A 96,584-nucleotide genomic window follows, 5' to 3' on the forward strand; every position below is an offset into this window, starting at 1 on the left:
CGCGCGCGCTGGAGAAGAACGCCGAGCTGGAGGTGAAGCTCAACCGCCCGGACTACGCGGCGGGCGACGAGATTCAGCTCAACATCAAGGCCCCGTACACGGGCGCGGGCCTCATCACCATCGAGCGCGACCGCGTCTATGCCTGGAAGTGGTTCAAGACGGACGCGACCAGCTCCGTGCAGACCATCCAACTGCCGGCTGGCATCGAGGGCAACGCGTACGTGAACGTCGCGTTCGTGCGTGCCATGGACTCGCAGGAGATCTTCATGAGCCCGCTGAGCTACGGCGTGGCGGCGTTCTCCGTGAGCCGGGCCAACCGCGTGTTCGACATCCAGGTCGAGAGCCCGGACAAGGCGCGGCCTGGCGAGCCGTACCGGATCAAGTACCGCGGCAACCACAAGGGCAAGGCGGTCCTCTACGCGGTGGACGAGGGCATCCTCCAGGTCGCGAACTACGGGACGCCGGATCCGCTCGCGCACTTCTTCAAGAAGCGGGCGCTGGAGGTCCGCACCTCGCAGATCCTCGACCTGTTGCTGCCCGAGTTCTCCGTGGCGAAGGCGGTCTCCGCGATGGGCGGTGACGCGGAGGGCATGGACGCCATCGGCAAGAACCTGAACCCGTTCAAGCGCAAGCGGGACAAGCCCGTGGCCTATTGGTCGGGCGTGGTGGACATCGACTCGACGGAGCGCGAGCTCGTCTACGCGGTGCCGGACTCCTTCAACGGCGAACTCCGGGTGATGGCGGTGGCCGTGGCCCCCGAGGCCGTGGGCGCCATGTCCAAGCGCGCCACCATTCGCGGGCCGTTCGTCATCACGCCCAACGTGCCCACCTTCGTCGCGCCCGGGGACGAGTTCTCCGTGGGGGTGGCGGTGGCCAACAGCGTGGAGGGCTCGGGCAAGGGCGCGGAGGTGACGCTGGAGCTCAAGCCGTCCGACCACCTGGAAGTGGTGGACGCGGCCAAGCGCCCGCTGAAGATCGACGAGGGCCGCGAGGCGAGCACCACGTTCCGGGTGCGCGCGAAGGGGCCGTTGGGCTCCGCGACGCTCGCGTTCACCGCGTCGCTGGGACGCGAGCGCGTGCGCAGCGCGGCGGACCTGAGCGTGCGGCCCGCGGTGCCTTTCCTCACCACGGTGTCGAGCGCGCAGGTGTCGGGCGGCAAGCAGGACCTGGCGGTGAGCCGCAAGCTTTACGATGCCTACCGCACGTTGGAGGTGAGCGCCTCGCCGCTGCCGCTGGGGCTGGCCCGGGGCCTCACGACGTACCTGGACAAGTATCCCTACGGTTGCACCGAGCAGCTCGTGAGCCGTGCCTTCCCGGCGGTGGTGCTCAAGGGACGGCGTGAGTTCGGGATGGCCTCGCAGACCATCGCGTCCAACTTCGACACCGCGTTGCACACGCTGCGCGGACGGCAGAACGAGGAGGGCGCCTTCGGGTTGTGGGCGGCCAACTCGTACGCGCCCACGCTCACCAGCGTGTACGCGATGCACTTCCTCACCGATGCGAAGGAGCGCGGCTTCGCGGTGCCCACGGACCTCTTCAACCGTGGCATGACGTGGCTGGGCAACGTGGCGGCCCGCACTCCCTCGACGCTCGCGGACGCGCGCGCCGTGGCGTATGCGCAGTACATCCTCGCCCGCAACGGGAAGGTGCCCACCCCGCAGGTGAACGCCCTGCGCGAGCGCCTGGATTCGAAGCTGAAGGACTGGCCGAAGGACCTCACCGCCGCATACCTCTCCGCGACGTACAAGCTCTTGAAGCAGGAGCGGCAGGCCGAGCAGGCCCTGGGCTCGGTGAAGCTGGGGCAGGTGCAGGCCGCGGACTACGCCGCGCTGTACGACGGGCTCGTCTACGACTCGCAGGTCCTCTATCTGCTGTCGCGCCACTTCCCCGAGCGGGTCTCGCAGGTGTCGGGCGAGCAGCTCGCGGCGATGGCGCGGCCCATCAACGAGGAGCGCTTCAACACGCTGTCGTCGTCGTACGCCATCCTGGGCCTGGACGCGTACGCGACGGCGCTGGGCGCGCAGGGCACGCCGTCCGCGAGCGGCGTGGCGATGCTGGAGCAGGTGGCCGGCAAGCTGCGTCCGCTGACGGTGCCCGAGGGGCTCTTCCCCCGCGTGGCCTTCTCGCCGGACGCCGCGCAGGTCCGCGTGGAGTCCCCCGCGAGCACGCCGCTGTTCGTCCAGGTGACGCAGGCGGGCTACGACCTGGAGACGCCCACGAAGGCCATCCAGCAGCGGCTGGAGGTGCAGCGGGAGCTGCAGACGCTGGACGGCAAGGTCACCCACGAGGCGAAGCTGGGCGAGGAGCTGGAGGTCCACGTGAAGCTGCGGGCCCTCGATGGAGACGTCTCGCACGTCGCCATCACGGACCTGCTGCCCGGTGGCTTCGAGGTGGTGCTGGAGCGTCACGCGCCCGCGCCCGGTGACTCCGAGTCCCACGCGTCGGAAGGCGAGGGTGAGGGCGATTCGTCCGAGCATGACGGTGCGTCCGAGGAGGGCGAGGACGTGGAGTCCTTCGAGCCAGCGCCGACGGCGACGGGCTTCGTTCCTCCGGTGGGCAGCGACAAGTCGAGCTGGCGTCCGGAGTACGTGGACGTTCGCGAGGACCGGGTTGTCCTCTACGGCAGGGTGGGCCCCACGGTGAGCGAGTACGTGTACCGGGTGAAGGCGACCAACTCCGGCAAGTTCGTCATGCCGCCGGCGTTCGCCGAGGGCATGTATGACCGCGGGGTTCGCGCGCGCTCGGTGGGCGAACAGGTGTCGGTGGTCGCGCCGTGAAGAAGCGGTGGTGGCGTGGGGTCGCAGGGGGGGTGGTGGGGTTGGCGGTGCTGTGGGCCGTCATGCCTCGGCCTCCTCTGCGGGAGGGGCTGGGATTCTCTCAGGCGGTCATGGACCGCCAGGGCCGGCTCCTCCGCCTCACGCTGTCACCCGATGAGAAGTACCGGCTGTGGGTGCCCCTCGCGAGCATCCCGCCGGCCCTCGTGGAGGCCACGCTTCTCCACGAGGATCAGCACTTCCGGCAGCACCTGGGCGTGAACCCCATCGCGGTGGGGCGGGCCGTCTGGCGCACGTGGATTCTTCGCGGGCGGCGCGTGGGCGGCTCCACGCTCACCATGCAGTTGGCGCGCATCCGCTACGGCATTGACTCGCGCACGCCTCGGGGGAAGGTCTGGCAGATGCTCCGGGCGCTGCAACTCGAGTGCACCTGGTCCAAGGACGACATCCTGGAGGCGTACCTCAACCTCGCGCCGTATGGCCGCAACGTGGAGGGCGTGGGCGCGGCGAGCCTGGTGTACTTCGGCAAGGGCGTGGAGAAGCTGTCCCTGGCGGAGTCGCTCACGCTCGCGGTGATTCCCCAGAGCCCCGCGCGCAGAGATCCCACGCGGGACGAGGGCGCCCTCACGGCCGCGCGGCTGCGGCTGTTCGACCGGTGGCTGGAGCCTCACCCGGAGGACCTGGAGCGCCGGACCGCGCTGTCCGCGCCGCTGAGCGTGCGTGCGCCGGGGGAGCTGCCCTTCCTCGCGCCGCACTTCGTGCAGGCCACGCTGCGCACGCTGCCGGTGGGCTCGGGCGTGATGACGACGTTGGACCTGTCCCTCCAGCGCCAGCTGGAACGGCACGTGCGCCAGTACATCGAGCGGCGCAAGGCGGTGGGCATCCGCAACGCGGCGGCGATGCTGGTGGACTGGCGCACGCTGGAGGTCCGCGCGGCGGTGGGCTCGGGGGACTTCTTCGACGAGGCCATCGAGGGACAGGTGAACGGCACGGAGGCGAAGCGCTCGCCGGGCTCGGCGCTCAAGCCGTTCATCTACGGGCTCGCGTTCGATCAGGGCCTCATCCACCCGCGGACGATGTTGAAGGACACGCCCACGGGCTTCGCGGGCTACGGGCCGGAGAACTTCGACGGCAGCTTCGCGGGGCCGCTGCCCGCGGAGGAGGCGCTGACGCGCAGCCGCAACGTGCCGGCGGTCGCGCTCGCTTCGCGCCTGCGGGCCCCGTCCCTGTATGGCTTCTTGCGGCAAGCGGGCATCACGGGGCTTCGCAGCGAGGAGTTCTACGGCCTGTCCCTCGCGCTGGGCTCGGCCGAGGTGACGATGACGGAGCTGGTGGAGCTGTACGCCATGCTCGCGAACGGCGGGGTGTTGCGACCGCTGCGCTTGGAGGCGGACAGCCCGAGACCGGAAGGCGTGCGGATGCTCAGCGCCGAGGCCAGCTTCCTGGTGTTGGAGTCGCTCAAGGGCGCGAAGCGTCCCGCGCAGACGTACCAGTCCGAGTGGGCTCGCGATGCCGTCCCCGTGGCCTGGAAGACGGGCACGTCGATGGGCTATCGAGACGCGTGGACGGTGGGCGTGGCGGGGCCGTACGTCATCGCGGTCTGGGTGGGCAACTTCAACGGGCGCCCCAACCCCGCCTTCGTCGGCCAGTGGGCCGCGGCGCCCCTCCTGTTCGAGATGGTGGACTCGCTGCGCGCCAAGGACCCGGACATGCACCGCGTGCGCTGGACGCCGCCCGCGGGAGTCAGTCGCGTGTCGGTGTGCGCGCTGTCCGGCGGCATCCCGGGGCCTCACTGTCAGCGGCAGGTGAGCACGTGGTTCATCCCCGGCACCTCGCCCATCCAGGCGTGTGACGTGCACCGGGAGATCTGGGTGGATACGCGCACGGGAAAGCGCGCGTGCGGCCCGGGGCCCTCGGCTCGCGCGGAGGTGTATGAGTTCTGGCCGTCGGATCTCCTGCGTCTCTTCCAACGCGCGGGCATCCCTCGTCGCGTGCCTCCACCGGAGTCCGAGTCCTGCGGCATCGCGCGCGCCTCGGCCGAGGGGGTGGCGCCGCAGATCACCACGCCTGAGCAGGGGGTGGACTACGACGTGCGCGCCTCGGCCACAACGCCCCAGACGGTGCCGCTGGCCGCGGTGACGGACGCGGACGTGCGCCAGGTGTTCTGGTTCGTGGACGAGCAGCTCGTGGGCACCGCGCCGCGCGGCGAGCCCCTGCACTGGGTGGCCAGGCCGGGGACCTACGTGGTCCGGGCCGTGGATGACCGGGGGCGCTCGGACGCGCGCGCACTGCGGGTGCGGTTGGTGCCCTGAGCGCGCCGCGGATGTTGGCGAGTGGACACTTGGGGCTAACCGCTGTGTGAGCGCAGGCCCGCGGCGGCTCCCGCGCGGAGGCGCTCGTGGAGCGTCTGCGTGAGGAGGAACCAGAACTGGACGTTTCCGAAGCTGAGGATGTCGCCGTCGCGCAGCGTCACCTCGCGCGTGTTCAGGGTGCTGGCGTTGAGGAAGGTGCCGTTGGTGGAGCCCAGGTCCCTCACGGTGCAGCGCTGGGTGTCCTCGCTCCAGCGCAGCTCCGCGTGGAGCTTGGACACGGACGCATCGTCCAGGATGAGCTCACAGTCCGGGCGGCGGCCGATGCGCAGCACGTCGGTGGGGTGCAGCGGCGGCAGGGTGGCGACGCGCAGGTCCTCGAACTCGAAGATGAGGGCCATCATGCCCTGCTCGATTTGCGCGGGCGCGGCCATGGACGTGGGGGCGAGCACGGCGGAGGAGGGCTCGCCGGGGGGGCGCTGGATGAGTGCGAAGGGCCCCAGTTGCCGCTGGAACGTGCCCACGGGGAGAGAGGCGCCGAGTGCGCGAAGTTCCTGGACGGACAGCACAGCGGAAGCCTAGCGGGTCGCCGGCCGGGCGCACAGCGTAACGGCGCGCGGGACGTACGGCTTTGATTGACCGCCTTGGGAGTCGTTCCCTACATTCGGCCTTTCTGGCCGTTGGGGGCTGGGCCTCTTCTGCGAGGTTCCGGCCCCCCATGCATTGAACGCAGGTGGTGGAAGGAGCGGTGTCGATGAGCAGCGGGAGCGACAACATCCCGATGACCCCCCACGGTCTCCGCAAGCTCAAGGAGGAGCTCAAGCACCTCCAGTCCGTGGAGCGGGGAAAGATCTCCAAGGAGATCGAGGTCGCCCGCGCGCATGGTGACCTCCGCGAGAACGCGGAGTACCACGCGGCGAAGGAGAAGCAGTCGCACATCGAGGGCCGCATCCTGGACCTCAATGACTGGATTGCCCGGGCCGAGGTCATCGACCCCAGCAAGCTCGGGGGCGACAAGGTCGTCTTCGGCGCCACGGTCGTCCTGATGGATACGGAGACGGAGAAGTCCGTGACGTACCGTCTGGTGGGCGAGCTGGAAGCCGACCTCAAGAAGCGGTGGATCGCGGTGACGTCGCCCGTGGCCCGCGCCATTGTCGGCAAGCGGGTGGGGGACGTCGCCACGGTGCAGAGCCCGGGCGGGGTCCGCGAACTGGAGGTCCAGGAGATCCGGTTCGAGGAGCCGCAGGACGACGCACCGCCCAGCGAGGGCTGATGCACGGTTCGCTGGGCTTTTGCCGGGGGAGTGGGCCCAGGCTCGCTCCCCCGGTTTCGTTTGCTGTGAGACGTCATCCCCGCTCCGTAGGATGGGCACCAGGAACCGCGTGAACCATCCGCTTGCCAGCCTCGTCGGGCCGCTGCGCTACGCCTGCCAGCGCGACTTCGCTCAGCTCGCCATCGTCCGGGACTTGCGCACCCTCATGGAGCGCGCCCTGGCCGGAGCGAGCGGCGTGGACGCGGCGGCGGTCGCGCACCTGCGCGCGGCCTTGCCCTACGTGGATCCGCCCACGCCACCGGAGCGCCGCAAGAGCGCGCTGCGCCAGGTGGTGGCGGCCCTGAAGCAGAGCGGCGTGCCCCTGCCCGCCGAACTGGAGCCCCTGACGCAAGACGCGGGACGCACGGCGCCGCGCCAGCAGGACGTGCCCCCGGGGTATGTGCCCACGTGGAGGTCCACGGCTCCGGTGCCGGATCCGCATCGCGCCGGTGCGACGCGTGCGAGCCCGAGTGCCTCGCGGACGGCGTCGAGCGCGCGCGACGACCACTCGGAGCCGTCCATGCGGTCGCGTGCTGCTTCCGTGCATGGCGACCGCGCGAATACCGCGATGCGCTCGGGGCCGGCGGGTGGCCGCGAGGGAGTCCTGAACTCCATCCCCGCTGCGACCGCCGGACCTGCGCGCAACAGCTCACCAGCGCCTACCCAAGCGCCGGTGTCCGCGGCGGGTGCTTCCAGTGCGCCGACCTCGCGCCCGGCTGCCTCGGCACGGCACGGCGCGACGGCGGCTCGCGAAGTGCTCGCGCTCACCCCCGTGAGCAAGTCGAGCGCGAAGCCGTCCGCCGCCGGCAGCGCGGCGTCGAAGGCCGAGGCCGCACGGACGCGCAAGAAGAAGCGCGCGGTGGGCGCCGAGGCTTCTCGCTCCGAGGCGAAGCTCCTGTCCATCGCGCCTCGCTCGGGCCCGCTGTCCTCGCCGCTCGCCACGCTGGGCAAGCGCCTGGGACCCCGTCTGGTGTCGGCGCTGGACAAGAAGGGGCTGCGCCGCATGGGTGACATCCTCTTCCTCCTGCCGCGGTGCTACGAGGACCGCCGGCGCCTGAAGACGATCGCCGAGCTGGAGCCAGGCGAGCGCGGCGTCACCGTCGGCATCGTCAAGCTCGCGGAGTTCGCGCCGAGCCGACAAGGCAAGCGGATGTTCAAGGCGGTCGTGGGCGATCGCTCGGGCACCATCGCGGCCACGTACTTCCATGCTGGCCCCTGGCTCAAGAGTCGCTTCACCGTGGGCAAGCAGATCGTCCTCTCGGGCGAAGTCCGCGCCTCCATGAGCGGCCGGGAGATGGCGCACCCGGAGATCGAACCGGCCGAGGGGCTGGAGTCCACCACCTCCGTCCACTTCCACCGCATCGTGCCCATCTACCCGGGCTTCGAGCGCGGCGAGCAGCGCTCGTTCCGGGAGGTGGCCTCGCGCGTCAGCGAGCAGCACGCGCACCACTTGGAGGAACCGCTCCCCCCCGAACTCCGTCGGCGCATGCACCTGATGGGGCTGTCGGACGCGCTGCGGTACATCCACTTTCCGCCCGAGGATGCGGACCTGGAGGCGCTCGACGCGCACCAGAGCCCAGCGCACCGACGACTCGCGTTCGATGAGCTGTTCTTCCTTCAGCTCGGGATGGCCCTCAAGCGTCAGGGCGTGAAGGCCGAGGAGGGCATCCGCTTCGACGTGTCCCCCGAGCGGTTGGCGAAGGCACAAGGCGCGCTGCCCTTCCAGCTGACGGGCGCGCAGGCCCGGGTGGTGGAGGAGCTGTCGCGAGACATGGCCCGGCCCGAGCCGATGACGCGGCTGGTGCAAGGCGACGTGGGCAGCGGGAAGACGGCGGTGGCGCTCGTCGCCGCGATGGTGGCGTTGCAGGACGGCTACCAGGTGGCGGTGATGGCGCCCACCGAGATCCTGGCCGAGCAACATGAGCGCACCTTCCGCCGCGTGCTGGAGCCGCTCGGCTTCAAGGTCGGGCTGGTGAGCGCGGCGGGCACGGCGAAGCACAAGCGGCAGATCCGCGAGGCGCTCGCGGCCGGAGCGCTGCACCTCGCGGTGGGCACGCACGCGCTCATCGAGGGCGGGGTGTCGTTCCAGCGACTGGGGCTCGTCGTCATTGACGAGCAGCACCGCTTCGGCGTGCTCCAGCGTCACTCGCTGATGAGCAAGGGGCTCACGCCGGACGTGCTGGTGATGACGGCGACGCCCATTCCTCGCACGCTCGCGATGACGCTGTACGGAGACCTGGATGTCTCCATCATCGATCAGCTCCCCCCGGGCCGAACGCCCATCACCACGCGCGTCTTCAACGACAAGCAGCGGGCCCGCGTGTACGAGGCGGTGTCGGCCGAGCTGGCCAAGGGGCATCAGGCCTACGTCGTCTATCCGCTGGTGGAGGAGTCCGAGAAGCTCGACCTGGAGGACGCCACGCGTGGCGCGGAGAAGCTCGCGAAGGTGTTCCCCGAGGCGCGGGTGGGCTTGCTGCACGGGCGGATGAAGGCCGACGAGAAGGACGCCGTCATGGCGGCGTTCCGTGAGAAGGAGCTGCACCTCCTGGTGTGCACCACCGTGGTCGAGGTGGGGGTGGACGTGCCCAACGCCTCGGTGATGGTGGTCGAGTCCGCCGAGCGCTTCGGCCTTTCACAGCTTCACCAGCTTCGCGGGCGCGTGGGCCGAGGCGCCGCGGCCAGCTTCTGCTTCCTGGTGGCCGGCAGCGCGCGCTCCTGGGAGTCCACCGAGCGACTGGCCGTCATGGAGGGCAGCAGCGACGGCTTCGTCATCGCCGAGAAGGACCTGGAGATTCGCGGGCCCGGCGAGTTCCTCGGCACGCGGCAGAGCGGCCTGCCGGAGCTGGCGGTGGCGAACCTCGCGCGCGACAGTGACTTGCTGTCCTTGGCCCAACAGGAAGCCCGGCGCATCTTGGAGAAGGACCCCGAGCTGAAGTCCGCGGAGAACCAGGGGCTCGTGAAGGCGCTCGAGGAGCGGTGGGAAGGCCGTCTGGCGCTCGCGCGGGTCGGATAGCGGCCCGCCCTCGCTGCGCAGCGGGCGTGGTTAACCTAGACGCATGGGAGACCAGGAGCGCGCGGAGTATCTGGCGCGACAGGGCATTCAGGATCGCCGGGTGCTGGAGGCCATCGCCCACCTGCGTCGCGCGGAGTTCGTGCCGGAGCAGGAGCGAGCCCGTGCGGGTGCGGACACGCCCCTGTCCATCGGCCAGGGACAGACCATCAGCCAGCCGTACATCGTCGCGCTGATGACCCAGGCCCTGCGCCTCGAAGGCCACGAGCGCGTCCTGGAGATCGGCACTGGCTCTGGCTACCAGACGGCGGTGCTCGCTCAGCTCTGTCGCGAGGTGTTCACGGTGGAGCTGTTGCCGGACTTGTCTCGAACGGCGCAAGGGCTGCTCACCCGGCTGGGCTTTCAGGACATCGCGTACCGCGTGGGAGACGGCACGCGAGGCTGGCCCGAGGAAGCCCCCTTCGACGCCATCCTCGCCACCGCCGCGCCGGAGGAGGTGCCGGCCGCCCTGGTGGCGCAGCTCACGCGGGGGGGGCGCATGGTCATCCCCGTGGGGCCGGCGTATGGCTCGCAGGAACTGCTGCGCATCCACCGAGGCCCCCCGGGCACGTTGCCCCGGGTGGAGCATCTGCTCCCGGTGCGCTTCGTCCCCATGGTGGAAACGACCCCACTTTGACAACGGCGGGGAATGGGCGGCGAGATCGCTCCCATGTCCTCACACGCCGACAACTCGCCCGCCGAGGTGGTGCCCGTCCGGTACGACCCCTCACAGCACTTCGAACAGCTTCAGAGCTGGTTCGCCCACCGCAACGAGATGCTCACGCCCGATGCCCTTCCGCGCGTGGGCTTCATCGTCCCGGGCAAGGCGGCCGGGTTCCTCTACCAGACGGACAGCTCGGTGGCGTGGATTGAAGGGCTCGTGGCCTCACCGTCGCTGAGCAAGGCCGAGCGCAACGTGGTGGTGGACGCCATCGTCAGAGCCGTGTGCGAGGAGTCGAGCAAGCTCGGCTTCAAGACGCTCCTGGGCTACACGGTGCTGGATGTGGTGGTCGAGCGCGCGAAGCGCCTCGGGTTCAACCACGTGAGTAGTGGCTTTCACCTCGTGGCAATGGGGCTGAACCCTTCCACCTGAGGGCCTCGGACTGGCGCGTGGCCCCTCGGGTGCCCTCCGGGGGCACCCCGGGGTGCGTTGCCCCAGGGCAAGGCCGCCGATAACGTGCCATGCCATGATCATCTGCCCGGTCTGCGACCACGTTCAGCCTCAAGGCGACGAGTGTGAAACCTGCGGCAAGCGGTTTCCCGTCGTGAACCTGGCCGAGGCGCCCCCGGTGGAGACGCTGCCGGAGCTGGAGCTGACGCACCACGCCAACGGGCGCGTCGCCGTGGAGACGGCTCCACTTCCCGAGTTGGATTTGACGCGGCTGCGCTCGGGGCCGGACCTTCCCGCGATGGTGGTGCCGGACCTGGAGTTGACGCGGACGGGCGACACGGGCGCCGTTCCAGTCGCGCCGATGAACGACCTGGACACGGGCCGCGCCGCGGATGACGGCGTGCGGACCGCGGCGCCGGTGGGCGCGGTGGTGTGCCGCTATTGCAAGCACGTGCAGTCCGAGGGCCTGTTGTGCGATCGCTGTGGAATGCGGCTGCCGAGGGCGCGCATCGCGGCGCCGGTGGCGCCGACCCGCGCGGCGGAGGGGGACTGGCTGCCTTGTCCCGTGTGCCACACGCCCACGCGGCCGGGGCGCAACTGCACCGAGTGTGGCGCGCGCGTGCAGGCGGAGGCGTGAGCGCGGCCATGCACGCGGACTACGCATGCAGCGAGGGCTGCGGCTTTCGGGCCTCGCTGCTCGACATCGTCTATCGCTGTCCTCGGTGCGGCAGCCTGTTGGAGGTCGCGCACGACCTGGAGGCGCTGCGCGCGACGCCGGCCTCTGAGTGGAAGCGCCGCTTCGAGGGCCGCTTCGGCGCGGCGCGGATTCCGGATGCCTCGGGCGTGTGGGGCAAGCGCGAGTGGGCGTATCCGCAGCTGCCCGTCGAGGACATCGTCTCGCTGGGCGAGGGGCGCGTGCCGCTCAAGGCGCTGCCGCGCATGGCCTCGGCGCTGGGGCTGGGCGCGTTGGACTTGATGGAGTGCGGCGTCTCGCCCACGGGCAGCTTCAAGGACTGGGGCATGACGGTCCTGGTGTCCGCCGTGAAGCACCTGCGCTCGCGCGGCGTGCCGGTGCGCGCGGTGGCGTGCGCGTCCACGGGCGACACCTCCGCGGCGCTCGCGGCCTACTGCGCGGCGGCGGGCATCCCCGCGGTCGTCTTCCTCCCGAGGGACAAGGTGTCGCTCGCGCAGCTCGTGCAGCCCATCGCGAATGGCGCGCGAGTCTTGTCGCTGGACACGGACTTCGACGGCTGCATGCGGCTGGTGCAGGCGGTGACGGCGGACACGGGGCTGTATCTGGCCAACTCGATGAACTCGCTGCGCATCGAGGGGCAGAAGATGATCGCCGTGGAGTTGTGCCAGGACCTGGGCTGGGAGCCGCCGGACTGGGTGGTGATTCCGGGCGGCAACCTGGGCAACGCCAGCGCGCTGGGCCGAGGCTTCGAGCTCATGTTGTCGCTGGGCCTCATCACGCGCCGTCCCCGCATCGCGGTGGCGCAGGCGCAGCGGGCCAACCCCTTCGCGCGCGCCTTCCGAGGCGGGTTCCGCGAGTGGGTCCCCATGCAGGCCGAGCACACCCTCGCGTCCGCCATCCAGATTGGCAACCCGGTGTCGTTCCGGCGCGCGGTGCGAATGCTCCAGGCCTTCGAGGGCGTGGTGGAGGAAGCCACCGAGTCCGAGCTGGCGAACGCGGCCGCGCGGGCCGACCGCGAGGGCACCTTCGCGTGTCCTCAGACGGGCGTGGCGCTCGCGGCGGTGGAGAAGCTGGTGGCGCGTGGCGTGATTGCGCGAGACGCGCGCGTGGCCGTCATCTCCACGGCGCACGGCCTCAAGTTCGCGGACTTCAAGGTCGGCTACCACCGCTCGGCGCTCGCCGACGTGGCGAGCGCCTACGCGAATCCGCCGGTGAACCTGCCGGCGGAGCTGGACGCGGTGAAGGCCGCGCTCGCGGACCTCAGCGGACCTTGAGCGGGACGCGCGAGTCGATGGTGAGGCCGAACCCGGCCAGCCCGCGGTAGGTCATGTCCGTGTTGCTCATCAGGCGCATGGAGCGCACGCCCAGGTCCGTGAGGATCTGGCAGCCCATGCCCAGGTCGCGCGACTCGTGCGGGCCCCGGCCGGAATGCGGGCTGCTGCCGTCGGTGTTGCGCTTGTGGTGGATGCCGAAGTCATCCCCGTGCATGCCCGGCAGGTAGACGAGCACGCCGGTGCCTTCGCGCGCGATGGTGGCCAGCGACTCGTCCAGCAACTGGTGGCACTGGCAGGTCGGCGAGCCGAACACGTCGCCCAACGCACAGGCGGCGTGCAGGCGCACGAGCGGGTGCGGCTGGCGGCTCGGGTCACCCTTCACCAGGACGAGTGACTTCACGCCATCGGGCATCCACGAGTAGGTCAGGGCGGTGAACTCGCCGTGGCGCGTGGTGACGGTGTGCTGTCCCGGCTCGCGGCGGACCAGCTTGTCCTTCCGGCGGCGGTACTCGATGAGGTCCGCGATGGTGATGACGGACAGGCGGTGCTCGCGCGCGAAGGCCTTGAGGTCCGGCATGCGCTGCATGGTGCCGTCGTCCTTCACCAACTCGCAGAGGATGCCCGAGGGCTCGAAGCCCGCCAGCCGGGACAGGTCCACGGTGGCCTCGGTGTGGCCCGCGCGGCGCAGCACGCCGCCCTCGCGATAGCGCAGCGGGAAGATGTGGCCGGGGCGCAGGAAGTCGTCCGCCTGGCTGGCCGGGTTGACGAGGGCGCGGATGGTGGCGGCGCGGTCCACTGCGGAGACGCCCGTGGTGGTGCCGTGCCGGTAGTCCACGGACACGGTGAAGGCGGTGCGGTGCGACTCGGTGTTCTCCGCCACCATCTGCGGCAGCCGCAGGGCATCCAGCCGCTCGGCGAGCATGGGCATGCAGATGATGCCGCTGGTGTGGCGGACCATGAAGGCGATGTGCTCGGGGGTGACCTTCTCGGCCGCCATGATGAGGTCGCCCTCGTTCTCGCGGTCCTCATCGTCCGCGACGACGACGAACTTGCCGTTCCGGATGTCTCGGATGGCGTCCTCGATGGTGGACAGCTCGGTATCGTGGCTCATGCGGATGGTTAGCCGGGGAGTCAGGGGTGTGCTGCGAGAATCGCGTGGCATGTAGCGTTTGCGATCCACGCTGGCAAGCCGCGTCATGGAGGCCCGCTCTGCTGGAGAAATGGGAGGGATGAGCCAGGGTGCGGCTCGGCTGCCCGGCTGCCTTGCCGGGACGGGGGCCGAGCGAGCTGACTCGACGACGACCCGGGGCTCGGCTAGGGTGCCCGGTCCCGTGAACGCTGACACTCAGGACCTGCGGGCCCGGCTCGACCTGCTTCAGGAGAGCCTGGCGATCCGCCAGAGCACCACCCATTTCGCCCACACGGGCGTGTCCACCATCGCCGCGCTGCTGATTGGCGGGGCCTCCGCGAAGCTCTTCCATGACTCGCTGCGCACGCCGCATCTGGCGTACGGGGCGGCGGTGCTCTCGCTGGCCCTGCTCGTGTATGGCCTGCGCAACTACTGGAAGGGTCGGGCGGCGCTGGCGGATGAGCTCAAGCGCTTCGAGGCGCTGCTGGAGCTGCGCAGCCGCCTGAGCCTGGACAACCCCGCGGCGCTGCTCCCTCGATGAGCGGCGCGCGGAAGACGGCGGCCCGGCGAGGGACGTTCATCGTCCTGGAGGGCCTGGATGGCGCGGGCACCACCACCCAGACGGAGCGGATTGCGTCCGTGCTGCGGTCGGAGGGGCACCCGGTGGTGACCACGCGCGAGCCCTCGGATGGGCCGTTGGGCACGCTGATCCGTCAGGCGCTGACGGGGCGTCTGGGGATGCCGCGCGGCGCGGGCCCGCTGGCCTCGGAGACGCTGGCGCTCCTCTACGCCGCGGACCGCACGGACCACCTGAAGGCGCGCGTGCTGCCCGCGCTGGACGAGGGCAAGGTCGTCCTGAGTGACCGCTACGTGCTGTCGTCGCTGGCCTATCAGGGCGCGAGCCTGCCCATGGCCTGGGTGGAGACGGTGAATGCGTACGCGGTGCCGCCGGACCTGACGCTCTTCGTGGGCGTGGCGCCGGAGGTCGCGGCGCGGCGCCGGGCCTTGCGCGGCGGACCCGCGGAGCTGTTCGAGGCGGACGAGGCGCAGCGGCGCATCGCGCGTCAGTACCTCGCGGCGATCCGTCGGCGGCAGAAGCGCGAGCGCATCGTGCGCATCGACGGCGAGCTGTCCGTTGAAGCCGTGACGGAGGCGTCGCTGGCGGAGATTCGCAAGGTGCTGGGGCGCAAGCGCGTGCGCTAGAGTCCGGGCCCTCATGGAGCGCAGCGGCGCATCAGCGATCATCATCGGCAACGAGGTCCTCACCGCGAAGGTGAAGGACGAGAACGGCCCCCTCCTCATCCGCCGGCTGCGGGAGGTGGGGATTCCGTTGCGCTCGGTGGAGATCGTCCTCGACGAAGTGGATGCCATCGTCGACGCCGTGTCCCGCGCGCGCCTGCGCTCCCGCCATGTCTTCACCAGCGGCGGCATCGGCCCCACGCACGATGACGTGACGGTGCGCGCGGTGGCGCTCGCCATGGGTCGCCCCGTCGTGCGTTTGCCGGAGATGGTGGAGCTGCTCCACCAGTGGGCGCCCCACGGGAAGGTGACCCCCGAGGGCATGCGACTCGCGGACGCGCCCGAGGGCACCGTGCTCCTGCCGCAAGAGGGCACCTGGTTCCCCGTCATGTCCGTGGAGGACGTGTACCTGCTGCCCGGGGTGCCGCAGCTCTTCAAGATGCAACTGGAGACGGTGCTGTCGCGCCTGCGCGGCACGCCCGTGCACCTGGTCAACCTCTTCCTGCGCCTGGGCGAGAGCGAGCTGGCCGGAGTGTTGGACCGCGTGGCGCTCGACATGCCGTACGTGGCGCTGGGCTCGTATCCGGTGTTCGACCAGGGCCTGGACTACCGCGTGAAGATCACCGTGGAGGCCACCGACCGCGCCCACGTCGAGGATGCCGTGGGGCGGCTGGTGCAGGGCCTTCCGGCCCACGCCGTCGTGCGGCGGGAGTAGGGCCTACAGGCCCAGTCCCAGCCGTTGGCGCAGGCGGAAGAAGTCATCCGTCAGCACCCACGCGAGCAGGGTGCGCAGGTCCTCGCGCTCGCGCACGGCCTGGAGCAGCGGCTCGGGGGTGTCCTGCCGCGTCCCCGCGAAGTTCGGATCCTCGCGCAGCACCAGCGTGAGCGCGACCGAGGCATCGCCGCACATGAGGAGTCCGGCGCGATCCGCGGAGTAGCCGAGGGCATCCACCACCGGGCGCAGGTCCACGCGAGGCGCGTCACCCAGCGACTGGGCGGGCCCCTCCAGGGCCTTGGTCGCCTTGCGCGAGAAGGCCTTGCGCAGCTGCTTCACCAACTCGTCGTTCTTCCGACCGAGCGCGCTGAACTGCGGCGCGTGCACGCGGATGGCGTTGCCGAACAGGTCCGCCGTCTCGCCCTGGGACAGCTTGGTGAGCACCGCGGTCTTGTTGAGCAGGCCCAGCACGGCCTTGCCGATGAGGAACTTCTGCTCGCGGGCGTTGAAGCGGCGCACCACGTCCTGGCCCACGCAGATGGACAGGGGCTCGGTGGTCTCCGGCTGCATGAGGCCGCGCCGAGCCTGGTACACCTCGAACTCCTCCACGCCGAACACCTGCGCCACCGAGCGGATGGCCTTCACGACCGCGGAGTCCGCCTTCAGCTTGTCCGTCTTGGGGTTGACCCCGAGCATCTCGAACTGGGGCGGGTACACCTTGCTGAGCTGATCGCCCATCGCGCGGAGCACCTCCACCAGCGGGCCGCGCGCGGCGGGGTGCATGAGGCCGGTGTCCACGTCCGACTCGGTGAGCTGGTCGCGCGCCTCTTGCGGCAGGCGGCTGCGGCCCTCGGCATAGAAGGCCATCTCCACTTCGTTCGCGCCGCGCAGGAACTGCAGGATGGCGGACACGCAGAAGGCCTTGTCGTGCTGCTTGAGGCCCTCCCACAGCCGGAAGAGGGCGTGCAGGCTGTCCAGGCGAACGGGGTCCTGGCGGAGGATCTGCCGGTGCTCCTCGACGGCCAGCGGGATGCTGGTGGTGTCGCGGGCATACAGGTCCGCGAGCGCGGCGCGGGCCGCGAGGTTGGTGGGCTCCAGCTCCACCACTTGCCGGTACAGCGTCGTGGCCCGAGCGGGCTCGTGGAGCGGCCCCGCGTACAGGTCCGCTACCCGAGCGCGCAGCGCGAGCGCCCGCTTGAGGTCCGTGGACGCCGCGAGCTGCGCCTGCGCCTCCAGAATCTGCGCCAGCTCCGGCAGGTTGCGAGCCCGCTCGTAGAGGACCGCCAGCTTGTCCACCAGGGACGCATCGCCCGGGGTCAGCTCCAGCGCCTTGCGGTACAGGAGCGTGGCCGTGGTCGCGTCGCCGAGTCCCTCGTCGTGGATGCGAGCCAGCTCGATGGTGAAGCGCGCGCGCCCGTCCGCCGGCAGGTCCTGCTCCAAGAGCTTGCGGAGGCAGTCCACCGCGCCCGAGTAGTTGCGACCCTGCGCGTACACCGTGGCCAGTCGCTCCAGCGCCTCGGGGTGGCGGGGCAGGGTGCCCAGCGCGGTCTGGAGGTGCGCCGCCGCGCGGCCTGGATCTCCCAGGTGAGTCTGGTACAGCGCGCCCAGCGTGAGGTGGTGCTGCGCGAGCAGCCGAGGATCCCCGCCCTGCTGCACGCGCTGGCTGAGCATCACCGCCGCCTCGGCGTACTGGTGCGCCTCGAGCAGCAGCGTCCCGCGCGTCTCCAACGCATCGGGGTAGCCCGGCTTGGCGACGAGCGCGCGCTCCAGCAGCGCCAGCGAGCGCGAGCGGTCTCCCAGCGCCACGTTGTGCAGTCGCGCCGCCGTGACGAAGGCCGCCGCGGCCGCCTCGTTGTCGCGCTGAGCCAGCCGCGCCTCGGCGCGTCGCTCGTGCAGTGCCGCCAGGTCGGACGAGCCGCCGCGCTGCGCGAGCAGCTCCTCCAGGCCCGCCGCCGCACCGGGGTGCAGGGCATCGCGCTCCAGGGCCTGCCGATACAGCGCCGCGGCGGTGTCGGTGTCGTTCAGCTTGCTCGCGGACAGCTTGGCCGCGGCGACGAACGCCTCGATGGCGCTCTTGGGGTCTCGGCTCGCGCGGGCCTCGGCCTCCAACGCCGCGCGAGCGGTGGCGAAGTCATTCCGGCGCAGGGCCGCGCGCCGGGCCCCCTGCAGCGCGGGCAGGCAGTGCGGCTGCAACTCCAGCGCCTGACGGTAGAGCGCGGACGCCTGGGCGACATCGTTGAGCTTGCCCTCCGCGAGCTCCGCGGCGCGCAACAGCAGCTCCAGCGCCTCGGTGGGCTCGGTGGTGACGGCGAGCCGCATCGCGTACAGGCGCGACAGGCCCGCCGCATCGCCCGCTTGTCGCAGGGCGCGCTCCAAGGCGAAGGCGAGCCGCGCATCCGTGGGATCCGCGTCGAAGGCGCGCTGATACACCTCGGCGGTGCGCTCGGTGGTGGGGCCCTTGTCGGTGTCCGCTGCGGCCAGGAGGCGCAGGGCGTGGGCCAGGCGCGGATCCGTGACGCGCTCGGCGATGCGGCCCCGCAGCTCGGCGCGGCGCGGACGGTCCGAGGCGCGGATGCGCTCCAGCATCGTCAGGCCCGTGAGGTTGCCCGGCTCCAGGTTCAGCACGGCCTCGCAGCACTGCGCGGCGCGCGCGGGCTCCTGGAAGCGATCCAAGTACAGCCGCGCCAGCTTCAGGTAGGCCGTCACCTTGGCGGCGGGCGTCTGGCCCACCTGGGTCGCGCGATCCAACACCGCGACCAGCTCCTTGGTGTTGTCCTGCGCCACGTACAGGCGCTCCAGCGCGCGCAGGGTGGCCGCGTGCCCGGGCGTCAGGCGCAGCACTTCCTGATAGCCCTCGATGGCCAGCTCCGGGCGCGCGAGCTGGTCCTCCCAGATGGCGGCGGCCTGGAAGAGGGCGTTGGCGCGCTCGGAGGGATCCGTGCGGTTGGCGGCCTCGGCGCGCAGCACTTCGACCAGGCTCTCCCAGGCGCCATGCGTCCGGTAGATGCGCGCGAGCGCACGCAGCGCCGGGAAGTAGCTGGGCGCCAGCATCAGCGCCTCCTGGTACGAGGCGATGGCCTCGTTCTCCTGCTTCAGCCGGTGCTCGTACAGCTCACCAATCTTGTAGATGAGCGCGGCGGCCTGCTCGGTGGACGGAGAGATCTCCGACTCCGCCCGGTACATGTCGATGAGCTTCTCCCACCGCGCATCCTGCGCGTACAACCGGCCCAGGGCCTTGAGCGCGGGCAGGTACGAGGGAGACAGCGCGAGCACGCGCTCGTACGCGACGATGGCGCCGCCGCGGTCCTTCAGGTTCTCGTCGAGGATCTCCGCATTGCGGTGCAGCAGCGACAGCACCTGCTTGGTGTCGCCCGCGAGGGACGCCTCCAGGTCGTGCGTCTCCAGCAGCTCGCGGTAGCGCCCGGCCCGCTCGTGCAGGCGCGCGAGGTTGCGGATGGTGGGCAGGTGGTCCGACGCGAGATCGAGGATGCGCTTCATGCACTCGATGGCGTGGTCCAGGTCGCCCAGGCGGTCCTCGTAGATGACCGCCATCTTGTTGAGCGTGGTGATGAGCTGATCCCGATCGCTCGTCTGGAGCAGGTCCTGCTCGTACATCGACACCAACTCGGCGAAGCGGCCCTGGCGCTCATAGAGGCGGGTGAGGGCCTTCTGCGCGGGGAGGTAGCCGGGCTGAAGCTGGAGGCACGCGTTGTACCGGGCGATGGCGTCCTCCTGCCGGCCCAGGCGCTCCTCGAGGATCTCCGCGGCCTTGTACATGCGCGCGGCCTTGCCCTTGGCATCCTCGGCGGCGGTGACCTCCGCGTCGAACACGCCGACGAGCCCCTCCCAGTTCTGCATCCGGTAGTACAGCTTGCCCAGGCCCGCGAGCGCCGCGGCATGTCCCGGGATGCGCGCGACGATGGCCTGATAGCGCGCCGCCGCGTCCTGCTCGCGCTTGAGGTCGTCCTCGTAGAGCGCGGCGAGTCGCAGGTTGATGGCGACCAGCTCGCTCTCGTCGTTGATGGAGCCCACCCACGCGAGCAGCACGTCGGCCAGCTCCTCGAAGCGGCCCTGCGTCTCGTAGATGCCGGCCAGGGCGCTGAGCACCAGCGGCTCGTTGGGCCCCACGCGCCGCGCGGCCAGGAGCGCCGCCAGCGCGTCATCCTTGCGGTCCAGCCGGTCATACACCTTGGCGATCTGCAGGTACGCGGGAGCCGCCTGCGTGCCCAGCGACTCGGCCTCGGCCACGAGCGCGGCGAGCAGCTCATCGGTGCGCCCCTCGCGCTCGGCCAGCCGCTTGACGGCGGCGAGCAGCAGCGCGTCCGAGCGGTCCAACGCGAACGCCTCGCGGAAGAGGGCGGTGGCGCCTTCGCGCTGCTTGAGGCGCTCCTCCATCACCAACCCCGCGGCCGTCAGGTAGTGCGCGCGCAGCGACGGCGGCACCACGGCCGAGGACAGCAGCCGGTACACCTCGACCAGCGCGGCGGCATCATTGCGCGACGCATAGACGGACTCGAGCTGCGTGAGGATGCCCAGGTCGGTGGGCCGGCGCTCCAGGCACTGCCGCAGCGACTCGGCGGCATCGGCCTCGCGCGACAGGCGCTCCTCCTGGATGACGCCCTTCTCGTAGAGGAGCGCGGCCTGGTGGCGGGCGTCGTCGCTGGCGATGAGCTCCGCGTCGAGGAGCTGCACCACCATCTGCCAGTTGCCCACGTCCGCGAAGAGGCGGCGCGCGGCCCGGATGTTGGCCAGGAACCGGGGCGCCATCTTGTAGGCGTTCTGGAAGGCCACCGCCGCGTTGCGCGGGTTCTTCAGCGGCTCTTCCCAGAGCAGGCCCACCTCGTGGAAGAGCAGGGCCGCGGTCTGCGGATCCGCCGCCGCGAGCGCCTTGGCCTCGCGCTCCAGCGACGCGATGCGCTCGCGGGCGTCGTCCTCGACGCTGGCGGGCGTGGCCGCGGGGAGGGTCGTCACTGCCTGGGCGAGCGCCTCGGTCGCGCTGGCGGGCCGGACAGACTCGGGCCGCTGCGGCGCGGCAGCGGCGGGCCGCGTGACGTCGTTGTTCTCGCTCATGGGAAGCGGGCTCCAGAGACGGAAGAAAGCTTGAGGGGGACTGGCCGAGGGTCGTAACACGCGCTCGGCCGGTCTCTCAACTTCCCGACTTCCTTGGGGATTCAGGGTGCCTGCCCGCCCAGGAGGCGCGCGGGCACCCGTGGGCTCACGCCGTGGCGGAGCGGACGGCGGCCAGCAGCTCGCCCGAGTCGAGCAGGGCGGTGACGGCCTCGATGTCCTTGTGCAGTTCGCGGTCGCGGTCCATGTGCGGCACCTTGCTGCGCACCAACTCATACGCGGCGAGCGCGCCCTTGCCCGGCTTCACCGGCAGGCGGAAGTCCAGCGCCTGCGCCGCCACCAGCGTCTCGATGGCCAGGCACGAGCGCGTGAACTCGGAGACCTGACGGCCCTTGAGCGCCGCCGTCATGCCCATGGACACGTGGTCCTCGCGGCCGGCGGAGGACGGGATGGAGTCCACGGACGCAGGATGGCTCAGCACGCGCGACTCGGCCACCAGCGCGGCGCTCGTCACCTGGGCGATCATGAAGCCCGAGTTGAGCCCGGAGTTCTTCGCGAGGAACGCGGGAAGGCCCGACAGCGACGGGTTCACCAACTGCTCCACGCGCCGCTCACTGATGGACGAGAGCTGCGTGAGCGCCATGGCCACCACGTCCAGCGCGAGCGAGATGGGCTGCCCGTGGAAGTTGCCGCCCGAGACGATCTTCTCCGACTCGGTGAACACGAGCGGGTTGTCCGTGGCGCTGTTGACCTCCACCTCCAGCACGCGGCGGGAGAAGGACAGGCCGTCGCGCGCGGCGCCGTGCACCTGGGGCATGCAGCGCAGCGAGTAGGGGTCCTGCACCTTGCTGCAGTTGACGTGCGTCTCCACCAGCTCGCTGCCCTGGAGGATGCGGCGCAGGTGGGCCGCGCAGGCCTGCTGGCCCGGGTGCGCGCGCACCAGATGGATCTCGGGGATGAAGGGCTTGTGGCTGCCCAGGAGCGCCTCCAGCGTCATGGCGCCGGCCACGTCCGCGAGCTGCGAGAGGTTCTCGGCGCGAAGCTGGAGCAGCGTGCCCACCGCGCACATGGCCTGCGTGCCGTTGACGAGCGCGAGACCCTCCTTCGCCTCCAGGATGACGGGCTTGAGGCCCGCGCGGCTCAGCGCCTGGGTCGCCGGCAGTCGCTGGCCCTGGTAGTACGCCTCGCCCTCGCCGATGAACACGAGCGCCAGGTGCGCCAGCGGCGCCAGGTCACCGGACGCGCCCACGCTGCCGCGCTCGGGCACCACCGGCACCACGTCGCGGTTGAGCATGTCGAGCGCGAGCCCGAGCGTCTCGGGGCGGATGCCCGAGTAGCCCTTCGCGAGCACATTGCAACGAAGCAGCAACAGCGCGCGGGCCTCGGGGATGGGCAGCGGGGTGCCCACGCCGCACGCGTGCGACAGGATGAGGTTGCGCTGAAGGTCGCGCAGGTCCTTCTTGTCGATGCGCACCTCGGCCAGGGTGCCGAAGCCGGTGTTGATGCCGTAGGACGGCGTGTCGCCAGCGGCGACGCGATCCACGAGGGCACGGGAGGCGGCCACGCGGGCGGCGGCCTCGGGGGCCAGCTCGACCGTCGCTTCGTTGCGGGCCACCTGGAGGATCTCCTCCAGCTTCAGGGTGTCGCCATCGACCAGGACGCGGGGGCGGGACATATCAGGGTGCTCCAGGATTGCAGTGTGCGAAAGGGCGCGCACGGTAGCTCAAACGCGCGGGGACGGCAGCGGGCGCTTTACACCCGAAGCCGACCCCTTCTACCGTCCCGCCGGTCTGTCCAGGGAGGAAAGAGGCACCGTGGCCCTCATCGTCCAGAAGTATGGCGGCACCTCGGTCGGTGACACCGAGCGGATGAAGAACGTGGCGCGTCGCTGCATCGCGGCACAGAAAGCCGGCCATGACGTGGTGGTGGTGGTGTCCGCCATGTCCGGAGAGACCAACCGCCTGCTCAAGCTCGTGGCGCAGATCACCGACCGGCCGAGCGAGCGCGAGCAGGACGTGGTGGTGGCCACGGGCGAGCAGGTGTCCATCGGCCTCGTCGCGATGGCCATTCACGCGCAGCGCGGCAAGGCCACCAGCTTCATGGGCCACCAGGTGCGCATCCTCACGGACAGCACGCACGCCAAGGCCCGCATCAAGAGCATCGACGGCGAGCGCATCCACGCGGCGCTGAAGAAGAAGCAGATCGTGGTGGTGGCGGGCTTCCAGGGCGTGGACGAGGCGGGGAACATCACCACGCTGGGACGCGGTGGCTCGGACACGACGGCGGTGGCGTTGGCGGCGGCGCTCAAGGCCGACGCGTGTGAAATCTATACGGACGTCGATGGCGTCTACACCACGGACCCCAACGTGGTGCCCGCCGCGCGCAAGCTGGAGCGCATCTCCTACGAGGAGATGCTGGAGCTGGCGAGCGTGGGCGCGAAGGTGTTGCAGATCCGCTCGGTGGAATTCGCGATGAAGTACAAGGTCCCGCTCTGGGTGAAGTCGTCCTTCACGCAGGACCCGGGCACGCTCGTGTGCGAGGAGGACAAGTCCATGGAGGAGGTGCTGGTCAGCGGCATCGCCTACGACAAGAACGAGGCGAAGATCACCGTCTGGGGCGTGCCGGATACGCCGGGGGTCGCGGCGAAGGTTTTTGGCGCGCTCGATGACAAGAACATCGTGGTGGACCTCATCGTCCAGAACGCGTCGAAGGATGGTCGCACCGACCTGAGCTTCACGGTGGGCAAGTCGGACTTCGTCAAGGCGTCGGAGCTGGTGAAGAAGGTCGCCAAGAGCATCAAGGCGGAGGGCGTCGCGGTGGACGACCAGATCGCCAAGGTGTCCATCGTGGGCGTGGGCATGCGCAACCACTCCGGCGTGGCGGCGCGGATGTTCCAGATCCTCTCGAAGGAGGGCATCAACATCCAGATGATCTCCACGTCGGAGATCAAGGTCTCGTGCGTGGTGCACGCCAAGTACACGGAGCTGGCGGTGCGCGCGCTGCACACGGCCTTCGGGCTGGACGCGGTCTCCGCGTCGGAGGCGACGGTCTCCGAGGCCAAGGCCCTGAAGGGCGAGAAGGTCTGACAGGTGGCGGGCCGCACCGCCGCGCTCGCGGTCGTCGCATTGGGGTTTGTGGGAGCGGGGTGGGGGGCTCGCTGGATATGGCCGTCCCAGGCCGCGTCGTTGGCGTGCGAGCCCGCGCAGGTGCGGCTGACGTCGGACGGCATCGCGACGTGCGGTCCGGGCGCGGTGCCTACGGGAGGTCAGGCGCTCGCGCTCGGGCGGAAGTTGGATCTCAACCGCGCGCTGGAGTCGGAGCTGGCGCGGCTTCCGGGCGTGGGGCCGCGGTTGGCCCGGAGCCTCGTGGATGCGCGAGCCTCGCGCGGTGGTTTCACGGACTGGGCGCAGGTGGACGCGGTGTCTGGCGTGGGGTCGGCTCGACTGGAGACCCTGCGTGCGGCCACGGACCTGGGGCCGTCGGCGGGCGATGAGGCCGTGTGGTAAGCACGCGTCGTGGAGATCGCCTGCCCCCAGTGCTCGATGCAGTATGTCCTGGACCCTCGACTCCTTCCTCCAGGGGGCACGTCGGTCCAGTGCACGGAGTGTCGCCACGTCTTCGTGGCCGCGCCTCCAGGGGCACCGCTCGTCGGGGTGATGCCGGTGACGGACACTCCGGTTCCGGGCTCCGCTGCGCGCGTCGGGGACTCGACGATGGCGTTCGGGGCTCCGGCTTCGGGTGTGCGGTCCACGCAGATCTTCGGCTCGGCGAGCCAGTCGGGCGCGACGCCGGTGCCGAACGCGACGCAGGGCTTCGGGGCATTGCCGGCAGGGGACCCCAGGGCGATCGCGGTGGACAGGACCCAGTCATTCGGGACGGTGCGTTCGGATGAGGGGCGGGCCCCGCTGGGGAAGACTCAGGGCTACGGCGTGCTGTCGCCGGTCCGTGGCGCGCCGAGCCCGAGTGAAGTGCCTCCGGGCAACGCGACGAGTGTGTTCGGAGCGCTCGACGGCCGCTCCGCTCAAGGCGCGACGTCGCCAGGCAACGCGACGAACGTATTCGGAGCAATCGGGACGGCTGGAGCTGGAGCCGCAGGGCCAGGACACGGAACGAACGTGTTCGGAGCTGTTGCCCCGACGGGCTCTACCTCGACACCCAGTGGCCCGGCGCCCATCAACGCGACGAACGTTTTTGGCGCCGCGACGCCAACGGGCTCGAGTTCGGTCCGCGCCGGCACATCGCCGGGACATGGGACGAACGTGTTCGGCGCGCTTTCGGACCTGTCTCCACGCAGCGCCGTGCCGCCCGCCGCGCCCGCGCCGGGCAACACCACGCGCATCTTCGGAAACACCGCGGCTGCGCAGGGGACCTCGTCTTCGGGCCCCGTCACTTTGCCGCCCGAGGTCCAGGAGGGACTGGGGCTTCCGTCCACGCCCGCGGTGCGGCGGACCGCCCTCTTCGGCGTGCCTGCCTACTCGGCGGAGTCGAGCGTGGCGCTTCCCGACGAATCGCCGTCCCCCGTGGGCTCGGAGACGCTGCGGCCCTTCGCGCCGCTGCCCTCCACGGAAGCCCCGTCGTCCTCGGGCGCTCGGTCTGGCGTGGCCCGTCGTGGCTCAGTGGATCTGCCGCCTGAGCTGCTCGCCGCGGTGCGCGTCGACTCCGTGGATACGTCTCGGAACAGCGGGAGTCGGTTGTCCTGGGAGCGGCTGCTGTGGGGGTTCGCCGTCGTCGCGGGCTTGGGGTTGACCACCTTCCTCGCGTACCCCGCGTGGCGCGACCGCAACGCGGACATGCCCCTCGAGGCGGTGATGGAGAAGGACCGCACCGTGGCGCTGCTGCGACGCGACGATGCCGCCTCGCGCGAGCAAGCCATCCAAGGACTCCGAGCCCTGACCGCCGCCACGCCTCGCTATGCCGAGGCTCAGGCCGATCTCGCCGTCGCCCTCGCGCTGCGGCTCGATGACACGAAGGCGGAAGCGGAGCGCCTTCGGGCACGTTCCGAGCTGCTCGCTCGGCGCATCGCGGAGCTCGAGCGCGCTCGGACCGTGGTGGACTGGCAGGCCCGCGTCAATGCCCTCCGCGAGGAGCGGACCGCGCTCGGCCGCGACGCCGAGACGCTCCGGGTGTCCATCGTCGAGCGGACCCAGGAGCTCGAAGCCCAGGTGCAGTCTGTTCGCGCGGCCCCCGAGGTGGAGCCCGCCTCCGCCGTGGCCGCTCGGGTCAAGGCCCAGGCCGTCCACGCGGCGGTCACCGGAGCAGGGCAGGCGCTGGGCCTGTCCGAGCGCCTGCGCCAGGTGGAGTCCGCGCCCGGTTGGAGCGTGCTGGTCCGCGCCGAGTACGGCCTCAACAGCGCTTCTCCTCCGGAGTCCCTCGCGGTCACCGTCTCGGAACTCCAGGCCCTGCGCGAGCGCGATCCCACGCTCATGCGCGCCTATGTGCTGGGGGCTCGGTTGGCGATGAAGCTGCGCGATGACGCCGCCGCGAAGGCCCTGCTGGACGAAGTGCTGGCGCTCAACAACAAGCACGAGCTGGCGCGGCGACTGCTCGACGACGTCACTCAGACTGTCGCTCGCTCCGCCACACCCTAGCCCTGGAGAAAGTGCAGTCCGCGCCAGCAGCCCCCTCGGGCGGGGGCCGGATTGCGGGGACTTGCGCCTCGTGGCACGGGCACGCGTCTTGCTGCCTCCCTGGCGGTTTCGAAGGCCGGGGTTCGGGAGGCAAGGTGATGGCGGAGGTCTTCTTCTGGTGCTCGGCGCTGCTGCTCGCGCACACGTATTTTCTCTATCCCTTGTGCCTGTTCGTCCTCGAAGGCATCGCCCGTGTCGCGCAGGACATCCGGCGCATGCGCTCTGGGGAGGAGGCTCCGGGCGAGCGGGCGATGGGGCCGCTGCCTACGGTCAGCCTCGTCGTCGCGGCCTACAACGAGGCGTCGTGCATCGAGCAGAAGCTCGAGAACAGCCTGGCCCTGGACTATCCGGCGGACCGCTTCGAGGTGTTGATTGGCTCGGATGGCTCATCCGATGGGACGGACGCGCTGGTGGGCCAGTGTCGCGATGAGCGGGTTCGCCTGTCGCCAGCGCCGCGCGCGGGCAAGACCACGGTGCTCAACCGCTGCATCCCGACGGCGCGCGGAGACATCGTGTTGCTCTCGGATGCGAACACGATGATCGACGCGGAGGCGGTGCGGCGCATCGTCCGCCACTTCGAGGACCCCGAGGTCGGCGCCGTCTGCGGCAAGCTCAAGCTCTACAACCCCACGAAGCAGGACTACGAAGAGAGCGCCTACTGGAGCTACGAGTCTCTCATCAAGCTGTACGAGGGGCGGCGGGGCGCGGTGGTGGGCGCCAACGGGGGCCTGTATGCCATCCGTCGCACCCTGTTCACGGTGCTCCCTCCAGCCACCATCGTGGATGACTTCGTGATTCCGCTGCGCATCCTCGAGAAGGGCTTCAAGGTCGTCTACGAGGAGGAGGCCGTCGCGCACGAGGAGACGACGGAGGACTACGGCAAGGAGTTCGGCCGCCGAGCGCGCATCGCCGCCGGGAACTTCCAGAGCCTGCGCATGGTGCCGGGGCTCCTGCTTCCGACCGCGGGCTTCCCGGCGTTCGCGTTCTGGTCGCACAAGCTGCTGCGCTGGTGCGCGCCCGCGCTGATGGCCGCCGCGCTGGTGGCCAACCTCTTCCTGCTCCACCAGACGTTCTATCGGGTGACGCTGTTCGGCCAGCTCCTGTTCTACGCGCTCGCGTTGCTCGGCAGGGAAGGGGTGCTCAAGCGCGGCACGGCGAAGCGGGTGGCCTCGGTCGCCTACTACTTCGTGACCATGAACCTGGCCATCGTGGTGGGCTTCTGGCGCTTCGTGCGCAACTCGCAGCGCGCGGCGTGGGAGCGCACCGCGCGCGCGTCGTGAGGCTGGCGGCGCCTACCGCGCGGCCACGGCCAGGGGCCGAGACGACGAGGGCAGCACGCTGCCGAACGAGGCGAAGAGCTGCCCGGTGAGCACGTGCGGCTGGCCGGGGCCCGGGGTGCGCAGCATGTCGTTGAGCACCTCGCCCGTCTTGGGATCCCTCGGCAGGTTGGGGCGCTCCAGGTTCATCCGGTAGCGCACGACCCCGCGCTTCACGCGGTGGATGACCACGACGGTGCCGTCCGAGCCCACCGTGTCCACCAGGCCCACGTGGGTGAGCCCGTCGTTGCGGCGGCCGTCCCGGTTCTGATCGTACGTCTCGCGGAAGAAGACGAGGTCCCCGGGGACGGGACGGCCGTCCGTGTACACGCGGCCGTGGGTTCGCGCGTAGCGGTAGAGCGCGGTGACGCCGTTGTCGCCCGGCTTGATGGTGCCTCGGAAGGACAGGCCGGCCTGGGCGTAGGTGGCCTCGACCAGCCCGGTGCAGTCAGAGGGAAAGGTGCGTCCGCCCACGACGACCTGGGGCTGGCCCACCAGTCCGCGCGCCGTGCCGAGCACGACCTCGCGCGGATCACGCGGTGCGGGGCGCGGGGCCTCCTGCCGGGCGGGCGGAGTGGCGCGGGGCCGCTGCGCGACCACGGGCGGCTTCGCGGGCTTCGCCGGAGCGGGGGCCGGGCGCTGAGGGCGGCGGGCAACCTGCGTCGGCGGCGTGGCGGGCACGTCCTCCGACAGCGGGGCGCGGGGGAAGGCAGGGGGAGACGCGGACCGGTAGCGCACGGGCTCGGCGGCCACCCAGCCGCCCACCGGCGAGCCCGTGGCACAGCCCGTCGTCACCGTGATGATCGCCAGCAGCGCGCCCAGCCTCATGACAACCTCCCTGTAGCGTCCTGGGAGCAGATGGTCGGCCCAGCCCGGTGTGTCGTCAAAAAACCTACCCAGCCAACCGAACGGCGGGGCTCGGGTTTGCCGCGGGGGGCGGGTGGGGTATGGCTGGACGCGAATGCCACGACTTCGCCGTGCCCTTGTCGTCCTGCTGATGGCCTCCGGGTGTGTGCCCTCTCCGTACGAGCGCGCGACCCAGGTGGACACCGTGCAGGGCTACCGTGACTTCCTGCGCGCCAACCCGAAGCACGCGGACGCGGACGCCGCCGAGGCGCGTCTGGAAGAGCTGGAGTTCGAGGACGCCAAGCGGCTGCATTCGGTGATTGCCTACAAGCGCTTCCTGGAGACGTACCCGGAGGCGGCCCAGGCGCGCACGGCTCGGACCTTGCTGGAGGGCCTGCGCTTCAACGCCGCGAAGGAGGCGAACACGGCCTCGGCGTGGCGCCAGTTCCTCGCTGACCACCCGGATGGCGCCCACAAGGAGGAGGCTCGAGCGGAGCTGCTCTCCTGTGAGCAGCGCGAGCTGGCCGATGGCACCGATGCGCAGCGGCTGGCGTCCCTCCTGCGCGAGGCCCCCGAGGATCCGCGTCGCCAGGAGCTGGAGGCGCGCCTGGATGATCAAGCCTTCGCGAAGGCCACGGGCGCGACGCCGCTGTTCGCCTACCTGAAGCAGTATCCGGCGGGGCGGCACCGTGAAGAGGCGCGGGTCCGGCTCCTGGAGCTGGAGGTGGAGGGGCTGCTCGTCTCGGGCCTGGTGGACGAGGCCGAGGCGAAGGTGAAGGGCCATCCGCTGGGGCCCAAGCTGACGCGATTCCCGGCGCGGCTCGCCCAGGCGCGCGCGGAGCGGGCCGCGCTCCAACGCCCGGAGCCGCTGGTGCGAGCGTCACTGCCGGGCCACTACCTGCGGGGCGTGGAGGATCTCCAGCGGGCGCTCGTGGCGCCGGATCCGTTGGATCGCTGGCAGGCCGCGCAGGAGCTGGGACAGCACGTCACGGTGCGCGTGTTGGATCCGCTGCTGGAGGCGCTGCGCTCGGCGCGCAACCCGCTGATCCGCCAGAACGCGCTCGCGTCGCTGCGCACGGTGCTCACGGCGCTGCCTCCGGAAGTGGCCGAGTACGAGGTGGCCAGTCGCCTGGAGGGCCTCCACGAGCGCGCGAGCAGCGCGGAGATGTATCTCACCGAGGCCGCGCTCCTGGACCTGCGCGGGCAGTTGGAGCTGGCGGCCACCGAGTACCAGCGGGCCTTCGATGCCGGGTCGCCGGATCCGGTCGTGCTGTGGCGGTGGATCCACATCCGCGAGGAGCGGAAGCAGTCCTTCTCCGCGGCGGTGGCGGCGCGGCAGCTCGCGCTGTGGGCGCAGGACGTGGCCCGGGAACAGCCGGTGTCCTCCGAGGGTGGAGTGCCCCTGGCCGCCGCGCGTCAGTTGTGCGCCGCGGTGGTGGACGCCCGCCTCGCCACGCAGGCCATCGCGCGCGCTCGCGCCGCCCGCACCGAGTTCTCCGAGGACCTGGCGACCTTCGAGCGCACCGCGACGGACGCGCTGCGACTCGCGGATGCCAGACTGGCGGACGCGGAGCTGCTGCTGCGGCAGCAGACCCCCAACGCCCGCACGTGCGCGGATGAGCAAGTGGGAGAGCGGCTGGCGCAGGGCGTGACGGAGCGCTCCGCGGCGTTGCAGGCCGTGAGCGCGAAGCTGCCCCAGCAGGTGGGCCGCATCCTGTTGGAGCGAGCGAAGGAGCGGGACCCATCGCCCGAGGTGCGCGCGCTGGCCGCGGCCCGCCTCGCGTCCGCGCCGAAGCCCTGATCCAACACTGGCACGCGCGCGGCTGGCGGTTAGAGTCTCCGCGCCCATGCTCACGCGCGCGCCCCCGTCGATGTCTCCTTCAGCGACGCCCTCGCTGGGGATCGACTATGCCGCGCTCCTCAACGCCGAGCAGCTCGCGGCCGTCGAAGCGGCTCCAGGGCCGGTGCTCGTCATCGCGGGGGCGGGCTCGGGCAAGACGCGCACGCTCACGTTTCGCGTGGCTCGGATGCTGGAGCGCGGGATGTCGCCGGACTTCATCCTCCTGCTGACCTTCACCAACAAGGCCGCGCGCGAGATGACTCGGCGCGTGGAGGAGCTGGCGGGCGCCGTGGTGGACACGCGGCGCATCCTCGCCGGCACCTTCCACCACGCCGCGCACCTCTTGCTGCGGCAGTACGCGGGGCTGCTCGGCTTCTCACGCGGCTTCACGGTGTTGGACCGCGAGGACTCGCGCGACCTCATGTCCACGTGTCTGGCGGAGCGCAAGCTCAAGAGCGACAAGCGCTTTCCCCGGGCGGACGCGGTCCTGGACGTGGTGTCGCTCGCCACGAACCTCCAGCAGCCCGTGTCTCGCGTGCTGGTGGAGCGCCGGCCTCAGTTCCTGCCCGTGGCCCCCGAGATGTTCGCCACCGCCGCGCGCTTCCACCAGCGCAAGGCGCAGATGCACCTGATGGATTACGACGACCTCCTGGCGCATCTGAAGCGCCTCCTGGTCGAGCACGCGTCCGTCCGCGCGGAACTCACCGAGCGCTTCCAGTGCGTGCTCGTGGATGAGTACCAGGACACCAACCCGCTCCAGGGCGACCTCGTGGACCTCCTGGCGGGGGAGCGCAAGAACCTCACCGTGGTGGGCGACGACTGCCAGTCCATCTACAGCTTCCGCGGCGCGGAGCTGTCCAACATCGTCGACTTCCCGGTGCGCTATCCGGGGTGCGCGCTGCATCCGCTCACGCGCAACTACCGCTCGACGCCGGAGATCCTCCGGCTGGCGAATGCTTCCATCGCAAAGAACACGCGCCAGTTCCCCAAGGCGCTGACCGCCGAGCGCGCCTCGGGCGTCATGCCGCGCGTCGTTGGCACGCTGGATGGACTGGAGCAGGCCGCCTTCGTGGCCCAGCGCGTCCAGGAGCTGCGCGACCAGGGCTTGAGCCTGGAGGACATGGCCGTCCTGTACCGGGCCCACAGCCATTCGCTGGAGCTGCAGTTGGAGCTGACCCGGCGCGACATCCCGTTCCGCGTGCGCTCCGGGGTGCGCTTCTTCGAGCAGGCCCACGTGAAGGACGTGCTCGCGTACCTGAAGCTGGTGCACAACCCGGCGGACGAGCTGGCCTTCAAGCGGATCATCCAGCGCGTGCCGGGAGTTGGATCCGCGACCGCCGAGCACCTGTGGACCGCCCTGCGCGCGCTCCCCGAGGGGACGCCCCTGGCCGAAGGCCTCGGTCGCTCGGAGGTGCGCGCCCTCGTGCCGCGCAAGGCCACCGAGGGCTTCGGGCGCTTCGCCCAGGTGCTGGGCGTTCTCACCCGGCCCGAGGCGGCGCGCGCGCCCGGTGCCCTCATCGAGGCCGTGCTGGCCGGGGGGTACGCCGAGCAGCTCCGGGCCGAGTTTTCCGAGGAGGAGCGCCGGGAGGACGACCTGCGCCAGCTCGCGGAGTTCGCCGCTCGCTTCGAGGACCTGTCGCACTTCCTGGCCGACATCGCGCTGGTGGCCGAGTTCTCGGCGCGCGGCGCCCTGGGCGGGGAGCCCCCGGAGACGCAGCTCACCCTCTCCACCGTGCACCAGGCCAAGGGGCTGGAGTGGCGGGCCGTGTTCGTCCTCTGGCTGACCGAGGGCCGCTTCCCGCTCACGGCGGTCGCCCGGTTGCCGGAGGACGAGGAGGAGGAGCGTCGCCTCTTCTACGTCGCGGTCACCCGGGCCCGGGACGAGCTGGCCCTGCTCTACCCCGAGTCGTCCCGGCCTCGGGACGGAGAGCGGGTCCTCCTCCGGGTATCCCGGTTCATCGAGGAACTGCCCACCGGGGAGGAGGCGCCGTATGCGCGCAACACCCCGTCGCCCGTGGGGGGGGTGGTGGCGGAGGTCCCGGACGCGCCACCGGAGGCGCTTCCGCCCCGCTCCCCGGAAGGCCCCGAGGGGGAGGAGCGCCCATAAACGCGCACGACCGTGCGCGACGTGATACAGAGTCAAGCCGGGCGTGCTCCCCCTGGCCCACGCCCCAGAACTTCATGGCGGACAGACCTCGCATCGTCGGGATTGACCTGGGCACCACCAACACGCTGGTGGCCTCCGTGCGCAACCGCATCCCGAAGATCGTCCCCACGGACCGTGGCAATCTCATCCTCCCCTCGGTGGTGGCGCTGTCGGGGAAGGGGGACCTCCTGGTGGGTGGCGTGGCCAAGGATCAGATGGTCACCAACCCCCGGAACACGCTCTGGGGCACCAAGCGGTTGATCGGCCGCAAGTTCCACTCGAAGGCGGTGGAGGACCTCAAGGGGTACTTCCCCTACGACATCGTGGAGGGCACCAACGGGGACGCGGCCGTCACCGCGGGCGGCAAGCTCTACACGCTCCCGCAGATCTCCAGCTTCGTGCTGTCGCAGCTCAAGACGATCGCGGAGCAGTTCCTGGGCGGCCCCATCGACGCGGCCGTCATCTCCGTCCCGGCCTACTACAACGACAATCAGCGCAACGCGGTGAAGGAGGCCGGGCGGCTGGCTGGCTTCGACGTGAAGCGCATCGTCAACGAGCCCACCGCGGCGGCGCTGGCCTACGGCTTCAACCGCGGCCTGGATCAGAAAATCCTCGTCTATGACCTGGGCGGCGGCACCTTCGACGTGAGCGTGCTGCATCTGGCCGGCAACGTCTTCGAGGTGCTGGCCACCGGCGGCGATACGTTCCTGGGCGGCGCGGACTTCGACAACCGGGTGATGGAGTACGTGCTGGAGCGCTTCCGCGAGGAGACCAAGGTCGACCTCTCCGAGAGCCCCATCGCCCTGCAGCGCATCAAGAACGCCGCCGAGGCGGCGAAGATCGACCTGACCCTCATCCCCAACGTCGTCATCGACCTGCCGTACATCGAGGAGCGCAAGGGCAAGCCGCTCGATCTGCGCATCCCCCTCACGCGCGAGCAGCTCAACGCGCTGACCGGGGATCTGGTGGACCGCACCTTCGAGATCTGCGACCGCGTGCTGGAGGAGAAGGGCATCGCCCGCTCGGAGATCGACGAGGTCATCCTGGTGGGTGGCCAGAGCCGCATGCCGCTCGTGCAGCACAAGATCCAGACGCACTTCGGCAAGCCGCCTCGCAAGGGCGTGCACCCCGACGAGTGCGTGGCTCTGGGCGCGGCGCTCCTCGGAGACTCGCTGGGCAGCATCGACGCGGTGACGCTGCTGGACGCGCTGTCCATGCCCATTGGCTACGCCCTGCCCAACGGCCGGGTGAAGCGAATCATCGAGAAGAACTCGCTCATCCCCATGGTGAAGAGCTTCCGCCTGCCGCCTCCCAAGGACGCGGGCTCGCCCTTCATCGAGCTGGACATCTTCCAGGGGGACAGCGACCTGATGGTCGACAACGAGTACCTGGGCACGGTCCGGGTGCCCGCCGCGGCTGCTGGGCGGAAGATCGACTTCCGGCTCACCGAGGAGTGTCTCCTCCAGGTGACCGTGGAGGACGCCAGCGGCATGCGCAAGGTGGACCTGGCGACGCGCGACACGCCCGAGGCGCTGAAGAAGGCGCTTCAGGAGGCGGCGGCCCGCACGCCCCCGCAGGTGCAGAGCGCCTCGGGGAGCAGCGACGACCGGGGGCTCCTCTCCAGCATCAAGAGCATCTTCCGTAGAGGTTAGAGAAGCGATGCCGAAGTTTCCGTCGAAGGAGTGGGTGGCCGAGGCAGTCCGGCTCACCAACGCGGATCCCGAGTGCGCCGTGGCCGGCAAGGGCTGGGTGGGCGACTTCGGGGCAGTGGTGGAGGCCGAGCCGGGGAAGCTGGCGAAGTCCTTCGTCGTCCACGTCGTCCCGGGCGACTGCCGCATCCAGAAGGCTCGGGTCCTGGACGATCCGGATGACCTGGACGAACTGGAGCCGGCGTACCTGGCCCGCGCGCCGTATTCCGTCTGGAAGCAGCTGCTGCTGGGCACGTTGGATCCCGTGGAGGCCGTCCTCAAGCGGCGCATCTCCATGAAGGGCGACCTGCAGCCGCTCATCGAGCGCATGCGCTACAAGGGCATCGCGGACCGGGTCTTCGCCCAGCTGCAGACCGAGTTCATCGACGGGCCGTGAAGCGCGGCCGGGGAGGCGTCACGTGGGACTCAAGGACGACTTGAAGAAGCAGGCCCTGCGCCTGTCCGGCAAGGCCATGGAGAAGCTCATGGCCGATGAGGGCCGGGCCATGGCCATCGCCACCACCATCGGCCGGGTCCAGCGCGGGAAGCAGGCCCTCGACCGGGGCCAGGAGGAGCTGATGAAGGCCTTCCACTTCGCGCCCAAGAGCGAGTTCAAGTCCGTGGGCAAGCAGCTCGCCGGCCTGAAGCGCCGTCTGCGCGAGCTGGATGAGAAGCTCGGCGACCTCTCGGACGAGTGAACACGAAATAGCGTTGACACTGGCGCGGGCGAATGGCATTTACCGCCGCGTTCGTCGCGCCGCTGGCGGCGGGCAGCAAAGCAGTCGGGCGTATAGCTCAGCGGTAGAGCACTGCCTTCACACGGCAGGGGTCGCAGGTTCAAACCCTGCTGCGCCCATCAAGAACGAAGCCGTGAGTCCTCCTGGGACTCACGGCTTTTTTCTTTTCGCCATTGCCCCTCGGGGCCTCCCAGTGTCCGTTGCGCGGACTGGGTCGGGGCGGTCCCGTTGGGAGGCGCCGTGGGCCCATGCCACGCTGACCGGGTGCCGAGGACACTGCGATTCACGTGGGATCTGCAGGGGAAGGCGCTCGTGAGTGCCCCGCCCCCGGATGACGTGCTGGCGGACTACCTCACCCAGGAGCTGCGGCCGGATGTCTCGGCGGCGCAGCGGCTGCTCCGGGTGACGCGCGCGGTCCGGGACGGGCAGCGCGAGCGCTGGGCCGTCCCGGGCGAGGGCTGGAGCCTGGACCTCTCCCGAGCCCGGGCCACCATCCACTGCGAGACGACCATCCCCGGGCGTGTCCTCCACCTGCCGCTGGAGGAGTTCGAGGAGGTCGTCGTCGCCTGGCTCCAGTTCCTGGAGCTGTCCCTGGCGCACTGACGGGCGTCAGGACTCGCTGGCGCGCGGGGCGTGGCGGGCCTTGAGCAGCGAGGCCACGATGCTCGCGCCCAGCAGCGCCGCGATGATGCCCAGCGACAGGGCGGGCGGAATCTTCACCACGTCGATGAGCGCCATCTTCGCGCCCACGAAGATGAGCACGCCGGACAGGCCCACCTTCAGGTAGCTGAACTTCTCCACCATGCCGGCCATGAGGAAGAACAGCGAGCGCAGGCCCAGGATGGCGAAGATGTTCGAGGTGAAGACGAGGAACGGATCTCGCGTGACGGCGAAGATGGCCGGGATGGAGTCGAGCGCGAAGAGCACGTCCGACGCCTCCACCAGCAAGAGGGCCATGAGCAGCGGGGTGGCCAGCTTGCGGCCGTTCTCCACCGTGAGGAAGCGCTGCCCGTCATAGCGGTTCGTGGAGGGAATGACGCGCCGGGCGGCCTTCATCAACCAGCCGTCCTCGGGGTGCTCCTCCTTGTTGCGCTGCAGGAAGAGCTTGGCGCCCGTGAGGATGAGGAACGCGCCGAAGACGTAGATGAGCCAGTGGAAGCGCTCCAGCATGGCCACGCCAGCGAAGATCATCACCGCGCGCAGCACGAGCGCGCTGAGGATGCCCCAGAACAGGACGCGGTGCTGGTACAGCGAGGGAATCCCCAGCGCCGAGAAGATGACGACGAAGACGAAGATGTTGTCGACGGAGAGCGACTTCTCGATGAGGTAGCCGGTGAGGAACTGCATCCCTGGCTCCGGCCCGAACTTCCACCAGATGCCCACGTTGAAGAGCAGGGCGAGGCTCACCCAGACGGCGCTCCACGCGAGCGCTTCCTTCATCTTGATTTCATGGGCCTTGCGGTGGAACACGCCCAGGTCCAGGGCCAGCATCGCGATGACGAAGGCGATGAATCCGCCCCACAGCATGGGGCTGCCCACGGTTTGTATTGAGTCCATCTCGCTTCTCCGGTGTTCTTGAAAGGGGTGTGGGGCGGGCGTTGGGAAGACGCCGAGCGGTGGGGGAGGGAACGGGCCCCTCGCCCCACCGCGGGTGCTCGCCGGTCCGCGGCGAGGACGTGGCTCAGCCGAAGCGCGCGGCGGGCGCGCCCCAGCTCGCATCCGAGGAGGGGCGCATGGCCAGCGCACGCAGCCGGCGGGCGCGCTCCTCGATGCGCGGGTGGGTGGAGAACAGGTTGAGGATGCCCTCCACGCCCGCGAAGGGGTTGACGATGAACAGGCTCGCAGTGGCCGGCCGCGGCGGCGCGGGGATGTGCTCCGCGCCCGCCTGGAGCTTCTCCAAGGCCCGCGCGAGCGCCTCGGGATCGCCGCTGATGCGCGCGCCCGTCTCGTCGGCCAGGAACTCGCGCGAGCGCGAGATGCCGAGCTGAATCAACGTGGCGGCGATGGGCGCCACCATCGCGAGCATCAGCGACTGGATGGGGGAGTAGCCGTCCTCCGAGTCGTCCTCGCTCCGAGCCCCCGCCAGCGCGGTGGCGAAGCTGGCCGCGTGCGCCACGTACGTCACCGCGGCGGCCACCGTGGCGGCGATGGTGGACAGGAGGATGTCCCGGTTCTTGATGTGGGCCAGCTCGTGGGCAATCACCCCGCGCAGCTCACGCTCGTTGAGCAGGTGGAGGAGCCCCGTCGTGACGGCCACCACACCCTTCTCGGGGTTGCGGCCGGTGGCGAAGGCATTGGGCTGGGCCTCGTCCATGAGGAAGACGCGGGGCATGGGCAGCTCCGCGTGGCGCGCGAGCTCCGCCACCATGCGGTGCAGGCCCGGCGCCTCGCTCGGGGACACCTCGCGCGCGCCGTGCATGGCGAGCACCAGCCGGTCCGAGAAGAAGTACGCCCCGACGTTCATCACCACCGCCATCAGCAGGGCGACGGGCAGGAAGCCCTTTCCAAGCGCCCCTCCCAACGTGACGAGGAGGGTCGACAGGATGCCGAGCAGCAAGACCGTCTTCAGTTGGTTCTTCATGGCGTCTCCCGCCCGCGAATCAGGTGCGGGGCGACGCTTGAGATAAGGGCCGGATAACTCTTCGACAAATAGAGAATCTGGTCGCGATACTTCGAGAAAACAGAGGCGTGGTCGCGGGGGGGCAAGGGCCTGGCGGGGGAGCGAGGCGGCTGTCGCTCGGGCACTGGCGGGGATGTTGGGAAGTGTTCAGGGGAGGGGTGAGTTCGAGCCATCCCGGCTGAATCGTCACCACCGGGCCGAAGAGAGCAGCCAGCCGTTCAGGGTTCCCTCGGGCGCGATGTGTCCGGGAGCGCGGGCGGTGCGGTGAGGAGGTCGCGGCGGTCGTCGCCGTGGCGCTCGCCCTCTCTCGGTCCCCAGGACAAGGACCCCACTTGCTCCGGAATCGTAAGTTCGTCTCGACCTGTGCCACCGCGCTGACGTTGACCTTGCTGGGCTGTGGCTCCGCCAGCGGAGGGACCGCCACCTCGTCCCCCGACGAAGTGGGGACGGTGAGCCCGCCCAGCACCCCGACGCCCGACCCCACGCCGAGCGTCCCCACCGAGCCCACGCCGACCCCGACGCCGACGCCCACGCCAACCCCGACGCCGGATCCAACGCCCACTCCGACGCCGACCCCGACGCCGGACCCAACGCCCACGCCTACGCTCACGAAGGACAGCTTCGGCGTCACCCAGCTCTACCCCAGCCTTCCGGGGGGCGAGTCCTGGGCGCTGGCGGACAGCCCGACGAGCGACAAGCGCTTTGATCCGCAGGACACCATCACTCGCAACGCGGATGGCTCGTGGAAGATGCGCAGCACCAAGGTCCGCATGGAGGTGTTCACCTCCACGGGCTACGACCAGAAGGCCATCCCCACGTATGACCGGGACGTGCTGGCGGACCGCGGCTACATGCAGGCGCCCAACGACTGGAAGAACGTGGAGATGACCGGCTTCATGAAGGTGAATGCCGTGGCGAACGCGGCGGACAACTTCGCGTGGTACGCGCGCGGCGGGACGCACAACGACAACTACTCCGGCTGCGAGGGCAGCAGCTACAAGGGCGGCCTGCACTACGACGGCCGCGTGCGCTGGGAGAAGGAGACGTGGCACGTCTCCTACGACAACGTGCCTTACAAGACGGCCACCACGTCGCTGCTCGGGCGGTGGGTCGGCTTCAAGGCCGTGATGCGCAACGTCACGGGCACCACGGGCCCCGCGGTGAAGCTGGAGCTGTATCTGAATGACAACGCCGACAAGGTCACCTGGAAGAAGGTCTACGACATGACCGACGATGGGGCATGGGGCGGTGACGCGCAGCACTGCGGCGGCAGCGTGCCCAAGATGCCCATCTCGTGGGGCGGCCCCATCGCCACGTTCCGCTGGGACAGCGCCACGGACGTGGACTTCAAGTGGATGAGCGTCCGCGAGATCCAGCCGTAGCCGTTCGCGCCCCGACACCTGCCCGAGACTGTCGGGCAGGTGGCCGGCGGGAGGACAGAGTCGCAGCCTTTCCTCCCGGCAACGCACATCTCCGAGGGGCGACGTTCATGCACATCACCTTCCTGGGCCACGCTGGCTTCGCGGTGGAGACCGCTGGAACGCTCGTGGTCATGGACCCCTGGCTGTCCCCGAAGGGGGCCTTCGACTCGGCCTGGATGCAGCTGCCGCGCAACCACCACCTGGCCTCGGTGGTGCGCGAGAAGCTGGAGACGCCGGGGGTCGAGCGGTTCCTCTACATCAGCCACGAGCACAAGGACCATTTCGACCCGGAGTTCCTCGCGACCCTCCGGCGCCGGGACTTCACGGTCATCGTCCCGCGGTTCCGCCGCTCGGAGCTTCAGGACATCTTCGCCCGCTACGGCTGCAAGCGCGTCATCGCGTGCGAGGACGGACGGGAGCTGCCGATCAAGGGCGGCTACATCAAGCTCTTCATGTCCGAGCAGGGCACCAACCGCGACTCGGCCTTGCTCGTGCGAGGGGATGGGCACTGCTTCCTGAACCTCAACGACTGCAAGCTGCATGATCGCCTGGCGCGCGTGACGGCCGAGGACGGGCCCATCGATGTGTTCTCCGCCCAGTTCTCCGGCGCCATCTGGCACCCCACCTGTTACGAGTACGCGCCCGAGAAGTACTCGGAGGTCGCGCGCAGCAAGCGCGACAGCAAGTTCGAGGCGGTGGCGCGCGCCCTGGAGGCGATTCGCCCCGCAGCCTACATCGCGGCGGCGGGGCCCGCGTGCTTCCTCGACCCGGCGCTCTATGCGCTGAACTTCGAGGAGGTGAACATCTTCCCGCGCGCCCCGGACCTGTTCTCCTTTTTGGAGCAGCGATTGCCGGAGGTCTCCATCCGCTACCTGGAGCCCATGCCCGGGGACGTGCTGGAGGTCGGCTCGCTCGCGTACTCGTCGCTCGCCACCGAGCGCGTCACCTCGGAGAACCTCCACGAGTACCTGCGCACGTATGCCGAGTCCCAGGCCCAGGTGTTCCGCGACCGGCGGCGCAACCTGCTGCTCGCCGAGGTCGATGAAATCCACGAGCGGCTGCGCGTGGAGCTGCAGCGCAAGCTGGACCTCTTGGACCTGCACGACCGGGTGAAGATGCCCCTGTATGTCGAGGTCGCGGAGGTGCCCGAGCGCCTGCTGCGGGTGGACTTCCAGGGCCGGCGCGTGGACGTCGTCTCGGAGATCCTCGACGGCGAGCGGTACACGATGAAGGTCAACGCGTGGGACATCTCGCGCGTGTTGGATCGCAAGCTCAACTGGGAAGACTTCCTGCTCTCCTTCCGCATGCGCCTGAGCCGCATCCCCGATGTCTACGAGCCCATCGTCCACGGCTTCCTGGGCGTGGAGATCGAAGACATGCGCGCGTTCTGCGAGGGCCTGCGCGCCACGGAAGCGCAGCGCGAGCGCACCGTGGTGACCGCCGGAGGCCAGCGCTACTCCATCCAGCGCTACTGCCCGCACCAGGGCGCGGACCTCTCCGAGGGATGGGTGGAGGAGGACCGCTTCCTCGTGTGCCCACGACACCGCTGGCAGTTTGACCTGGAGGCCCAGGGCCACTGCCCGATGAACGGCTCCACCGTGTGCGCGCTGCCGCTCCACGATGAGGAGGGTGACGAGGACACGGACACCGTGCGCGCGCCACCTCCAGACGCGCAGCCCCGTTACTGACGGGGCCGGGCCGCGCGCGAGCGCCCTCGCGCGCGGCGGGACTCAGTGGGTGAACAGCTCCAGCGTGGCGCGCACGTTGTCGGTGCGCAGGCCGCCGGGGCCCAGCAGGGTGAGCGCGTCGGTGGGCAGCACGCCGGTCCACACGAGCGCGCCGTCGGCCCACACCTTCAGCTGCGTGCCCTCGATGCGCGCGTGCAGCGTGTGCGGGACGCCCGCGCGCAGGGCCGGCACGACGATCTGCTGTTGGGGCGCGACGACCGAGTACCCCTGGTTTCCACACTCGCCGCTGGTGTGCAGGGTGGGGTTGCGCTTGTAGTTGACGACGATGCCGGGGCGAGGCGCGATGCGCCACATGGCGTAGATGACGTTGCAGCCATCGAGCGCGCGCAGCTTGATGCCGAGCTGCTTGCGCATCTCGCCCGAGGCCAGCGGCGTCGTCACGCTGCTGTCCCCCAGCCAGGTGAAGCGCAGCGCCACATCGGAGCCATGCGGCCCCAGCACCACGGCCCGCAGGCGGGGCTCGTTCACGTGCAAGACATCACCCGGGCCCAGTCCTGGCTTGCCTTCGGTGATGTTCATGCTCGTGGGAGAGACGCGCGACAAGGGGCCGGGCTCGGGGCCGGGGCCCGAGGGCAGGGCGGACGGCGCGGCCCTTGGGGGAGACGGGTCGTGCTTGGGTTTGCCCATGGCCCAGGCCTCCTTGGGGGTGAGCAAGAGCGCGGCGGCGCACAGGCCCCACGCGAGCATCCCAGGCATGCGCTTCATGGGCCCTCGGTCTTCAGGAGCGCCTCCAGCGAGGCCAGATGCGTTCCCACATAGGCCTGCTCCGCGCGCAGGCGCGACAGCTCCAGCTCCAGGTAGTCGCGGAAGCGCCGCACCTGGCGCGTCTCCAGTCGCCGCACCTCGGAGAGCTGGGCCTCCAGGTCGGACACCAGCGCGGTCACTTCACGCAGGCGCGCGGTCTCGGTGTCGCGCAGCGCGCGCAGCTCGGCCAGCGTGGCCTGGATGCGCCGGGGCGTACCCTCCACCGCGTCCTTCTCGGAGCGCCGTCGCCCTTGTCTTGCTCGGGCGTTGGCCGAGCCCTGCCACAGGTGGCCCAGGTTGTACGAGAGCGTGAGCTGTCCGAACAGCGGCACATCCTGGGTCGTCTCGAAGACCTGATCGTAGCCGCCGCGCAGATCCAACTGCCACGCATCGGCGCGGCGCAGTCCGCCCACGATGGACTCCACCGCGTCGTCCGCGGCCTCGTATTCGGCCAGGAGCGCGGACAGCGATCGGCCCATGGGCTCGGGCGGCACCACGGCCAGCCGATCCAAGGCGCGCGCGGTGTCGCTCGCGAGCGAGCGCAGGCCATCCAGGCGCACCTGCACGGCGTTGAGTTCCTCCAACGTCGCGTTGCCGTCGCGCAAGTCGTTGCGCAGCGAGGCGAGGAGCGCCTCGGCGCGGGGCAGGGACGTCTCCAACGAGCGCGCGCGTGCCTCCAGCGCGGCGGACTCGCACAGCGTGCTGCCTTGGAGCGCGGCGGCTTGGAGCGTGGCCAGGGCGCGGTAGCGGCGGCACTCGGCCTCGGCGCGTCGGCGCAGCGTGAGGCCGCGGTAGATGCCCATGAGATCGTAGTCCAGGCCCGCGGTCACCCGGGCCTTGGGCTTGCCGAGGGGATTGGAGGACGTGCCTCCCTCGGCCTCGCCCGCGTTGACGACGCCCACCGAGGCGAATACCTCGGGCGCGAACATCAGCGCGGTCTCGGCGTCGCTCGTGCCCTGGACCCAGTCGCAGTAGCCGCTGGACAGGTCGCTGCCGAACGCGGCCCCCGGGGCCTCGGGCGCGGGCGTCTGGGCCGCGGCGCCCCCGGCGCTCAGCCACAGCCACGCGGCGAAGGCGATGTTCATCCGCATCACGGGCTCGTGTCTCCTCAGGAGCTGCCTCAGAACAGCAGCGGGGGCCGCCCCAGGTGCAGCAGGTCCTCGCGCGCGCTGGGCGCGTCCTTCAGCTCCAGCTCCACCATCACCCCGCGCAGCATGTACTGCCGGATGGGATGCTTGAGGGTCACTTCGCCCTCCAACACCGGGCCCACCACGCCGACCTCACGGCACCAGATCACCTTGGCCGCGCAGGCGTAAAGGGGCGTCCCGGGCTCCGCGTTGTGGATGTTTTCGTAGGGAACGAAGCCGATCGTCAGGTTCTGCTCAATTGCCTTCAGGTACGGGGAGCTCTTCAGCGTCTCCAGCAACTTCTCGAAGCGCGCGGTCGCGTCGTCCAGGCCCTGGATGTCCCGCTCGAGGCTCTTGTGCGTGGCCGCCGCGCGCGCCTCCTCCAGCACGGAGTGGGTGAACTCGCGCTCGAGCAGGAGCGTGTCCGTCGTCAGCCCTTCCTGGACCGAGTCCTTGCCCAGTCCGTTCTGCGCCGCGAGCAGCCCCTGCATCTCGCGCTGAAGGGTCTCCACGCGCGTCTCCAGCTCCACCGAGCTCTGCGCGAGCGTCAGGTTGCTCTGCGCCATCTGCGCCAGGTGGTGGTTGATGGTGAGCTTGTCCTCGCGCTCCAGGAGCCTGGCGGCGAGCAGCGCCTCGGTGCGCGTGCGTGACAGTCCGGCGAAGGCGCGGTTCGCCTCCTCGATGTCCTGCTGCGCGCGCCGGTACTCCTGATTCAGGACGCCCAGGCGCTGGGCCATCCGCGCCCGCGCGTCGCGCTCGCTCTTGAGCGCCGCTTGGAAGCGCTCCTGGAACGAGCGCTCGGCGTGGATGGTGCGCTCGGCGTCAACGAGTTGATCCGACACCTCGCGGCGCCGGGCGCGCAGCTCGTCCCGCCGGGACTCCTGCTGGGCCGCCTGCGTGTTGAGCAGGAGGATCTGCGGATCCGTGGGGGACACGATGGTCGGCGTCAGCCAGCTGCGGCTGAAGAGAAAGAACCCGTGCACACTCAGGAACGAGAGCAGCCCCAGGAGGATCAAACCGAGCAGCACCGAGCCCATGAACTTGTACGAGGACACGGCGATGGAGTTGATGCGGTTGGCGAGCCTCTGATTCATGACTGCGTGCCCTCACCCGCATGGGTGGACGAAACGCCCTGCGGACTGGGCGAGAGGGTGGGCGCGGCCTTCGGGCTGCCGCGCGTCTCCCAGCTCCCCGAGTCCAGCGTCAGGAGTGCCAGCGGCGTGAAGAGCGCATAGGTGACGGGCATCAGGAGCGCCATGGGAAGGAAGCTGGCGCCCGAGACGCGACGGTCCGCGGGCAGGTGCCGGGTCTCCAATCGGTAGATGAAGCCGAGCAGCCCGATGATGAGGAAGTGGAACGCGAGGATGTCCCAGAACTCGCCGTTGATGACGTTGGCGACGATGACGACGGGATACGACAGGAGCAGCGCGAGCTGCGAGACGTAGTGGATGGTGATGACCGGGTGCAGTCGCCACGCGTGCGACAGGCCTGATAGCAGGTCCACCAGGTTGGAGCGTCGCCACCGCAGTTGCTGCGCGAAGTACCCCGCCAGGTTCGCGGGCGCGGCGGTGAAGCAGAACGAGTCGAGCGTGTAGACGGTCTCGTAGTGGTGCTTGATGATCTGCCGCGTGAGGAAGCGGTCCTCGCCGTACTTGATGGGGACGCCCGCGATGGCGCGCGCCTCCAGGATGGGCTCCAACTCCAGGAGCACGTGGCGCCGATAGGCCGTGAGGCAACCGGACAGGCACATCACCTGACGGAAGCTGCGCTCCAGGTCCTTGAGCCACTGCTGGGCGAAGTGGAACTTGATCTCGATCATCTTCGTCAGCCAGTTCTGATGGCGGTTGGTCACGTACGTGCGCCCGCCCACCGCCGCGATGTTCGGCTCCACGAACCGGCGGATCAGCTCGCGCACGGCGCGCCGATCCACGATGACGTCCGAGTCCACCGAGACGATGATCTCCGCGTCCTCCGCGGTGCGGACGCCTCGATTGATGCCCTTGCGCTTGCCCATGTTCTCTGGGTTGCGCGTGACGACGACATTGCGGTGTCCCTCCGCCGCCTTGAGGGCCCAGGCGAAGCTGTCGTCCTGCGAGCAGTCATCCACGATGATGATTTGCAGCAGCTCGCTCGGGTAGTCCTGCGCGAGCAGGGCGTTGATGGTGTCGACGATTCCCCTGCCTTCGTTGAAGAGGGGGATGACCACCGCGACGCGGGGCTGGTAGGTGTCGTCCACGCGCTCGAAGCGCTTGCCCTTCAAGCGGCGCAGGAACGGCCCGAGGATGTAGCGATTCATCAGCACGACGATGAACAGCAGGTGGATGGGAAAGAGATCCATCGCGTTCCGCCCCCCTCACGCCGGCCCCTGGTTCAGCCTCCAATCCGAAGCGATCCGAAAGGTGGGGAGCGGGGGCACGCCTTCAACTGCCCCCGGGGTCTGGCGGACTGCCCTCGGTTGAGCACCCGGCGCTCGCGCGGGGCGCCGCGCCATCCTGTCGCTGGAGCGGGATGTCGGGTGCTCAGCCCTTGGCGAGAGGCCGCGAGGGCCTGCACGCGTGCCAGGTCGCGCCGCAGCTCGGCCTCCCGGGCTTCCTTCTGCGCGGGTGTCTGGAAGGCGATGGTGCGCATGGCGGACGTGGCCACGCCGCGCGCCTCCAGCGCGGTGAGCGCGGTGTTCTGATCCATGGGGCGCGCGCTCACGAAGGTGAGGTCGCCCAGCCGCCCGGGGACGAGGCCGGGACCGCGATCCAACTCGCGGTAGAACTGGGTGACGCCCTGGTACACCGTCTGCTTGGGATGACGCGTGTCCTTCCAGTTGACGAAGAAGGTGTCGTCGATATCGCTGAGGACCTTGTTCTCGCCGCTCGGATGACCGAGCACTTCGCGGCGAAGGTGCGCGAGGATGGCCTCGCGTACCTGGAGGTCATCCACGTCGTCGAACAGGAGCTGCGCGAGGTCGTGGATGTCTCCGCCCGCGTCGAGCAGGTTCTTCAGCGTCGTCAGCTCACGGCCCTGGGTGACGCACAGGAGGTCCCGAATGCCCCGCTCGGTCAGGGCGGGCGTGCTGCCCACCTGGAGGGCGGTCACCAGCGAGGCGCGCAGCGTCTCCAGCCTCTTCGTCGCGACGACCAGGTCCATGGTGGTCCCCCCAAGCGGCCTCGCACGCAGGCCGTGAAGGGCGAGCCTATGTCCACGCGCGCGGCCTTCCAGCGCGGCGGCCCCCGTGACACGCGCCGCCGTTCCTGCTTCGCTTCCGGCCGATGACCGCGCCCGCTCCTCTTGTGCCCCTGACGCTCCGGTCGGACGAAGTCCACGTGTGGATCGTCGAGCCCGAGCGCATCGATGATCCGCGTCTGCTCCAGGCCTATGACGCCTTGCTGGACTCCGGCGAGCGCGAGAAGCAGCGCCGCTTTCGCTTCGAGCGGCACCAGCGCCAGTACCTCGTATCGCACGCGCTCGTCCGCCTGACGCTGTCGCGCTACGCGCCCGTGGCGCCCGAGTCCTGGTCCTTCGTGCCCAACGCCTTCGGTCGGCCCGAGATCGTGGGGCCGTGGGGCGCGCGGCTGCGCTTCAACCTGTCTCATACGGACGGCATGGCGCTCGTCGCCGTGGGGTTGGAAGTGGACCTCGGCGCGGACGTGGAGGACGCCGAGCGTCCTGGCGAGACGGTGGAGATCGCCGACAGCTTCTTCTCTCGCACGGAGGTGCAGGCCCTGCGCGCGCTGCCCCGCGATCGCCAGCGTGAGCGCTTCTTCGACTACTGGACCTTGAAGGAGGCCTACATCAAGGCGCGAGGCGCAGGGCTCTCACTGCCGTTGGATCAATTCGCCTTCGAGCTGACGCCCGGGCAGATGCCACGCATCGGGTTCGACCCGCGCATGAACGATGTGCCAGACACGTGGCAGTTCATGCAGCTGCGCCCGTCCGCGCGGCACCACGCGGCGGTCGCGGTGCGCCGACCTCGCGGCGCGCCGCTGACGGTACGGTGGCAGCACACCGTGCCGCTGTCGGGGGACTCGCCCCCGCGCTTCCAGGCCGCGTGAGCGCGAGGCTTAAGACGTGGCGGACCAGCGCGCCACGTCCTCTCGCACCGCCGAGAGGACCTGCTCCGGGTGCGAGCGGATGAAGAAGTGCCCCCCGCCGAAGTGGCGCACGCGCACGTCGGGGGAGTTCGTCTCGTCGCGCCAGCGCTCCAGCAGCGACACGGCCACGTGCTTGTCGCCCGTGGAGCCCAGCACGGAGATGGGGATGCCCAGCTTCACCGCATCCGGCCCGTTCTCCCACCACGCCAACGAGAAGTCCGCGCGCAGGGTGGGGAGCACCAGCTCCAGCAGCTCGCGGTGCTGGAGGATCTCCTCGGGCGTGCCGTCGTAGGCGCGCAGCTTCTCGATGAAGCGCGGGTTGTCGAGCTGGTGGATGGGCTCGCGATCATTCGCGGCCGGAGGAGGCGCCGCCGCCGCGATGAAGCCGCGGGGCTCCGGCCCCCCCTGCAGGTGCAGTCGCCGCGCGACCTCCAACGCGATGCGCGCGCCCATGCTGTAGCCGAAGAGGACGAACGGCTTGTCCAACAGCGGCGCCATCACCGGCATCACCGCGTCCAACAGCGCGGGCATCGACGGGATGGGCGGCTCCATCAACCGGCGCTCGCGCCCCGGCAGCTGCACCGCGCACAGCTCCACGCCCAAGGGCAGGCCCGTGCTCCAGCCGTTGTAGATGGATGCGCTGCCACCCGCGAACGGGAAGCAGAACAGCCGCAGCCGTGCCTCCGGCAGCGGCTTGCGAGTGGGAAACCAGCGGTCCAAGGGGGTCGGGGCGGTCGCGCTTCGCATCACCCACCCTCTGTCGCACGGGCCTGGAAAACCGGTCAAGCCCTCTGTCCAGGAAGGCAGACCCACCAGAACGTGTGACATGGATTCACCGAGAGTAAATGGCTGGAGACGTAGCGGAGTGCTCGCGGAAAGTCGGTGGACCCGAGTGGTATGGCTCTGCGCAGCTCACCGGCCCCTGAGCGATGTCTCATTGGGCGAAGCTCACGACGCTGACCCCGTTTCCTCGTAGGGGACGGCTAGCGGGGATGACAGGGACCTGTGCTACCTTGCTTCTTCGTGAGCTACGAGCTGTCGCACCTCGAGGCGCTGGAAGCGGAATCGATCTTCATCATTCGGGAAGTAGCAGCCGAGTTCGATAAACCGGTGCTGCTGTTCTCCGGCGGGAAGGACTCCGCGGTGATGTTGCATCTGGCGGTGAAGGCCTTCTGGCCGGCGCCGCTCCCGTTCCCGCTGATGCATGTGGATACGGGACACAACTTCCCGGAGGTCATCAAGTACCGAGACGAGCGCGCGGCGGAGCTGGGCGCGCGCCTCATCGTCGCATCGGTGCAGGAGGCCATCGACGCGGGGAAGGTGACGGAGGAGAAGGGGCCGCGCGCGTCGCGCAACCGCTTGCAGACGCAGCCGCTCCTCGAGTCCATCGAGCAGCATGGGTTCAACGCGGTGTTCGGTGGCGCGCGACGTGACGAGGAGAAGGCGCGCGCCAAGGAGCGCGTGTACTCGTTCCGTGACGAGTTCGGTCAGTGGGATCCGAAGAACCAGCGGCCCGAGCTGTGGAGCCTCTACAACGGGCGTCACCGTCGCGGTGAGCACATCCGCGTGTTCCCGCTGTCCAACTGGACCGAGTTGGATGTGTGGCAGTACATCGAGCAGGAGAAGGTCGCGCTGCCCTCCATCTACTTCACGCACCGCCGCGAGGTGTTCCGTCGCGACGGCATGCTGATGGCGTGGTCGCCCTTCCTCCCGCTGTTGCCCGGAGAGTCCGTCTCCACCGCCGCGGTGCGCTTTCGCACCGTGGGCGACATGACGTGCACGGCCTGCGTCGAGTCGACCGCGGACACCATCGAGCAGGTGATCCACGAGATCAAGGCGTCACGGGTGACGGAGCGAGGCGCGAGCCGCGCGGACGACAAGTTCAGTGAAACGGCAATGGAAGACCGCAAGCGCGAGGGATACTTCTAGATGGAACTGCTGAGATTCGCGACGGCGGGTTCCGTCGATGATGGCAAGAGCACCCTGATTGGCCGGCTGCTCTACGATACGAAATCCATCCTGGAGGATCAGCTCGCGGCGGTGGAGCGCACGAGCAAGTCCCGTGGGGACGAGTACGTCAACCTGGCGTTGCTGCTCGATGGGCTGAAGGCCGAGCGCGAGCAGGGCATCACCATTGACGTGGCGTACCGCTACTTCAACACGGTGAAGCGCAAGTTCATCATCGCGGACACGCCGGGACACCTGCAGTACACGCGCAACATGGTGACGGGCGCGTCCACGGCGGACCTCGCGCTCATCCTCGTGGATGCGCGCAAGGGCGTGCTGGAGCAGACGCGCCGCCACGCGTTCATCGCGTCGCTGCTGCGCGTGCCGCACCTGGTGCTCTGCATCAACAAGATGGACCTGGTGGACTTCGACGCCGGGGTGTTCGAGTCCATCCGCGAGGAGTTCCGCCAGTTCTCCATGAAGTTGGACGTGCAGGACCTCACGTTCATCCCCATCTCCGCGCTGGGCGGAGACAACGTGGTGACGCGCTCGGAGAAGATGCCCTGGTACGAGGGCCCGACGCTGCTGCACCACCTGGAGAACGTGCACATCGCGTCGGACCGCAACCTCATCCACGTGCGCTTCCCGGTGCAGGGCGTCATCCGCCCCGCGTCCGCGAAGAAGTTCCACGACTACCGCGCGTACACGGGCGCGGTGCTGGGGGGCGTGCTCCGTCCGGGCGATGAGGTGATGGTGCTGCCCTCGGGCTTCACCACGCGCATCAAGTCATTGGAGCTGGCGGGGAAGAGCCTGGAAGAGGCCTTCCCGCCCATGTCGGTGAACGTGTCACTGGCGGAGGAGTTGGACATCAGCCGGGGCGACATGATCTGCCGGCCGGGCAACCCGCCGCTGGTGGGCCAGGACATCGACGCGATGGTGTGCTGGCTGTCCGAGGCGTCGCAGCTCCAGCCCGGGGCGCGGCTGGCCATCAAGCACACCACGCGCTCGGCGCGCGCGATGATCAAGCAGCTCCACTACCGGCTGGACGTGAACACGCTGCACCGCGACGAGCAGAGCCCCGGGCTCAAGCTCAACGAGATTGGCCGCGTGACGCTGCGCACGACGGTGCCGCTGTTCTTCGACGAGTACCGACGCAATCGCAACACGGGCAGCTTCATCCTCGTCGACGAGGGGACGAACGCCACCGTGGGCGCGGGCATGATCAACGGCGCCGCCGTTTGAGGTGATGGATGGAGCAGCGGGTGGGATTCATCGTGTGGCTGACGGGCATGTCGGGCGCGGGCAAGAGCACGCTGTCCGGCCTGCTCCGGCAGCGCCTGGAGACGGAGCGCAGCATCGAGCGGCTCGATGGGGACGAGGTGCGCACCTGGCTGTCCAAGGGGCTCACCTTCAGCCGCGAGGACCGCGAGGAGAACGTGCGCCGCATCGGCTACGTCGCGCGGCTGCTCGCCAAGCACGGCGTGGGAGTCCTCACCGCGGCCATCTCGCCGTACCGGGCCTCTCGTGAAGAGGTCCGGCACCTCGCCACCGAGGCGGGCATCCCGTTCATCGAGATCTACGTCCAGGCCAGCCTGGACGCGCTCATCGCTCGGGATGTGAAGGGGCTCTACAAGAAGGCGCTCGCTGGAGAGATTCAGCACTTCACCGGCGTGTCGGATCCGTATGAGGCTCCGGAGTCGCCGGAGCTGGTGGTGCACTCGGACTCGGAGACGGTCGAAGCGAGCCTCGGGCGCATCCTGGACCTGTTGCGGGCTCGGGGGTTGCTCGGCCCGACGGCCAGCGCGGCCTGAGTCACGGCGTGGGCGCGGCTGCCTCGGTGGGGAGGCAGCCCGCGCGCACGGCTACTCGAGGATGCGCTCCAGCTTCAGGAAGGGGCGCTCGGCGGGGATGCCTCGCGAGCGGCAGATGTCGAGGAAGCGGTTCGACTCGATGATCTGCGGCGCGGTCTCGTCGTACTGGAGCACCATGACGTGCCGGAGCCAGGGCTCCTGGCCCATGGCATAGACGTACGACTCGCGCGGCTGGAGGTGGTTGAGGATCTCCGTGGCGCGCGCGGCGTTGGAGCCGTTGAGGCGGCGCGACTGGTCCATCTTCCGAGGCAGCGGCTGGGAGAGCAGGGGGCCGTACATCCAGCTCATCGGGCCGCCCTCGCACTCCATGCCGAGGAAGAGGATGTCGAGCGGGCCCACCAGGGACTTGAGGTGCTCGTACAGCCGAGGCTCGATGGCGTTGGAGTCCGCCGCCATCAGCATGGCGCGACCGCCCAAGCGCACGAGGTGGGCCGTCTTGGCCTGGATGGTCAGGTCGCTGTGCTCGCCCATGAAGGGGATGCCCGTCAGCGAGCCGCCCGGGATGCGAATCTCCTGCAAGTCGTCGATCTCCACGACGTTGCGGAAGCCCGTGTGCTCGAGCATGAGTCGCAGCGACGGATCCGCGAGGCTGCCGCCGTTGTTGCGCGGCACGACGATGGTGCCGATGCGGTGGCGGAGCTGGAGCAGCGTCTCCATCATCAAGTGGTCGGCGTGGCCGTGCGTGATGAGGACGTAGTCGATCTTCTCGGGCAGGTCCGCGTGCGTGAAGCGCGACAGCTCGGTGGGGAACTCGTAGCTGATGACAGGGTCGGTGAGCACGCTCACCTCACGCGTCTCCAGCAGCACACAGGCGTGGCCGAAGTAGCGCACGCGCACGCCGGAGCCCGTGTACGGCTCGGGCTTGCGTGGGGGTGTCTCGGTGAAGAGGTCGGCGAACGCGGGGGCGGCGTCTTGGGGCACGCCGAGCATCTCCGCCACCTGCCCGGGTGAGCCCGGCGTGGTGCGCATGCGGAAGAGGGCGTCGATGCCCTCGTGACGGAACGGCACCTGGAGCCACAGGGGTGTGTCGCCTTCCAGGCGCGGCGTGCTGAAGATGTACTTGCGGGCGTCTGCGCTGACGCGCATGAGCGCGATGCTCTGGGAGGCCTCGCGGTAGTAGGGGCTGCGGTAGAGCAGGGGCTCGATGATGCGAGCACTGGCGCGGTGGCTCAGGTCATACGTGAGCTCGACGTAGCCGCGCAGCAGGTCCGGCACCTTGGGGTAGAGCGGCTCCAGCGAGTCGCCCTTCGCGCTGGCCAGCAGATGCTCCAACTCCGTCAGCGCGGCGGCGTAGGCCAGCATGTGCGCCTGCTCGCGCGTGGTGCGCTCCAGCAGGGCCTTCACCTGGGGAACGCGCGCCACCGGGTGGTTGATGAAGGGACCGCCCATCAGCGCCGGGTTCTGCAGGGCGGCGACGTGCACGTCTGGATTGGCCACGAAGGACTGCATCAATTTCAGATGCAATCGCGTGACAAAGAGCGGCGCGGTGGCGGGAGACAGCAGGAACCACCAGACGTACCACTGGTTGTAGAGCGGCTCGAGGGCAACGTCTGGCTTCAGGTACATCGGGCGGTCGAGCATTGGCGGGGAATGTTGTCGAGCAGGGAAACGGCGTCAAGCCCACGCGGCCCGCTCGCCCGAGCGCAATCTTGAAGTCGAGATGGACAAGGCGGGGTGGCTGTCATGAACGACCCAAGGTGACGAGTTGCTTCGAGCGCGCTGGGTTATCGCATCGGGCTACGAAGCGCGCTTGGGGGGCGCTGTGCGATGCGGAACGGGCACCTCCAGAGGGGCCTCATTGCAGAGGATGCACCCCGCGGCGTGCAGATAGACGTGATGCAGTTCGCAGCGCCCATATTCTGGGAGTCCGTCGTGCCAGCGCCACGTCCTGACATGGGGCGTTGGGAGCGCCTCGCGAGGAAGCCGCTCGACCATCTCACGCACCTGACGGAGCAGGGCGATGACCCAGGTGGCGTCATGGAGCGCGAAGGGAAGTCGCTCCCATCCCTCGCGAGCCATGGCTCCGTCGATGATCTCCAGGAGGAATCGCCGCTGGTCCTCGAACGCCTCCGCCGTCCACCCGAGCTCGGAGACATCGAACCCCACCATGCCCAGTCCCAGGATGGTCTGGTCGCTCTCCGCGAGCCAGAGTGCCAACTGCAGCTCCCACGTCGTCCGCGCTCGCGCCGTCGCCGCGAGCGTCAGGACATCGAAGAACGTGGCCAGAGTCCCGTTGCTCGCATGGACATGCGGGGCGCCGGGGGCCAGGTTGTTCGTGATGTGGTCTCCCATCTGGGCACTTCCTCACGGGTGCAGCCTTCGCCGCAACCTCGCTCAGTCCTGGGCGAGTGTACGGAACACCGCGGGCAGCTCTTGTTCTCCCAACCCCGCTCCGAGGGCGCGTCGGTAGTTCGCGAGCAGTTCCAAGGGGAAGCGCGCGCTGATGCGGGCATCGCGGCTCAACCGGACGATGTGCTCGATCGCGGCGACATGCGTGTTGAGGCTGCACTGGTCGCCGGTGAAGTCGTCGCGCTCGACCATGCCCTGGGCGGCGTCGGCCGTGACGGAGATGAGGCCGAGGAACGAGTGCTTCTGGGCGAAGAACAGCTTCGGGTCGAGCCCTTCGGCCTTGCACATGGCCGCAGCGTGGAGGACCGCCAGCGAGCCGCCGTAGTAGGCCTCCAGGATGGCACAGTCGAGCGTCGCGGCGGAGCCGATCGCCTCGGCGACATAGACCGAGTTCATGGCAATCGCCTGGAGGGCTTCTCGGTGGCGCTCGAAGAGCGCGCGAGGGCCGGCGTAGAACACGGTGGCGTAGTCCGTGGCGACGAAACTGGGGTACGCGAGGATCGCGGCGTCCAGGTAGTTCACGCCGTGGGCCTGCGCCCACTCCGCGCCGCTCCGCGCGTCCGAGGGGGAGCCGCTGGTGAGCTGAACGAGCGTTGTCCCGGTGAGTGCCGCCGAGATGGAGGGCGATGCGAAAAGCTCGGTACACGCGGCATAGTTGGACAGCGAGACGATGACGAGTTCGCGGCCGGAGACGGCCTCGCGAAGGTCCTCGAATGCATGGGTGCCACCACTCACGGCCTGGGCCTTGGCGTGGGTCCTGTTCCAAACGGCGACCTCATGGCCCGCCGCCGCGAACGCTCGCGCCAGCGCGGTTCCCATGAGCCCACTCCCAATGACTGCAAGCTTTGTCGGACGGTTGGCTGGCATCGTGGATTGCTCTCTGGCGTTCGGGAGGTGACGAAGAAACGCCGTTTCGGACGTTACTCGCGCGGAACTGCGAAGGCGCATTCCGGACCCCACGCCCATTCCGGCGAGAGGGTCTCAACCTCAACCCATAGCATCAAAGGACAACACCATGAAGCGAGCGTCCCTCGTTGTTTCGGCGTGGATGATGTTGGTCGGGTTTGCCAGCACGGCCGTGGCGGCCCCCATCACCGTGAATGGCTACGTCTGCTCAGCGACATACACTCGGCAGCCGAACGTCACCTACGGTCAGGGCTACGTGGTCGTGCAGGTGTACACCGGGGCGGGCTGCACCGGGAGCCTCGTCGGCAACTACTACTACCTGGGAGCGAGCGCCTCAGCTGGTGGCTACCAGTATAGCGAAGCCGAGCGCCTGGGGCTGTTCGAGCGCGCCACCCAGGCCGCGACGCAGGGCACGCGAGTCACCCTGTATGTCGAGGGCGCGGGCATCGGCATCCTCGACACGACCTACCGGGCCAACTGACGCAGGTGCGGAGGGGCTCCGGTGGGTAATGGCAAGCGGCCCGATGCCAGTCAATCGGGCCGGTGTGCCCGCCGGAGGCCCCGTCTCGGGGGAAGGGCAGGGCCGTAGCGCGACTCGATTTTCAGTGGCGTCCACGGCACCGCGCGGCCTAGAGCCAGGGAATGCTGAAGCTCGCCTGGAGGCCCAGCCATCCGCGCAGGAAGGCGCGGGCCTCCGGGTCCACTTGCGCGACCTTGTGAGGATGGTGCTGGAACGCGTAGACCGACTTGATCTGATACGCCCCCACGATGCCGGGCAGGTCCGTGGGGAGCAGCCCTACCGCGTGCATCCCGACTGGGGGCGGACACCGCACGAGGGGATGCGGCTCCAACTCCGCCTGGGCCTCGGGAAGGTCGCCAACCATGTACGACGCATGCTGGAAGTCGAACTGGCGGATGTTCTTCATCAACTGGCGCATCCGGCCCCGAGACTGCACTTCGGGCAGGGTCATGGGCGCCTGGGGACTGCTCTCACCCTCCACCCATTCATGCGCATTCCTCCGGGTGCGACCAATGTTGGGCCCGGTGGGATTGCGGAAGTAGTGCTGCTTGCTGTCGTTGGGGTTCAGCGTTCGCACGCGCATCATCCCGCCCGAGATGGAGACCGAGGTCCCTCCCGCCCTCCACCCCCGGTTTTGCGTCGAGGTGGGGATCCGGTGCAGCCGTCCGCCGAGCATGAACCACATCAACTGGGCGCCATGGCAGGTGGCGTAGATAGGCATCCCTCTCCGATAGGCTGCGGTGATCAGGCACATCTCGATCAGCAGCGAACGGCCATACTGCCCGACGTCGAATTGCAACCAGGGGGAGAGGAACTGCTCGCCAGGCGCGCCCAGGTTCACCTGATGGAGGTCAGGATTGGGCTGGAGGTTGGGGAAGCGCCGGAGCGCGTGCCTGAGCCGCCTGATCGGCGCGATGGCATAGTCATGCATCGCCATGGGAATCGTTCCCGCGCCCGTGGGTGGCACTGCCACGTGGGTGTAGTTGGACAGCAGCCGGGAACAGGCGCTGTATGCCACGGCCAGGGAGCCATCCACGGCCCGGTTGTCCGCGAGGATGCCCGCGAAGCTCGCGAGCAGTGGGGCCGTGGCCTGGGGAGTGGGCGCGAAGGTCTGACCGATCTGGGCAACCTGGGACATTCGGATGATCTGTCCCCGAGGACTGCCTTCGGTGGTGTTGAACATGTTGGTGGAGAGGGTGTCCACGGTGACCTGTCCATCCGTGTCCACCAGCGCTTGCGCGACGTCTGTCGCCCATCCGCCGTCGGCGGAGCCTCGCGAAATCAGCACCCTTGCCTGGGGCATGTGCCTCGTCTCCTGAGGGGGAATCTCTGTTCTGCCGTGGGATCATGAAAGGACGCGGGACGTCCCGCGTACCTGTCGGGAGCGACGGGATGCGATGCGCCAGGAGCGTCCCTCACCGCGCGCCGCCCTGCGCTCGCGGAAGGGCAGGGGGCGGACCTATTCGGACATCTGCCGCGCGAGCATGAGGAGCTTCTCCAGCAGGAGCGCGTTGCGCCCGCGCAGCAGCCGCAAGAGGAGGATCTTCAACACCGGCGCGAGGACGGTGAGCTGGCGCGCCTGGGAGAATCGCTCCTGCTGTCGCCTTGAGACGTGGTGCTCCTGGCCCCAGGAGTCCAGCGTGCTGCCCATGGACCTCACCACGGCGTTGGACTTCTTTCGCGTTTCCTTGTTCGGGAGCACACCGTCCCAGCCGGGTGGGACCATCTTGAGTGGCTTGGGCTTCCTTCCCTTTCCGCTCCAGGGCTGTTCTTTCTCATAGGACAGATCCCGGGTCGCGTCGGAGATGGGATCGTACCAGGGGAGCGAGGGGGGCAGGTCCGAGTCAATCTCATTCACCCGTCGATACTCGGTCATCTCGCTGACGAGCAGGGGCGTGAGCTGGGCGATGACGTTGAACATGCCGTGTTTGATGAAGAGCTCGGTCACCGGCATGATCAGCTCCTTGAGCTTGCGCGTATGCCGGACGCTCGGGTCCGTATAGGTCGCCGCGGTGTTGTTCGACGAGAGCAGACGCCCGATGGAGCCCTCGTCGTCGTGCTGGAGCATCAGCACTCCGCTGGAGGCGTCGAAGATCATCGGGCACCCGAAGATGTCGTCGAAGGTCAGCGTCCCCTCCGCGATGCAGCACAGCGCATCGTAGTTGGACGTCCACAGCGGCATGGCGTGCCGGGGCTCGGTCAGGAACAGGATGGACAGCGCGGTCAGGCAGGCCTGATCGATGGTCAGTGTGACGTCCGCGATCCGGAAGGCGCGCGTGTTGAGCAGCTTCTTGACCTTCGCTCTGCGCAGACAGAGGGTGCCATTGAGCCCGGGCTGTCTGCGCAGGGCCGTGCCCACGTTGCCGTTGAGGAACGAGAGCAGGTAGGTCGCGAGCAGGACGTCTGGGTCGCCGTTGCAGAAGGGGGGCAGGCGGCGCATGAGCCGCAGCATCTGGTAGACCTCCTCGTAGGAGGCATCCAGGATCTCCATGGCGTCGAGGTGGCCGGCGATGAACTTCGGCGTCGTGACAAGCAGGGTCCCGTTTTGGGTGTCATAGAAGCTCACCACGCGCGTGGCGCCTCCACCGTCACTGGACTTGTCATTGTGAAACCACACGCAGCTGGGGATCGTGCGGTCCGGCTCGGCGAGGAAGAGTTGGGTGAACGTGTGGTAGCTGGTTCCACCCCGGTTCACGTGGGAGAGGCCGGCGTTCTCCTGCAGGTTGGTCCAGAACATGCGCTTGCGGTACTGCGTCAGGAGGATGAGGGCATCCACCCAACTGGTGAGGTCCCCGTGCCCGACGAACAACCGCTCCAGCGCGGTGCCCCCGCGAAACGCCGGTCGGTCGCCGCCGCCGCCCGTGGTCTGGAAGGAGCGCGTCACCGTGCCCGACAGCTTCCGGTGCATCGCACTGCGAGGCAGCCACCGGGCGACAGCCGTCGAGAAGGGCAAGGCCCCACCCCGCTCGAGTTCCGCCTGCCGGTCCACGCAGAGTCGGTAGAAGCCCGAGAAGGCCATGTGGGCATCGCCCGTGAGCAGTCGGAGTGCCTGCCGAAGCTCCGGAAAGTCCCTCAGGTTCATGAAGCCGGTGCTCAGGCCTCCCAGCAGGAAGTTGATGAAGGCCCCGTCCATCCGCGGCGGGGCTCGGATCCGACGCGCGGGACCAGGGTGGAGGAAGGCTTCAATCCGCTGGTCGTTGTCCTCCCCCTGGGTGCCCTCGATGGCGATGGCGAGGGCTGCGTGGTCTCGAGGGGCCAGATAGGAGAGGATGAGCTGCTGCACTTCGTATGGCAGCTTGAGGATGAGGTCGAACATGGGAGTCCGGGGAGGGGCGTGAATCATACCCTTTCGGTTTTTGATGTGTAGTGTTGACTTCCATGTTTGACAGAATGGGGCGTCTCCGCAAACGAGCGCCCGAGGCGAATCAGGGTCGAGTGTGCCGGCCTCCCGTGCCGACAGTAGACGCGACTGCTGAGCGTCTCCCTCCTCGCGAAGCGCTCCCCCGTCCCATGATTGCGGACGGGATTCGCACACCGCCGCAATGAGACGCGGCGAACCCATGGCCTGCGGTTTCCTGAACCGCCGCCCGTAGGTTCATGTCCGGATGAGTTGCGCTCGCCCTTTCCGCACTGCGCGGTGGACGCCGATTGAGTCTTGCTCAGGCCTCGGCATCCGATGGACGAACTGGCTGTAACGAGGCGCGGCCTGTTCTGCGCCTCGCCGTATCTTGCCGCTACCCTTCAGGCGCAGTGCTCAGGGGTCGCAGCGCTGGAGGCAGTTCAGGCTGATCCTCCCAGCATTGTAGACGGTGCCATCGGGCCGCTGGCAGTAGATGAACTGACCCACGCCTTGTCGCCCATTGGAGCAGGCGACGCACTCCATCTCCGTGGAGGCTGTTTCGCCGGAAGGGCAGTAGGTCGCAGAGAGAGCGCTAGCGCCTGTTGCCTCCATTGTCGCAGAAGTCGTGGCTTCCGTATCGATTCCCTGGCCACATCCTGCGAGGAGTCCGGCGGCTGCGAATGCGGTGAGAATGATTCGATGCACGCTAAAGCCTTTGCGGATTGCAGGTGATTCTGCGGTTCATGAATAGCATAGGGGGAGTGAGGCGCAAGTCGGGCAGAGCCCTCGCCTCGAGAGGATTCGCGTGTGTGTATTCGTAGATGCTCGTGCGCAGTGGGATGAGATTGCCCTCGGACGTCACGACGTCAGCGCTCTCCTCGGGTCCACCCTCCGGCACGGTGCCACCACGGCGAATGATTAGCCCAACCACCATCGTTCCGATGATTGACTTCATTGTGGCCTCCTTGCGTGTGCTGGGTAGGCTGATGGGTCGAGCGCGTCCACGACGCACCCCACGCCCGCTTCGAGTTCCGGACGGGCAGCCTTCCTCCGTGGGGCGAGGCACGCGGGGCGCGCAAGGGCACAGCCTTACGAGCGTGTGGGACACTCGCCCAGCAGATTGTCGTGGACTCAGCAGTGCTGGGGGGGGCGGCAATTGGGAGAGCTGCTCACGGAACGCGTCGGCCGAGGTGGCCAACCGAGCAGCGGCTGGGTGGGGAATCGAGGCTCCCCCACGTGGCCCCCACGAAGACTGCGCCGTTTCCGGCGCCTGAACCTACTGGAGCAAAATCCCCAGTAGATTCAGGAGGTTGGCTAACGGCCCCGACAGGAATCGAACCTGTGGCCTGCGGTTTAGGAAACCGCCGCTCTATCCAACTGAGCTACGGGACCAACGAACTCGGTGCGGCTCGAGCGCGCGCAAGCTACGGCATGTGACGGAGAAACGGAAGGTTCTCGTGCGGAGCCCCTGGGGATTGGGGCTCGTGGGGAACCCTGGAAACCTCGGGGCTCTTGGGGTGCGCTCCTCCGCCGCGCACCCTGTCGGAGGATCAAGGGGCGGTCGGTGGTCTTCCGCCCAGTGTCTGTCTTTGCCGACAGGGCAGCGCGCCCTCTGCTCCCGACGTTCAGTGCCTGAGGTTGAACCGACTGATGACGGGGAAGTGGTCCGACGTCGTGGTTTTGTACGCAGGAATCTGCGGGTCCATTACCGTGGTGGAATTGGGTGTGTAGTCGGCCCACAGCTCATCGGTGACGAGCTGGTGGTCGATGAAGGTGCTGTGGCTGGCGGTGCTCGAGGTGCCGGCTTGGGACAGGGCCTGGGTCGTGAACGTATAGTGGCTCGGGTCGTCGAGGAACATGCGATACGGCGTGTCGTACGTCGGGCCGGCGATCGACATGTCCACGTCGTCATTCCAGTCACCGAGCACGATGACCCGCTGCGTGGGCAGGTTGGTATCGAGATAGCTCTTGAGCGCCTTGGCGGCGGTGAACCTGCGGGCGTAATTGTCCGAGCCGATATCGGCCTTCATATGTACGATGATTGCCGTCACGTCCTCCGTGGAGGCGCCTTGTTTGATTCTCATGTCCACCCGCAGGGGAGGTTTCCCCGCGAAGTCAAAGCGGAACTCCGTGAGGATGATGTCTGCTTGCAGCACTTGCACCACGCTTGACTTGTAGAGCACGCCCGGTTTCTGGTCGTCGGGCCCGTAGTGGTAGGTCCCAGATGACACGCGCGACGCGTCGTCGGCGAGGAATCCGTCATAGCCTGGGAGCAGTGCTTTCAAGGCATTGAACTGGTTGGTGTCGACGATCTCCACCAGGCCCCAGAAGTCCATGTCCGCGCGGGCAATGACTGTCTTCGCATTGGCCAACTGCAGCGCCTCGTCGGAGGGACCGTGGAGTTTGTCCCCAAACCACTCGATGTTCCAATTGGCCACCGCCAGCGGGACGTTGGGGCCAAGGACCACCAGCTCCTTCGTTGCGTCGGACGTGACTCCATGGGCGTCTCGAACGCGGAAGGGAACCTCAAACGTGCCGCGAGCCTCGGTGCGACCAGACAGTACTCCGTCTGGGGAGAGCGAGATGCCGCTCGGGAGCGTGCCTTCCTCCATCAGAGTCCATTCCAGCGGAGGGCACCCGCCGGTGGACCGGAGGGTGTATTTGTAATCGACCTGGGTTGTCACACTGGGCAGTGTGGCGTTGGAGATCTCAGGCAATGGCCAGACCTTCAACGCATAGGTGTGAGTGTTCTCGTCGCCCGATGCGTCTCTCACGGTGACGGTGAGCGCGAAGTCACCGGCCTCCGTGCTGGTGCCCTTTAGTCGTCCATCGGCTGTGTAGAACGAGAAGCCGGGTGGTGCGTTCAGATAGTAGCGCAGCGGCGGCGCCCCACCCGACGCCGCGAAGACGGCCTCGTAGTCGAGGCCCAGCGTGGTCGAGGGGAGTTCGACATCCGGGAGTCGGAGGCCGCCATCGTAGGATCTCCGCCCGTCGGAGCACGCGGCCAGCAAGGTGAGGAGCGCGAAGACTCCCGCCGCTCGACTGAAGCGCCTGTCGTCAGGCCGCGGGGGGGCCCTGCGCTGTGACTGCATCCCCCGTGCGTGAGACAGCGGCACGTGGGGGCGACGCATGAGGGAATTGTCGAGGGGGTGTGGTCTACCTTGAGTCCTGCAAAGCATTTGTGTTCCCCGAAGCGAGTGGCCGCAGCCCGCGCCATGCGCAGCCGCGCATGGCGGGCGGTGCGTTGGTTTGCAGGCGCAGACTCCTGCAATCGCTGGGGGGAGGGCCTCACGCGCGGTTCACACTTTCTTCATGGTTTGCTCATGAATGCTCGTTTTGCCGCGATGCGGCTGGGGTGCTTCCAGCGGGGCAGCGGGGCTGGGTCTTCCGCGGTCAGCGGGATTGCGCACGAGGGGTGGAGGCAGGGGGGGATTCCTTCCCTGTCCTCAAGGCGCTTTCAACCCAGGCGCGCCAGGCGGAGACCTCGTCGCCGAAGTCCTGGCGGGACAGGGTGCGCAGCACATCGAGCGCGGGCTTGCGTTCGACCTGTTGCTTCGAGCCCGCCATTTCCAAGAGGAGGTCGCCGGTCTCCCGGAGGATCCGCTCGCGCGCCGAGGCGTCCTTATGGACGAGGGCCGAGAGCAACCCCGCCGCCTTGTTCCGATCGGTGATGAGGGGCCCTTGGAGTCCGCGCAGCACCTTCTCGAGGGGCACCAGCGGACGGTCCGCTTTCTCTTGCAGCTCCCAAAGGACTCGCATCGCCGCGTTGCGCGGGGCTTCGTGGGGATCGCTCATCGCGGGCACCAGTGCATCGACCACGGACTCCCGCGTGATGCCATAGGCCAGCAGGAATGCGGCTGCCTCGCGCCGGGTCGGGTCCGCGTCCGTGTGCAGCATCTGGACGAGCGCCGTGAAGTGTTGCGGCACTCCCGCCAGAAAGGGCTCTTCCAGCTTCATCAGCTCCGGGTGCCCAGGGCCGTAGAAGCAGTGGAAGGCTCGACAGGGTTCCGTGACGTCGGATGAGATGGTGCCTGCATTGACGAGCTGCCACATGCGCGTCGTGTAGGCCGTCCATGCCGCGAGCAGTCCTGCGGGCTCGGCCACCGAGCCGGTGGGGGCTGGATCATATTGAAGTCTCCACGCGTCCTCGGGGTCCACCACGTCCACGGTGACTCGCAGCGTCCGGTCCTTCTGGTAGGCGGTGACCGAGTTGCGGACCATCGCGAAGCCATACTGCGCCAACAGGTGTTCCTTCCCCCTCGCCAAGGTCTGGATGAACGCGTCGCCGTCCTTCGACGCCATGTCCAGCAGGGTACCCTCGGCGGGAACCCCAGCGAGGTAGGGCGCCAGCAGGTCCGCCTTGGGATGGCGCCGCGACCCGAACACTTCGATGCCGTCGAAGCGATACGTCGTCGGCGAGAGGGGCGGCGGGGCCTCGATGGGGGAGGGCGGGGGCGTCTGCTCCCTGTGACTCACGCAACCACTGAGCATCAGCAGGGACAGGATGCAACCCAGGAGTCTTGGCATTGCGTCACGAAACCATTCCTGCGTGAACCGACGCAATCCTGTGCCCGACGGCGCGGGGATGGCTGGCCAAGAGCCAGGGGCCCGCGCCGTGGTTGGAGGCCGTGACTCAAACGATGGTGGGAGTGATGCCGCCGTCGACACGAATTGCCGCGCCGTTCGTGGCGGCGGAGAGGGGGCTTGCCACATAGGCCACCATCGCCGCGACCTCTTCGGGCTCAATCATTCGTTGGATCAGCGAAGTGGGCCGCTCCTTGGCGAAGTAGGACCGCTCGAGCTCAGCCTCGGGCGCGTTCGGGTTCTCCGCCACGCTCTTGAGGAACGCGACGATTCCCTCGGACCGGGTGGTGCCGGGCATGACGGAGTTGACCGTCACCCGCGTGCCCTTCGTGGCCGCCGCAAGGCCGCGGGAGATCGCGAGCTGCGCTGTCTTGGTCATGCCGTAGTGAATCATGTCGGGGGGCACGATGACCGCGGAGTCGCTGGCGATGAAGATGATGCGGCCCCAGTTGCGCTGAATCATGCCGGGGAAGTACTCGCGAGCGAGTCGTGCACCGGAGAGGACATTCACCTCGAAGAACCGCCGCCAATCGTCGTCGGTGATCTCGGTGAAGGGCTTGGACTCGTAGATGCCGAGGTTGTTGACGAGGATGTCGATCGCGGGAACTGCGGCGAGCAGCGCGGCCGCGCCGGTGGCGGTCGATGGATCCGCGAGCACCCCGCGTGCTCCAATCTGTGCCGCGGCGGCGTCGAGCTTCTTCTGATTCCGGCCGCAGATCACCACCTGGGAGCCCTCGGCAACCAGCCGCTGCGCGATCGCGAGGCCGATTCCCGCGGTGGCGCCGGTGACGAGCGCCGTCTTCCCTTTGAGTTGCAGGTCCATGTCCTTGCCTCCTGAGTGCGGTCCTGCCGCGTACACCAGGTTGCCCCTGGGCCACGAGGCCTTCGTCGGAGGCTGCGTTGACTCGGGAACCTCGCGGCGTCTGGCTTCCGGGGCCTGAAACTCGAAATCCACGGGACTCCAGTCCATGCGTGCTCGCCTGAGTGTCGTGCTTGGCACTAGACTCATCGGGCGCCGTGTGGCCGTGCGCGAGCGCCTCGGAGGAATCATGCATTGGCGACTGACTTCGATCCTGGTGCTGGGGATGTCTGTCATTGGCGCGGGGTGTGCCCACGGCGGGCATCCCGAGGCCGCGGAGGACTCTCAGCCTCGCTACGAGCACGTCTTCCAGAAGCCGCTGCCGGAGGCGCTGCTGGAGACTCGCAAGCTTCTTGAGGAGCACGGCTTCATCTTCGAGAACACCCAGGACGACACCCAGTTGCTCACGACCTGGAAGCCTCCGGACCGTCGCGGTTCGGGCAACGTCCAGTTCTCTCGCTATCTGGTGACGGGCTTGCGCGTGGCGCCTCGGCAGTCCGTGGTCCGCATCTTCCGGATGTCCACGCGCCAGATGGGGAACGATGTGGAGCACCAGGAGCAGTGGTGGAAGGTGCTGCGGGAGCGAGGGGAGCAGAACGCGGTCCTTCGCTCCCGGGGGCCCACGCAACTCTCCGCGGGCGCCGCGAGCCCCGAGGGCGAGCAGCGCGGGGTTCAGGTGGGCCAGCGAGATCTCGAGCTGGAGAAGGCGCTCACGCTTCGGCTCGAGTCCGCGCCGTCGCTGGAGCTGGTGGGCGGGAACATCGCAGACGAACCGCGAGCCACCCCGGTGCGCGACGCGGACTTCTACGTGGCGCGATGGAAGGACGACGAGGCTGTCCAGGGGACGTGCGGCGAGCAGGTGCGCGGGCTCGAGCCGCTCATCTCCCCGTCGCTGACGCTCTTGATTGGTGAGCAGCTCGGCTCGAACGAGATGCCACACGCCGTGGGAGACATCCTTTGTCAGCTCGCCGAGACCGGCCTGCCCGTCGTCCTGGGGCTGTCCATTCCCGCAGCGGAGCAGGCGCGGCTGGACGCCTATCTGGCGTCACCCGGTGCCCCGGCCAACCAGGACAGTCTCTTGGCGGGGCGGTTCTGGCAGAGGCCCTATCAAGACGGGCGGAGCAGCTGCGCCATTCTCGACCTGATTGATCGGGTGCGAGGCCTGCGCCTGGCGGGCCTGCGCGTCTCGCTGGTGGCCTACGACACCGACGAGGCCCGAGGCAGTGAGCGCGATGCGGTGCTCGCCGAGGTCTGGCGCAGGCGCCGGGCCTCCCAGCCCCAGGAGATTCAGCTCGTGCTGGCTGGCAACATCCACACCCGGACCGAGCAGGGCGCGCCTTGGGACAGCGACTTCACGCCCATGGCCCACCTCCTCGCCAAGAGCACGGCGCCGACCATTCTGGAGGTGGGCTTTGCCCAGGGGACGCGGTGGGGCTGTGACTTGAACCCAGAGGGGCGCCTCGTCTGTGGGGTCGTGGGTGCGACGCCCATGGACCGGCTCCGCGCGGTTCCAGGCCAGAGTTCCTATATCCAGCTCGAGGAGAAGCCTTCGTCCGACGGGGTTCGCGGCATCTTGTTCGTGGGCACCCTGACTCCGTCGCTGCCTGCCATTCTGGGGCCTCAGGTCCAGAGCGCCCCTTCCATCTCGCTGCCTGGCAGCACCAAGGCGTCGGACACCTGGAAGCCTGGCATGTGGTGACGCGCGCGGTCCGGGCAGGGGCCAAAAGAAAACCCCGAAGTCACTCAGAGAGTGACTTCGGGGTCTGTGGCCAGGGTCAGACTTGAACTGACTACCTGCGGATTATGAGACCGCCGCTCTAACCAGGTGAGCTACCTGGCCGTGAAGCGACGCCCGTATAGCGGGACGAGCGCGTCGCTGCAAGTGCTTCGGAACGCAGATGGCACCCGCGCGCGTCGAAATCCACCTTCGCGCGCCGTGGGCGTTGCGCTCGGCGGGTAGAGCCGCCTCTCTGGCACCGAACGATTCACGTGTTCATGGGCGGCACTCCAGGCCGGACCGGAGGGTCCTCAGGGTGTGGGCGGCGACACCTGGCCCCGGGGGCAGGGGGCCACCCTTGCTCCCCTCCGTCGCGCTGATCCATACCCGTCCCAGGAGGCGTCCCCCGCATGAGTGATTCCGAGCCCCACGCCTGGATTGCCTTGGTCGAAGAGGAGGAGCGCCTCGCGCTGGCCCGTTCGTGGCCCTCCTCTCGCGACGGGGGCGTCCAGTTCGTCGTGGACGAGACCGTGCTCCGGCTCGACCATGACGAGCGGCTGGCGCTCTACCAGGACCTCTCCGAGAAGATGCTCGCGGTCTTCCGCGCGCTGGTGCCCCCCGGAGGTTGGCTCTACGCGCTGGATCCGCACCACCCTTGCTACCGCTTCTTCCCCCACGTCCCCTTCGAGGCCGGCGCCACGTTGGAGCAGATGACGGGCCTCTACTCGCGGGAGCACTTCGCGCTCGCCGAGCGGGGGATCCACCCGCCGCCGCTCGAACCGCGCTGGGCCATGGAGGTCCATCCCGCGGGGGACCCCGAGCACGCGTTCGCCTCGCCGGACTTCCACTTCGTCTTCGCGGCCCGCTACCGCGTGGGCAATCTGGACGGCGGCGAGGCCCCGGGCCGCGGGCCGCTCGAATCCGAGACCTACGAGTTGCTCGGGCGGCCGCTGGTGGAGGCCGTGGAGCGAGACCTCCCCGAGCTCTTCCGCCGCGCCCGCCGGTGCGACGGAGACAGCTGAGCCGCTCCCCGAGCCGTCAGTCCCAGACGAACAGCCACTTCACGCCCTTCACGAGCCCGTAGAACAGCCACCCGACCGGGCCCGGCTGCACGGGTCGGCTGAACTCCACGTTCACCGAGGCCAGCGTCACGCGGCCGTCCATCGACTCCAGCTGCGCCTTCATGGACTCGTACTCGGCGGTGACGCGCTCCAGCTCCTTCTCCACCTTCACCGCGTCGTCCACGGAGGCCGCGCGCTGGAGCAGCTCCAGGTAGCGCTCGCGCACCCGCGTGAGGTTGTCGAAGCGGACCTGCAGGTCCCGGCGCGCGTCCGTCACATCCTCGGCCATCACCGTGCGCCGGGAGACCTCTCCCAGCGCGGAGACCGCCCCGAGGAAGGCATCCAGCCGCTCCGCCGGAATCCTCAGCCGCGCGCCCTGGGTGGACACCTGCTCGGCATAGCCCCCGTGTGATTTGGCCAGCGCCACCGCGAGGGGCGGCCCCGCGGTGGGGTCCTTGCGCTCGACCTCCAGCGACGACCAGCGCGCGATCGCACGCCCCGCGCCCGGACCGCCCAACAGGTCCAAAGAGGGGGACTGCGCCCGTTCATGGATCGGCGCGCTCGCGCAGGCGACGCAGAGGAACACCAGGAGGAGGGGAGCGAAGCGCACAGGAGTCCTTTGAGAAGGTCCCCGACGGGGAACTCCGACGGGGAACTCCATGGTGGACGCACTGGCGCCGCGCGCCGTTCCTCGCGGGGGGAGATTTTCTGGGGGGAAGCGGGGCGGAGGCCCGGAGGACTCAGGACGCCCGGGTCACGGCGCCGGGAGACTCGTGGGTGTCTCCCTCGTAGTAGATGCTGGCGCTGCCCTTGCCATACACCACGAGCACCCGATCACTCTGCTCGAGGAGGCCGGAGGCCTTCTCGGTGGCCTTGCGGACCAGGGTGTTGAACTGCGTGTCCATCGGCGCCGAGCGCTGCTTGTTGCCGGCTCGGACAGTTACGACTGGCATGCGGTGTCCAGCTCCTTGAGCCCCCCGGCGGGTGGTTCCGTGAACGACCGGCCCCGGCCCATCCGTAGGTGACCCCCCAGTCATAGCCAACCGAACTGTTGGTTGACAAGCACCCCGTGGCGTGGGGGAAAGGACGTTCATGCTCCGCAACCTCCGTGTTTTGCTGGTTTTTTCGCTTGGTCTGAGCTCGGTGGCGATGGCCCAGGACGATGCGTCCGCGTCGAAGGTGGAGACGCATCAGTCGCCCACGCCGTTCTGGTTGCCGCGCAACGTCTTCATCGGGACGTCCTTCCGGAACGGCGCGGTGATTCCCCAGCTGCGCCTGCAGTGGGAGCCGACGCTGTTCCAGGATCGGCACGACGCCTGGGTGGCCATCCTGGAGGGCGGCGTGGCCTGGGCCGCCTCCCTGCCGGGCACGGCCGTGAAGGGCTACGACGTGCCGGTGTCGTCGTACTACGAACACACCGTCCAGGCGGGCTTCGGCTACCGCAACCACCGCGAGTCGGGCGGCCTGCACTGGGGTTTCCAGGTCACGGGCGGCCCGGTCTTCTACGGCGCCCACTTCACCAATGTGGCCGCCGACAAGCGCGTGGCCGGCCTCGTCTCGGGGCGCGTCCAACTGGGGTACCAGTGGGATGCGGTGGGACTCGGGGTGGCGGTGGGCTACTCCGAGCCGTTCATGCTGAAGCGCCGAAGTGTTGCCCGGGACTTCGTAGGCGGCCCGATGGTCGGATTTTTCGCGGATTGGCGCTAGCGCCAGGAGTAGACTCGGCCCATCCCCATGGCCGAGCTGCTCAGCGCCCACGTCTCCCGGTACCTGCGCAACCGGGGTGAGTTTGAACGCGGCCTGCCGCCGGGGGTGCTGGTGTTCCTGCCAGCGCCCGTGGAGGGGCTTCCGGAAGAGGGCGAGGAGTACCGGCTGCACACCGTGACGAACGCGGGGCCGCCCACGCTGGGTTGGGATGGCCCGGTGGTGTTCCCCCTGGTCAAGTCGCAGGGCAACGCGTTCGGCCGGGGCATCACCGTGGGCCGCACCGGCAACAACGACGTCGTCCTCGATGACGGCAGTGTCTCCCGATTTCATGCATGGTTTGCGTGGGATGCCGGGAAATCCTGCTTCCTGCTGACCGACGCGGGCTCGAAGAACGGCTCGTGGGTGGCGGGGGGCCGGCTGCCGGCGCGCAAGGCGACGGTGCTGGAGGACGGGACCCGGCTGCGCTTCGGCCAGGTGGAGGTGTCCTTCTACCTGGCGAGCGGATTCACGCGGCTGTTGATCGCCCGGCTCAAGTCCTGAGCCTTGCCACGTCTTCCGCAGACTGCGTAACGTGCGCAGTCACCCCTCAGGCATAACGGGAGCGTTCGCGGTGGCCTTGACCACAGAAGCCTTCGGGCTGACCGATGTTGGCCGGAAACGGCAACACAACGAAGACGCCATGTTGGTCGATGTTCCGCTCGGCCTCTACATGGTGGCCGACGGCATGGGGGGCCACGCCGCGGGCGAGGTGGCGAGCGCGCGCGCGACGGAGGTCGTCAAGCAGCACGTCTCGGCCAACCGGCACCTGCTCAAGGATCTGGCGAGCAACCCCACGGCGGACAGCCGCTCGGCGGCGGCGGCGCTGGTGGAAGTGGCCGTGCAGCGCGCGTGCGCAGACATCTACCGCACGGCGATGACGGACTCGAGCAAGCGAGGCATGGGCACGACGTTCGTGTGCCTCGCGGTGGGCGGCAACAAGGGCGTCATCGGGCACGTGGGCGACAGCCGCGTGTACCTGGTGCGCCACGGCCAATGCCACCGGCTGACCGAGGACCACACCCTGGTCGCCGCGCAGCTCAAGGCCGGCACCATCACCAAGGAGCAGGCCGCCACCTCGCAGTACCGCAACGTCATCACCCGCGCGGTGGGCATCCAGGAGTCGGTCCAGGTCGACACGCTCATCGTGGACCTGATGCCCGGCGACGTTTTCATCCTCTGCTCGGACGGCCTGCACGGCTACATCGAGGACGAGGAGATCCTCCCGCTGGTCGCCGGCCTGCCGCCGGTGGACCTCCCGCGCCGCCTCATCGACATGGCGAACGAGCGGGGCGGCAAGGACAACATCACCGCCGTCGTCGTGAAGGTCGCCGGGGACAGCGCCACGCTCGCCAGCGAGGAGACGAGCGAGGCGCAGTCGCGCATGGAGGCGCTGCGCAAGATTCCGCTGTTCCGCCACCTCACCTACAAAGAGCAGACGGCGGTCCTCTCCATCGCCACCACGCGCACGTACCCGGCGGGCCGCGAGATTGTCGTGGAGGGCCAGCCCGGCGAGGAGCTGTTCGTCGTCATCCGGGGCCGCGTGGCCATCGAGAAGAACGGCGTGGAGATCGCCGAGCTGCGCGCCGGAGGCCACTTCGGGGAGATGGGCCTCATCGACAACGCGCCGCGCTCGGCCACCGTTCGCGCCACCGAGCCCACGCGGACCATGGTCATCGCGCGCTCGGACCTGATGGGGCTCATGAAGCGCGAGTCCATCCTCGCGGTGAAGATGCTCTGGAGCTTCGTCCAGGTGCTGAGCGACCGGCTGCGCGCCACGAACTCCGAGCTGAGCGAGGCGCGGCAGGAGCTGGCCGTGGCCCAGGCCATCCAGCCCTTCGCCGAGGAATAGCCTCGCGCCCCGTCCGGGAGACGACGGTCCGGAATTTCCTGGAGGAATCGGGGGTTTCCGGGCCGGCCGCGAGGTAAGGTCTCGGGCCGCGTGCGCATGCGCAAATGGGTCTTCATAGGCGGGGTGGCCGTCGCGCTGGTCGCCGCCCTGGTCGCGGCCTTCTGGCCCCGCGTTGCCCCCGCCGCCCGCCGAGACGCCGCCCCTGGGTCGGTCTCGCCCCGTTCGCTCCCTGATTTCGCCGCGGTGCAGGTGACGTCGGGCGAGGGCGAGGGGTTGGCGCTCACGGGCCGGGTGTTGGACTCGGCGGGCAGGCCCGTGGAGGGCGCCGAGGTGTCGCTGGCCGCCTCCGCCGAGCGGACCCTGGTGGATGTGCGCTGTGATGAGTGTGGCCAGGCGCTGCTGGCGTGCGCGGCCCACGAGTCCACGCTCCACACGCTGGCGTTCTTCGAGCAGCAGCGCGGCTTCCTCACGGCGCGGGCCACGGCTCGCTCGGACGCGGAGGGCCGCTTCCGGTTCGAGCATCTGGTGGGCGTGTCGTTCTCCGTCTGGGCTCGGGCGCCCGGGCTGGGCGTGGCCCTGCGCGACCGGGCCGCTCCGGGTGAGCCGGTGGAGCTGTTCCTGCCGCCGCTGCGTGCCATCACGGGGCTCGTGGTGGATGACGCGGGGCGACCCGTCGCGGGCGCTCGGGTCCGGGCGGTGTCTCGCAAGGTGCCCCTGCCGTTCGAAGTGGCTGCCGGCGCGGATGGCGCGTTCTCCCTGAGTGGGCTGGGCGAGGGGCCGTTCTATGTGCTCGCCACCGCGGCGGGCTTCCAGCCCACGGCCGAGCCGCAGGTGGAGGCCGGGCCGCAGGCGCTGCGGCTCGTGCTGGCGCCTTCGCGGACGCTGGAGGTGCGCGTCACGCGCAAGGGGCAGCCCGCGCCGGCGCTGGTGCGGATCCGCGGCGACCACTTGTCGCGAGAGCAGCGCACGGAAGGGCCTCCGCTCCAGTTCACCGGGCTGTATCCGGACGAGGTCGTGGTGACCGCGGAGGCGCCGGGGTTGGGCTCGGCGCCGCGGACCGTGATGCTCTCCGAGCGCGTCACCCAGGTGACCTTGGAGCTGGAGGAAGCGGGGCGGCTGCTCGTCACGGTGGTGGACGAAGAGGGGCAGCCCGTGCCGAAGCCGGAGCTGATCCTTCGCACCGTGCGCAACGAGCTGCTGCGCAGGGATCGCCTGGAGACGGGCGCGCTCGCGGACCTGGGGCCTTTGGCCTACGGCGACTACGTGGTGAACGTGCGCGCGGAGGGCTTCAAGGACAACCAGGTGCCCGCGCGCGTGGCCAAGGGCGAGACCTCACTCGAAGTGGAGATGTCTCGGGCCACCACCATCAGCGGGCAGGTCCTCGATGAGTACGGGCGCCCCGCGGCCAATGTCTCCGTGCTGGTGAACCCCACGGGGGACGCGGTGCTGGCGGATGCGGACGGGCGCTTTGTCGCGCAGGTGCCGATGCCAGGGCTCTATGAGCTGCACGCGCACCACTCGGAGTGGGGCGGCGGGAAGGTCAAGGTCACCGCGCCCGCCTCGGGGGTGGAGCTGTCGCTGGAGCCGCACGCCGCGCTGGAGGTGACGGTGTCCAGTGGGGGCCGCCGGGTGGAGGGGGCGGACGTGATGATGTGGGTGGAGCAGGACGGCATCTTCCGCAGCGACCGCTCCTCGGGCTCGGATGGCGTGGTGCCCATGCGCGGCCTGCCCGCGGCGACGTACTGGTTGGTGGTGACGCATCCAGAGTACGTCCCCTCGGATCGTCAGCAGGTGACGGTGGTGGAGGGCCAGACGGCCAGGCTCGCGGTGGAGCTGGACGCGGGGGCGCCGCTGCGCGGTGATGTGGTGGACGAGCAGGGCGCGCCGGTGCCCGAGGCGATGCTCAGCCTCATCCCCCGCGGCGCCGAGCCGGTTCAGTCCGACGCGCGCGGCCACTTCGAGTTCCGCTCGCTCAAGGCGGAGCGCGCGTATCGCATCGAGGTGCATCACCCCCGCTACGACTTGCTGGAGCGGCCCGAAGGCCGTCCGGGTGGCCCGCCCGTGCGCGTGACGCTGCGGCGGCGCGATGTCTTCCGGGGCCGCGTGGTCGGCAGCGACGGCCAGGCGGTGCGCCGCTTCCGCGTGGACGAACACGACGTGGCCAGCGAGGACGGCCGCTTCGAGCTGCCGCTGCCTCGCGCCGGAGACCGCGTCATCGCCGCGGTGGAGGCGGCGGGCTACGAGCCCACCATGGTGGACCTGCCCGCGCGCGAGGATCTGGGCGACGTGGTGCTGGAGAAGGCGCAGACTGTCTCGGGGCGGGTGCGGGACGAGAGCGGCACGGCCGTGGCGGACGCGGTGGTGACGTGCGACGTGTGTGACGAGTCCGTGCTCTCGGGCCCGGATGGGCGCTTCACGCTCACCAGCCCCCCCTATGTCTCGCAGTTCACCGTGTCCGCGCGAAAGGGCCGGCTGAGCGGGACGCAGGCCGCGCCTCGGGGGGGCTCGGCGCCCATCGAGGTCTCCCTGCGCCCGGCCACGCACCTGACCGGGCGCGTGTTCCTCTCGAACGGGCAGCCCGCCGCGGGCATCCAGGTGGACGGCATGAACGCGGACCGGAGCGAGTCGGTGTCCCTCATCACCGGCGCGGATGGGCGCTACAGCGCGGACCTCGAGCCGGGCAACTACCGGTTCGCGGTGGGGGATCCGACCCCTCGGGAGTCACCGGAGCAGCCGGCGCTGGTGGTGCAGGTGGCCGGCTCGGACATGCGCCTGGACCTGGGGCCGGTGCCCGGGAGCGCCAGCCTCACGCTCATGGTCGCGCCCGCGCACGGCAAGGCCCTGTGGGTGGTGGCGGGCGAGGTCCCCGGGGTGGGCAATCCTCCCGTGGAGCTGCTGCGCTCGCGCTGGGCCCAGCTTATCTACCAGCCGCTCACCGAGCGCGTGGTCGTCCAGGGGCTCGCCCCCGGGCGCTACACCGTGGTGTGGGGCAACTTCCACACGGAGAGCCCCGGAAAGGGCCCCGTGGTGCGCGTGGTCGAGGTGCCGGCGCGCGGCGAGGTGTCCCTGCTGGAGTAACAGGGGATCGGCTCGGTTGCGAGGCGACGGGGCGGCGCGTAAGGAATGGCCCATGGACGCATCGGCACTGAAGGGCCGCCGGGTGGTCGTGGGCGTGGGGGGCGGGATCGCGGCGTACAAGGCATGTGAGCTGGTGCGGGAGCTGGGCCGCGCGGGCGCGGAGGTGCGCGTGGCCATGACCGAGGCCGCCCGCCAGTTCGTCACCCCACTGACCTTCCAGGCGCTCTCCGGGCACCCCGTGCTCACGGACTACTTCGACCCCGCGCAGGAAGGGAACTTCGGGCACCTGGACCTGGCCCGCTGGGCCGAGGCCTACGTCGTCGCCCCCGCCACCGCGGATCTGCTGGCGCGCCTGCGCGCGGGCCTGGGCAATGACGCGGTGACGACCTCGCTGCTCGCCTTCCGCGGCCCCGTCGTCGTGGCCCCCGCCATGAACGTGGCGATGTGGGACAACGAGCGAACCCAGGAGAACGTGGCGGTCCTGCTCGCGAGCCCGCGGTTCAGCGCGGTGGGGCCCGGGGCTGGGATGCTGGCCTGTGGCGACGTGGGGGCGGGGCGGCTGGCCGAGGTCCGGGACATCGTCGAGGCGGTGGCCGCGCGGCTGGAGACGGGGCCGCTGCACGGGCGGCATGTCCTCGTGTCGGCTGGGCCCACGCGTGAGTACCTCGACCCCGTTCGCTTCATCTCCAACCCCTCCACCGGGAAGATGGGGATGGCCCTGGCGCAGCAGGCGCGTGCGCTGGGGGCGCGCGTCACGGTGGTGCTGGGGCCCGTGGGGCCGGTGGACCGAACCGGGTTGGACGTGGTGGACGTGGAGAGCGCGGAGGACATGGCGCGTGAGGTCCTCTCGCGCGTGGAGTCCGTGGATGTCTTCATCTCCACCGCGGCGGTGAGTGACTGGCGCCCCGAGACGCGGGCGCCGCAGAAGGTGAAGAAGGGGGAGACCCCGGAGACGCTGCGGCTGGTGCGCACCCCGGACGTGCTGCTGGAGGCTTCGCGTCGGGTGGCGAGCGCCGCGCGGCGGCCCCTGCTGGTGGGCTTCGCGGCCGAGACCGAGCACGTGCTCCGGCACGCGCGCGAGAAGCTCGAGCGAAAGGGCCTGGACGCCATCGTCGCCAACGACGTGACGGCGCCCGGGGCGGGGTTCGGCACCGAGACGAACCGCGTCACGCTGCTGACGCGCGCGGGCGCCGAGCAGGTGTTCGAGGGCACCAAGCGCGACGTGGCCCGGAGCCTCCTGGCCGCGCTCTTTGTGGCGCGAGCGCCCCCCGTGGGCTAAGCGTGGGGGCATTCTCGGAGCGGTGTCTCCTTGCCTCCCGGGGCCTGCTCCGCTACCGATCCACCCCACCGTGAACGACGAGACGCTCGAATCCGCGCAGGAGCTGGCCGCCGTGCTTCAGGACGTGCGCCGCCACCTGCTCTGGCAGGAGGAGACTGGTGGGCGGGCGCTCCTGGTCGACGCCCAGGTGGCCGCGGAGCTTCGGCAGCAGCAGCGGGCCGCCTCGTCGATGCGCGCCATGCTGCCCCGCGCGAAGCCCGCTGAGTCCGCGCCAGCGCGCGCCATGGCTCCAGCGGAGCCTCCGCGCGCGACACCGTCCGCGCCGCCTCCCGCCGAGCCCCCGCGCGCCGCGCCTCCCGCTTCGTCCTCGCCGCGCGCTCCAGCCCGGCCGCCCCCGAGCGCGGGGATGCTGGTGGATGTGCCTCAGCAACCCGCCCGGGCGGCGGCGAGCCTGCCGGGCGTGGTGGAGGGCGAGCGACCCACGTTGGATCAGATTCGCCGCGAGCTGGGGGACTGCAAGCGCTGCAAGCTGTGCAGCGGGCGCAAGAACATCGTGTTCGGTTCAGGCAACCCGCGCGCGGAGCTCGTCTTCGTGGGCGAGGGCCCAGGCGAGAACGAGGACCTCCAGGGCGTGCCGTTCGTGGGCGCGGCGGGCGAGCTGCTCACGAAGATGATCGAGGCGATGGGCTTCCGTCGCGACGACGTCTACATCTGCAACGTCGTGAAGTGCCGACCGCCGGGCAACCGCAACCCGGAGCCGGAGGAGATCGCCGCGTGCGAGCCCTTCCTTCGCTCGCAGCTCCTGGCGCTGCAGCCCAAGGTCATCGTGGCGCTCGGCAAGTTCGCGGCGCAGACGCTGCTGCGCGATTCCACGCCCATCACCCGGATGCGGGGGACGTGGCGCATGTACGAGGGCGTGCAGCTCATGCCCACCTTCCACCCGGCCTACCTGCTGCGCAACGCGGCGGAGAAGCGCAAGGCGTGGGAGGACCTGCAACAGGTGATGAAGCTCTTCGGAAAGCTCCCGGGCTCTCGCGCGTGAGCGAGGGGCCCCGGAGGGGGAGACACGGATGAAGGGAACACTCGAGAGCCGCGAGCTGCAGTCAGTCGCGCTGGAGTCCAACCCGCTGGGCGATCCCTCCCGGCGCCGGCTGACCGTGTACCTGCCGCCGGGGTACGGCGAGGACGAGCGGCGCTACCCGGTCGTCTACTTCCTGCACGCCTTCGGCAACGGGGCGGGCTCCTGGACCAACGCGGCGGGCTTCGCGCCCACCGTGCCCGAGCGACTGGATGCGCTCATCGCGTCCGGCGAGGTGCCTCCCGCCATCGGTGTGTTCCCCGACGGGTGGACCTCGCTGGGCGGCAGCCAGTGGATGAACAGCGAGGCGCTGGGGCGCTATCGCGACTACGTGGCCAAGGACGTGGTCGGCTTCGTGGACCGCACGTGGCGCACGCTGCCCAAGGCCGCTGCTCGCGCGGTGGTGGGGCACAGCTCGGGTGGCTACGGCGCGCTGATGATGGGCCGCTATCACCCCGAGCTGTTCTCGCACCTGGGCGCGCACGCGGCCGATGCGTACTTCGAGTATTGCTATCTGCCAGACCTGCCCAAGGCCGCCGCCGCGCTGCTGAAGGCGGGCGGGGTGGAGGCGTGGTTCGCGGACTTCAAGAAGCGCGTGCGCGAGACGAAGGCGCGGGGCGAGGACTTCCCCGTGGTGAACATCCTGGCGATGGCCGCCGCGTACTCGCCGAAGAAGGGCGAGCCGCTCAACCTGGAATTGCCCTTCGACCTTCAGACGGCGCGGCTGCGCTCGGACGTGTGGAACCGTTGGCTCGTGCACGATCCGGTGCGCTTCGTTCCCAAGTTCCTGGATGCCTTCCGCAAGCTGAAGACGGTGTTCCTCGACTGTGGCACCCGCGACGAGTTCAACCTGCGCTGGGGCACTCGGATGATGGCCGAGGACCTCAAGGGCGCCGGCGTCGAGCTGGTGCACGAGGAGTTCGAGGATGGCCACACGGGAGTGTCGTACCGCTTCGAGCGCTCGCTGGCGGTGGTGATGCCGCGGCTGGCTCGGGAATGAGGGAGAAGGGGACCATGAGCATCGACGTGTATGGACTGTCCCGCGTCGTCGGGGAGAAGGGCGTGCTGCCGCAGCGCGCGCGCACGCTGGACGCCTCGCTGCCGTGCCGCGAGTCGGAGCTGCTCATCGATGTGGAGAGCCTCAACATCGACGCGGCGTCCTTCAAGCAGATCAAGGACGAGGTGGGCGGCGACACGGCCCGTATCGCCGCGCGCATCCAGGACATCGTCCGCGAGCGCGGCAAGATGCAGAACCCCGTCACCGGCTCGGGCGGCATGCTCATTGGCCGCGTGAAGGAGCTGGGCGTCAGGCACCCCGCGCGCGGCGTGCTGCAGGTGGGCGACCGCATCGCCACGCTGGTGAGCCTCACGCTCACGCCGCTCGTCATCGACGAGGTCAAGGCGGTGCACCCGGAGATTGATCGCCTGGACATCCGCGGCCACGCCCTGCTGTTCGCCAGCGGCATCTACGCCAAGCTGCCGTCGGACCTTCCGGACACGTTGGCGCTCGCGGCGCTGGACGTGTGCGGCGCTCCCGCGCTGGTGGCGCGGCACGTGCGCCCGGGCATGACGGTGGCGGTGCTGGGCGCGGGCAAGAGCGGCGCGCTGTGTCTCGCCCAGGCGCGGCGCAACCTGGAGAGCCGCGGGCGCCTCTTGGCCCTGGACATCTCCCAGAAGGCCCTCGACGCGCTGTCCGCCATTGGCCTGTGTGACACCACCCTGAAGGTGGACGCCACGCAGGGCGTGGACGTGATGGAGGCGGTGAGCCAGGCCACGGGCGGTCAGCTCTGCGACCTGGTGGTCAACTGCGCCAGCGTGGGCAACACGGAGATGGCCACCATCCTCTCCGTCAAGGATGGCGGCACGGCCATCTTCTTCTCCATGGCCACCAGCTTCACCGCGGCGGCCCTGGGCGCCGAGGGCGTGGGCAAGGACGTCACCATGCTCGTGGGCAATGGCTACGTCCCCGGCCACGCCAGCCTCACCCTGGAGCTCCTGCGCACCGAGCCCGCGCTGCGCCAGCTCTTCGAGACGCGCTACGTCTGAGCGCGTCCCAAGGACTCACTGCGCCAGGAACGAGGTGTAGACCGCCTGGAGCAGTGGGTCCTGTTGCCCGGCGGGCGCGTTGGGCAGGTGGCCCTGGTTGATGGTCCAGATGATGGTGCCTCCCAGGGCCTGCTCGCGCGCCCACCGTCCCTTGGCGGACACCGAGCGGGGATCCTCGAACGACACGTAGTTGCAGTGTTGGGGCCCGGCCGCGGACGGGAAGCTCAGGTAGCTGGCCTGGGCCGTCTCGTCCCAGCGCAGCGCGTCCGGCGTGTAGTACCAGGTCATGATGTTGGCGTAGCTCATGGCGTTGTCGCTCTGCTGCTCCAACACCGTGCGGTCATCGAGCGGCGTGCCCGGCGCCGTCACCCCGCGCCAGCACGACCCGAAGAAGCCGATCCCCATGCCCAGCCGCCCCCGAGGCACGCCCGCGTCCAGGTAGGCGAGCACGGAGCTGGAGACGGACGTGGGGTGGTGCGAGTCCTCCCCGAGCAGGGCGCTCGAGTGCCAGCTCTGCCAGCCACCCCAGTTGCCGCTCATCACGTAGGACATGACGTTCATCTGGTCCACGCGCGCTGCCAGGTCTCGCGCGAAGGTCTTGTCCGCGTCGCTCATCTTGAAGTTGGAGTTCACCCAACCCACCGGCACGGTGATGAGGATGTCGGGCCGCGCGGCGCGCAGGTCATCGAGCAGCGCGAGCAGGAGCTGTCCATCGTTCCCCTGCGGCGGCAGGTTGATGGGCTCCCAGTCCACGTCGACGCCGTCGAAGCCCAGCTCGGTCATCGTCGTGAGGATGTTTCGTACGAAGTACGGGCGGCTCGCGGCCGACGCGGCGCCCACGAAGCCGTCATGCTCGCCCATGCCGCCCAGCATCATGATGGCCTTGCGGCCCGCCTTGTGGGCGCGGTCCGTCAGCTTGCGCGCCATGAGCGGACCTTCCGTCGCGCTCACGTCGAAGTCCGTGATGAGGAAGCCATCCGCGCGGGGGCGCACGCGGCCCACCGCGAGGTGCGTGAGCAGCGAGAGATCCACGGTGTCCACCGGATAGAGGCCGCGCTGATAGCCCACGTAGTAGCCCATCACCCAGTTCGCCGGCAGTCCGCCCGAGCGCGGCCGGACCTCGCCCGAGCGAATCGTGGGGCCCTCGCCCGAGGCGTTCAGCGCCACGACCTCGAACGCGTAGGCGGTGTCGTTGCTCAGGCCCGTCACCACCGCGCTCGACGACGGCGCGTTCACCGTCACCGACGCGCCGCCCGGGCTCGCGGTGATGCGGTAGCTCTGGAGGGCCTGGCCGCCAAAGCTCGCGGGGGGCAGCCAGCTCACGAAGGCCTGCCCATTGCCCGCCGTCGCGCGCACCGCTCGAGGCTGGCCCGGGATGGTGGGGGAGGGAATGGCCATGCCCGCTTGCGGCGTGACGAGCACGGTCTCGACGGAGGACTCGCTCTCGCCGAACTCGTTCACGGCGGTGACGCTGAAGACATACGGCTGCCCGTTGTTGAGGCCGCGCACGGTGGCCTGCACGTCCGGCGCGGACACCAGCGCGCCGCCACAGTCGGGATTGCACCGCACCACATAGTAGAGCAGCGGTCCTCCGCCATCGGCGGCGGGTGCCCTCCACGTCAGCAACGCCAGCGCATCGCCCGCCTGCGCCGATACCGCGGTCGGTGCTCCGGGCGGTCCATTCTCAGGCCCAGTGTGGCCTCCATTCGCCGGCCCGCATGCGGTCAACATCACCCCCAGCACTCCGCCCATCCAACTGCACCACGGATTCGCGACTTGCTTCTTCACTAGAATACCTCCAGCGATACTGGAATATGTGGACAGACGTGTAGGTCGAGTCAAGCGCGGAAGATGACGGCTTGTCCGTGGGTTGCTTGGAAAACGCTGAAGGCGTCTTCCATGCCTCCAAAGCCGTTCCTGCGGCGAGTACCCGACAGGTTGAGTGGGTCCTGCGCGCGTGGGCGCGTCCTCTTCCGGCTGGCGCCATCGCCTGCTGGGGATGGGCTTGGGGGCGCGCGACGCGGCCTCGCGGGGAGGCGATGACGGCCATGGACGCTACGCCAGCTCGCGTGGGCGCGGTGAGGCCTCGCACGTGACGACTGCGTGGCGAGCGCGTTCGACTGGGAGGTCGGCTCCGACGTCACGTGGGGCGCGTGAGAGGCATTGACCCGGGTCGCACGCGCCACCGGTGCGAAGGAGGCGGCGCGCTGTCCAGAAGTCATGGTGCGAGTCTGCACGCGCGGTCCGACGTCGATGCGCGCGGCGGCTCCACGCGCGACGCCTCGCGCGGCTCGCATGGGGCAACGGGCCAGTCGGGCGGAGGCCTGCCCTGGCGCCCGCGTCGGCTGTCCGCGTGCGCGAGCGAGCGGCCGGAGCAAGTTGGAGCGACGTGCTTACGTTTGGGGCGCGACTCGCCACCGAGGGAATCTCCATGACCGTGCAGACGACCCCGACACTCGCCGCCTCGGCGTTGGATCAACTCTTTCGCGACGCGCGCACGCACTTCGTCTGGCACGACGAGCCCGTGGCGGACTCGGTGTTGCGCGAGCTGTACGCGCTGACCCGCATGGCACCCACGGCGGCCAACGCGCAGCCCCTGCGCATCGTCTTCGTGAAGAGCCCCGAGGCGAAGGCGCGGCTCAAGCCCGCGCTGACTCCGGGGAACGTGGACAAGACGATGACGGCGCCCGTCACGGCCATCCTCGCCTACGACACCGAGTTCTACGAGAAGCTCCCGAAGCTCTTCCCCGCGAGAGACATGCGCACGGGCTTCGCGAACATGCCGCCCGCGGCGCGCGCCCAGACGGCCGTGGTGAATGCCTCACTCCAGGGCGGCTACCTCATCATGGCCGCGCGTGCGTTGGGGCTCGACTGCGGCCCCATGGCCGGCTTCGACGCGGGCAAGGTCGACGCCGAGTTCTTCCCCGACGGGAAGTGGAAGACCGTCTTCCTGCTCAACCTCGGGCACGGTGACGCGACGAAGCTCTTCCCGCGCAACCCGAGGCTCGACTTCGAAGAGGCTTGCCGCATCGAGTAGCGGCGGCGGCTCACCGCGTGGCGGTCGTGTCGTTCGCGGCGGGCGCCACGGGGGACTCTGGCGTCTGGGTGCGAGACCAGTCCTCCGCGCTGCGTCCACTGGCGTCGCGGACCGAAGTGGATGCGCCATGGCCGCGCAGTTGGCGAGCCACGTCGTCGCGGCCGAAGAGCACGGCGAACATCAAGGCCGTCTGGCCCAGGCCGTTGGTTTGATCCACCGCGCACGGTTGCTCCTGGAGCACCGCGACGATGTCCGCATGGCCCTTGAATGCCGCACCCATGAGGGCGGTGTTGCCGCGGTTGTCTCCCGCGCACGCATCCGCGCCCGCGGCGATGAGCGCCCGCACCGTCTCCACGTGCCCGTGATAGGCCGCGAGGATGAGCGGGGAGAAGCCGCGCGAGTCGCGGGCGTCCACGGGAGTCCCCGCCTTCACGAGCCCCGCAACCACCTCGGTGTCACCCTCGCGCGCGGCGGCCAACAGGTAGCGCTCCGCCTCGCTCGTCGCTAGCAATCGCCCCCCATGCGGCGGCGCCCGCAGCGACCACCACATTGCGACCATCAGCAGGCACACCACACCCGCGAGCCCCACGACACCGAGCAACACCTTGCGAACCATGACGACCTCCAAGGGCCCTCGCGCGGACCGAGGCCGCGCGCGAGGGCAGGGGGAAGGAAGGGGGAGCCCCGCGACACGATGTCCGCCGAGGGGCGCGCGGCCTACCGCGTGGCCAGCGTGGCGCGGGCGTCGTCCAGCTTCACGCCCACGGCCTTGGCGAGCCGCGTGCCGTAGTCGATATTCGCGCTGTAGAAGTAGCCGACCATGCGCGCCTTCACCTTCGCGTCGCGCACCTGGCCCAGGTCCGCGGCCAGGTTCTTCACGAGGCGCTCCTTCTCGGGGGCGCTGAGCGCCGCGTAGAAGTCACCCGCCTGCGAGAAGTTGTCCGCCTTGTCGATGGGTCGCTGCTGGGTGGTGCCCGTCAGGGGCGCGTTCGACAAGAGGTACACCGGGGCGTCGGCCGTCTCGCGCGTGACGCTTGGCTCGTAGTTGACGTCCGACTTCGTGTGGCCCGGGTTGAGCGCTCCGCCCTGGTTGTTGTTGTGGATGGGGACCTGCGCGCGGTTGATCGGCAGCGACAGGTAGTTGGCGCCAATGCGGTAGCGCTGCGTGTCCGCGTACGCGAAGAGGCGGCCTTGCAGCAGGCGGTCCTCGGAGGGTTCGATGCCGGGCGGCACGACGCCGGGGGAGAAGGCGGCCTGCTCCGTCTCCTCGAAGAAGTTGTCCGGCATGGCGTTGAGCGTGAACCTCCCGAGCTTCACGGACGGCACCTTGGCCTCGGGCCAGACCTTGGTGGCATCGAGCGGATCAAACGCGAACGCGTCCAGGTCCTTGGGATCCAGCACCTGCGCGCTCAGCTCCCACGCGGGAAACCTGCCCTGCTGGACCGCGGTGTAGAGGTCCTGCGTGGCGTGCTGGAAGTCCTGGCTCGCGACGCGGGTGGCGTCCTCGGCGGTGAGGCTCTGCACGCCCTGCTGCGACTTCCAGTTGAACTTCACGTAGCGCACTTCGCCCTTCGCGTTGACGAACTTGAAGGCGTGCACGCCGTGGCCGTTCATCTGGCGGTAGTTCGCCGGGATGCCCAGGTCCGAGTAGACCTGCGTGAGCATGTGCGTCGACTCGGGCACGTGCGAGAAGAAGTCGAAGAAGCGATTGGGGTCCTGCCGGTTGGTGACGGGCGACGGCTTGAGGCTGTGCACCATGTCCGGGAACTTGATGGCGTCACGGATGAAGAAGACGGGCAGGTTGTTGCCCACCAGGTCCCAGTTGCCCTCGTCCGTGTAGAACTTGAGGGCGAAGCCTCGCGGGTCGCGCAGCGTCTCCGGCGAGCCGCTCGGATGGATGACCGTGGAGAAGCGCACGAACATCGGCGTCTTCTTGCCCTTGGCCGAGAAGAGGGATGCGCGCGTCAGCTGCGAGAAGTCGCCGTAGCTCTCGAACGTGCCGTGCGCGCCCACGCCGCGCGCATGCACCACGCGCTCGGGGATGCGCTCGCGATCGAACCGCGCGAGCTTCTCGATGAGGTGGAAATCCTCCAGCAGCACGCCGCCGCGAGGGCCCGCCGTCTTGGAACTCTGGTTGGTGCCCGCGGGCGCTCCAGAGTCGGTCGTGAGGGGAGGAGGCGTGCCGGCCGCCAGGGTCGGAGTGCCAGCGAACAGGGCCGCGAGGACAAACGAACGGACTTTCATGCGAGGGCTCCAGTGGGGAAGAGGGGCGCTGCGACCGACCCCTTGAGCAGCCCGCGTGCCGTCGTCGCGACTTCAATGAATCCGAGAGCTTGGCTGCGGACTGGGAGCTGAGTTCACCGGCCCATCGGTGCATGAACCGGGATTTCGGTGTGGCGATGCACCGGGATATCGGTGAAGGAGGTGCGCTCCACCAGAAGGCGCACGCCCGGCCCGGTTTCACGGGCGCGCGGTTTCACGGCGCGGTGCGGCGAGCATGCGAGCCTTGGAAATTGAGGACCTTGGAGGGGGGTGGCGTGCCGGGTTTCTTGAGCACTTCCGACCCTTTGGCGGGTATGGTGCCGCGCATGCCAGGCCCGTTCATCGACGACGCGCAGATAGCTCATGCGCGCACGCTGGCGGAGGAGATCGTCAACCCGACGTTCGACCTCATCCGCCGCAACACCACCGTTTCTATCGAGCGCACCGTTCTTCGGTTCTTCGGCATCTCGGGTGCCGGGGCGCGCGGGGTGCCGCTCGCCAACCTGATGGTCGACAAGCTGAAGGCCGCCGGGGTGCTCAACAAGGGGGCCGCCTATTGGTACGGCCGGGCCCTCCAACTGGGAGCGAAGAGTCCGCTCGAGGCCGTGGAGCGCCTCACCGCGCTGCCGACCGAGAAGCTGGCCGCGCTGTCTCCGGAGATGGAGCAGAACCTCCGCGCGGAAGTCCGCGCCGAGGCCCGCGCGGCCATGGAAGACATGCGCGCGCGCATCAGCCAGCGAGACGATCTGCGCAAGCAGTTCCCCATGTCTCCGGCGCCGCACAAGTACGTCATCGTCGCCACCGGCAACATCTACGACGACGTGGACCAGGCGCGCGCGGCGGCCCAGGCGGGCGCGGACGTCATCGCGGTCATCCGCTCCACCGCCCAGTCCCTGTTGGACTACGTGCCCCACGGCGCCACCACCGAGGGCTACGGCGGCACCTACGCCACCCAGGAGAACTTCCGCGTCATGCGCGAGGCCCTGGATGACGAGAGCCGCAAGCTCAAGCGCTACATCCAGCTCACCAACTACTCGTCCGGCCTCTGCATGTCGGAGATCGCCTTCTGCGCGGCCTACGAGAAGCTGGACATGCTGCTCAACGACGCGATGTACGGAATCCTCTTCCGCGACATCAACATGCGTCGGACGTTCATCGACCAGTACTTCAGCCGCCGCATCTGCGCGCTCGCCGGCATCATCATCAACACCGGCGAGGACAACTACATCACCACGGCCGACGCCTACGACGCGGCCCACACGGTCATCGCCAGCCAGTTCATCAACGAGTCGTTCGCCAAGCGCGCGGGCCTCAAGGACTGGCAGCTCGGCATCGGCCACTCGTACGAGATCGATCCATACCGCGACGACACGCTCCTCCTGGAGCTGTCGCAGGCCATGCTGGTGCGCCGCTGCTTCCCGGACGCGCCGCTGAAGTACATGCCGCCCACCAAGCACAAGGAGACGGACATCTTCTTCAGCCACGCGTACGACGTGATGGCGGACCTGGTGGCCATCTGGACGCGGCAGGGCATCCAGCTGCTCGGCATGATGACCGAGGCCATGCACACGCCGCTGCTCGCGGACCGCTTCGTGGCGCTCAAGTCCGCGGCGTACATCCACCGCGCGGCGCGAGGCATCGACGAGGAGTTCACCATCCGCGAGGACGGCAAGGTCGCCAACCGCGCGCGCGAGGTGTTCGCCAAGGCGATGGAGCTGCTCCAGGAGTGCCGTGACGAGGGCATGGTGGCCGCCATCGGCAAGGGCCGCTTCGGCGACGTGAAGCGCGAGGAGACCGGCGGCAAGGGCCTGGATGGCGTGCTGGAGAAGGCGCCGGATTACTTCAACCCGTTCCTGGAACTCCTGGAGGCGTCATGATGGTCGGCACCTTTCTGTCGTTGATGCTGGCCGCGGGCGGCTCGGCGGATGCGCTGTCGGCGTACCCGGTGAAGTCCATCTCGCTGAAGGTCCCGGCGGCGTGGACCCATTCGATGGCGGACGGCTCGGACAAGTTCCTGGCGCCGTCCGGGGACGCCTACTTCCTGGTGGACGTGGGCGCGGTGCAGACCGCGGGCATGAAGGCCCAGGTCTGCGTGGACAAGATTGTTCGCTCCATTGGCGGCACGGGCTGGACGCGCCTCTCGGTGGGCGGTCAGCCGGCGGCCACGCGGTCGGACTCGGACACGGCCGCGGATGGCAGCGGCGCGGTGCAGACCGTGACGTACGTGGGCTGCAACGGGAAGACGACCTGGTCGGTGGTCTTCCATCTGGAGCAGGGCAAGCAGGACCGCTTCGCGCCGCTGGCCCAGAAGGTGGGCACGAGCGTGACGTTCACGCGCGCAGGGGGGAAGTGAGCCGATGGTGAAGCCGAGCAAGCAGATCATCCGTCCCTACGGAGACCGTCGCGACGACGGCGTGGTGCAGATTTCCTTCACCCTGCCGGTGCCGCTGTCCGAGAAGGCCAAGGAGGCCGCGGCCGTGTTCGCCCGCAAGATGGGCTTCACGGACGTGAAGGTGGCCGCCGCCGAGCGCGCCGCGGACGCGTACACGTTCTTCATCGTGTACGCCCGCTCGGGCATGTACCTCGACTACTCGGAGATCGACGTCCCCGAGGTCATCGTCCGCAAGATGGGCTTCGATGACCTCAACGGCCTCATCAAGGAGAAGGTCGGGCGGCGCATCGTCGTGTTCGGCGCGTGCACCGGCACGGACACGCACACGGTGGGCATTGACGCCATCCTGAACATGAAGGGCTACGCGGGCGACTACGGCCTGGAGCGCTACCCCGGGTTCGAGGCGTTCAACCTGGGCAGCCAGGTCCCCAACGAGGACCTCATCAAGAAGGCGCTGGCGAAGAACGCCGACGCCATCCTGGTGTCGCAGGTCGTCACCCAGCGCGACGTGCACAAGGACAACTCGCGCCAGTTCATTGACGCGGCCAAGGCCGCGGGCATCCACGGCAAGGTGCAGCTGCTCCTGGGCGGCCCGCGCGTGGACCACAAGCTGGCGCTGGAGCTGGGCTTCGACGCGGGCTTCGGCCCGGGCACCAAGCCGTCCGACGTGGCCAACTACATCGTTCACGCCTTGCTCAAGAAGATGGGCAAGGAGTCCGCGGACGCGCACTACCAGGGAGAGCCGCAGTGACCACGGGAATGAAGGCGGTCATCCGCCTGCGCATGAGCAGCCATGATGCGCACTACGGCGGCAATCTGGTGGATGGGGCTCGGATGCTCGGCCTGTTCGGCGACGTGGCCACCGAGCTGTGCATCCGCGCCGATGGCGACGAGGGCCTCTTCCGCGCCTATGACGCGGTGGAGTTCCTCGCGCCGGTGTACGCCGGGGACTTCATCGAGGCCGAGGGCGAGATTCTCTCCGAGGGCAACACGTCCCGGAAGATGCGCTTCGAGGCGCGCAAGGTCATCCGTCCGCGCACGGACGTGAACGACTCCGCGGCCGACGTGCTGGCCGAGCCCGTGGTGGTGTGCCGCGCCACGGGCACCTGCGTGGTGCCCAAGGACAAGCAGCGAGGCGCGCGATGAGCCTGCCCCCCATGGTCATCACCGCGGCGATGGTGGGCGCGGAGACGACGCGCGCGCAGACACCGCACCTGCCCATCACCGCCGAGGAGATCGCCGAGGACGCGGTCCGCTGCCGCGAGGCGGGCGCCGCCATGGTGCACCTGCACGTGCGCACCGCGGACGGCAAGCCCTCGCAGGACGCGGAGCTGTTCCGCGCCGCCATTCGCGCCATTCGTCAGCGCACGGACGTGCTCATCCAGACGTCCACGGGCGGCGCGGTGGGCATGACGGTGGACGAGCGCTGTGGGCCGCTGACGCTCACGGGCGCGGACCGGCCGGACATGGCCACGCTCACCACGGGCACGGTGAACTTCGGCGAGGAGGTCTTCTGGAATCCGCGTCCGCTCGTTCGCGACATCGCCAGGCGCATTCGCGGGGCGGGCCTGCGGCCGGAGCTGGAGTGCTTCGACGTCGGGATGATCGACGAGGCGCGCTACCTGGCGAAGGAGGGGCTCGTCGAGCTGCCGGCGCACTTCGACTTCGTGCTCGGCGTGCCGGGCACGCTCCAGGCCCGGCCCGAGGTGTTGGACTTCATGATCGCCTCGCTGCCCGAGCACTCCACCTGGACGGTGGCGGGCGTGGGCCGCTTCCAGCTGCCTTACGTGGAGGAGGCGGCGAAGCGGGGCGGCAACGCGCGCGTGGGCCTGGAGGACAACATCTACGTGTCCAAGGGCGTGCTCGCGAAGGGCAACTGGGAGCTGGTGCAGGACGCGGTCCGGCGCGCCAGGGCGCACGGCCGTGAGCTGGCCACGCCCGAGCAGGCGCGCCAACTGCTGCGCCTGGGCTAGCGCCCGCGCCAGCGACGTCGAGGGAGACAGACACATGGATACGGGGCTGAGCGGCCACGGCGTGCTGGTGACAGGAGGCGCGGGCGGCATCGGCTCCGCGCTGGTGCGCGCCTTCGCGGAGGAGGGCGCGCGCGTGGCGGTCCATCACCACGCCAACGTCGCCAAGGCGGCGGAGCTGGCGCGGGAAGTGGGCGGCGTGGCGGTGCGCGCGGACCTCACGATGGAGGCCGAGGTGGATGCGCTCGTCCCCGCCGCGGTGGCCGGGCTGGGGCGCCTGGACGTGCTCGTGTGCAACGCGGGCGTGTGGCCTGCCGCCGATGAGGCCGTGTGGCAGATGTCGCTGGCCCGGTGGCGGCGCACGTTGGCCGAGAACCTCGACAGCGTGTTCCTGAGCTGCCGCGCCTTTCTTCGGCACGTGGCCACCACCGGCTCGGGCAGCATCGTCATCATCAGCTCCACGGCGGGCCTGTTTGGCGAGGCGGGCCACGCGGACTACGCGGCGGCGAAGGGCGCGCTGGCGGGTGGATTCCTCAAGAGCTTGAAGAACGAGTTGGGCCGAATCGCGCCGCTGGGCCGGGTGAACGTGGTGTGCCCAGGGTGGACGGCGGTGGACCGCCACCGCAACAAGCTGGACGACCCTGCGTTCGTGGGGCGCGTCACCCGGACCATGCCGCTGCGCAAGGTGGGACAGCCCGAGGACGTGGCGCGAGTGGTGGTGTCGCTCGCGTCAGACCGGATCAGCGGTCACGTCACCGGCGAGGTCATCACCGTTGCCGGTGGCATGGAAGGACGGGTGTTGCATGAAGGCTGAAGTGGATGTGCGCGCGTACAACCGCGAGGCGTGGAATCAAGAGGTCGCCAAGGGGCAGAACCGCTGGACGTTGCCCGTGGGACCCGAGGTCATCGCCGCGGCGCGCCGGGGCGAGTGGTCGGTGGTGCTGACGCCGACCCGGCCGGTTCCGAGGTCCTGGTTCGGAGACCTCACGGGCAAGAAGGTGCTGGGATTGGCGAGCGCAGGCGGCCAGCAGGGCCCCGTGCTCGCGGCGGCGGGCGCGGACGTCACCGTGTTCGACAACTCGCCCGCGCAACTCGGGCAGGACCGCAAGGTGGCCGAGCGCGAGGGGCTGACGCTCCGGCTCATCGAAGGCGACATGCGAGACCTGTCTGTCTTCGCGGATGAGAGCTTCGACCTCCTCTTCCATCCATGCTCCAACGTCTTCGTGGATGCGATTCGCCCCGTGTGGAAGGAAGCCTTCCGCGTGCTGCGCCCGGGGGGCACGCTCCTCTCCGGCGTCTGCAATCCGGTCAGCTTCCTCTTCGACCCGGTGTTGCAGGAGCAGGGACAGTTGCAACTGAAGTACACGATGCCGTACTCGGACTTCACCAGTCTGACGGATGAGGAGCGGCGCCGGTACTCGGACAAGGGCGAGCCCCTGTGCGTGGCCCACTCGTTGGAGGAACAGCTCGGCGGACAGACGGAGGCGGGCTTCCACCTCATCGGCTTGTACGAGGACAAGTACGAGGAGGGAGATCGCCTCTCCGAATTCCTCTCTCCCTTCATTGCTACGCGCGCGCTGAAGCCCACTCGGCCGTAGCGCGCGTGTCACGTTCCTGGCGCACCCATTCCACCGAAATGGGTGTTGCGTGAGGAAGCCGGAAAAGCTCCCATGCAAGCGGTCCGGACCGTTCCGGACCTCTCCCAAAGGAACGCGAATGCATTTCTCCTGGAAGCTCCCTTCTGTCCTCGTTCTGGGCTGCGCCATGCTGGGCCTGGGCTGTGATCCCGCGCCGCAGCAGGCGCCGAAGGGCGACACCACCGCGGCCAAGGTTGCGAGCAGGAAGGACCGCGTGACCTCGAACACGCTGCTGTACTGCGAGCAGCCGCAGGACGGCTCGTTCATCGAGATCGTCCGCACGGCCTCGGGGGGCTATGAGGCCGCGACCGTCACGGAGGAGTACGATCCGTGGGACTGCCGCTGCACGTTCGAGAAGCGCACGGTCTTTGGTCAGTACACCACGTGTCGCGTGGCGGCGTCCGATCCGCACATCCTGAACTGCTACCGCGTGGAGCCGAACGGATCGATCGGCAAGGTGGTGGTGTCCACCACGCGCAACGTGCGCACCCAGACGGTCATCGGCAGCTCGCAGGAGGTGACGTACACGGAGTTGAACGTCGCGCTCATCAACCAGGACCCGGGCCACACGCCGCGCCAGGACTTCAACTACGACATGGGTGACTGCATCACCCAGTAGGCGCCGCCACTCGGGGTTGGCCGTGGATTTAACCTTCCCGAGCCCCGTGGGTTCTTCCCTGTGAAACGAGCGCCGCGCCTCCCTGTCGAGGCGCGGTGCTCCCCAGCGAAAGAGGAACCCGCCATGCGTTCGTCATCCCTTCTCCGTGCCACGCTCGCCGTCGCGCTGTTCTCGCTCCCCGCGCTTGCTCAGCAGGCGCCCACGACGTCGAGCTCGCCCGCCACCACCACGTGCGAGCACTCCGACCGCGGCCACGGGGGGCACCGTGGGGGGCACGGCCTCGCGAAGCTGGAGCATCGGCTGGATCGCCGCGTGTCCGAGGGCCGCCTGAGCCAGGCCCAGGCCGAGCAATTCAAGACCGAAGCCCGTCAGCTCCGCGACGAGATGAAGGCCGCGCGCGAGTCCAAGGGCGCGCCGCTCACCGAGGCCCAGCGCGAGCAGTTCCGCGAGCGTCGCCACTCGCTCCAGGAGCGAATCCGCGCCGCGGTGGCGCCCCGTCCTCAGGGCGCATAGGCCCGCGGACTGAAGAGGCACGGGGCCGCGGAGTCCTCTGCGTTCCGCGAGCCCCTCGCGCAGCGGCGTGTCCGCGCGCTCCACGGCCCCTGGCGGCCATGCCCTGAAGTGCCCGGTTGCTCCGTGAGCCCAGCTCGCAGTGCAGTGGGGGCTCCGCGGGCCCACGGTGCCGTGTGGCGCGGCATGCGCCCGCGGACCGAGGCGTGTCTCGTGACGTCCGCGAGCGGGTGGCGCAGACTGGTGGCTCCTCGCTGCTTCGGAGTCTCCATGCGTCGCGCGCTTCTCGGTTCGGTGGCACTCCTCACCCTGGGCTGTGGCGCACACCGAGCGGCCTCACCGAACTCGCAGGGGCCTGCTCAGGACGCGGCCCCAGCGGTCTCCAAGACCTTTCCGGACACGCTCCTCGACGAGTCGGAGCTGGTGCGCATCCAGGCGCGGGCTCGGGCCATCGTCGCGTCGGAGCAGGGGGCCATCCGAGCCTCGGATCTGCTGAGCGAACGCCAGGACCTGGATACCTCGGGGCTGGGGATGTTCTTCACCGTGGCGCGCGGCAACGCCTGGTACTCCGTCTTCGGACACATGGAGGGCGGTGAGCGCTTCGTCCCGGTCTACGCCTACCGCGCGCCCGTCGAGTTCTCGGAGGAGATGGAAGCCTTGCCCGTGGGCGAACTGCCCGCGTCGTTCGACGGGCTGGCGCGCGCGGTGAACGCGGCCACCGAGCGCACCTTCAAGGTGCACGGGCGTCGTCAGATGAATCCCGTCGTGTTCGAGGACTCCGACGGCATCACCGTGTATGTGATGCAGGGCATGACGGACCCGGAGCGCTTCCTGCTCGGTGGGGACTTCCGCTTCCGCTTCAGTCTGGATGGCCGCACCGTGCGCGAGGAGGTCGCCCTGCACCAGGGCATGATCCCCGTGGACATGAGCGAGGACGCGGAAGGGAACCATCCCACCAGCTCGGTCCACACGCACGTGCTCATCGCAGGGCCGCTGGAGACCGAGCTGTCGATGGTGATGCTCTACCCGCAGCTGGGCACGGTGTGCGTAGGAGCACACGGCCAGACGGTCATCTACTGCATGCGGCCGGATGGCGCCATTCGCGCCTTGAGCCTCAAGCGCAAGGACGTGGTTCGAGAGCTGCGAGGCGATGGCACGTTCGGCTCGTCCGAGGCGTCCTCCAGTCCCGTGGACCTCTGACGGCGGGGGCTCGTGCCACCCGCCGTCCGCCCGAATGGCTACGGCGTGTAGAGGACCGTGAGGGTGGCGCTCGCGCCGTCCTTGATGAAGACGTACGCGGTGCCGGTTGGATCCTGCGCGAAGCGAAGCCGAAGCTGCGTGCGCCCCGCGGTGTTGAGCCCGGAGAGCCCCGCTCCCGAGAAGTCCGCGGAGGTGGCCGTGCCCGACGTGAACTTGGCGACGCCCGCGACGGCGCTGGCGGTGGCGCTCGCGGCCCAGTCACTCGTCTCCAGGGGCGCCCCGTTGAAGGCGCCGGAGTTCACGTCGACAACGAGCGAGTTGTTCGCGGGGCTCGCCCAGGGGTCGCCCACGCCCGAGGAGTACGTGACGGTGACGTAGGCGCGCTGCATGGTCGCTCCCTCGGGCAGGCTCGACGTGTCGAAGGAGAGGATGGCGCGGTTGTGCTTGCCGTCCGTCCCGCGTCCGAGCGCGAGACCCGTGAGCGTCCCGAGCGCGGGCGCGCTGCCATCCGCGTTCGCCTTCACGTAGCCATCCTCTGCCGTGATGCTCGAGAAGGTCGCCGTGGTCGGAGTCGAGCCGCCGCTGTTGCTGACGGTGACCGAGGTGTCCGCGTCGGTGCTGGAGTTGCCCGCCGCATCGAACGCCCGCGCGCTCAGCGCATGGAGGCCATTGGCAACCGTCGTGGTGTTCCACGCGAATGCGTAGGGCGCGGTGGTGGCTGTGCCGACGAGGCCGCCGTCCACGTAGAACTCCACCCGCGCGACGCCTACGTCATCCGTCGCGCTCGCGGTCAGATTGACCGTCCCGCTGACGCTGGTGCCCGAGGCCGGCGCGGTCACATCCACCGCAGGCGGCGTGGTGTCCGTGGGCGGCGTCCCTGCCTCAGTGAGGCCGAAGAACTGGGCCTGGGCGTAGGTGCCGCACAGGTTGACGTCGGACAAGTACGCGCCCGTGGCGCCGCAGACGGTACTGGTGCCGGGGAAGCTGTACTGCGGATCCACCGGGACGGCGTGTCCCATGCCGGTGATTTCGTAGGTCTCCACGAGCGCCGTGCCCGCGCTGTTCCGGTAGACCTTGTGGGGGAAGCCGCCGACGGTGTCGCTGGTGTCGGCCACCTGATCGATGCCGTGGACGTTGGTCCACTGCTCCATGGACTCGGTGAGGTTGGAGGACTTCACCGTGTAGTCGCTGGTGCCGTGCCAGATGGACACGCGAGGCCACGGACCCGAGTAGCCCGGGTTGGCATTGCGCACGAGGTCGCCCCACGCAGCGGGCGTCTTGTCGATGCCAGGGCTCATGCACGAGAAGCCCTCGGTCATCGAGTTGGCACAGCGGTACGGTCCGCCCGAGTTGATGGCCCCCCCGGCGAACACGTCCGGGTAGGTGGCCAGCATGACGGGGACCATGTAGCCGCCGGCGGAGAAGCCCGAGACGAACACCCGCGCCGGGTCGATGGAGTACGCGGCCTTCATCGCATCCACCATCTGCTTGATGGACAGGGCCTCGCCGCCGCCACGCACGGAATCGCCAGGCTCGAACCAGTTGAAGCAGCTCGTGGAGTTGTTGCCGCTCTGCTGCTGCGCGTAGACGACGTAGAACTTGTAGACGTTGGACGCGGCCGTCCAGCCACTGGCCTCGATGGCCGCCGCGCTCTGCGTGCAGCCGTGCAGCACGACGACGAGTGGCGCGTTGGCGGGCATGTTCGCTGGCACCTGCCGATACATCAGCAGGTTGCCCGGATTCGAGCCGAAGCCCGTCACCTGCGTCAGCCCCTGTCGCGCCTGCGCAGTGGGCTCATGCGAGGGCTCGGATGCGTCCGTGCCGATGGGGCCGCAGCCCGTCGCGACGGTGGCGAGCAGCGCGCTCAAGCGCAGCCAGGGGAACGGCGTGAACGACGGAAGTGGGCGGATGCCTCGACCGCGCATGGTGCCTCCCGGGCCGCCCGCGAGGGGGAAGGAGGGGCGGCCGCGGGCCGAGACCTGACTGTCTTTGGATGTCTGGATTCAAGGCGCGACGCGTCGCGCAGGGCTGAATCCTGAACCACCCTTCATCTTTTCTGGCACATCACGCCGCGCGTCATTCCCAGCGCGGCGTTGAGGGGAAGGGGAGGGGCGGGCGCTCACGGTGCGAGCGCTCCGCCCCTTCCGAGACACGGCTCAGACGGGAGAGATCTCCCGGCGGCGGAAGGGCCGCTCCACCTGCTTGTTCGCGGTCCGCTTGAGGGCGCGCGCGAGGAGGCGGCGGGTGTCGCGGGGATCCACGACGTCATCCACCATGGCCATGGCGGCGGTGCGCTCGATGCGGATGTGCTGGCGCAGGCCGTCCGACAGCTCCTTCTTGAGCGCGGCGGCGGCCTCGGGGCTCTCGGCGCTCTGGAGCAGCTTGCGCGCGGCGATGGACACCATTCCCTCCGGGCCCATCACGGCGATCTCCGCGCCGGGCCAGGCCACGAGCAGGTCGGGCTCGAAGGCGCGGCCGTTCATCACGTAGTAGCCGGCGCCGTAGCCCTTGCGCACCACCACGGTGAACTTGGGGACGGTGGCGCTCGCCGCCGCGTACATCATCTTGGCGCCGTGGCGGATGATGCCCTGCTGCTCCACCTTCGTGCCCACCATGAAGCCGGGGACGTCCTGAAGGAAGAGCAGGGGGATGCTGAAGGCGTCGCACAGGTTGATGAAGCGCGCCGCCTTGTCCGCCGCGTTCACATCGAGGATGCCGCCCAGGTACATGGAGTTGTTCGCCACGATGCCCAGCGGATAGCCGTCGATGCGCGCCAGCCCCGTCACCACGTTGCGCGCCCAGCGCGGCTTCATGGGGAAGAACTTCCGCTCATCCACCAGCGACAGGATGACCTTGTGGATGTCGAAGGCCTGGCGAGGGCTCTCGGGAACGATCTTCAGCAAGTCCTCGTCGCGGCGATCGAACGGATCGCTCGTGGGGCGCCGAGGCGGCTTCTCTTCACAATGCGAGGGGAAGAAGCCGAGGTACTCACGCACGGCGGCCACGCACGTGGCGTCATCGGGGTACTCGGCGTCCGCGACGCCCGACAGCTCGTTGTGGACCTTGGCGCCGCCCAACTCCTCCTCGGAGACCTTCTCTCCCACGGTGGACTCGACGAGGTACGGGCCGCCAATGGCCAGGGAGCTGGTGCCCTTCACCATGGGGACGAAGTCCGCGAGGCCGGGGATGTAGGCGGTGCCGGCGGCCCCCGGGCCCACCATGGCGGCCACCTGGGGCACCACGCCGCTCATGACGACTTGCTCGCGGAAGAGGTAGCCCGTGTCCGCGAAGCTCGCGATGCGGCGCGGATCCACGCCCGCCGAGGCCTCCAGCCGCGCGCCCGCCGAGTCCACCAGCCACACGATGGGGATGCGATTCTTGAGCGCCAGGTCGCGAAGCCGCGCCACCTTCCGCTCGCCAATCTCACCAATGGATCCACCGAACACGGTGAAGTCGTAGACGGCGGCGGCCACCGGGCGACCGTCGATCTCGCCCGTGCCGGTGATGACGCCGTCGGCAGGAGAGGGCTTGTCGTCCTCCTCCTCCGGGAGATTGCCCAGGTGTGCGGCAAGCAGCCCCATCTCCTCGAAGGTGCCCGGGTCGAACAGCAGCTTGAGGCGCTCGCGAGCGGTCAGCTTGCCCTTGGCATGCTGTCGCTCGATGCGCTCGGGGCCTCCCATGCCCTCGTTGCGCTGGCGCTGCTCCGCGAGCTTCTCCACGCGTTCGGTCATCTTCATGGCGGCGGTGCTCCCTGGATTGATTTGCGAATCAAACCAGGGGGCGGGCTCGCCCGGAAGAGGGGAGTGGCGCGTGGGTTCAGGTGTGCACGCGCTGCGTCCACGCGAAGTAGGCGCCGCGTGGGTCATCGAGCGGGTCGCGGAACAGCGCGCGGATGTCGGCGGTGTCCACGAGGCCCGAGTCGAAGGCGCGGTAGAGCGCGTCGCCCAGCAGGTACCCGAGCGCGTGGCTCACGCCGTGGAAGAGGTGGTCGCGGCGCAGGGGCAGGAGCTTCACGGCCTCCTCGGGGCCCTCGGTCTCCGCGGCCTTGTGGGCGAGCACGAACGCGGCGACCTGGCGGTCCACGCCTCGGGTCGCGCCGAAGCGACGGGCCCACTCGGCCACGCCGGGACAGGTGCGGCGCGGGTTCACCAGCTTCGAGCCGAAGAACCCGAGCGCCTCTTCCAGGCACCGCGCGTAGAAGGCCTCGGACGCGCCGCGGGGCGCTTCCATGGCGTCGCCCACGGCACAGTGGCGGACGAAGTGCGCGGCCTCCTCCGCCGCGTGGTTGAGCGACAGCGAGGCGAGGTAGGCCGTGCGCGCACGGGGGATGTAGCCGCTCTCCCGCGTCAGGATGTGCTTGCGCAGCTGGGACACCTCGGCCTGGGTGAAGCGGCCACGCCGACGGATGCGCGCGAGCACGTCGCTGTCCGCCGCGGTCGTCACCTCCACCGAGTCCAGCGCGCGCCCGACGGGGACGCCCGCGAGGCGACCGATGAGCTCGGACATCTCGCGGAAGCGCTCCGCCGCGGTGCGATCCACCTCCAGCGGCGCGTCTCCCGCCTCGGCCTCCAGGTAGTCCAGGAAGCTCTGCTGACAGACGACAGGGGAGGCGTTCAGGAGGCACACCGCGCCGTCGGCCAGCTCCACGGCCTCGGCTTCGCCCACGCGCCCCTCGCGCGCCAGGCGCCACCAGATGCCTTCCGCGTTCTGGTAGACGACGAGGCCGCGCCGCGCGTGGTCCTCCCCCAGCGCGCGTTCGACCTGGAGCGGCAGATGGCAGGGCGCCAGATGGTACTGGCCCACGAGCACGAGCACGAGCGGGCGGTCCTCGGCGCGCGCCGCGCGGGCGATGCGCTCGGCGGCGTAGGCGTCTCGCAGCGCGAGCGAGCGCTCACCCTGGGCGCGGCGGTCGATTCCCACCACGTCCAGCTTGAGGCGTCTGGCGAACGCGAGGACGGCGCGGCTGCCCGTGGCGGGGCCGAAGCCAGAAGTCCCGGTGAGTCCGAGGCGCGAGAACAGCGAGCGCTCCGGGAGACGGCCCTCGAGATAGGCGTCCACCGCGGCCTGGTGCCGGCCTTCCACGCACTCGAGGGCGAGCACGACGCGGCGCCCGGACGTGAGCGCGCGCTCGACGAGCTCCAGGTAGGTCTGCTGCGCGAGTGGTAGCGTGTGGTAGTCGCCCACGTACACCACGTCCGAGGACTGCAACTGCTGGTGTACGAACGCGAGAGGCACCACGCGTGAATACGCGGCGGTGCGACGGCGGTACCGAGCCTCGTAGGCGCGGAAGGCCTCGGTCCGTCCTTCGACGACTCGGGCAATCTGGGCCCTCTGTCGACGGAAGAGGGAGAGGTGGAGGGCGAGCGACGCGCGCATGGAGCGGGGGCACCGTCGCACGCGCTGCATGAGGCGGCAAAAAATCGGCTCACGCCGTGACATGCCGCTCCTTGACTCTCCAATCATGGCAATGGACCATTCTCGTGCCCTTGAAGACCGCACTCGCTCGCACGATCTCCCTCTCCCTCGTGCTCCTCGCTGGGCTGCCCGCATGGGCCCAGGAGCCGACGCTGCTGCATTCCGCGCCACCCCGCGCCGAGGCCAACCAGCCTCTGCGCCTGGACGGAACGCTGGTGGACGGCGGGCACGTGCTCGACCTGTTCATCCGTTACCGAGGTCCGGGCGAGCCCTACGCCCAGGTGGCCATGGAGCGGCAGTACGGGGACCTCTACCGCGGCGTCATTCCCGCGGATCACCTGGTGGCACCCGGCGTCGAGTACTACGTGGAAGGCGTGACGGCGGGCGGTGAACGCGTGGCTCTGTTCCAGTCCGCGGCCCGTCCAGCCCGAGTCCTCGTGGGAGGTGAGCCGCCCGCGTCGCGGACCGTGACGGATGCCCGCCCCGTTGGTCGCACCCCGCCGCCTCCGGTGGAGTCTCGACCCACGCCGCCGCCCGAGGAGCCTCGGCGCGCGACCGCACCCCCCGCCGCTTCGCGCACGCGCAGCACTGCCACGACAGATGACTCGATGGCCGCGCTGACGGCGGATCTGCCCGCGGCGGAGCCAACGCCGGCCCCTGCGCCGCGCATACCACCTCAAACACCACCACCACACAT

Annotated in this window: 78 protein-coding genes, 3 tRNA genes and 2 pseudogenes (1 of these 83 cut by a window edge); 52 read left to right on the forward strand and 31 right to left on the reverse strand. The window is 69.4% G+C overall.

What is annotated here, in order from left to right; all coding sequences use genetic code 11:
* Together KRR26_RS17680 and pbpC are read left to right on the forward strand one after the other, a co-directional pair.
* Positions 1 to 2,777: the 3' end of an alpha-2-macroglobulin family protein gene (locus KRR26_RS17680; protein ID WP_217080367.1), read on the forward strand. Its footprint begins 2,995 nt before the window's first position; 2,777 of the gene's 5,772 nt are visible here — the last part of the coding sequence; its start codon lies beyond the left edge, outside the window; it ends in the stop codon at positions 2,775 to 2,777.
* On the forward strand, positions 2,774 to 5,086 hold the full coding sequence (gene pbpC / locus KRR26_RS17685; protein WP_217080368.1) for a penicillin-binding protein 1C: 2,313 nt from the start codon (positions 2,774 to 2,776) through the stop codon (positions 5,084 to 5,086). Before KRR26_RS17680 ends, pbpC begins: the two co-directional genes overlap by 4 nt.
* A 35-nt stretch (positions 5,087 to 5,121) precedes the next feature.
* Here pbpC and KRR26_RS17690 read toward each other — a convergent pair whose 3' ends face one another.
* Complete coding sequence (locus KRR26_RS17690; RefSeq protein WP_120209920.1) at positions 5,122 to 5,652, reverse strand: FHA domain-containing protein; 531 nt, start codon at positions 5,650 to 5,652, stop codon at positions 5,122 to 5,124.
* Positions 5,653 to 5,837: 185 nt separating this feature from the next.
* Between KRR26_RS17690 and greA the strand changes: the two genes are divergently transcribed.
* The 6 genes from greA (at position 5,838) to thrC (ending at position 12,523) form a co-directional block, all read left to right on the forward strand.
* On the forward strand, positions 5,838 to 6,356 hold the full coding sequence (gene greA, locus KRR26_RS17695) for a transcription elongation factor GreA (RefSeq protein ID WP_120209919.1): 519 nt from the start codon (positions 5,838 to 5,840) through the stop codon (positions 6,354 to 6,356).
* Between the two features lie 109 nt (positions 6,357 to 6,465).
* The gene (gene recG, locus KRR26_RS17700; RefSeq protein WP_217080369.1) at positions 6,466 to 9,408 is read left to right on the forward strand and encodes an ATP-dependent DNA helicase RecG; all 2,943 of its coding nucleotides are present in this window, start codon (positions 6,466 to 6,468) and stop codon (positions 9,406 to 9,408) included.
* A 43-nt stretch (positions 9,409 to 9,451) separates the two neighbouring features.
* Entirely contained in the window at positions 9,452 to 10,081 is a 630-nt protein-coding gene (locus tag KRR26_RS17705; RefSeq protein ID WP_120209918.1) for a protein-L-isoaspartate(D-aspartate) O-methyltransferase, read from the forward strand.
* 33 nt (positions 10,082 to 10,114) lie between these two features.
* The gene (locus KRR26_RS17710) at positions 10,115 to 10,537 is read left to right on the forward strand and encodes a hypothetical protein (RefSeq protein WP_120210018.1); all 423 of its coding nucleotides are present in this window, start codon (positions 10,115 to 10,117) and stop codon (positions 10,535 to 10,537) included.
* 172 nt (positions 10,538 to 10,709) lie between these two features.
* Positions 10,710 to 11,192, forward strand: coding sequence for a hypothetical protein (locus KRR26_RS17715; protein ID WP_407931723.1), 483 nt, complete (start codon positions 10,710 to 10,712; stop codon positions 11,190 to 11,192).
* 8 nt (positions 11,193 to 11,200) lie between these two features.
* On the forward strand, positions 11,201 to 12,523 hold the full coding sequence (gene thrC / locus KRR26_RS17720; RefSeq protein ID WP_217080370.1) for a threonine synthase: 1,323 nt from the start codon (positions 11,201 to 11,203) through the stop codon (positions 12,521 to 12,523).
* Here thrC and ribB read toward each other — a convergent pair.
* Positions 12,510 to 13,634, reverse strand: coding sequence for a 3,4-dihydroxy-2-butanone-4-phosphate synthase (ribB, locus tag KRR26_RS17725; RefSeq protein WP_120209916.1), 1,125 nt, complete (start codon positions 13,632 to 13,634; stop codon positions 12,510 to 12,512). The genes thrC and ribB overlap by 14 nt on opposite strands.
* Before the next feature lie 220 nt (positions 13,635 to 13,854).
* Between ribB and KRR26_RS17730 the strand changes: the two genes are divergently transcribed.
* From KRR26_RS17730 to KRR26_RS17740, 3 genes are read left to right on the forward strand one after another with little or no spacing between them, the layout of a single operon-like run.
* The gene (locus tag KRR26_RS17730) at positions 13,855 to 14,193 is read left to right on the forward strand and encodes a hypothetical protein (RefSeq protein ID WP_199723927.1); all 339 of its coding nucleotides are present in this window, start codon (positions 13,855 to 13,857) and stop codon (positions 14,191 to 14,193) included.
* The gene (gene tmk, locus KRR26_RS17735; RefSeq protein ID WP_120209914.1) at positions 14,190 to 14,855 is read left to right on the forward strand and encodes a dTMP kinase; all 666 of its coding nucleotides are present in this window, start codon (positions 14,190 to 14,192) and stop codon (positions 14,853 to 14,855) included. The genes KRR26_RS17730 and tmk overlap by 4 nt, the downstream gene beginning before the upstream one ends.
* Positions 14,856 to 14,868: 13 nt before the next feature.
* Complete coding sequence (locus KRR26_RS17740) at positions 14,869 to 15,606, forward strand: competence/damage-inducible protein A (protein WP_217080371.1); 738 nt, start codon at positions 14,869 to 14,871, stop codon at positions 15,604 to 15,606.
* 3 nt (positions 15,607 to 15,609) lie between these two features.
* On the opposite strand, the gene KRR26_RS17745 is transcribed toward KRR26_RS17740, so the two are convergent.
* Together KRR26_RS17745 and hutH are read right to left on the reverse strand one after the other, a co-directional pair.
* On the reverse strand, positions 15,610 to 20,676 hold the full coding sequence (locus KRR26_RS17745) for a tetratricopeptide repeat protein (protein WP_120209912.1): 5,067 nt from the start codon (positions 20,674 to 20,676) through the stop codon (positions 15,610 to 15,612).
* Positions 20,677 to 20,821: 145 nt separating this feature from the next.
* Positions 20,822 to 22,348 (reverse strand): histidine ammonia-lyase, encoded by a 1,527-nt coding sequence (hutH, locus tag KRR26_RS17750; protein WP_120209911.1) that lies wholly within the window; start codon positions 22,346 to 22,348, stop codon positions 20,822 to 20,824.
* Positions 22,349 to 22,487: 139 nt separating this feature from the next.
* On the opposite strand from hutH, the gene KRR26_RS17755 reads away from it, so the two are divergent.
* From KRR26_RS17755 to KRR26_RS17770, 5 genes and pseudogenes are all read left to right on the forward strand, one after another.
* Positions 22,488 to 23,759: an aspartate kinase gene (locus KRR26_RS17755; protein ID WP_120209910.1), complete on the forward strand. Its 1,272-nt coding sequence runs from the start codon at positions 22,488 to 22,490 to the stop codon at positions 23,757 to 23,759.
* A gap of 3 nt (positions 23,760 to 23,762) precedes the next feature.
* On the forward strand, positions 23,763 to 24,179 hold the full coding sequence (locus KRR26_RS17760; RefSeq protein ID WP_217080372.1) for a ComEA family DNA-binding protein: 417 nt from the start codon (positions 23,763 to 23,765) through the stop codon (positions 24,177 to 24,179).
* A 9-nt stretch (positions 24,180 to 24,188) separates the two neighbouring features.
* Positions 24,189 to 24,287 (forward strand): annotated as a pseudogene (locus tag KRR26_RS37840) (zinc-ribbon domain-containing protein); the annotation flags it as partial.
* A 645-nt stretch (positions 24,288 to 24,932) separates the two neighbouring features.
* A complete protein-coding gene (locus tag KRR26_RS36880) occupies positions 24,933 to 26,261 on the forward strand; it encodes a coiled-coil domain-containing protein (RefSeq protein WP_236068724.1) in 1,329 nt (442 codons plus the stop codon).
* A 137-nt stretch (positions 26,262 to 26,398) separates the two neighbouring features.
* Complete coding sequence (locus tag KRR26_RS17770) at positions 26,399 to 27,580, forward strand: glycosyltransferase family 2 protein (RefSeq protein ID WP_120209907.1); 1,182 nt, start codon at positions 26,399 to 26,401, stop codon at positions 27,578 to 27,580.
* Positions 27,581 to 27,592: 12 nt separating this feature from the next.
* On the opposite strand, the gene KRR26_RS17775 is transcribed toward KRR26_RS17770, so the two are convergent.
* Positions 27,593 to 28,444: a CHAP domain-containing protein gene (locus KRR26_RS17775; RefSeq protein ID WP_217080374.1), complete on the reverse strand. Its 852-nt coding sequence runs from the start codon at positions 28,442 to 28,444 to the stop codon at positions 27,593 to 27,595.
* 133 nt (positions 28,445 to 28,577) lie between these two features.
* On the opposite strand from KRR26_RS17775, the gene KRR26_RS17780 reads away from it, so the two are divergent.
* From KRR26_RS17780 to KRR26_RS17810, 7 genes are all read left to right on the forward strand, one after another.
* Positions 28,578 to 30,263 carry a HEAT repeat domain-containing protein gene (locus KRR26_RS17780; protein ID WP_236068725.1) on the forward strand — a complete coding sequence of 562 codons (1,686 nt, stop codon included), beginning with the start codon at positions 28,578 to 28,580 and terminating at the stop codon, positions 30,261 to 30,263.
* A 46-nt stretch (positions 30,264 to 30,309) separates the two neighbouring features.
* Positions 30,310 to 32,409: an ATP-dependent helicase gene (locus KRR26_RS17785; protein WP_217080376.1), complete on the forward strand. Its 2,100-nt coding sequence runs from the start codon at positions 30,310 to 30,312 to the stop codon at positions 32,407 to 32,409.
* A gap of 74 nt (positions 32,410 to 32,483) precedes the next feature.
* Entirely contained in the window at positions 32,484 to 34,100 is a 1,617-nt protein-coding gene (locus KRR26_RS17790) for an Hsp70 family protein (protein ID WP_120209903.1), read from the forward strand.
* A 7-nt stretch (positions 34,101 to 34,107) separates the two neighbouring features.
* Entirely contained in the window at positions 34,108 to 34,533 is a 426-nt protein-coding gene (locus tag KRR26_RS17795; protein ID WP_217080377.1) for an SCP2 sterol-binding domain-containing protein, read from the forward strand.
* 22 nt (positions 34,534 to 34,555) lie between these two features.
* Entirely contained in the window at positions 34,556 to 34,834 is a 279-nt protein-coding gene (locus tag KRR26_RS17800; protein WP_120209901.1) for a hypothetical protein, read from the forward strand.
* 86 nt (positions 34,835 to 34,920) lie between these two features.
* A tRNA-Val gene (locus tag KRR26_RS17805) sits at positions 34,921 to 34,992 on the forward strand.
* A gap of 193 nt (positions 34,993 to 35,185) precedes the next feature.
* Positions 35,186 to 35,476: a UPF0231 family protein gene (locus KRR26_RS17810; RefSeq protein ID WP_147423068.1), complete on the forward strand. Its 291-nt coding sequence runs from the start codon at positions 35,186 to 35,188 to the stop codon at positions 35,474 to 35,476.
* A gap of 6 nt (positions 35,477 to 35,482) precedes the next feature.
* On the opposite strand, the gene KRR26_RS17815 is transcribed toward KRR26_RS17810, so the two are convergent.
* Both KRR26_RS17815 and KRR26_RS17820 read right to left on the reverse strand, forming a co-directional pair.
* Positions 35,483 to 36,430 (reverse strand): TerC family protein, encoded by a 948-nt coding sequence (locus tag KRR26_RS17815; protein WP_120209899.1) that lies wholly within the window; start codon positions 36,428 to 36,430, stop codon positions 35,483 to 35,485.
* A 124-nt stretch (positions 36,431 to 36,554) separates the two neighbouring features.
* Positions 36,555 to 37,454 carry a zinc metalloprotease HtpX gene (locus tag KRR26_RS17820; RefSeq protein WP_120209898.1) on the reverse strand — a complete coding sequence of 300 codons (900 nt, stop codon included), beginning with the start codon at positions 37,452 to 37,454 and terminating at the stop codon, positions 36,555 to 36,557.
* A gap of 371 nt (positions 37,455 to 37,825) precedes the next feature.
* On the opposite strand from KRR26_RS17820, the gene KRR26_RS17825 reads away from it, so the two are divergent.
* Both KRR26_RS17825 and KRR26_RS17830 read left to right on the forward strand, forming a co-directional pair.
* A complete protein-coding gene (locus KRR26_RS17825) occupies positions 37,826 to 38,875 on the forward strand; it encodes a carbohydrate-binding protein (protein WP_217080378.1) in 1,050 nt (349 codons plus the stop codon).
* A gap of 107 nt (positions 38,876 to 38,982) precedes the next feature.
* Complete coding sequence (locus KRR26_RS17830) at positions 38,983 to 40,602, forward strand: Rieske 2Fe-2S domain-containing protein (RefSeq protein ID WP_120209896.1); 1,620 nt, start codon at positions 38,983 to 38,985, stop codon at positions 40,600 to 40,602.
* 42 nt (positions 40,603 to 40,644) lie between these two features.
* Here the strand turns inward: KRR26_RS17830 and KRR26_RS17835 are convergent, their stop codons facing one another.
* From KRR26_RS17835 to KRR26_RS17855, 5 genes are read right to left on the reverse strand one after another with little or no spacing between them, the layout of a single operon-like run.
* Positions 40,645 to 41,367: a hypothetical protein gene (locus KRR26_RS17835; RefSeq protein WP_236068726.1), complete on the reverse strand. Its 723-nt coding sequence runs from the start codon at positions 41,365 to 41,367 to the stop codon at positions 40,645 to 40,647.
* On the reverse strand, positions 41,364 to 42,497 hold the full coding sequence (locus tag KRR26_RS17840) for a coiled-coil domain-containing protein (RefSeq protein WP_120209895.1): 1,134 nt from the start codon (positions 42,495 to 42,497) through the stop codon (positions 41,364 to 41,366). Before KRR26_RS17840 ends, KRR26_RS17835 begins: the two co-directional genes overlap by 4 nt.
* 29 nt (positions 42,498 to 42,526) lie before the next feature.
* Complete coding sequence (locus KRR26_RS17845) at positions 42,527 to 43,627, reverse strand: coiled-coil domain-containing protein (protein ID WP_120209894.1); 1,101 nt, start codon at positions 43,625 to 43,627, stop codon at positions 42,527 to 42,529.
* On the reverse strand, positions 43,624 to 44,871 hold the full coding sequence (locus KRR26_RS17850) for a glycosyltransferase (RefSeq protein ID WP_120209893.1): 1,248 nt from the start codon (positions 44,869 to 44,871) through the stop codon (positions 43,624 to 43,626). Before KRR26_RS17850 ends, KRR26_RS17845 begins: the two co-directional genes overlap by 4 nt.
* Positions 44,872 to 44,903: 32 nt before the next feature.
* Positions 44,904 to 45,671 (reverse strand): hypothetical protein, encoded by a 768-nt coding sequence (locus KRR26_RS17855; protein ID WP_217080379.1) that lies wholly within the window; start codon positions 45,669 to 45,671, stop codon positions 44,904 to 44,906.
* 122 nt (positions 45,672 to 45,793) lie between these two features.
* On the opposite strand from KRR26_RS17855, the gene KRR26_RS17860 reads away from it, so the two are divergent.
* Positions 45,794 to 46,576, forward strand: coding sequence for a 4'-phosphopantetheinyl transferase family protein (locus KRR26_RS17860; protein WP_217080380.1), 783 nt, complete (start codon positions 45,794 to 45,796; stop codon positions 46,574 to 46,576).
* 9 nt (positions 46,577 to 46,585) lie between these two features.
* Here the strand turns inward: KRR26_RS17860 and KRR26_RS17865 are convergent, their stop codons facing one another.
* Positions 46,586 to 47,362: a thioesterase II family protein gene (locus tag KRR26_RS17865; RefSeq protein ID WP_217080381.1), complete on the reverse strand. Its 777-nt coding sequence runs from the start codon at positions 47,360 to 47,362 to the stop codon at positions 46,586 to 46,588.
* A 276-nt stretch (positions 47,363 to 47,638) separates the two neighbouring features.
* Here KRR26_RS17865 and cysD point away from each other — a divergent pair, with 276 nt between their 5' ends.
* From cysD to cysC, 3 genes are read left to right on the forward strand one after another with little or no spacing between them, the layout of a single operon-like run.
* Entirely contained in the window at positions 47,639 to 48,544 is a 906-nt protein-coding gene (gene cysD, locus KRR26_RS17870) for a sulfate adenylyltransferase subunit CysD (protein WP_120209890.1), read from the forward strand.
* A complete protein-coding gene (locus tag KRR26_RS17875) occupies positions 48,545 to 49,804 on the forward strand; it encodes a sulfate adenylyltransferase subunit 1 (RefSeq protein ID WP_120209889.1) in 1,260 nt (419 codons plus the stop codon).
* A gap of 8 nt (positions 49,805 to 49,812) precedes the next feature.
* Positions 49,813 to 50,373, forward strand: a complete 561-nt coding sequence (cysC, locus tag KRR26_RS17880) for an adenylyl-sulfate kinase (protein ID WP_217080382.1) — start codon at positions 49,813 to 49,815, stop codon at positions 50,371 to 50,373.
* 51 nt (positions 50,374 to 50,424) lie between these two features.
* On the opposite strand, the gene KRR26_RS17885 is transcribed toward cysC, so the two are convergent.
* From KRR26_RS17885 to KRR26_RS17895, 3 genes are all read right to left on the reverse strand, one after another.
* Positions 50,425 to 52,014, reverse strand: coding sequence for an MBL fold metallo-hydrolase (locus tag KRR26_RS17885; RefSeq protein ID WP_217080383.1), 1,590 nt, complete (start codon positions 52,012 to 52,014; stop codon positions 50,425 to 50,427).
* 156 nt (positions 52,015 to 52,170) lie between these two features.
* Entirely contained in the window at positions 52,171 to 52,725 is a 555-nt protein-coding gene (locus tag KRR26_RS17890) for a hypothetical protein (protein ID WP_120209886.1), read from the reverse strand.
* Positions 52,726 to 52,767: 42 nt separating this feature from the next.
* On the reverse strand, positions 52,768 to 53,649 hold the full coding sequence (locus KRR26_RS17895; RefSeq protein ID WP_217080384.1) for an NAD(P)-dependent oxidoreductase: 882 nt from the start codon (positions 53,647 to 53,649) through the stop codon (positions 52,768 to 52,770).
* A 148-nt stretch (positions 53,650 to 53,797) separates the two neighbouring features.
* On the opposite strand from KRR26_RS17895, the gene KRR26_RS17900 reads away from it, so the two are divergent.
* Positions 53,798 to 54,169, forward strand: coding sequence for a hypothetical protein (locus KRR26_RS17900; protein ID WP_120209884.1), 372 nt, complete (start codon positions 53,798 to 53,800; stop codon positions 54,167 to 54,169).
* 148 nt (positions 54,170 to 54,317) lie between these two features.
* Here the strand turns inward: KRR26_RS17900 and KRR26_RS17905 are convergent, their stop codons facing one another.
* The 6 genes from KRR26_RS17905 to KRR26_RS17930 form a co-directional block, all read right to left on the reverse strand.
* Positions 54,318 to 55,511 carry a gamma-glutamyl-gamma-aminobutyrate hydrolase family protein gene (locus KRR26_RS17905; protein WP_217080385.1) on the reverse strand — a complete coding sequence of 398 codons (1,194 nt, stop codon included), beginning with the start codon at positions 55,509 to 55,511 and terminating at the stop codon, positions 54,318 to 54,320.
* Between the two features lie 156 nt (positions 55,512 to 55,667).
* Positions 55,668 to 57,524 carry a hypothetical protein gene (locus KRR26_RS17910; RefSeq protein ID WP_217080386.1) on the reverse strand — a complete coding sequence of 619 codons (1,857 nt, stop codon included), beginning with the start codon at positions 57,522 to 57,524 and terminating at the stop codon, positions 55,668 to 55,670.
* A 1,342-nt stretch (positions 57,525 to 58,866) separates the two neighbouring features.
* Positions 58,867 to 58,940, reverse strand: a tRNA-Arg gene (locus KRR26_RS17915).
* A gap of 233 nt (positions 58,941 to 59,173) precedes the next feature.
* Positions 59,174 to 60,559, reverse strand: coding sequence for an endonuclease/exonuclease/phosphatase family protein (locus tag KRR26_RS17920; RefSeq protein ID WP_120207816.1), 1,386 nt, complete (start codon positions 60,557 to 60,559; stop codon positions 59,174 to 59,176).
* Between the two features lie 382 nt (positions 60,560 to 60,941).
* Positions 60,942 to 62,075, reverse strand: a complete 1,134-nt coding sequence (locus KRR26_RS17925) for a HEAT repeat domain-containing protein (RefSeq protein ID WP_217080387.1) — start codon at positions 62,073 to 62,075, stop codon at positions 60,942 to 60,944.
* A 106-nt stretch (positions 62,076 to 62,181) separates the two neighbouring features.
* Complete coding sequence (locus KRR26_RS17930) at positions 62,182 to 62,955, reverse strand: SDR family NAD(P)-dependent oxidoreductase (protein ID WP_217080388.1); 774 nt, start codon at positions 62,953 to 62,955, stop codon at positions 62,182 to 62,184.
* Between the two features lie 226 nt (positions 62,956 to 63,181).
* Here KRR26_RS17930 and KRR26_RS17935 point away from each other — a divergent pair, with 226 nt between their 5' ends.
* Positions 63,182 to 64,690 carry a hypothetical protein gene (locus tag KRR26_RS17935; protein ID WP_217080389.1) on the forward strand — a complete coding sequence of 503 codons (1,509 nt, stop codon included), beginning with the start codon at positions 63,182 to 63,184 and terminating at the stop codon, positions 64,688 to 64,690.
* Between the two features lie 67 nt (positions 64,691 to 64,757).
* Here the strand turns inward: KRR26_RS17935 and KRR26_RS17940 are convergent.
* Positions 64,758 to 64,831 (reverse strand) — tRNA-Ile (locus KRR26_RS17940).
* 287 nt (positions 64,832 to 65,118) lie between these two features.
* Here KRR26_RS17940 and KRR26_RS17945 point away from each other — a divergent pair.
* Entirely contained in the window at positions 65,119 to 65,730 is a 612-nt protein-coding gene (locus KRR26_RS17945) for a DUF2716 domain-containing protein (protein ID WP_120207824.1), read from the forward strand.
* 16 nt (positions 65,731 to 65,746) lie between these two features.
* Here the strand turns inward: KRR26_RS17945 and KRR26_RS17950 are convergent, their stop codons facing one another.
* Both KRR26_RS17950 and KRR26_RS17955 read right to left on the reverse strand, forming a co-directional pair.
* Positions 65,747 to 66,379: a DUF4349 domain-containing protein gene (locus KRR26_RS17950; RefSeq protein ID WP_158611525.1), complete on the reverse strand. Its 633-nt coding sequence runs from the start codon at positions 66,377 to 66,379 to the stop codon at positions 65,747 to 65,749.
* Between the two features lie 130 nt (positions 66,380 to 66,509).
* A complete protein-coding gene (locus KRR26_RS17955; protein WP_120207828.1) occupies positions 66,510 to 66,722 on the reverse strand; it encodes a hypothetical protein in 213 nt (70 codons plus the stop codon).
* 196 nt (positions 66,723 to 66,918) lie between these two features.
* Here KRR26_RS17955 and KRR26_RS17960 point away from each other — a divergent pair, with 196 nt between their 5' ends.
* From KRR26_RS17960 to kdd, 8 genes are all read left to right on the forward strand, one after another.
* Positions 66,919 to 67,476 (forward strand): hypothetical protein, encoded by a 558-nt coding sequence (locus KRR26_RS17960; RefSeq protein ID WP_233577252.1) that lies wholly within the window; start codon positions 66,919 to 66,921, stop codon positions 67,474 to 67,476.
* Positions 67,477 to 67,503: 27 nt separating this feature from the next.
* Positions 67,504 to 68,016 (forward strand): FHA domain-containing protein, encoded by a 513-nt coding sequence (locus KRR26_RS17965; RefSeq protein ID WP_120207832.1) that lies wholly within the window; start codon positions 67,504 to 67,506, stop codon positions 68,014 to 68,016.
* Positions 68,017 to 68,086: 70 nt separating this feature from the next.
* On the forward strand, positions 68,087 to 69,364 hold the full coding sequence (locus KRR26_RS17970) for a Stp1/IreP family PP2C-type Ser/Thr phosphatase (protein WP_199723835.1): 1,278 nt from the start codon (positions 68,087 to 68,089) through the stop codon (positions 69,362 to 69,364).
* 96 nt (positions 69,365 to 69,460) lie between these two features.
* On the forward strand, positions 69,461 to 72,442 hold the full coding sequence (locus tag KRR26_RS17975) for a carboxypeptidase-like regulatory domain-containing protein (protein ID WP_120207834.1): 2,982 nt from the start codon (positions 69,461 to 69,463) through the stop codon (positions 72,440 to 72,442).
* Positions 72,443 to 72,494: 52 nt separating this feature from the next.
* Complete coding sequence (coaBC, locus tag KRR26_RS17980) at positions 72,495 to 73,721, forward strand: bifunctional phosphopantothenoylcysteine decarboxylase/phosphopantothenate--cysteine ligase CoaBC (protein ID WP_217080390.1); 1,227 nt, start codon at positions 72,495 to 72,497, stop codon at positions 73,719 to 73,721.
* Between the two features lie 70 nt (positions 73,722 to 73,791).
* Positions 73,792 to 74,763: a uracil-DNA glycosylase gene (locus KRR26_RS17985; protein WP_199723836.1), complete on the forward strand. Its 972-nt coding sequence runs from the start codon at positions 73,792 to 73,794 to the stop codon at positions 74,761 to 74,763.
* Between the two features lie 28 nt (positions 74,764 to 74,791).
* Positions 74,792 to 75,799 carry an alpha/beta hydrolase gene (locus tag KRR26_RS17990; RefSeq protein WP_120207838.1) on the forward strand — a complete coding sequence of 336 codons (1,008 nt, stop codon included), beginning with the start codon at positions 74,792 to 74,794 and terminating at the stop codon, positions 75,797 to 75,799.
* A gap of 14 nt (positions 75,800 to 75,813) precedes the next feature.
* Positions 75,814 to 76,845: an L-erythro-3,5-diaminohexanoate dehydrogenase gene (kdd, locus tag KRR26_RS17995; RefSeq protein ID WP_120207840.1), complete on the forward strand. Its 1,032-nt coding sequence runs from the start codon at positions 75,814 to 75,816 to the stop codon at positions 76,843 to 76,845.
* A 15-nt stretch (positions 76,846 to 76,860) separates the two neighbouring features.
* Here the strand turns inward: kdd and KRR26_RS18000 are convergent, their stop codons facing one another.
* Complete coding sequence (locus KRR26_RS18000) at positions 76,861 to 78,633, reverse strand: glycosyl hydrolase family 18 protein (RefSeq protein WP_328707161.1); 1,773 nt, start codon at positions 78,631 to 78,633, stop codon at positions 76,861 to 76,863.
* 643 nt (positions 78,634 to 79,276) lie between these two features.
* Here KRR26_RS18000 and KRR26_RS18005 point away from each other — a divergent pair.
* Positions 79,277 to 79,882, forward strand: a complete 606-nt coding sequence (locus KRR26_RS18005) for a malonic semialdehyde reductase (RefSeq protein ID WP_120207845.1) — start codon at positions 79,277 to 79,279, stop codon at positions 79,880 to 79,882.
* A 10-nt stretch (positions 79,883 to 79,892) separates the two neighbouring features.
* On the opposite strand, the gene KRR26_RS18010 is transcribed toward KRR26_RS18005, so the two are convergent.
* On the reverse strand, positions 79,893 to 80,498 hold the full coding sequence (locus KRR26_RS18010) for an ankyrin repeat domain-containing protein (RefSeq protein ID WP_217080391.1): 606 nt from the start codon (positions 80,496 to 80,498) through the stop codon (positions 79,893 to 79,895).
* Positions 80,499 to 80,599: 101 nt separating this feature from the next.
* Positions 80,600 to 82,126: a catalase gene (locus tag KRR26_RS18015; RefSeq protein ID WP_217080392.1), complete on the reverse strand. Its 1,527-nt coding sequence runs from the start codon at positions 82,124 to 82,126 to the stop codon at positions 80,600 to 80,602.
* Positions 82,127 to 82,470: 344 nt separating this feature from the next.
* Between KRR26_RS18015 and kamD the strand changes: the two genes are divergently transcribed.
* The 10 genes from kamD (at position 82,471) to KRR26_RS18065 (ending at position 90,472) form a co-directional block, all read left to right on the forward strand.
* A complete protein-coding gene (kamD, locus tag KRR26_RS18020) occupies positions 82,471 to 84,021 on the forward strand; it encodes a lysine 5,6-aminomutase subunit alpha (RefSeq protein WP_120208208.1) in 1,551 nt (516 codons plus the stop codon).
* Positions 84,018 to 84,497, forward strand: a complete 480-nt coding sequence (locus KRR26_RS18025; RefSeq protein ID WP_120207851.1) for a hypothetical protein — start codon at positions 84,018 to 84,020, stop codon at positions 84,495 to 84,497. Before kamD ends, KRR26_RS18025 begins: the two co-directional genes overlap by 4 nt.
* Before the next feature lie 4 nt (positions 84,498 to 84,501).
* Positions 84,502 to 85,287, forward strand: a complete 786-nt coding sequence (gene kamE / locus KRR26_RS18030; protein ID WP_120207853.1) for a lysine 5,6-aminomutase subunit beta — start codon at positions 84,502 to 84,504, stop codon at positions 85,285 to 85,287.
* On the forward strand, positions 85,284 to 85,682 hold the full coding sequence (gene kal, locus KRR26_RS18035; protein WP_199723837.1) for a 3-aminobutyryl-CoA ammonia lyase: 399 nt from the start codon (positions 85,284 to 85,286) through the stop codon (positions 85,680 to 85,682). The genes kamE and kal overlap by 4 nt, the downstream gene beginning before the upstream one ends.
* Positions 85,679 to 86,509: a 3-keto-5-aminohexanoate cleavage enzyme gene (gene kce, locus KRR26_RS18040; protein WP_120207855.1), complete on the forward strand. Its 831-nt coding sequence runs from the start codon at positions 85,679 to 85,681 to the stop codon at positions 86,507 to 86,509. Before kal ends, kce begins: the two co-directional genes overlap by 4 nt.
* Positions 86,510 to 86,543: 34 nt before the next feature.
* Positions 86,544 to 87,320: an SDR family NAD(P)-dependent oxidoreductase gene (locus KRR26_RS18045; RefSeq protein WP_120207857.1), complete on the forward strand. Its 777-nt coding sequence runs from the start codon at positions 86,544 to 86,546 to the stop codon at positions 87,318 to 87,320.
* Complete coding sequence (locus tag KRR26_RS18050) at positions 87,310 to 88,104, forward strand: class I SAM-dependent methyltransferase (protein ID WP_217080393.1); 795 nt, start codon at positions 87,310 to 87,312, stop codon at positions 88,102 to 88,104. The genes KRR26_RS18045 and KRR26_RS18050 overlap by 11 nt, the downstream gene beginning before the upstream one ends.
* A gap of 118 nt (positions 88,105 to 88,222) precedes the next feature.
* Complete coding sequence (locus KRR26_RS18055; RefSeq protein WP_120207861.1) at positions 88,223 to 88,762, forward strand: hypothetical protein; 540 nt, start codon at positions 88,223 to 88,225, stop codon at positions 88,760 to 88,762.
* Between the two features lie 123 nt (positions 88,763 to 88,885).
* A complete protein-coding gene (locus tag KRR26_RS18060; protein ID WP_120207863.1) occupies positions 88,886 to 89,275 on the forward strand; it encodes a hypothetical protein in 390 nt (129 codons plus the stop codon).
* A 267-nt stretch (positions 89,276 to 89,542) separates the two neighbouring features.
* Positions 89,543 to 90,472 carry a hypothetical protein gene (locus tag KRR26_RS18065; RefSeq protein WP_120207865.1) on the forward strand — a complete coding sequence of 310 codons (930 nt, stop codon included), beginning with the start codon at positions 89,543 to 89,545 and terminating at the stop codon, positions 90,470 to 90,472.
* A gap of 38 nt (positions 90,473 to 90,510) precedes the next feature.
* Here the strand turns inward: KRR26_RS18065 and KRR26_RS18070 are convergent, their stop codons facing one another.
* The 3 genes from KRR26_RS18070 to KRR26_RS18080 form a co-directional block, all read right to left on the reverse strand.
* On the reverse strand, positions 90,511 to 92,397 hold the full coding sequence (locus tag KRR26_RS18070; protein WP_217080394.1) for an extracellular catalytic domain type 1 short-chain-length polyhydroxyalkanoate depolymerase: 1,887 nt from the start codon (positions 92,395 to 92,397) through the stop codon (positions 90,511 to 90,513).
* 231 nt (positions 92,398 to 92,628) lie between these two features.
* On the reverse strand, positions 92,629 to 94,209 hold the full coding sequence (locus KRR26_RS18075) for an acyl-CoA carboxylase subunit beta (RefSeq protein WP_120207869.1): 1,581 nt from the start codon (positions 94,207 to 94,209) through the stop codon (positions 92,629 to 92,631).
* A gap of 79 nt (positions 94,210 to 94,288) precedes the next feature.
* Complete coding sequence (locus KRR26_RS18080; protein ID WP_217080395.1) at positions 94,289 to 95,848, reverse strand: ChaN family lipoprotein; 1,560 nt, start codon at positions 95,846 to 95,848, stop codon at positions 94,289 to 94,291.
* A gap of 104 nt (positions 95,849 to 95,952) precedes the next feature.
* Here KRR26_RS18080 and KRR26_RS18085 point away from each other — a divergent pair.
* A pseudogene (locus tag KRR26_RS18085) lies at positions 95,953 to 96,584 on the forward strand (hypothetical protein); the annotation flags it as partial.

Origin of the sequence: Citreicoccus inhibens, from assembly GCF_019039035.1 — a bacterium.
Classification (GTDB): Bacteria; Myxococcota; Myxococcia; order Myxococcales; family Myxococcaceae; genus Citreicoccus; species Citreicoccus inhibens.

Coding starts and splice junctions, on each gene's coding strand:
- greA (WP_120209919.1), top strand. CDS start 5,838: ATGAGCAGCGGGAGCGACAACATCCCGATGACCCCCCACGGTCTCCGC.
- KRR26_RS17705 (WP_120209918.1), top strand. CDS start 9,452: ATGGGAGACCAGGAGCGCGCGGAGTATCTGGCGCGACAGGGCATTCAG.
- KRR26_RS17710 (WP_120210018.1), top strand. CDS start 10,115: ATGTCCTCACACGCCGACAACTCGCCCGCCGAGGTGGTGCCCGTCCGG.
- thrC (WP_217080370.1), top strand. CDS start 11,201: ATGCACGCGGACTACGCATGCAGCGAGGGCTGCGGCTTTCGGGCCTCG.
- ribB (WP_120209916.1), bottom strand. CDS start 13,634: ATGAGCCACGATACCGAGCTGTCCACCATCGAGGACGCCATCCGAGAC.
- tmk (WP_120209914.1), top strand. CDS start 14,190: ATGAGCGGCGCGCGGAAGACGGCGGCCCGGCGAGGGACGTTCATCGTC.
- KRR26_RS17740 (WP_217080371.1), top strand. CDS start 14,869: ATGGAGCGCAGCGGCGCATCAGCGATCATCATCGGCAACGAGGTCCTC.
- KRR26_RS17745 (WP_120209912.1), bottom strand. CDS start 20,676: ATGAGCGAGAACAACGACGTCACGCGGCCCGCCGCTGCCGCGCCGCAG.
- hutH (WP_120209911.1), bottom strand. CDS start 22,348: ATGTCCCGCCCCCGCGTCCTGGTCGATGGCGACACCCTGAAGCTGGAG.
- KRR26_RS17770 (WP_120209907.1), top strand. CDS start 26,399: ATGGCGGAGGTCTTCTTCTGGTGCTCGGCGCTGCTGCTCGCGCACACG.
- KRR26_RS17775 (WP_217080374.1), bottom strand. CDS start 28,444: ATGAGGCTGGGCGCGCTGCTGGCGATCATCACGGTGACGACGGGCTGT.
- KRR26_RS17780 (WP_236068725.1), top strand. CDS start 28,578: ATGCCACGACTTCGCCGTGCCCTTGTCGTCCTGCTGATGGCCTCCGGG.
- KRR26_RS17785 (WP_217080376.1), top strand. CDS start 30,310: ATGCTCACGCGCGCGCCCCCGTCGATGTCTCCTTCAGCGACGCCCTCG.
- KRR26_RS17790 (WP_120209903.1), top strand. CDS start 32,484: ATGGCGGACAGACCTCGCATCGTCGGGATTGACCTGGGCACCACCAAC.
- KRR26_RS17795 (WP_217080377.1), top strand. CDS start 34,108: ATGCCGAAGTTTCCGTCGAAGGAGTGGGTGGCCGAGGCAGTCCGGCTC.
- KRR26_RS17815 (WP_120209899.1), bottom strand. CDS start 36,430: ATGGACTCAATACAAACCGTGGGCAGCCCCATGCTGTGGGGCGGATTC.
- KRR26_RS17820 (WP_120209898.1), bottom strand. CDS start 37,454: ATGAAGAACCAACTGAAGACGGTCTTGCTGCTCGGCATCCTGTCGACC.
- KRR26_RS17830 (WP_120209896.1), top strand. CDS start 38,983: ATGCACATCACCTTCCTGGGCCACGCTGGCTTCGCGGTGGAGACCGCT.
- KRR26_RS17835 (WP_236068726.1), bottom strand. CDS start 41,367: ATGAAGCGCATGCCTGGGATGCTCGCGTGGGGCCTGTGCGCCGCCGCG.
- KRR26_RS17840 (WP_120209895.1), bottom strand. CDS start 42,497: ATGCGGATGAACATCGCCTTCGCCGCGTGGCTGTGGCTGAGCGCCGGG.
- KRR26_RS17845 (WP_120209894.1), bottom strand. CDS start 43,627: ATGAATCAGAGGCTCGCCAACCGCATCAACTCCATCGCCGTGTCCTCG.
- KRR26_RS17850 (WP_120209893.1), bottom strand. CDS start 44,871: ATGGATCTCTTTCCCATCCACCTGCTGTTCATCGTCGTGCTGATGAAT.
- KRR26_RS17855 (WP_217080379.1), bottom strand. CDS start 45,671: ATGGACCTGGTCGTCGCGACGAAGAGGCTGGAGACGCTGCGCGCCTCG.
- KRR26_RS17860 (WP_217080380.1), top strand. CDS start 45,794: ATGACCGCGCCCGCTCCTCTTGTGCCCCTGACGCTCCGGTCGGACGAA.
- KRR26_RS17865 (WP_217080381.1), bottom strand. CDS start 47,362: ATGCGAAGCGCGACCGCCCCGACCCCCTTGGACCGCTGGTTTCCCACT.
- KRR26_RS17875 (WP_120209889.1), top strand. CDS start 48,545: ATGGAACTGCTGAGATTCGCGACGGCGGGTTCCGTCGATGATGGCAAG.
- cysC (WP_217080382.1), top strand. CDS start 49,813: ATGGAGCAGCGGGTGGGATTCATCGTGTGGCTGACGGGCATGTCGGGC.
- KRR26_RS17885 (WP_217080383.1), bottom strand. CDS start 52,014: ATGCTCGACCGCCCGATGTACCTGAAGCCAGACGTTGCCCTCGAGCCG.
- KRR26_RS17890 (WP_120209886.1), bottom strand. CDS start 52,725: ATGGGAGACCACATCACGAACAACCTGGCCCCCGGCGCCCCGCATGTC.
- KRR26_RS17895 (WP_217080384.1), bottom strand. CDS start 53,649: ATGCCAGCCAACCGTCCGACAAAGCTTGCAGTCATTGGGAGTGGGCTC.
- KRR26_RS17900 (WP_120209884.1), top strand. CDS start 53,798: ATGAAGCGAGCGTCCCTCGTTGTTTCGGCGTGGATGATGTTGGTCGGG.
- KRR26_RS17905 (WP_217080385.1), bottom strand. CDS start 55,511: ATGCCCCAGGCAAGGGTGCTGATTTCGCGAGGCTCCGCCGACGGCGGA.
- KRR26_RS17910 (WP_217080386.1), bottom strand. CDS start 57,524: ATGTTCGACCTCATCCTCAAGCTGCCATACGAAGTGCAGCAGCTCATC.
- KRR26_RS17925 (WP_217080387.1), bottom strand. CDS start 62,075: ATGCCAAGACTCCTGGGTTGCATCCTGTCCCTGCTGATGCTCAGTGGT.
- KRR26_RS17930 (WP_217080388.1), bottom strand. CDS start 62,955: ATGGACCTGCAACTCAAAGGGAAGACGGCGCTCGTCACCGGCGCCACC.
- KRR26_RS17935 (WP_217080389.1), top strand. CDS start 63,182: ATGCATTGGCGACTGACTTCGATCCTGGTGCTGGGGATGTCTGTCATT.
- KRR26_RS17945 (WP_120207824.1), top strand. CDS start 65,119: ATGAGTGATTCCGAGCCCCACGCCTGGATTGCCTTGGTCGAAGAGGAG.
- KRR26_RS17955 (WP_120207828.1), bottom strand. CDS start 66,722: ATGCCAGTCGTAACTGTCCGAGCCGGCAACAAGCAGCGCTCGGCGCCG.
- KRR26_RS17960 (WP_233577252.1), top strand. CDS start 66,919: ATGGCCCAGGACGATGCGTCCGCGTCGAAGGTGGAGACGCATCAGTCG.
- KRR26_RS17965 (WP_120207832.1), top strand. CDS start 67,504: ATGGCCGAGCTGCTCAGCGCCCACGTCTCCCGGTACCTGCGCAACCGG.
- KRR26_RS17975 (WP_120207834.1), top strand. CDS start 69,461: ATGCGCAAATGGGTCTTCATAGGCGGGGTGGCCGTCGCGCTGGTCGCC.
- coaBC (WP_217080390.1), top strand. CDS start 72,495: ATGGACGCATCGGCACTGAAGGGCCGCCGGGTGGTCGTGGGCGTGGGG.
- KRR26_RS17990 (WP_120207838.1), top strand. CDS start 74,792: ATGAAGGGAACACTCGAGAGCCGCGAGCTGCAGTCAGTCGCGCTGGAG.
- kdd (WP_120207840.1), top strand. CDS start 75,814: ATGAGCATCGACGTGTATGGACTGTCCCGCGTCGTCGGGGAGAAGGGC.
- KRR26_RS18005 (WP_120207845.1), top strand. CDS start 79,277: ATGACCGTGCAGACGACCCCGACACTCGCCGCCTCGGCGTTGGATCAA.
- KRR26_RS18010 (WP_217080391.1), bottom strand. CDS start 80,498: ATGGTTCGCAAGGTGTTGCTCGGTGTCGTGGGGCTCGCGGGTGTGGTG.
- KRR26_RS18015 (WP_217080392.1), bottom strand. CDS start 82,126: ATGAAAGTCCGTTCGTTTGTCCTCGCGGCCCTGTTCGCTGGCACTCCG.
- kamD (WP_120208208.1), top strand. CDS start 82,471: ATGCCAGGCCCGTTCATCGACGACGCGCAGATAGCTCATGCGCGCACG.
- KRR26_RS18025 (WP_120207851.1), top strand. CDS start 84,018: ATGATGGTCGGCACCTTTCTGTCGTTGATGCTGGCCGCGGGCGGCTCG.
- kamE (WP_120207853.1), top strand. CDS start 84,502: ATGGTGAAGCCGAGCAAGCAGATCATCCGTCCCTACGGAGACCGTCGC.
- kce (WP_120207855.1), top strand. CDS start 85,679: ATGAGCCTGCCCCCCATGGTCATCACCGCGGCGATGGTGGGCGCGGAG.
- KRR26_RS18045 (WP_120207857.1), top strand. CDS start 86,544: ATGGATACGGGGCTGAGCGGCCACGGCGTGCTGGTGACAGGAGGCGCG.
- KRR26_RS18050 (WP_217080393.1), top strand. CDS start 87,310: ATGAAGGCTGAAGTGGATGTGCGCGCGTACAACCGCGAGGCGTGGAAT.
- KRR26_RS18055 (WP_120207861.1), top strand. CDS start 88,223: ATGCATTTCTCCTGGAAGCTCCCTTCTGTCCTCGTTCTGGGCTGCGCC.
- KRR26_RS18060 (WP_120207863.1), top strand. CDS start 88,886: ATGCGTTCGTCATCCCTTCTCCGTGCCACGCTCGCCGTCGCGCTGTTC.
- KRR26_RS18065 (WP_120207865.1), top strand. CDS start 89,543: ATGCGTCGCGCGCTTCTCGGTTCGGTGGCACTCCTCACCCTGGGCTGT.
- KRR26_RS18070 (WP_217080394.1), bottom strand. CDS start 92,397: ATGCGCGGTCGAGGCATCCGCCCACTTCCGTCGTTCACGCCGTTCCCC.
- KRR26_RS18075 (WP_120207869.1), bottom strand. CDS start 94,209: ATGAAGATGACCGAACGCGTGGAGAAGCTCGCGGAGCAGCGCCAGCGC.
- KRR26_RS18080 (WP_217080395.1), bottom strand. CDS start 95,848: ATGCGCGCGTCGCTCGCCCTCCACCTCTCCCTCTTCCGTCGACAGAGG.